114 protein-coding genes, 1 tRNA gene and 2 other annotated features (1 of these 117 cut by a window edge) are annotated in these 115,343 nt (G+C 49.1%); of the genes, 30 read left to right on the top strand and 85 right to left on the bottom strand.

From position 1 onward, the window contains the following. Positions 1–7: 7 nt before the first annotated feature. Entirely contained in the window at positions 8–196 is a 189-nt protein-coding gene (rpmB, locus tag BLV22_RS00870; protein ID WP_022792731.1) for a 50S ribosomal protein L28, read from the top strand. 63 nt (positions 197–259) lie between these two features. Here the strand turns inward: rpmB and rpe are convergent, their stop codons facing one another. From rpe to remA, 12 genes are all read right to left on the bottom strand, one after another. Then, positions 260–904, bottom strand: a complete 645-nt coding sequence (rpe, locus tag BLV22_RS00865; RefSeq protein ID WP_091610259.1) for a ribulose-phosphate 3-epimerase — start codon at positions 902–904, stop codon at positions 260–262. A 2-nt stretch (positions 905–906) separates the two neighbouring features. After that, positions 907–1,788 (bottom strand): ribosome small subunit-dependent GTPase A, encoded by an 882-nt coding sequence (rsgA, locus tag BLV22_RS00860; RefSeq protein WP_091610257.1) that lies wholly within the window; start codon positions 1,786–1,788, stop codon positions 907–909. After that, positions 1,767–2,984: a Stk1 family PASTA domain-containing Ser/Thr kinase gene (gene pknB / locus BLV22_RS00855; protein ID WP_091610256.1), complete on the bottom strand. Its 1,218-nt coding sequence runs from the start codon at positions 2,982–2,984 to the stop codon at positions 1,767–1,769. The genes rsgA and pknB overlap by 22 nt, the downstream gene beginning before the upstream one ends. After that, positions 2,972–3,712, bottom strand: coding sequence for a Stp1/IreP family PP2C-type Ser/Thr phosphatase (locus BLV22_RS00850; protein WP_245724012.1), 741 nt, complete (start codon positions 3,710–3,712; stop codon positions 2,972–2,974). The genes pknB and BLV22_RS00850 overlap by 13 nt, the downstream gene beginning before the upstream one ends. 5 nt (positions 3,713–3,717) lie before the next feature. Continuing rightward, positions 3,718–4,815 (bottom strand): dual-specificity RNA methyltransferase RlmN, encoded by a 1,098-nt coding sequence (gene rlmN / locus BLV22_RS00845; protein ID WP_091610252.1) that lies wholly within the window; start codon positions 4,813–4,815, stop codon positions 3,718–3,720. Between the two features lie 2 nt (positions 4,816–4,817). Continuing rightward, positions 4,818–6,200, bottom strand: coding sequence for a 16S rRNA (cytosine(967)-C(5))-methyltransferase RsmB (gene rsmB, locus BLV22_RS00840; protein ID WP_091610251.1), 1,383 nt, complete (start codon positions 6,198–6,200; stop codon positions 4,818–4,820). Next, positions 6,193–7,131 (bottom strand): methionyl-tRNA formyltransferase, encoded by a 939-nt coding sequence (fmt, locus tag BLV22_RS00835; RefSeq protein ID WP_245723987.1) that lies wholly within the window; start codon positions 7,129–7,131, stop codon positions 6,193–6,195. The genes rsmB and fmt overlap by 8 nt, the downstream gene beginning before the upstream one ends. Before the next feature lie 72 nt (positions 7,132–7,203). Next, complete coding sequence (gene priA / locus BLV22_RS00830) at positions 7,204–9,612, bottom strand: primosomal protein N' (protein ID WP_091610249.1); 2,409 nt, start codon at positions 9,610–9,612, stop codon at positions 7,204–7,206. Between the two features lie 2 nt (positions 9,613–9,614). Continuing rightward, entirely contained in the window at positions 9,615–10,811 is a 1,197-nt protein-coding gene (gene coaBC, locus BLV22_RS00825) for a bifunctional phosphopantothenoylcysteine decarboxylase/phosphopantothenate--cysteine ligase CoaBC (RefSeq protein WP_091610248.1), read from the bottom strand. Between the two features lie 98 nt (positions 10,812–10,909). Further along, positions 10,910–11,164 carry a DNA-directed RNA polymerase subunit omega gene (gene rpoZ / locus BLV22_RS00820; protein WP_319631344.1) on the bottom strand — a complete coding sequence of 85 codons (255 nt, stop codon included), beginning with the start codon at positions 11,162–11,164 and terminating at the stop codon, positions 10,910–10,912. Then, positions 11,164–11,778 (bottom strand): guanylate kinase, encoded by a 615-nt coding sequence (gene gmk / locus BLV22_RS00815; protein WP_091610246.1) that lies wholly within the window; start codon positions 11,776–11,778, stop codon positions 11,164–11,166. Before gmk ends, rpoZ begins: the two co-directional genes overlap by 1 nt. 26 nt (positions 11,779–11,804) lie before the next feature. Next, positions 11,805–12,068: an extracellular matrix/biofilm regulator RemA gene (gene remA, locus BLV22_RS00810; protein ID WP_022792719.1), complete on the bottom strand. Its 264-nt coding sequence runs from the start codon at positions 12,066–12,068 to the stop codon at positions 11,805–11,807. A 315-nt stretch (positions 12,069–12,383) separates the two neighbouring features. Here remA and BLV22_RS00805 point away from each other — a divergent pair, with 315 nt between their 5' ends. Beyond that, positions 12,384–14,120: an Rqc2 family fibronectin-binding protein gene (locus BLV22_RS00805; RefSeq protein WP_091610245.1), complete on the top strand. Its 1,737-nt coding sequence runs from the start codon at positions 12,384–12,386 to the stop codon at positions 14,118–14,120. 57 nt (positions 14,121–14,177) lie between these two features. Here BLV22_RS00805 and pyrE read toward each other — a convergent pair whose 3' ends face one another. From pyrE to BLV22_RS00645, 32 genes are all read right to left on the bottom strand, one after another. Continuing rightward, a complete protein-coding gene (gene pyrE, locus BLV22_RS00800; RefSeq protein ID WP_091610243.1) occupies positions 14,178–14,804 on the bottom strand; it encodes an orotate phosphoribosyltransferase in 627 nt (208 codons plus the stop codon). Beyond that, positions 14,794–15,516 (bottom strand): orotidine-5'-phosphate decarboxylase, encoded by a 723-nt coding sequence (pyrF, locus tag BLV22_RS00795; RefSeq protein WP_091610241.1) that lies wholly within the window; start codon positions 15,514–15,516, stop codon positions 14,794–14,796. Before pyrF ends, pyrE begins: the two co-directional genes overlap by 11 nt. Beyond that, positions 15,513–16,424, bottom strand: coding sequence for a dihydroorotate dehydrogenase (locus tag BLV22_RS00790; protein WP_091610240.1), 912 nt, complete (start codon positions 16,422–16,424; stop codon positions 15,513–15,515). Before BLV22_RS00790 ends, pyrF begins: the two co-directional genes overlap by 4 nt. After that, the gene (locus BLV22_RS00785; protein ID WP_091610238.1) at positions 16,421–17,203 is read right to left on the bottom strand and encodes a dihydroorotate dehydrogenase electron transfer subunit; all 783 of its coding nucleotides are present in this window, start codon (positions 17,201–17,203) and stop codon (positions 16,421–16,423) included. The genes BLV22_RS00790 and BLV22_RS00785 overlap by 4 nt, the downstream gene beginning before the upstream one ends. Further along, entirely contained in the window at positions 17,200–20,415 is a 3,216-nt protein-coding gene (gene carB, locus BLV22_RS00780; protein WP_091610237.1) for a carbamoyl-phosphate synthase large subunit, read from the bottom strand. The genes BLV22_RS00785 and carB overlap by 4 nt, the downstream gene beginning before the upstream one ends. A 13-nt stretch (positions 20,416–20,428) precedes the next feature. Beyond that, on the bottom strand, positions 20,429–21,517 hold the full coding sequence (locus BLV22_RS00775; RefSeq protein WP_091610235.1) for a carbamoyl phosphate synthase small subunit: 1,089 nt from the start codon (positions 21,515–21,517) through the stop codon (positions 20,429–20,431). Further along, positions 21,514–22,797, bottom strand: coding sequence for a dihydroorotase (locus tag BLV22_RS00770; protein ID WP_091610233.1), 1,284 nt, complete (start codon positions 22,795–22,797; stop codon positions 21,514–21,516). Before BLV22_RS00770 ends, BLV22_RS00775 begins: the two co-directional genes overlap by 4 nt. Continuing rightward, positions 22,794–23,717, bottom strand: coding sequence for an aspartate carbamoyltransferase catalytic subunit (locus BLV22_RS00765; protein ID WP_091612207.1), 924 nt, complete (start codon positions 23,715–23,717; stop codon positions 22,794–22,796). The genes BLV22_RS00770 and BLV22_RS00765 overlap by 4 nt, the downstream gene beginning before the upstream one ends. Before the next feature lie 176 nt (positions 23,718–23,893). Continuing rightward, positions 23,894–25,225 (bottom strand): solute carrier family 23 protein, encoded by a 1,332-nt coding sequence (locus tag BLV22_RS00760; RefSeq protein ID WP_091610232.1) that lies wholly within the window; start codon positions 25,223–25,225, stop codon positions 23,894–23,896. Between the two features lie 92 nt (positions 25,226–25,317). After that, positions 25,318–25,854, bottom strand: coding sequence for a bifunctional pyr operon transcriptional regulator/uracil phosphoribosyltransferase PyrR (gene pyrR / locus BLV22_RS00755; RefSeq protein WP_281241088.1), 537 nt, complete (start codon positions 25,852–25,854; stop codon positions 25,318–25,320). Between the two features lie 219 nt (positions 25,855–26,073). Continuing rightward, positions 26,074–26,976, bottom strand: a complete 903-nt coding sequence (locus BLV22_RS00750; protein ID WP_245723986.1) for an RluA family pseudouridine synthase — start codon at positions 26,974–26,976, stop codon at positions 26,074–26,076. Then, positions 26,957–27,454 (bottom strand): signal peptidase II, encoded by a 498-nt coding sequence (gene lspA, locus BLV22_RS00745; RefSeq protein ID WP_091610227.1) that lies wholly within the window; start codon positions 27,452–27,454, stop codon positions 26,957–26,959. The genes BLV22_RS00750 and lspA overlap by 20 nt, the downstream gene beginning before the upstream one ends. 149 nt (positions 27,455–27,603) lie before the next feature. Next, positions 27,604–30,378, bottom strand: coding sequence for an isoleucine--tRNA ligase (gene ileS, locus BLV22_RS00740; protein ID WP_091612204.1), 2,775 nt, complete (start codon positions 30,376–30,378; stop codon positions 27,604–27,606). A 53-nt stretch (positions 30,379–30,431) separates the two neighbouring features. Then, positions 30,432–30,663: a binding site (T-box leader), on the bottom strand. A gap of 37 nt (positions 30,664–30,700) precedes the next feature. Then, positions 30,701–31,213 (bottom strand): DivIVA domain-containing protein, encoded by a 513-nt coding sequence (locus tag BLV22_RS00735; RefSeq protein WP_091610225.1) that lies wholly within the window; start codon positions 31,211–31,213, stop codon positions 30,701–30,703. 109 nt (positions 31,214–31,322) lie between these two features. After that, entirely contained in the window at positions 31,323–32,111 is a 789-nt protein-coding gene (locus BLV22_RS00730) for a YlmH family RNA-binding protein (protein WP_091610223.1), read from the bottom strand. Positions 32,112–32,127: 16 nt separating this feature from the next. Further along, on the bottom strand, positions 32,128–32,400 hold the full coding sequence (locus BLV22_RS00725; RefSeq protein ID WP_022792702.1) for a YggT family protein: 273 nt from the start codon (positions 32,398–32,400) through the stop codon (positions 32,128–32,130). Positions 32,401–32,418: 18 nt separating this feature from the next. Further along, positions 32,419–32,847: a cell division protein SepF gene (locus BLV22_RS00720; protein ID WP_091610222.1), complete on the bottom strand. Its 429-nt coding sequence runs from the start codon at positions 32,845–32,847 to the stop codon at positions 32,419–32,421. A gap of 60 nt (positions 32,848–32,907) precedes the next feature. Further along, positions 32,908–33,585, bottom strand: a complete 678-nt coding sequence (locus BLV22_RS00715) for a YggS family pyridoxal phosphate-dependent enzyme (RefSeq protein WP_091610220.1) — start codon at positions 33,583–33,585, stop codon at positions 32,908–32,910. Between the two features lie 19 nt (positions 33,586–33,604). Beyond that, the gene (pgeF, locus tag BLV22_RS00710) at positions 33,605–34,414 is read right to left on the bottom strand and encodes a peptidoglycan editing factor PgeF (protein ID WP_091610218.1); all 810 of its coding nucleotides are present in this window, start codon (positions 34,412–34,414) and stop codon (positions 33,605–33,607) included. Positions 34,415–34,533: 119 nt separating this feature from the next. Then, entirely contained in the window at positions 34,534–35,709 is a 1,176-nt protein-coding gene (gene ftsZ, locus BLV22_RS00705; RefSeq protein WP_091610216.1) for a cell division protein FtsZ, read from the bottom strand. 38 nt (positions 35,710–35,747) lie between these two features. Next, the gene (gene ftsA / locus BLV22_RS00700; RefSeq protein ID WP_091610215.1) at positions 35,748–37,076 is read right to left on the bottom strand and encodes a cell division protein FtsA; all 1,329 of its coding nucleotides are present in this window, start codon (positions 37,074–37,076) and stop codon (positions 35,748–35,750) included. 211 nt (positions 37,077–37,287) lie between these two features. After that, positions 37,288–38,187, bottom strand: coding sequence for a cell division protein FtsQ/DivIB (locus tag BLV22_RS00695; protein WP_091610213.1), 900 nt, complete (start codon positions 38,185–38,187; stop codon positions 37,288–37,290). A gap of 29 nt (positions 38,188–38,216) precedes the next feature. Beyond that, complete coding sequence (murB, locus tag BLV22_RS00690) at positions 38,217–39,137, bottom strand: UDP-N-acetylmuramate dehydrogenase (protein ID WP_091610211.1); 921 nt, start codon at positions 39,135–39,137, stop codon at positions 38,217–38,219. 170 nt (positions 39,138–39,307) lie between these two features. Further along, positions 39,308–40,663, bottom strand: coding sequence for a UDP-N-acetylmuramoyl-L-alanine--D-glutamate ligase (gene murD, locus BLV22_RS00685; protein ID WP_091610209.1), 1,356 nt, complete (start codon positions 40,661–40,663; stop codon positions 39,308–39,310). Continuing rightward, positions 40,663–41,637: a phospho-N-acetylmuramoyl-pentapeptide-transferase gene (gene mraY, locus BLV22_RS00680; RefSeq protein WP_425433769.1), complete on the bottom strand. Its 975-nt coding sequence runs from the start codon at positions 41,635–41,637 to the stop codon at positions 40,663–40,665. The genes murD and mraY overlap by 1 nt, the downstream gene beginning before the upstream one ends. A 24-nt stretch (positions 41,638–41,661) precedes the next feature. Then, positions 41,662–43,131: a UDP-N-acetylmuramoyl-L-alanyl-D-glutamate--2,6-diaminopimelate ligase gene (locus BLV22_RS00675; protein ID WP_091610205.1), complete on the bottom strand. Its 1,470-nt coding sequence runs from the start codon at positions 43,129–43,131 to the stop codon at positions 41,662–41,664. Between the two features lie 175 nt (positions 43,132–43,306). Further along, positions 43,307–45,604, bottom strand: a complete 2,298-nt coding sequence (locus BLV22_RS00670; protein ID WP_091610203.1) for a penicillin-binding protein — start codon at positions 45,602–45,604, stop codon at positions 43,307–43,309. Positions 45,605–45,710: 106 nt separating this feature from the next. Further along, positions 45,711–46,079 carry a cell division protein FtsL gene (ftsL, locus tag BLV22_RS00665; protein WP_091610201.1) on the bottom strand — a complete coding sequence of 123 codons (369 nt, stop codon included), beginning with the start codon at positions 46,077–46,079 and terminating at the stop codon, positions 45,711–45,713. Then, a complete protein-coding gene (rsmH, locus tag BLV22_RS00660; RefSeq protein WP_091610200.1) occupies positions 46,079–47,038 on the bottom strand; it encodes a 16S rRNA (cytosine(1402)-N(4))-methyltransferase RsmH in 960 nt (319 codons plus the stop codon). Before rsmH ends, ftsL begins: the two co-directional genes overlap by 1 nt. Before the next feature lie 36 nt (positions 47,039–47,074). After that, positions 47,075–47,506, bottom strand: coding sequence for a division/cell wall cluster transcriptional repressor MraZ (gene mraZ / locus BLV22_RS00655; RefSeq protein WP_091610198.1), 432 nt, complete (start codon positions 47,504–47,506; stop codon positions 47,075–47,077). 150 nt (positions 47,507–47,656) lie between these two features. Beyond that, complete coding sequence (bshC, locus tag BLV22_RS00650; protein WP_091610196.1) at positions 47,657–49,279, bottom strand: bacillithiol biosynthesis cysteine-adding enzyme BshC; 1,623 nt, start codon at positions 49,277–49,279, stop codon at positions 47,657–47,659. Positions 49,280–49,312: 33 nt separating this feature from the next. Then, the gene (locus BLV22_RS00645) at positions 49,313–49,696 is read right to left on the bottom strand and encodes a DUF3397 domain-containing protein (RefSeq protein ID WP_245724010.1); all 384 of its coding nucleotides are present in this window, start codon (positions 49,694–49,696) and stop codon (positions 49,313–49,315) included. Between the two features lie 222 nt (positions 49,697–49,918). Here BLV22_RS00645 and BLV22_RS00640 point away from each other — a divergent pair, with 222 nt between their 5' ends. After that, on the top strand, positions 49,919–50,437 hold the full coding sequence (locus BLV22_RS00640) for an N-acetyltransferase (protein WP_091610193.1): 519 nt from the start codon (positions 49,919–49,921) through the stop codon (positions 50,435–50,437). Between the two features lie 65 nt (positions 50,438–50,502). Here BLV22_RS00640 and rpmF read toward each other — a convergent pair whose 3' ends face one another. Both rpmF and BLV22_RS00630 read right to left on the bottom strand, forming a co-directional pair. Then, positions 50,503–50,676, bottom strand: coding sequence for a 50S ribosomal protein L32 (gene rpmF, locus BLV22_RS00635; protein ID WP_079476087.1), 174 nt, complete (start codon positions 50,674–50,676; stop codon positions 50,503–50,505). Positions 50,677–50,730: 54 nt separating this feature from the next. Further along, the gene (locus BLV22_RS00630; RefSeq protein ID WP_091610191.1) at positions 50,731–51,273 is read right to left on the bottom strand and encodes a YceD family protein; all 543 of its coding nucleotides are present in this window, start codon (positions 51,271–51,273) and stop codon (positions 50,731–50,733) included. A gap of 169 nt (positions 51,274–51,442) precedes the next feature. On the opposite strand from BLV22_RS00630, the gene BLV22_RS00625 reads away from it, so the two are divergent. Next, on the top strand, positions 51,443–52,639 hold the full coding sequence (locus tag BLV22_RS00625; RefSeq protein WP_091610190.1) for a nucleotidyltransferase: 1,197 nt from the start codon (positions 51,443–51,445) through the stop codon (positions 52,637–52,639). Here BLV22_RS00625 and BLV22_RS00620 read toward each other — a convergent pair. The 5 genes from BLV22_RS00620 to BLV22_RS00600 all read right to left on the bottom strand — a co-directional run bounded on the left by BLV22_RS00620 (position 52,636) and on the right by BLV22_RS00600 (position 56,388). Continuing rightward, complete coding sequence (locus BLV22_RS00620; protein ID WP_176967580.1) at positions 52,636–53,697, bottom strand: SepM family pheromone-processing serine protease; 1,062 nt, start codon at positions 53,695–53,697, stop codon at positions 52,636–52,638. The genes BLV22_RS00625 and BLV22_RS00620 overlap by 4 nt on opposite strands. Positions 53,698–53,770: 73 nt before the next feature. Beyond that, on the bottom strand, positions 53,771–54,265 hold the full coding sequence (coaD, locus tag BLV22_RS00615) for a pantetheine-phosphate adenylyltransferase (protein ID WP_091610186.1): 495 nt from the start codon (positions 54,263–54,265) through the stop codon (positions 53,771–53,773). After that, positions 54,255–54,827, bottom strand: a complete 573-nt coding sequence (rsmD, locus tag BLV22_RS00610) for a 16S rRNA (guanine(966)-N(2))-methyltransferase RsmD (protein WP_091610184.1) — start codon at positions 54,825–54,827, stop codon at positions 54,255–54,257. Before rsmD ends, coaD begins: the two co-directional genes overlap by 11 nt. A 15-nt stretch (positions 54,828–54,842) precedes the next feature. Further along, positions 54,843–56,042: an MFS transporter gene (locus tag BLV22_RS00605; RefSeq protein WP_091610183.1), complete on the bottom strand. Its 1,200-nt coding sequence runs from the start codon at positions 56,040–56,042 to the stop codon at positions 54,843–54,845. Between the two features lie 73 nt (positions 56,043–56,115). Beyond that, complete coding sequence (locus BLV22_RS00600; protein ID WP_091610181.1) at positions 56,116–56,388, bottom strand: YlbG family protein; 273 nt, start codon at positions 56,386–56,388, stop codon at positions 56,116–56,118. Positions 56,389–56,469: 81 nt separating this feature from the next. Here BLV22_RS00600 and BLV22_RS00595 point away from each other — a divergent pair, with 81 nt between their 5' ends. Then, positions 56,470–57,966 carry a phytoene desaturase family protein gene (locus tag BLV22_RS00595; protein ID WP_176967579.1) on the top strand — a complete coding sequence of 499 codons (1,497 nt, stop codon included), beginning with the start codon at positions 56,470–56,472 and terminating at the stop codon, positions 57,964–57,966. Here the strand turns inward: BLV22_RS00595 and BLV22_RS00590 are convergent, their stop codons facing one another. Further along, a complete protein-coding gene (locus tag BLV22_RS00590; RefSeq protein ID WP_091610177.1) occupies positions 57,967–58,737 on the bottom strand; it encodes an SDR family NAD(P)-dependent oxidoreductase in 771 nt (256 codons plus the stop codon). It lies immediately after the preceding gene. 82 nt (positions 58,738–58,819) lie between these two features. Then, positions 58,820–59,023 (top strand) — a binding site (T-box leader). Positions 59,024–59,076: 53 nt separating this feature from the next. Here BLV22_RS00590 and proB point away from each other — a divergent pair. The 3 genes from proB to proC are packed head-to-tail and all read left to right on the top strand — an operon-like array spanning position 59,077 to position 62,284. Beyond that, on the top strand, positions 59,077–60,192 hold the full coding sequence (gene proB, locus BLV22_RS00585; protein ID WP_091610176.1) for a glutamate 5-kinase: 1,116 nt from the start codon (positions 59,077–59,079) through the stop codon (positions 60,190–60,192). A 2-nt stretch (positions 60,193–60,194) separates the two neighbouring features. Beyond that, complete coding sequence (locus tag BLV22_RS00580) at positions 60,195–61,457, top strand: glutamate-5-semialdehyde dehydrogenase (RefSeq protein WP_091610174.1); 1,263 nt, start codon at positions 60,195–60,197, stop codon at positions 61,455–61,457. Further along, positions 61,454–62,284, top strand: a complete 831-nt coding sequence (gene proC, locus BLV22_RS00575) for a pyrroline-5-carboxylate reductase (protein WP_091610173.1) — start codon at positions 61,454–61,456, stop codon at positions 62,282–62,284. Before BLV22_RS00580 ends, proC begins: the two co-directional genes overlap by 4 nt. 38 nt (positions 62,285–62,322) lie before the next feature. On the opposite strand, the gene BLV22_RS00570 is transcribed toward proC, so the two are convergent. Further along, positions 62,323–63,312 (bottom strand): NAD(P)/FAD-dependent oxidoreductase, encoded by a 990-nt coding sequence (locus tag BLV22_RS00570; RefSeq protein ID WP_091610171.1) that lies wholly within the window; start codon positions 63,310–63,312, stop codon positions 62,323–62,325. Positions 63,313–63,402: 90 nt separating this feature from the next. Here BLV22_RS00570 and BLV22_RS00565 point away from each other — a divergent pair, with 90 nt between their 5' ends. Continuing rightward, positions 63,403–64,212: an ion transporter gene (locus tag BLV22_RS00565; RefSeq protein WP_091610170.1), complete on the top strand. Its 810-nt coding sequence runs from the start codon at positions 63,403–63,405 to the stop codon at positions 64,210–64,212. Between the two features lie 46 nt (positions 64,213–64,258). Here the strand turns inward: BLV22_RS00565 and BLV22_RS00560 are convergent, their stop codons facing one another. Continuing rightward, positions 64,259–65,626: an aspartate kinase gene (locus BLV22_RS00560; protein ID WP_091610169.1), complete on the bottom strand. Its 1,368-nt coding sequence runs from the start codon at positions 65,624–65,626 to the stop codon at positions 64,259–64,261. Between the two features lie 401 nt (positions 65,627–66,027). On the opposite strand from BLV22_RS00560, the gene BLV22_RS00555 reads away from it, so the two are divergent. Further along, positions 66,028–66,336, top strand: a complete 309-nt coding sequence (locus BLV22_RS00555; protein ID WP_022792668.1) for a MerR family transcriptional regulator — start codon at positions 66,028–66,030, stop codon at positions 66,334–66,336. Between the two features lie 206 nt (positions 66,337–66,542). Beyond that, on the top strand, positions 66,543–66,989 hold the full coding sequence (gene cbpB, locus BLV22_RS00550) for a cyclic-di-AMP-binding protein CbpB (protein ID WP_091610168.1): 447 nt from the start codon (positions 66,543–66,545) through the stop codon (positions 66,987–66,989). Between the two features lie 19 nt (positions 66,990–67,008). On the opposite strand, the gene BLV22_RS00545 is transcribed toward cbpB, so the two are convergent. Further along, a complete protein-coding gene (locus BLV22_RS00545) occupies positions 67,009–67,464 on the bottom strand; it encodes an SRPBCC family protein (RefSeq protein ID WP_091610166.1) in 456 nt (151 codons plus the stop codon). Positions 67,465–67,519: 55 nt separating this feature from the next. Continuing rightward, complete coding sequence (locus BLV22_RS00540) at positions 67,520–67,960, bottom strand: YlbF/YmcA family competence regulator (RefSeq protein ID WP_091610164.1); 441 nt, start codon at positions 67,958–67,960, stop codon at positions 67,520–67,522. Positions 67,961–68,088: 128 nt separating this feature from the next. Here BLV22_RS00540 and BLV22_RS00535 point away from each other — a divergent pair, with 128 nt between their 5' ends. Both BLV22_RS00535 and ytvI read left to right on the top strand, forming a co-directional pair. Next, positions 68,089–68,601 (top strand): PaaI family thioesterase, encoded by a 513-nt coding sequence (locus BLV22_RS00535; protein WP_176967578.1) that lies wholly within the window; start codon positions 68,089–68,091, stop codon positions 68,599–68,601. A 97-nt stretch (positions 68,602–68,698) separates the two neighbouring features. Further along, positions 68,699–69,763, top strand: coding sequence for a sporulation integral membrane protein YtvI (ytvI, locus tag BLV22_RS00530; RefSeq protein ID WP_091610161.1), 1,065 nt, complete (start codon positions 68,699–68,701; stop codon positions 69,761–69,763). A 32-nt stretch (positions 69,764–69,795) separates the two neighbouring features. Here ytvI and BLV22_RS00525 read toward each other — a convergent pair whose 3' ends face one another. Continuing rightward, positions 69,796–70,308, bottom strand: a complete 513-nt coding sequence (locus BLV22_RS00525; RefSeq protein WP_091612200.1) for a DUF420 domain-containing protein — start codon at positions 70,306–70,308, stop codon at positions 69,796–69,798. Between the two features lie 309 nt (positions 70,309–70,617). Here BLV22_RS00525 and BLV22_RS00520 point away from each other — a divergent pair, with 309 nt between their 5' ends. Next, entirely contained in the window at positions 70,618–71,517 is a 900-nt protein-coding gene (locus BLV22_RS00520) for a COX15/CtaA family protein (protein ID WP_091610159.1), read from the top strand. A gap of 18 nt (positions 71,518–71,535) precedes the next feature. Here BLV22_RS00520 and BLV22_RS00515 read toward each other — a convergent pair whose 3' ends face one another. From BLV22_RS00515 to BLV22_RS00500, 4 genes are all read right to left on the bottom strand, one after another. Continuing rightward, entirely contained in the window at positions 71,536–72,705 is a 1,170-nt protein-coding gene (locus BLV22_RS00515; RefSeq protein ID WP_091610158.1) for a GNAT family N-acetyltransferase, read from the bottom strand. Positions 72,706–72,708: 3 nt separating this feature from the next. Continuing rightward, complete coding sequence (locus tag BLV22_RS00510) at positions 72,709–74,136, bottom strand: cryptochrome/photolyase family protein (protein ID WP_091610156.1); 1,428 nt, start codon at positions 74,134–74,136, stop codon at positions 72,709–72,711. Positions 74,137–74,337: 201 nt separating this feature from the next. Continuing rightward, complete coding sequence (pyc, locus tag BLV22_RS00505) at positions 74,338–77,784, bottom strand: pyruvate carboxylase (RefSeq protein WP_091610155.1); 3,447 nt, start codon at positions 77,782–77,784, stop codon at positions 74,338–74,340. 283 nt (positions 77,785–78,067) lie between these two features. Continuing rightward, complete coding sequence (locus BLV22_RS00500) at positions 78,068–78,385, bottom strand: Fpa/YlaN family protein (RefSeq protein ID WP_091610153.1); 318 nt, start codon at positions 78,383–78,385, stop codon at positions 78,068–78,070. 173 nt (positions 78,386–78,558) lie between these two features. Between BLV22_RS00500 and BLV22_RS00495 the strand changes: the two genes are divergently transcribed. Beyond that, the gene (locus tag BLV22_RS00495; RefSeq protein WP_091610152.1) at positions 78,559–79,071 is read left to right on the top strand and encodes a hypothetical protein; all 513 of its coding nucleotides are present in this window, start codon (positions 78,559–78,561) and stop codon (positions 79,069–79,071) included. Between the two features lie 38 nt (positions 79,072–79,109). On the opposite strand, the gene BLV22_RS00490 is transcribed toward BLV22_RS00495, so the two are convergent. Next, positions 79,110–80,432 carry a PhoH family protein gene (locus tag BLV22_RS00490; protein WP_091610150.1) on the bottom strand — a complete coding sequence of 441 codons (1,323 nt, stop codon included), beginning with the start codon at positions 80,430–80,432 and terminating at the stop codon, positions 79,110–79,112. 44 nt (positions 80,433–80,476) lie between these two features. After that, positions 80,477–80,935, bottom strand: a complete 459-nt coding sequence (locus BLV22_RS00485; protein WP_091610148.1) for a pyridoxamine 5'-phosphate oxidase family protein — start codon at positions 80,933–80,935, stop codon at positions 80,477–80,479. 185 nt (positions 80,936–81,120) lie between these two features. On the opposite strand from BLV22_RS00485, the gene BLV22_RS00480 reads away from it, so the two are divergent. Beyond that, the gene (locus BLV22_RS00480) at positions 81,121–81,321 is read left to right on the top strand and encodes a YlaI family protein (protein ID WP_091612197.1); all 201 of its coding nucleotides are present in this window, start codon (positions 81,121–81,123) and stop codon (positions 81,319–81,321) included. 91 nt (positions 81,322–81,412) lie between these two features. Here the strand turns inward: BLV22_RS00480 and typA are convergent, their stop codons facing one another. Beyond that, positions 81,413–83,248, bottom strand: a complete 1,836-nt coding sequence (gene typA / locus BLV22_RS00475) for a translational GTPase TypA (protein ID WP_091610146.1) — start codon at positions 83,246–83,248, stop codon at positions 81,413–81,415. A gap of 309 nt (positions 83,249–83,557) precedes the next feature. On the opposite strand from typA, the gene BLV22_RS14870 reads away from it, so the two are divergent. Further along, positions 83,558–83,731: a DUF5325 family protein gene (locus tag BLV22_RS14870; protein ID WP_176967577.1), complete on the top strand. Its 174-nt coding sequence runs from the start codon at positions 83,558–83,560 to the stop codon at positions 83,729–83,731. 20 nt (positions 83,732–83,751) lie between these two features. On the opposite strand, the gene BLV22_RS00470 is transcribed toward BLV22_RS14870, so the two are convergent. Together BLV22_RS00470 and BLV22_RS00465 are read right to left on the bottom strand one after the other, a co-directional pair. Beyond that, positions 83,752–84,543, bottom strand: coding sequence for an inositol monophosphatase family protein (locus tag BLV22_RS00470; RefSeq protein ID WP_091610145.1), 792 nt, complete (start codon positions 84,541–84,543; stop codon positions 83,752–83,754). Positions 84,544–84,671: 128 nt separating this feature from the next. Further along, positions 84,672–84,860, bottom strand: coding sequence for a hypothetical protein (locus BLV22_RS00465; RefSeq protein WP_022792649.1), 189 nt, complete (start codon positions 84,858–84,860; stop codon positions 84,672–84,674). Between the two features lie 363 nt (positions 84,861–85,223). Here BLV22_RS00465 and BLV22_RS00460 point away from each other — a divergent pair, with 363 nt between their 5' ends. Next, entirely contained in the window at positions 85,224–85,850 is a 627-nt protein-coding gene (locus BLV22_RS00460; protein WP_091610143.1) for a YktB family protein, read from the top strand. Between the two features lie 14 nt (positions 85,851–85,864). On the opposite strand, the gene BLV22_RS00455 is transcribed toward BLV22_RS00460, so the two are convergent. Beyond that, complete coding sequence (locus tag BLV22_RS00455) at positions 85,865–86,155, bottom strand: UPF0223 family protein (protein WP_091610142.1); 291 nt, start codon at positions 86,153–86,155, stop codon at positions 85,865–85,867. Positions 86,156–86,277: 122 nt separating this feature from the next. Between BLV22_RS00455 and BLV22_RS00450 the strand changes: the two genes are divergently transcribed. Further along, positions 86,278–87,753 (top strand): aminotransferase class I/II-fold pyridoxal phosphate-dependent enzyme, encoded by a 1,476-nt coding sequence (locus BLV22_RS00450; RefSeq protein ID WP_091610140.1) that lies wholly within the window; start codon positions 86,278–86,280, stop codon positions 87,751–87,753. Positions 87,754–87,787: 34 nt separating this feature from the next. Here BLV22_RS00450 and BLV22_RS00445 read toward each other — a convergent pair whose 3' ends face one another. Both BLV22_RS00445 and BLV22_RS00440 read right to left on the bottom strand, forming a co-directional pair. Continuing rightward, positions 87,788–88,225, bottom strand: a complete 438-nt coding sequence (locus BLV22_RS00445) for a hypothetical protein (RefSeq protein ID WP_091610138.1) — start codon at positions 88,223–88,225, stop codon at positions 87,788–87,790. Between the two features lie 117 nt (positions 88,226–88,342). Further along, positions 88,343–89,152 carry a polysaccharide deacetylase family protein gene (locus BLV22_RS00440; protein WP_091612195.1) on the bottom strand — a complete coding sequence of 270 codons (810 nt, stop codon included), beginning with the start codon at positions 89,150–89,152 and terminating at the stop codon, positions 88,343–88,345. Positions 89,153–89,538: 386 nt separating this feature from the next. Here BLV22_RS00440 and BLV22_RS00435 point away from each other — a divergent pair, with 386 nt between their 5' ends. Beyond that, entirely contained in the window at positions 89,539–91,140 is a 1,602-nt protein-coding gene (locus BLV22_RS00435) for a BCCT family transporter (RefSeq protein ID WP_091610136.1), read from the top strand. 151 nt (positions 91,141–91,291) lie between these two features. Here BLV22_RS00435 and lpdA read toward each other — a convergent pair whose 3' ends face one another. From lpdA to BLV22_RS00410, 5 genes are all read right to left on the bottom strand, one after another. Next, complete coding sequence (lpdA, locus tag BLV22_RS00430; RefSeq protein WP_091610134.1) at positions 91,292–92,707, bottom strand: dihydrolipoyl dehydrogenase; 1,416 nt, start codon at positions 92,705–92,707, stop codon at positions 91,292–91,294. A 3-nt stretch (positions 92,708–92,710) separates the two neighbouring features. Beyond that, positions 92,711–94,069 carry a dihydrolipoamide acetyltransferase family protein gene (locus BLV22_RS00425; RefSeq protein WP_091610133.1) on the bottom strand — a complete coding sequence of 453 codons (1,359 nt, stop codon included), beginning with the start codon at positions 94,067–94,069 and terminating at the stop codon, positions 92,711–92,713. A gap of 89 nt (positions 94,070–94,158) precedes the next feature. Then, positions 94,159–95,136, bottom strand: coding sequence for an alpha-ketoacid dehydrogenase subunit beta (locus BLV22_RS00420; RefSeq protein WP_091610131.1), 978 nt, complete (start codon positions 95,134–95,136; stop codon positions 94,159–94,161). A 3-nt stretch (positions 95,137–95,139) separates the two neighbouring features. Beyond that, on the bottom strand, positions 95,140–96,180 hold the full coding sequence (gene pdhA, locus BLV22_RS00415) for a pyruvate dehydrogenase (acetyl-transferring) E1 component subunit alpha (RefSeq protein ID WP_091612192.1): 1,041 nt from the start codon (positions 96,178–96,180) through the stop codon (positions 95,140–95,142). A 480-nt stretch (positions 96,181–96,660) separates the two neighbouring features. Continuing rightward, on the bottom strand, positions 96,661–97,311 hold the full coding sequence (locus BLV22_RS00410; protein WP_091610130.1) for a YkyA family protein: 651 nt from the start codon (positions 97,309–97,311) through the stop codon (positions 96,661–96,663). A 136-nt stretch (positions 97,312–97,447) separates the two neighbouring features. On the opposite strand from BLV22_RS00410, the gene def reads away from it, so the two are divergent. The 4 genes from def to BLV22_RS00390 all read left to right on the top strand — a co-directional run bounded on the left by def (position 97,448) and on the right by BLV22_RS00390 (position 101,460). Beyond that, positions 97,448–97,993 carry a peptide deformylase gene (gene def, locus BLV22_RS00405; RefSeq protein ID WP_091610128.1) on the top strand — a complete coding sequence of 182 codons (546 nt, stop codon included), beginning with the start codon at positions 97,448–97,450 and terminating at the stop codon, positions 97,991–97,993. 524 nt (positions 97,994–98,517) lie between these two features. Beyond that, positions 98,518–98,727, top strand: a complete 210-nt coding sequence (locus BLV22_RS14865; RefSeq protein WP_091610126.1) for a DNA-dependent RNA polymerase subunit epsilon — start codon at positions 98,518–98,520, stop codon at positions 98,725–98,727. A 3-nt stretch (positions 98,728–98,730) separates the two neighbouring features. After that, complete coding sequence (gene rnjA, locus BLV22_RS00395) at positions 98,731–100,398, top strand: ribonuclease J1 (RefSeq protein WP_091610124.1); 1,668 nt, start codon at positions 98,731–98,733, stop codon at positions 100,396–100,398. A gap of 117 nt (positions 100,399–100,515) precedes the next feature. Next, positions 100,516–101,460, top strand: coding sequence for an ABC transporter substrate-binding protein (locus tag BLV22_RS00390; protein WP_091610122.1), 945 nt, complete (start codon positions 100,516–100,518; stop codon positions 101,458–101,460). Positions 101,461–101,520: 60 nt separating this feature from the next. Here BLV22_RS00390 and BLV22_RS00385 read toward each other — a convergent pair whose 3' ends face one another. Both BLV22_RS00385 and BLV22_RS00380 read right to left on the bottom strand, forming a co-directional pair. Further along, entirely contained in the window at positions 101,521–102,585 is a 1,065-nt protein-coding gene (locus tag BLV22_RS00385) for an undecaprenyldiphospho-muramoylpentapeptide beta-N-acetylglucosaminyltransferase (RefSeq protein ID WP_091610120.1), read from the bottom strand. 71 nt (positions 102,586–102,656) lie between these two features. Next, on the bottom strand, positions 102,657–103,142 hold the full coding sequence (locus tag BLV22_RS00380) for an SRPBCC family protein (RefSeq protein WP_091610118.1): 486 nt from the start codon (positions 103,140–103,142) through the stop codon (positions 102,657–102,659). 148 nt (positions 103,143–103,290) lie between these two features. On the opposite strand from BLV22_RS00380, the gene BLV22_RS00375 reads away from it, so the two are divergent. Beyond that, a complete protein-coding gene (locus BLV22_RS00375) occupies positions 103,291–103,728 on the top strand; it encodes an OsmC family protein (RefSeq protein ID WP_091610116.1) in 438 nt (145 codons plus the stop codon). 93 nt (positions 103,729–103,821) lie between these two features. Here the strand turns inward: BLV22_RS00375 and BLV22_RS00370 are convergent, their stop codons facing one another. The 3 genes from BLV22_RS00370 to BLV22_RS00360 all read right to left on the bottom strand — a co-directional run bounded on the left by BLV22_RS00370 (position 103,822) and on the right by BLV22_RS00360 (position 106,416). Beyond that, on the bottom strand, positions 103,822–105,015 hold the full coding sequence (locus BLV22_RS00370; RefSeq protein WP_342706652.1) for a cation:proton antiporter: 1,194 nt from the start codon (positions 105,013–105,015) through the stop codon (positions 103,822–103,824). Positions 105,016–105,128: 113 nt separating this feature from the next. Further along, on the bottom strand, positions 105,129–105,794 hold the full coding sequence (locus BLV22_RS00365) for a potassium channel family protein (protein ID WP_091610114.1): 666 nt from the start codon (positions 105,792–105,794) through the stop codon (positions 105,129–105,131). A 70-nt stretch (positions 105,795–105,864) separates the two neighbouring features. Then, on the bottom strand, positions 105,865–106,416 hold the full coding sequence (locus tag BLV22_RS00360) for a peroxiredoxin (protein WP_091610113.1): 552 nt from the start codon (positions 106,414–106,416) through the stop codon (positions 105,865–105,867). 203 nt (positions 106,417–106,619) lie between these two features. On the opposite strand from BLV22_RS00360, the gene BLV22_RS00355 reads away from it, so the two are divergent. Further along, complete coding sequence (locus BLV22_RS00355; RefSeq protein WP_091612187.1) at positions 106,620–107,444, top strand: mechanosensitive ion channel family protein; 825 nt, start codon at positions 106,620–106,622, stop codon at positions 107,442–107,444. Between the two features lie 56 nt (positions 107,445–107,500). Here the strand turns inward: BLV22_RS00355 and BLV22_RS00350 are convergent, their stop codons facing one another. The 3 genes from BLV22_RS00350 to dapD form a co-directional block, all read right to left on the bottom strand. Then, on the bottom strand, positions 107,501–108,619 hold the full coding sequence (locus BLV22_RS00350; protein ID WP_091610111.1) for an N-acetyldiaminopimelate deacetylase: 1,119 nt from the start codon (positions 108,617–108,619) through the stop codon (positions 107,501–107,503). Then, on the bottom strand, positions 108,619–109,830 hold the full coding sequence (locus tag BLV22_RS00345; protein ID WP_091610109.1) for an aspartate aminotransferase family protein: 1,212 nt from the start codon (positions 109,828–109,830) through the stop codon (positions 108,619–108,621). Before BLV22_RS00345 ends, BLV22_RS00350 begins: the two co-directional genes overlap by 1 nt. 91 nt (positions 109,831–109,921) lie before the next feature. After that, a complete protein-coding gene (gene dapD, locus BLV22_RS00340; protein WP_091610108.1) occupies positions 109,922–110,635 on the bottom strand; it encodes a 2,3,4,5-tetrahydropyridine-2,6-dicarboxylate N-acetyltransferase in 714 nt (237 codons plus the stop codon). A gap of 149 nt (positions 110,636–110,784) precedes the next feature. On the opposite strand from dapD, the gene rraA reads away from it, so the two are divergent. Then, complete coding sequence (gene rraA / locus BLV22_RS00335; RefSeq protein ID WP_091610105.1) at positions 110,785–111,258, top strand: ribonuclease E activity regulator RraA; 474 nt, start codon at positions 110,785–110,787, stop codon at positions 111,256–111,258. Here the strand turns inward: rraA and BLV22_RS00330 are convergent. From BLV22_RS00330 to BLV22_RS00320, 3 genes are all read right to left on the bottom strand, one after another. Further along, complete coding sequence (locus BLV22_RS00330; protein ID WP_176967576.1) at positions 111,255–112,433, bottom strand: MFS transporter; 1,179 nt, start codon at positions 112,431–112,433, stop codon at positions 111,255–111,257. The two genes, rraA and BLV22_RS00330, sit on opposite strands and share 4 nt — an antisense overlap. Positions 112,434–112,618: 185 nt before the next feature. Then, entirely contained in the window at positions 112,619–113,014 is a 396-nt protein-coding gene (locus tag BLV22_RS00325) for an HPr family phosphocarrier protein (protein WP_176967575.1), read from the bottom strand. A 91-nt stretch (positions 113,015–113,105) separates the two neighbouring features. Next, positions 113,106–114,218, bottom strand: a complete 1,113-nt coding sequence (locus tag BLV22_RS00320) for a mechanosensitive ion channel family protein (RefSeq protein ID WP_245723985.1) — start codon at positions 114,216–114,218, stop codon at positions 113,106–113,108. Positions 114,219–114,386: 168 nt separating this feature from the next. On the opposite strand from BLV22_RS00320, the gene BLV22_RS00315 reads away from it, so the two are divergent. The 3 genes from BLV22_RS00315 to BLV22_RS00305 form a co-directional block, all read left to right on the top strand. Continuing rightward, on the top strand, positions 114,387–114,650 hold the full coding sequence (locus BLV22_RS00315) for a hypothetical protein (RefSeq protein WP_091610100.1): 264 nt from the start codon (positions 114,387–114,389) through the stop codon (positions 114,648–114,650). Between the two features lie 243 nt (positions 114,651–114,893). Next, a tRNA-Val gene (locus BLV22_RS00310) sits at positions 114,894–114,969 on the top strand. Between the two features lie 246 nt (positions 114,970–115,215). Next, on the top strand, positions 115,216–115,343 hold the 5' end (the start) of the coding sequence (locus BLV22_RS00305) for a hypothetical protein (protein ID WP_091610098.1). It continues 184 nt past the right edge of the window; only the first 128 of its 312 coding nucleotides appear in the window; it begins with the start codon at positions 115,216–115,218; the stop codon falls past the right edge of the window.

Genomic DNA, 115,343 nt, shown 5'->3' with positions numbered 1-115,343 from the left:
GCCGCATATGTCCCGCAAGTGCTATGTAACAGGGAAAGGCCCTAAAGCCGGAAATAACCGTTCTCACGCCAACAATGCAACGAAACGCCGTTGGGGAGCTAACGTGCAAAAAGTCCGTATTCTTGTAAACGGTAAGCCAAAACGCGTATACGTTTCCGCGAGAGCATTAAAATCCGGTAAAGTCACACGCGTATAAAGCAAAAAGCGGCCAGGGAGCCGCTTTTTTTATGAATGTTTTTAGTTTACATAATAATATTATCTACTGCTTTAATTCTTCGATCGCCTTCGCTTTATTCTCCTGCTTGAAGAGAGCCGATCCCGACACAAGCACATTTGCCCCGGCTTCGAGACAGTCTTTGGCTGTTTCCCGGCTGACTCCGCCATCCACTTCAATCTCGAGCTCCGGGTTAACGACATCCGCCGCCTTTTTCACTGCTCTAATTTTGTCGAGTACGTTTGGAATAAACGCCTGGCCGCCAAATCCCGGGTTCACAGTCATTAAAAGCACAAGATCCACATCCGGCAGAATATGGGTGATCATTTCCACCGGTGTCGCCGGATTTAACACTACGCCAGCCCGGCAGCCTGCTTCTTTAATCTGTTGGATCGTACGGTGCACGTGGGGACACGCTTCCACATGCACTGAAATAATGTCGGCTCCTGCACGGGCAAAATCCTCGATATAGCGTTCCGGCTTTTCAATCATCAAATGCACATCAAACGGTTTGTCGCTGTACGGACGAATCGCCTCAATGACCGGAAGCCCGAACGTGATATTCGGAACGAAGTGGCCGTCCATGACATCGATATGTATATAATCCGCACCTGCTTCGTCAATTTCCTTCACCGCCCGGCCCAATTCCGCAAAATCAGCTGATAGGATCGAAGGCGCTATTTTTATCATCATTAATACCTCCTCGGCGTGGATGAAATTTCTTCGTGGAACTGTTTGTAATGCTCGTAGCGGTGGGAAGGAATGCGTCCTTCCTCCACGTCAAGCCGTATGGCACAGCCCGGCTCCTGCCGGTGGGAGCATCCGCGGAACTTGCAGTCAGGCATTCTTGCCCGCATTTCCGGAAAACAGATATCGAGGTCTTCGGCTGTAATTGAACCAAAATCAAGCGAGCTGAACCCTGGCGTATCTGCCACCCATCCGTTATTCACCCGCAAAAACTCCACATGCCTTGTCGTATGCTTTCCGCGCCCAAGCGCACCGGAAATGTTTGCTGTCTCGAGATCAAGATCAGGCGCTACTGCGTTCAGGAGCGAAGATTTTCCCACTCCCGACTGCCCGGACAAAAGAGAATACTTTTCCGGAAAATAAGCGGCTGCCTCTTCGATGCCTTCGCCTGTTTTCGTCGAATAAAAGTGGAACGGATAGCCGATACCCTCATAATCCTTCTGAATGGCCCGCAGGGTCTCTTTTTTTGCCTCGTCTGCTTTGTCCCATTTACTCACTAAAATAACCGGCTGGATTTCTTCATTTTCCACATGCACAAGAAAACGGTCGAGCAGCCAGGTGGAAAAACCAGGCTCGACAGCGGAAAATATGAGCAGCGCCTGGTCAATGTTTGCGACCGGCGGGCGTACCAGTTCATTTGACCGCTCTTTAATTTCAAGTACGTATCCGTCTGTATGATTCTCTGCTTCAAACCGCACAAAGTCCCCTACAAGCGGTTTGATTTTCTGTTTGCGGAACAGTCCCCGGCCCCGGCACTGAAAATATCCTTCTTCACTGTCTACATAATAGAAACCGCTGACTGCTTTTACAATTCGACCTGTCGCCATACCTTCGCCCCTTCTTGTAATACTTGATCCTGTCCTGCCCAGGCCGCCTCCCACACAGCTGTCTGCGTTGGCAATACGTCCGGAATTACTTTCGTTGTGCCGCTCACGACAAACATTTCCGGAAGCAGCCAGTAAAAAAATGCCGCCCCCGAAAATACAACTATACAGGCCACAACATAAGGCCATTTTTTAGTTTTTTCCGGTGGCCGGTCCGCCGGCGTTTCCGGGCCGACATCCTCCTGTCCGTCTTCCTGCACAGCCGGCGCCGCCACCATCGTATCCTCTTCAGCCACCTGGGGGTCCGACCATTCCCGCTCCTTGGAATTGGCATGGCCCTCCTGGATGAAATAAGGATGTTCGTTTCTTCTCTCGTCCGACAGCGCAGAACGGATGTCCTCATACATTTCTTCGGCGCCCGCGTAACGGTCGTCCGGGCTTTTGGCCGCAGCTTTTAAGATAACGTTCGACAGACTCTGCGGCAGTCCCTGTCGCAGCTGAGCCGGGTCCGGGAGTGGCTCCTGGATATGTTTTAAGGCGATACTTACGGCGGATTCTGCGTCGTAGGGGATCACTCCGGTCACCATTTCAAACAGAACAATGCCGGCTGCATAAATATCCGAGCGCGCACTTACCACGCCGCCCCTTGCCTGTTCTGGGGAAATATAATGAACGGAGCCCATCATCGTATTGGTCTGCGTGATCGTGGAAGCAGATGCAGCGCGGGCGATGCCGAAATCAGCTACTTTTATTTCTCCCCGCTCGTTGGAAAGAAGATTGTGGGGTTTAATGTCCCGGTGAATGATGCCGTGGCTGTGCGCCTGCATCAGTGCCTCAAGCAGCTGCTTGGTCATATGTACCGCCTGTTCAAGCGGCAGCGGCCCATGCAGGCGGATCATTTCCTTCACGGTCTGGCCCTCCACGTATTCCATCACGATATAATGCAGTTCCCGTTCTTCGCCAACGTCATAAATATTGACCGTGTTTCTGTGGCCCAAAATAGTGGCTGCCCGTGACTCGCGGCGGAACCGCTGCAAAAATTCCTCATCGCCGTTAAACTGCGGCTGAAGAATTTTAATTGCCACCAGCCGTTCCAAAATCATATCCTCTCCGAGATACACATATGCCATGCCTCCGCTTCCGAGGAGACGCTTAATATGATAACGGTCACTGATACGGCGTCCGATCAGTTGGTCCATACCTCTTCCTCCCGCATAACCACCGCAATCGTTATATTGTCTTCGCCTCCGCGGTCGTTGGCTGCCTGCACCATCGCTTCCACCCCTTCGCGAAGGTGCTTGTGAGAAGCAAGCATTCCGGCCATGTCTTCGGCGCCGAGCTTGTTGGTCAGCCCGTCGGTACAAAGAAGCACGCCGTCCCCTTCGCCCCATTCGTACGTATAAATGTCAGGGGAAAGGCCGCGGTCCGTGCCGAGTGCTTTCGTTAATATATTTTTCTGCGGATGCGACTGTGCTTCGAGTGCTGAAATCTGTCCTTTGTTGTACAGCTCCTGCACGAGGGAATGGTCTTCACTCTGCTGTTGAATAGTACGGTCCGTCCAGATGTAGCTGCGGCTGTCGCCAATATTTCCAGTCACGGTAAACGACGGGTGGCAGATGGCCGCGACAAGGGTCGTCCCCATTCCCGCATGCTCCGGATAATGCCTGGCATGGCGAATGATAGCTTCATTTGCTTTTATCATATTGTCAGTCAGCCACTCGGATGCCTCTTCAATTGAATCGACCGACGGGTTTTCCTCCCATGCGTCCTTTAATGTCTGATAGGCCATGGCGCTTGCCACATCCCCAGCCGAATGTCCGCCCATTCCATCGGCAACGACAGCTAAAACAATGCCGGAAGCATGCGTGACAATGCCTCCGGTATCTTCGTTATGAGGACGGAGTTTCCCCCGGTCTGTCAAGAACATATGGTTCACTCGGAATTTGCCTCCGTTTCTTCTTTCCGCTGGTTGGCACGCAGCTGTCCACAGGCTGCATCGATATCGTGCCCCTGCTCACGCCGGATCGTTACGTTCACCCCGCGGTCTTTTAATGCTTTTTCAAACGCAAAAATGTCGTTTCTTGTGGTGCGCACGTAGTTTCTTTCCGGCACGTCGTTCACAGGAATCAGATTGACGTGGCATTTCAAATCACCGATCAGGTCGGCGAGCTCGTCTGCATCCTCTTTCTGATCGTTGACCTGGCCGAATAAGCCGTATTCAAATGTGATTCTGCGGTTCGTTTTCTTTTGATAGTAACGGATCGAATCCATCAGCTCCGACACATCCCATGCGCGGTTGATCGGCATCAGCCGGCTCCGGGTTTCTGTGTTTGCTGCGTGGAGGGATACCGCGAAATTGATCTGCATGTTTTCATTGGCAAAGTCATAAATACGCGGCACAACCCCGCTTGTGGAAACGGTAATATGGCGTGCACCGATGTTTAAGCCGTCGTCGTGATTGACCACGCGCAGAAAGTTCATCAGGCCGTCGTAGTTATCGAACGGCTCGCCGATCCCCATGACGACGATAGAACTGACGCGCTCGTCTCTTTCATCAAGCAGACGCTGGGATTCAAGCACCTGAGCGGTAATTTCCCCGCCTTCAAGGTTTCTTTTCAGGCCTCCGAGCGTGGAAGCACAGAAGGTACAGCCGAGCCGGCAGCCTACCTGGGTGGTTACACAGACGCTGTAGCCGTAGTCATGCTTCATCAGTACGGTTTCAATCGTATAGCCGTCCTGCAGTTCAAACAAAATCTTAATTGTGCCGTCCTGGGACTGCTGATGGATGACCTCTTTTAACGTCGTCAGTGTAAACGTGCTCTCGAGCTTTTCGCGAAGCGTTTTCGGGATGTTGGTCATTTCCTCAAATGAGGTCACGCGCTTTTGATACATCCATTCAAACAGCTGCTTCGCGCGGAATGCCGGTTCCCCGTTCTCTTTTAACCATTGTTCAAGTTCCTCGTATTTCAAGCTGTACATGGAGGGGCTGTCCGTTTGCGGGGCAGGCGCCTCCTTTTTTAAAATCTGCATGCTTATGCTCCTTCCGTTTCTTCCTGATTATTTTTTACCGCCGCGGCAATGAAAAATCCGTCTGTGCCGTATTCGTGGGGAAGAATCGTGCACCATCCGTAGTCGCTGGAAAAATGCTCTATTTCTGAAAGTTTTAGTTTGTCGGTCAATTCATGGTCTGGCGAGAGTTCTGGATGCCGGTGCAAAAACGCTTCCCACACCTGTTCGTTCTCTTCTGGACGAATTGTACATGTGCTGTACACAATCCTTCCATTAAATCGTAACATACTTACAGCTTCATTCAATATTTCGTGCTGTATCTCCGGCAGACGTTCAAAATCCTCTGCTTTTTTGGCCCATTTCTGCTCGGGCTTTTTCCGGATAACGCCAAGTCCGCTGCACGGAGCATCGACGAGCACCCGGTCAAATGTACGCGCCGGAAAAGTTGTTGTCAATTGACGTGCATCCCCGGCGGCGGTTTCAATATTTTCAAGCCGCAGTCTTGCCACCTGTTCTTCAATCTGGGTAAGCTTTTTTGCACTCAGGTCATGGGCGGCCACGCTTCCGCCCGGGCCGGTCCGTTCGGCAGCATCTGTTGATTTTCCGCCCGGGGCGGCGCAGGCGTCGAGAACGTCCATGTTTTCTTCGACCATCAGTGCTTCGCCGGCTTTCATGGAGCTTTCGTCCTGCACCGTTATATAGCCGTTCTGGTACGTTTCGGTGACGAGAACATTCCCTTTTTCCACAATTAATGCTTTCTCCGCAATAACGCCCCTGGTTGTCTGAATGCCTTCCTGCTCGAGCATTTCCCGCACGTCTTCGAGTTCAGCCTCCGGGGAGACCCGCACATTCGTTTTTGGTGTGACGTTATTTGCTTCGGCAATACGGAGGGCTGTTTCTTCTCCGTAGGCCGCCTGCCATTCCTTCAGCATCCATGCCGGATGGCTGTAGTCAACGGCCAGACGTTCCTCCTTATTGTCGATAGCGGAGGTGTCGGGAAAGCCTTTGCGCTGCAGGGAGCGTAGCACCCCGTTCACAAAACCGCTCACCCCTTTGTTGCCCCGCTGCTTCGCGATTTTTACCGCCTCATCCACAACGGCGTGGTCCGGCACCCGGTCAAGGTAACGCATCTGATACACGCTCATGCGCAGCAGTACACGTACCCAGGCGTCAAGCCTGGCGATCGGTTTGTTGACAAAAACCCCGAGCACGTAATCGAGGGTGTTCTGGCGGCGGAGGGTGCCGTAAACAATTTCGGTCAGCAGCCCGGCGTCCTCCCTCGACCATGCTTTCCCGGCGAGCTCGTGATGGAGCAGCAGGTGGCTGAAGGCCTGGCCGGTCTCCACCCGCTCGAGCAGGGCAGCGGCTGTATAGCGGAGGGAATAGGAAGGCTCCGTTTTATTCATTAAAATTCTCTCCTTTGGACCAGCCGTGGCTGCCGCGCAAAAATTCGGCCGTTTTCATCCGTTTTTTTCCGGCCGGCTGAATCTCCCACAGCCGGACCGCCGTGCCGTCACCGGCTGCCACATCAATGTAGTCATCCGCGATAGCGGTAATGGTGCCCCCTTCAGCACTGACGGACGCGTCAATCCATTCAGCCCGCCACAGTTTGATCGACTTTCCGTCTTTCTCTGTATAGGCCACCGGCCACGGGTTCATTCCGCGGATCTGGTTATAGATCGAGCGGCCGCTCTGCTTCCAGTCGATTCTTTCCTGACCGCGCTGGATATTTGACGCAAACGTTGCTTCCTTTTCATTCTGCGGAGTCCGTTCCGCCGTCCCGTCAATAACCGCGGGCAGCGTTTCGATCAAAAGATCTGCTCCGACGATGCTCAGTTTGTCATGCACATCCCCGACCGTATCCTCCCATTCAATCGTCACTTCCTGCTGACGGATGATGTCGCCGGCATCAAGCTTCGACACCATATCCATAATCGTGACGCCTGTTTTTTCCCGGCCATCGATGACCGCCTGGTGAATCGGGGCGCCTCCGCGGTATTCAGGAAGCAGGGAAGCGTGCACATTCACCGCTGCAATGGACGGGGCTTCGAGAAGCTTCTTCGGCAGAATCTGGCCGAAGGCCGCTGTAATAATCAGATCCGGCTTTTCTGCGAGCACTTCGTTTAAAGAGGCTTCATTTTTCAGCTTCTCCGGCTGCAATACAGGAAGCTTCCACGCTTCCGCTTCTGCTTTGACCGGCGGCGGGGTCAGCTCTTTTTTTCTTCCTTTCGGACGGTCAGGCTGAGTAACCACCGCAGTTACCGTATAGCCCTCTTCAAGCAGACGCCGCAGGATCGGGACTGAAAAGTCCGGTGTTCCCATAAATAAAATGTTCATATTTCTCCCTCTTTTCACAATACACAGCCCCGTGCGTCGGTCACTATCGAAGCAGCGGGGCTGGCGTTTACCTTATAGAAACAACTGCGGGTACATATCAATCGTAATAAACAGCTTATCCTGGGCTGTTTCTTTTTGATAATGTACAGCAATATCATTCAGGATTTTCGTTAATTCAGGCTCATCCCTGTATTTTATCATGCATTGGTACCGATATCTATCCTTGATCCTTGCAATTGGAGAAACGGTCGGTCCGAGAATTTTTGCCTGCGGCGACAGTTCCTCCCGCAGCCGGCTCGTCACTTTTTCAGCGGTTTTCAGCGCTACGCCGATCTCTTCGTGAGAGACATTGACCATCGTTAAATAGTAGTACGGCGGGTACCCACCCCGCTTGCGCTGGCCCATTTCATGCCGGCTGAACGAAGGGTAGTCATGATTTTTGGCAAACTGAATGCTGTAATGATCGGGGCTGTAGGATTGAATCACTACTTCGCCCTGCAGCTTGTCCCGGCCGGCCCGTCCGCTCACCTGGGTAAGCAGCTGAAAGGTCCGCTCCGGCGCCCGGAAATCGGGCAGATGCAGCATTGTATCCGCTGCAAGCACGCCGACCAGCGTGATCATTGGAAAGTCCAGGCCTTTGGCAATCATCTGGGTGCCGAGCAGAATGTCCGCCTCTCCGTTTCCAAACCGGCGAAGCATCTGCTCATGGGACCCTTTTTTCGTGGTGGTGTCCATATCCATCCGGATAATCCTGGCCTCCGGCAGCACCTTCGTCAGCTCTTCCTCCACCTTCTGGGTGCCTGTGCCGAAATAGCGGATCTGTTCACTTTCACAGGAAGGGCACGTCGCAGGCATTGCTTCTTCATAGCCGCAGTAGTGGCACTTCAGCTGATGCTTTGTCTGATGGTACGTGAGGGTAATTTCACAGTGCGGGCATTCGGCAGTATAGCCGCATGAACGGCACATGACAAACGAGGAGTAGCCGCGACGATTTAAAAACAGAATGCTCTGCTCCCCTTTTTCCAGACGGTCCTTCAGCTTTTCAAGCAGCGTTTCGGAAAATACCGATCGGTTGCCTTTATGCAGCTCGTCTCGCATATCCACCACGTCGATGGCAGGCAGCTGTTTCTGGTTGATTCTCTCCGGCATTTCAAGCAGCTGATAAACCTCCCGGCCGGCACGGGCGTAAGATTCCAACGACGGCGTGGCACTCCCTAATACGACCGGCGCTCCGTGATATATGCCTCTCCAGATCGCCACCTCCCGGGCGTGATACCGGGGGTGGTCCTCCTGCTTGTAGCTGCCTTCGTGCTCTTCATCAATAATAATCAGACCGACATTTTTGAAGGGGGCAAAAATCGCCGACCGCGCTCCGACCGCCACTTTCGCGTCTCCGGCATGTACCCTGCGCCATTCGTCGTAACGCTCCCCTCTTGAGAGTGCGCTGTGCATCACCGCCACCTGGTCTCCGAACCGTCCTTTAAAGCGTTCAACCATTTGCGGTGTAAGCGAAATTTCCGGTACAAGCACAATCGCCTCCCGTCCCTGCTGCAGCACGCGGTCAATGGCCTGCAGGTACACTTCCGTCTTTCCACTTCCGGTGACCCCGTGCAGCAAAAACGTATGGTGCTTCTCCCGCGACGTTTTTTCCGTAATCGGGTCAAGTGCCCGCTGCTGGTCCCGGGTGAGCTCCTGCGGAGGGGTCGCTTCAAACGAGCGATCTTCAAACGGGTCCCGGTACGATTCCTGGTTCCGTTCCATAAGGATGTTTTTTTCCACGAGACCCTGAATGACCGCCCGGCTCGCCGTCTGCTCATGCAGCAGCTGGGCCGCGGGTACAGCCGCTTCTTCGTCTCCGATCGAAAGAAACCAGTCATACAGCTCCAGCTGTTTTTTCGCTTTCGCCGTAAGAGAAGCTGCATGCGTCCGGTGCTCCGGATGAAGCTTCAGCATCCGCTTCGTCTGTTTTTTCGTCTGATCCTTCACCTGATAATCGATCCGGATCTGTTCATGCCGGACAGCTTCCTGCACATGCTGCATCACTGCTTTATCGTCCGGGAGGTCCTTCCAGTCGATCGTCGTCTGCTTCTGAAACACTGCCTGCAGTACCGGCGGCAGGGTCTCCGTGGATACGAGCAGCTCAATCTTCTTTTTTGGCTTTGCCCGGATAGCTGCCGGTATCATTGACTGATAGGCCGTAATTAAAAAACAGACCGTTTCCACTGCCAGATACTCTCCGAGCTCAAGCAGTTCCTGCGTGAGCACCGGATGAGGATCGAGCACGTCTGTAATCGGCTTGACCCGGGCAAGCTCTGTTTTGTCTTCGATCCGCCAGATAAACCCCTGAATTTTCCGGGCACCAAACGGCACCGTCACTCTCGATCCGGGGCGCGCGAGCATTTCGAGTGAAGCCGGAATCTGATAATCAAAAGCCCGGTTCGTCTGGCCGGTCGCTATATCAACAATTACTTTGGCGTACATAGTTACGCGTCTCCTATTCGTTTCTGCAGCCAGGACATAATTTCTGCCGCTGCCTCGTGCTTCGACTGGGTGGGAAAAGAAACAGCTCCGTTTTTATCCACGAAGGTGATTGTATTTTCATTGGCACGGAAGCCGGACCCCGCTTTACCGATTTCATTGGCTACAATTAAATCTGCGTTTTTACGCTGCCGCTTGCTTTCTGCGTATTCCTCAAGGCGTTCCGATTCTGCAGCGAAGCCAATCAGCAGCTGATGCGTCTTTTTCTCCCCGAGCTCGTGGAGAATATCCGGTGTTTTCACCATCGGTATCTCAAGGCCGTCGTCCTTTTTCTTCTGCTTTTTTTCATAAACGGTCTCCGGGCGGTAATCAGACACAGCAGCTGCTTTAATAACCACATCCGACGTATCGTAATGGGTCAGCACAGCTTCGCGCATATCCTCCACGCTTTCGACATCGATCCTTGTCTGGACACCTCCGGGAGTGGAGAGCGTCACCGGTCCTGCCACCAGCGTCACTTCTGCTCCCCGACGGGCTGCTTCTTCCGCAATCGCAAAACCCATTTTTCCGCTGGACGGGTTGGTAACGACCCGGAAGGGATCAATATGCTCATGCGTCGGCCCAGCGGTAACAAGCACGCGTTTGCCTGCAAGCGGAGTGCCGACGTCTTCGGCATCCTGGACAAACTGCATAATGTCCTCGGGCTCCGCCATCCGGCCTTTGCCAATCCATCCGCAGGCAAGATAGCCCTCTCCGGGTTCAATGAACCGGTACCCGTCCCGCTTTAACGTTTCTTTGTTGCGCTGAAAGCTCGGATGATTATACATGTTGACATTCATCGCCGGCGCCACGTAGACGTTGGCAAGTGTCGCCATCATTGTAGTAGTGAGCATATCATCTGCGAGTCCGTTCGCAAGCTTCCCGAGCGTGTTGGCCGACGCAGGCGCTACAATAAATACATCTGCCCAGTCCGCCACATCTATATGGGAAACGACCGAGGGGTCGGCTTCTGCAAACGTGTCATCGTACACTCTTGAGCGGGTCAGTGCCTGGAATGTGAGCGGGGTGATAAACTCTTTGGCTTCCGGAGTCATAATAATACGCAGCTCTGCCCCTGCCTGATACAGCCTGCTTGCAAGTGCCGCGGCTTTAAAGGCAGCTATTCCTCCTGTGACCCCGAGTACAATTTTTTTGCCTTTCACAGCTTTGTCCTCCTTTTACAGGCCCTTCCAGGCTAAAAAAAGCAACCTACGTGATCCCATAGGTTGCTTCTTCTTATCTGGTGCCCGTTCATTTTCCGTTATTCTTCGTAGTCATGTTCTTTATAGTCACCCTGGCGGTAGCTGAGCACGCCGGCCTGGATTTCTTCGAGAGCGATACCTACTGCCTTCACGGATTTTGCATTATCGATCATTGGAAGCGCCCCGTCGATTTCTTCGAGGTCTCTCGCGCGCCGTGCTGATACGGATACCAGCGTATATTTGGAATTGATATGACCGAGCAGCTGGTCAATGGACGGATACAGCATTCCTTCGTCGTTTCTGTTTGAAGCCATTATTCCACCTCCGCTAATTCTTTATATTTTTCAATCAGGCGTTCCTGCTTGCAGTGCTCTGCAGTGACAATAGAGCGGATGCGCGAGACCGCTTTTTCGATCTCATCGTTTTCCACTACATAGTCGTACATCTTCATCATGTCAATTTCATTTTTGGCCACAGTCATCCGTTTGTCAATCAACTCGGATGTTTCCGTTCCGCGTCCGACAATCCTGCTTCGGAGCTCGGCGAGGCTCGGAGGCATTAAGAAAATAAACGTTCCTTCCGGGTAACGCTCCTTCACCTTTTCTGCGCCCTGCACTTCAATCTCGAGAATGATGTCTTTGCCGCGGTCGATGGTTTCCTCGACGTAATCAAGCGGGGTCCCGTAGTAGTTGTCTACATACTGCGCCCACTCCAGCAGACGGCCTTCCTCAATCATTTTTTCAAACTCTTCCTTCGAATGAAAGAAATAATTTACTCCGTGCTCCTCTCCCGGACGGGGAGCCCGGGTAGTGGCGGAGACGGAATACTCAATGTTGGTATCCTCTTCGCGCAGCGCTCCGCAAACCGTACCTTTTCCTACACCGGCCGGGCCGGAAAGAACAATCAATAATCCTTTATCATCTTTCATAGGTTGACACGCCTCATTTCACAATCTTATTCGTCCGATGAATCATCGTCTTTTGTATGCAGCCGCTGCGCGACTGTCTCCGGCTGAACCGCAGAAAGCACCACATGGTCGCTGTCTGCAATTATAACCGCTCTCGTTCTTCTGCCGTAGGTGGCATCAATCAGCATGTTCCGGTCCCTTGCTTCCTGAATAATCCGTTTGATTGGTGCTGATTCCGGGCTGACGATAGAAATAATCCGGTTTGCCGACACAATATTTCCAAATCCAATGTTGATTAGCTTAATGCTCAAAACTACCCCTCCTGGTCGGACCATCCCTCTAGCTGCTGCCTGAAAAAATGGTTCATATATGTTTTCTTCTGCGGTTCCTGACGAGTTGTTCTCCTGATTCAGTATAGCACGATTATTTCAAGCGTCACAAACGATGCTTCGCGGCGAGGCCCGAACATTATGTACTTCTATATTGTAAACAATATCTTTCCGGCCCACAACCAATGTTTATTCAGCAAACAAGACGGCGCGCTTTTCATTATGCTATAATCCACCGTACAGAACGCAAGCAGCAGAAGGTTTTCTTCTGCTTGTACGAGTAAAGGATGATCGAACGTGAGCTTTGACGGAATCATGACCCAGGCCGTTGTCCAGGAGGTCCACCAGACGCTCCAAAGCGGCCGGATTTCAAAAATACACCAGCCCTACAAAACCGATCTGGTCATTACAGTGCGGGCGAACCGCAAAAACCACCAGCTGCTGCTGTCGGTGAACCCTTCCCTGTCGAGAATGCATCTGACAGACGAAAAGTACCAGAATCCCCCAGAGCCTTCCATGTTCTGCATGCTGCTGCGCAAGCACCTTGAAGGCGGCTTCGTGCGGGAGGTATTGCAGCAGGGACTTGAGCGGATCGTTTCATTGCGCATTGAAAACAAAGATGAAATCGGCGACCTTACAGAGCGGACCCTGGTTATGGAAATTATGGGCAAGCACAGTAACGTCGTGCTCCTCAATGAGGACCGCACGCATATTCTGGACAGCATGAAGCATATTTCTCCGGCGCAGAACACGGTCCGCACGATTCTTCCGGGCCAGGCGTATATTGGACCACCGTCCCAGCATAAGGCGAATCCCCTCGAGGCCGGAGCCGGCGACGTACTGAGAGCACTGGACGCCAACCAGGGCAAGCTCGACCGCCAGCTGATGCAGGCGTTTGAAGGGATTTCGCCCCAGAGTGCCAAAGAAGCCGCGCACCGGGCCGGTCTCGGTTCGCTGCAGAAGCTGGCCGATACGTTTACCGCGCTCATGAACGACGTTAAAAACGGGAATTTCCAGCCGCAGATTGTGACCACCGAAGCGAATAAAGAATATTACAGCGCCATTGACCTTACGCATGTAGACGGTGCGAAAGAAAATTTTGCCTCAGTGAGCGACATGCTCGACCGCTACCATAACGGCAAAGCCGAACGCGATCGCGTACACCAGCAGGCCCATGACCTCGAACGATTTCTGCAGAACGAACGCGAAAAAAACGAGCGCAAGCTGAAAAAACTGCGCCAGACGATTACGCAGGCCGAAAACCGCCTCGTCTACCAGAAATACGGGGAGCTGTTAACCGCCCATATGCACCAGCTCCGCGGCGGTGAAAACGAAATAGAAGTAACGGATTACTACGATCCGGAGGGCGGCACGCTTACCATTGGGCTTGAGCCTGAACTATCGCCGTCAGATAATGCCCAGCGGTATTTTAAACGCTATAATAAGGCCAAAACTTCGCTTTCCGAGGCAAAAAAACAGATTAAGCTGACCCGGCGCGAAATCGATTACCTCGACCGGCTGATTCAGCAGGTCGAAACGGCCGCCCCATCTGACATTGACGACATTCGCGAAGAATTGTCGGACGGCGGCTACCTTAAAAAGCGTGTTCAAAAGAAAAAGCAGAAGAAAAACACCAAACCGCAGGTCGAGCAGTACGTTTCCTCTGCCGGAACGCTTCTGCTGGTTGGAAAAAACAACCGCCAGAACGAATACGTCACCAACCGGGTGGCAAACGCCGGAGACACATGGCTGCACACTAAAGACATCCCCGGCTCCCACGTGGTGATCCGCTCCACAGACGTGGACGAGGAAACGTTAAAGGAAGCGGCTGTCCTTGCCGCCTATTTCTCCAAAGCGCGCTCCTCATCCTCGGTGCCGGTCGACTACACCCTGATCCGCCACGTCCGAAAACCAAACGGCGCCAAGCCCGGGTTTGTAACCTACGACCAGCAGTCCACCCTGTTTGTCACCCCGGAGGAAAGCCTCGTTCTCGAAATGAAAAACCGGGCCAGGGCTCAGGCCGCTGCAAAATAAAAAAAGGCTCCTTCCGGCACAGTCCAGCTGTCCGGGAGGAGCTTTTTTAAATCGTATTTACGCCCAGGACCCCGGAGCCTGCTTCCACTCCTGCAGACGCTCGATGTCTTTTTCCTGCACGTAGCCTTCCTCAGCAGCAATCTGGATCAGCGCAGAGTAGTTGGTCAGTGTTTTCGACGGCAGCTGCGCTTCTTTAAGCTGCCTTCCGGCTTCCTCCAGCTCATATGTGAAAATCGCAGCCGCTCCGAGCACATCGGCTCCCGCGTCCAGAAGCGCCTGCTGGACCGTAATCATGCTTTTACCTGTCGAGATTAAATCCTCGACAATTACGACTTTATCCTCCGGAGTGACCCGCCCTTCAATCTGATTGCCTTTACCGTGGGATTTGGACGAGCCGCGTACGTAGCACATCGGCAGGCCGAGCTTGTCTGCTGCAAGCGCCGCATGAGCGATCCCGGCCGTCGCGGTTCCGGCAACGATCGTAGCATCGGGGTAATTGGTCCGGATCAGCTCCGCCAGCCCTTCTGCCACCCGTGTCCGTACGTCCGGATACGAAAGCGTCAGCCGGTTGTCGCAGTAGATCGGGGAGCGGATGCCGGAAGACCAGGTGAACGGTTCATCCGGGCGTAGAGTCACTGCTTCGATTGTCAGCAGGTCCCTGCTGAGAAGTGCTTCATTCTGCATTGGGCATTCTCCATTCCTGTTCCATTTGTTCGTAAGCCGCAGCCGGGTCTGCAGCTTTTGTAATGCTGCGGCCGACGACGATCGCGTCACTGCCAAGATCTGCGGCAGTGCCCGGGGTCACTACCCGCGCCTGGTCCCCCGCCTCCTCGCCGGCCCCGCGAATTCCCGGCGTCACGGTAATAAAAGAGCTGCTGCGGGCGCTTTTAATAAGAGGTACTTCTCCGGCGGCACAGACCACGCCGTCCTGCCCCGACCGTTCGGCGATCTCCGCGTAAGCCGCCACTGCTTCATTCATCGAAAGCGGTATGCCAAGCTCCTCATTCAGCATCGTTTCGGAGGTGCTCGTCAGCTGAGTGACCGCTATACAGGAAGGCCTCTTTTGACCGGCAGGGGTCCCCTGCTCCAAGCCTTCTACAGTCCCCGCCATCATCCGGCTGCCGCCGGCGGCATGGACCGTGACAAGATCCACCTGCAGCCGGGCGAGCTGGGCGGCGGCCCGCTGAACCGTGTTGGGAATATCATGCAGCTTCAAGTCAAGAAACACCCGGTGGCCTTTAGCTTTCCATTCCTCCACCAGCGCCGGGCCTTCTTTATAAAATAATTCCATACCGACTTTTAAAAACAGCGGTCTCTGCCCAAATGAAGCAAGCAGGACATCCGCCTCCGCTTTGTCCGGCACATCCATTGCAATAATCAGGGGACGGTCGTTCATGCTTTCACCCCGCCCTGCTTCCAGCCGGCCCAGTCCGCAGCCGGTTCAGTGCCGGCCCAGTCTGTCAGCTCCTGGATAATTTCCGGGCAGGCAAACGGATTGCTGATGTTTGCTGTTCCGACAGCCACTGCATCAGCCCCGGCTATCATAAACTCCAGCACGTCCTCCATACCCATAATGCCGCCCATGCCGATAATAGGCAGTTCTGTTACCTGCCGCACCTGATATATCATCCGGATCGCCACCGGCTTAATGGCCGGTCCTGAAAGGCCGCCGATTTCATTGGCGAGCAGCGGCTTGCGCGTCGCCGGATCGATTTTCATGCCCGATAATGTGTTAATCAGCGACAGGCCGTCCGCGCCTGCGTGTTCCACCGCTTTGGCAATCTCGGTAATATCAGTCACGTTGGGAGACAGCTTAACGTAAACCGGCACATCAGACACATGCTTCACCCTTTTCGTCAGCTCTGCTGCAAGCTTCGGGTCGGTCCCAAACGTAATACCGCCTTCTTTAACATTCGGGCAGGAAATATTGAGCTCCAGCGCTGCAACCATTCCGGATTCCGACAGTCCGGCCGCCACCGCTTCGTAGTCTTCCATTTTCGTTCCTGCGACATTCGCAAGGATAGGCGTGTCTAACTGCTGGAGCCACGGCAGCTCTTGTTCGGTTACTCCTTTAAGCCCCGGATTCTGCAGACCGATGGCGTTCAGCATGCCTGCTTCTGTTTCTGCCACCCGCGGTGTTTCATTACCGAACCGCGCTTCTTCAGTAGTCGCTTTGATCGCAATGGCACCAAGGTCATTGAGGTCATACAGCTGGGCAAACTCTTTTCCAAAGCCAAAGCATCCACTAGCCGGCATGACCGGGTTTTTCATCTCAAGTCCGGGCAGGCTCACATGCAGTTTCATGACAGCACCACCTCTCCCCACGGAAAGACCGGTCCGTCGCTGCAAACCTTCCGGTAGCTTGTTCCGTCAGGGTCATCTGCAGTGTGACACACACAGGCAAAACAGGCACCGATGCCGCAGCCCATACGTTCCTCAAGGGAAAGCTTCCCTTTTGCGGTCGCATAGGAGCTGTCGAGCGCGCGAAGCATTGGCAGCGGACCACAGGCGTAAATAGCATCGTAGGAAAGACCCCGGCGGTCAATCACGTCTGTGACAAACCCGGTCTCCCCAATACTGCCGTCAATCGTACTCACAAAGCAGTCTCCAAGTGCGCTGAATCTTTCCTGAAAGAACGCACTGGGTTCATCGGCAAAACCGAGCACGGTCTGCACCCGCACGCCATGGCCCGCGAGCTGTTTAGCGAGACCCAGCAGCGGCGGGACGCCGACGCCGCCTCCGACAATCAGCGCCTTTTCTCCTTCATCCACATCACTCGTATCAAATCCGTTGCCGAGCGGCCCGAGCACATCCACTTCATCGCCTGCACGCCAGGCTGCCATCCGGCTTGTTCCTTCCCCTTCGGCCCGGAACACAAGCGCCATCCGCCGCTGTTCCGGCCAGTGTTCACTAATACTGACCGGACGGCGGAGAAGCGGGGCGACGTGCGGTGACGTTTTCACATGCACAAACTGCCCCGGTGCCTGGATACGCTCCGGCATATCGCCTTCGAGTACAACTTCAAAGATCGATGCTGCGATTTCGTCGATAGACACGACGCTCATCCATTCTTTTTGAATCACGCCATCACCTCGTTTGTACGGTCTTCTTTCATCGCAGGCATAGCTTCTGTGGAAAAGGTAATCATTTCAAGCACCTTCAACAGAGCTCCCGCCGTGTCGAGTGAGGTGAGACATACTACTTCATTTTCCACCGCTTCCCGCCGGATTCTGAAGCCGTCCGCCGCTGCTTTTTTCTGTTTCTCCATCGTGTTGATGACAAACTGGGCTTTGCCTTCCCGGATAAAGTCCAGAATGTTTGGCGACTCTTCCTCCACTTTTGCGACCGAGGAAGCCGGAATGCCTTCCTTGTTCAGCCAAGCCGCCGTCCCCTGGGTCGCTGTAATCGTATAGCCGATTGCATGAAACCTCCTGGCGAGCGCAAGCGCCTCCTTTTTCCACTCATCGGCGATGGTAAACAGCACGGTGCCGTGATTTGGAATTTTCATCCCGGAAGCAATCAGTCCTTTATACAATGCTTTCTCGAGCGTCTGATCCCGGCCCATCACCTCTCCGGTTGATTTCATTTCCGGGCCGAGGGATATTTCCACCTGGCGGAGCTTGGCGAAGGAAAAGACCGGCACCTTGACCGAAACGCCTTCTGCCTCCGGCAGCAGACCGCTTTCGTACCCAAGGGAAGCGAGAGTTTCGCCGACCATGACCCGGGTGGCAAGCTTTGCGATCGGGCATCCGGTAATTTTACTTAAAAACGGCAGGGTACGGCTCGCCCGCGGGTTCACTTCAAGCACATACACTTCATCTTCGTGTATGACGAACTGAATGTTCAGCAGACCTTTAATATTCAGGCCTTTTCCGATAGCGATCGTCCGCTCTGCAAGTGTTTGTTTCGTCTGCTCCGAGAGCGTCTGCGATGGATAGACCGCAATCGAATCGCCCGAATGCACGCCGGCACGTTCAATGTGCTCCATGATCCCCGGAATAAGCACCGTCTCTCCGTCTGAAATTGCGTCAACCTCCACTTCTTTTCCGACCATATAACGGTCGATCAGCACCGGGTGCTTGCGGTTGACGCGTACGGCCCGCTCCATGTAGTTAAGCAGCTCTTTTTCATTTCCGACAATTTCCATCGCCCGTCCGCCCAAAACGTACGACGGGCGTACCAGAACCGGGTAGCCGATATCAGCAGCCACCACCCGTGCCTCTTCCGTGCTGACGGCTGTACGGCCGAGCGGCTGTGGGATTTTCAACGACTGCAGCGCCGCTTCAAATTTATCCCGGTCCTCCGCCCGGTCCATGTCTTCAAGTGTAGTGCCGAGAATCTTGACGCCGTGCTCGGCAAGGCCGTCCGCCAGGTTAATGGCGGTCTGGCCGCCGAATTGAACGATGACGCCCTCCGGCTGTTCCACATCGACCACGTGCATCACGTCCTCCACTGTAAGCGGCTCAAAGTACAGCTTGTCGGACACGCTGAAGTCTGTCGACACCGTTTCCGGATTGTTGTTGATAATAATCGCTTCATATCCTGCTTCCTGCAGCGCCCAGACGGTATGAACCGTCGCGTAGTCAAATTCCACGCCCTGCCCGATCCGTATCGGGCCGGAGCCGAGGACGATAACAGACGGACGCCCGGTTTTGCTGCTTTCGTTTTCTTCCTCATAGGAGGAATAATAGTACGGCGTTTCAGACTCAAATTCCGCCGCACACGTGTCGACCATTTTATACACCGGCGTAATACCCAGCTTGAGGCGCTGGCTGCGCACCTGTTTCTCTGTCGTATTCCAGTAGGCTGCCAGCGTTTCGTCGGCGATTCCTGTCGTCTTGGCCATCCGGAGCATCTCTTCATCATTTGGATAAGCACGTGCCATCTCGGCCACTTTGACAATGCCGGCAAATTTTTCGAGGAAAAACAAATCAATTTTTGTCCACCTGTGCAGCTGTTCGAGCGAATAGCCGCGCTTCAACGCCTCCCCGATATAAAACAGCCGCTCATCATCCGCACGAATGAGCTTGTCTATCAGCTTTTCTTCAGAGGCTTCTGCGTAGTCCGGGTGCGTCAGAAAAGCCCGTCCGAGTTCTAGCGACCGAATGCCTTTTAAAATGGACTCCTCAAATGAACGTCCGATGGCCATTACTTCTCCTGTCGCCTTCATCTGCGTACCGAGCCGGCGGTTCGCTGCTTCAAATTTGTCGAACGGCCAGCGGGGGATTTTCGTTACTACGTAATCAAGGGCCGGCTCGAAGCTTGCGTACGTCGTACCGGTGATCGGATTCTTTAACTCATCGAGCTTATAGCCGGAGGCAATCTTTGCTGCCAGCTTGGCGATCGGGTATCCGGTTGCTTTGGAGGCAAGTGCCGACGAGCGGCTTACGCGCGGGTTAACTTCAATGATGTAGTATTCAAAGCTGTCCGGGGAGAGGGCAAACTGCACGTTGCAGCCGCCTTCAATTTCAAGCGCGCGGATGATTTTCAGCGACGAGTCACGGAGCATATGGTACTCCCGGTCAGCAAGCGTCTGGCTCGGGGCAGTGACGATCGAATCACCGGTATGAATGCCGACCGCGTCGATGTTTTCCATGTTACAGACAACAATTGCCTGCCCCGAGCTGTCGCGCATTACTTCATATTCAAGCTCTTTAAACCCGGCGATGCTTTTTTCAAGCAGGCACTGGGTTACCGGACTGTATTTGAGCCCAGAGCCGACAATTTCCACGAGCTCGTCGTGATTGTCCACCAGGCCGCCGCCGGTGCCGCCGAGCGTATAGGCCGGCCGCACGATAACCGGATAGCCGATTTCCTCCACAAAGGCTTCTGCTTCCTGCAGGTTGTGCACGATGGTGCTTTCCGGCACCGGCTCATTCAGCTCATACATCAGGTTCCGGAAAGACTCCCGGTCCTCTGCCTGCTCGATTGCGGACAGCTCGGTGCCAAGAAGGGAAATATCGTACCGCTCGAGCAGCCCGTGGCGGTGCAGCTCCATCGCCATATTCAGGCCGGTCTGGCCGCCAAGGGTCGGAAGGATGGCGTCGGGTCGTTCTTTACGGATCACCCGGTCGACAAACTCAAGCGTCAGCGGCTCCATGTACACCTGATCGGCAATGTTGGTGTCCGTCATGATGGTTGCCGGGTTGGAATTAATTAAAATGACCTCGTACCCTTCTTCTTTTAACGCCTGGCACGCCTGCGTGCCGGCATAGTCAAACTCCGCCGCCTGGCCGATCACTATAGGGCCGGAGCCAATCACTAATATTTTTTGGATATCTGTACGTTTTGGCATGGTGACTCCCCTTTTACATTCGAGTAGGTACTTTTTCATAGCGGTTCATTAAGCGGACAAACTGATCGAACAGGTCGTTGGCATCGCTCGGTCCCGGGCATGCTTCCGGATGGTACTGGACGCTGAAGGCCGGATACTCCCGGTGCTCGACTCCTTCAACCGTACCATCGTTGACGTTGACGTGCGTCAGGATCAGGTCTGTGCCCATCAGCGAATCCCGGTCCACGGTATAGCCATGGTTCTGGGAGGTTATATCTACCCGTCCGGTTTTCACCTGCTTGACCGGATGGTTCCCCCCGCGGTGGCCGAACTTGAGCTTCGACGAGGTGGCCCCGCAGGCGAGACTCAGCAGCTGATGTCCGAGACATATCCCAAACACCGGCACTTCCCCGATCAGGCCCCGGAGCGTTTCCACGGCCTCCGGCACGTCCTCAGGGTCCCCCGGGCCGTTACTGAGCATTACTCCGTCCGGGTTCAGGGCGAGCACTTCTTTCGCCGTGGCGTTGTAAGGAAGCACAAACACGTCGCAGCCGCGGCTGAGCAGATTCCGGGTGATACCGTGTTTGGCCCCGTAATCCATTAGAACGACCCGTTTCCCGTTGCCTGGTGCATGGTAGGCATTTTTCGTACTGACCCTGGACACCTGGTCCCGGGGGTCGACCCACTGCTGCAGCTCCCGGACAATTTCCTCTTCTTCCGCTTCTTCCGCGCACAGTCTGCCCCGAAGCGTCCCAGCGGTCCGGATCATTTTCGTCAGGCGGCGTGTATCAATACCGCACAGGCCGGGAATGTCTTTTTCACGCAGCCATTCGCTGAGCGTACCGATGCTTCGGAAATTGCTCGGATGCGAAGCTGCTTCCTTGACGATCAGCCCGCCGGCAGACGGATGCATCGTTTCGAAGTCATCCCGGTTAATGCCGTAGTTGCCGATCAGCGGATACGTCAGCGTCACCAGCTGGTCGCAGTATGACGGGTCGGATAAAATTTCCTGATAACCGGTCATCCCGGTATTAAATACGACTTCCCCTACAGTTTCCCGTTCGCTTCCAATGCCTTCTCCGTGAAAAACTGCTCCATTTTCCAGTATTAATTTCCGCTTCATTGCTGCACCTCTTCCTTTTCATACACTGTCTGTCCGTCTACGATCGTGAGTACTGGCCAGCCTTTCAGTTTCCAGCCGGCAAACGGCGTGTTTTTCCCTTTTGACACAAACTGAGCAGGGTCGACTGTTTCTTCGTGCTCCAGGTCAATGAGCGTCAGATCTGCAGCAGCGCCGGTGGAAAGCGTGCCGGCAGCAAGTCCGAACACTTTGGCCGGACGCCCTGTCATTGATGCGAGCAGATACTCCAGTGTACATACTCCGTTTAATACCAGTTCGTTATATAAAAGCGGAAAGGCCGTTTCAAATCCCGTAATCCCGAACGGCGCTTCGCCTATAGGCCGTGCTTTTTCTTCGGCGGCGTGAGGGGCATGGTCGGTCGCTATAAAATCAATGGTGCCGTCGAGCCAGGCTTCAAGGAGCGCCTGCCGGTCGCCGCGGGAGCGCAGCGGCGGATTCATTTTATAGTTCGTATCCACCTCCGGTATATCGTCTTCGCTGAGCAGCAGATGATGCGGTGTGACTTCAGCTGTTACATGGATGCCGGCACGCTTTGCATCGCGGATCAGCCGTACCGATTCCTTCGTGCTCACGTGACACACGTGATAGTGGCAGCCGGCCGCTTCTGCAAGCAGAATGTCACGGGCGATATGAACCGATTCAGCTACCGCCGGTATGCCCTTGAGCCCGTTTTTTTCCGCGAACCTGCCGGCGTGCACGCTGCCGCCGTATACGAGCGTATTTTCTTCACAGTGCGCCACCACCGGCATATCGAGCGCTGCTGCTTCCAGCATGGCTTCGTACATAACAGAGGCGTCCTGCACGCCCACCCCGTCATCTGTAAAAGCAAAGGCCCCGTGCTCCTTCAGTGCTTTCATGTTCGTGCGTTCAGCCCCCTGCTGTTTTTCTGTAATGGAGGCGTAAGGAAGGACGCGCACCACAGCTGTCGCTTCGATGCGCTCATAAAGCAGATCAAGCTTTCCAGCGGAGTCTGGTACCGGATACGTATTCGGCATCGGACAAACGGTGGTGAATCCGCCTTTCGCCGCCGCCTTTGTACCTGAATAGATCGTTTCTTTATGCTCGCCTCCCGGCTCACGAAGATGCACATGCACATCAACCAGGCCCGGGCTGAGCAGCCGCCCTTTCGCATCGAGCACCACTTCAGCTTCCTCCGGCGCCCGGCCTATTTCCTGGATACGTCCGTTTTCAATCAGTACATCCCTAGGTTCGATGGTTTCCCCGGAGGTGAATACCTGCGCATTAATAATCCATCCGTTCATTTCCAATCTCCTCCTTTAGCCTGTCTTAATACATGGTCAAGCACAGCCATGCGGATAAATACACCATTTGTCATCTGCTTAAAAATTCTTGAGCGGCTGCCTTCCACGAGCTCGTCCGCGATTTCCACGCCCCGGTTGATAGGGGCCGGGTGCATAATAATGCTTTTGTCCTTCATCCGCTGCGCCCGCTGTACGGTGAGCCCGTATGCTTCATGATAATCTTTCGGTCCGGCGATCAGCTGGACGGTATGCCGTTCATGCTGAATGCGGAGCATCATCATAACGTCCGCCACCTCCACCGCCTCATCCATCGGAATAAAGCGGCTGCTCATGGCTTCATCCATCCATTCTCTTGGTCCCGATACATATACCTTCGCTCCAAGACGCTCCAATACCTCTACGTTTGAACGGGCAACCCGGCTGTGCCGGATATCTCCGGCAATGACGACCTTCACCCCGGCAAACCGCCCAAACTCCTGCTGGATCGTCATTAAATCCAGAAAAGACTGGGTGGGGTGATGCCCGCAGCCGTCCCCGCCGTTAATGATGGGGATGTTGATAAAGTCCCGCAGTTCATCAAAGTACCGTTCCTGCTCGTGACGGATAACAACCACGTCTGCACCAATGCTTTCGATCGTGCGCACCGTGTCGTACAGGCTCTCCCCTTTTTTTACGCTTGAGGTGGCAGCATCGAAATGAAGAATCCCGAGGCCGAGATTCTGTTCGGCCGCTTCAAAGCTGAGCTTGGTCCGGGTGCTTGGCTCAAAAAATAAGTTCGCTGCGTATAAAGGAAGGCTTTTCCGTTCCCGGCCCATGTCTGCGAATGCGTCAGCCCTCGCCAGCAGTTCATGAATCTGCCGCACATCCCACTCTTCCATTGTCAGTACGTGCTGGACTGCTGCTGTTTTTGAAGATTTCATACTCATCATCGTTTCCGCTCCTTTTTAAGCGCCTCGATCCTATACAAAAAACCCGGAGTCGGAAAGACTCCAGGTGTACGGGTATGAAGAAACGCCCCGCGCAGTATAGCCTGCTGACGGAAGGGTTTCCATGCCGTTCAACCTTGGATGTCTCTCTGTACTTCCTTAAAGGATGATTAAGCTGCCTTATTTTTTGATGTAGATGTACTTACGGATTCAAACATCGACCGGTTGCCGTAGGAATCTTCCTTCCCCGGCAGCACTGCGTGCAGAACCATGCCGATCACTGTGGCAAGCGCCATGCTTGAAATTTCAAAGTATTCCCCGATTTCGATGAACGCTCCTCCAATCCCGGTTACCAGGATGACGGAGCTGATAATCAGGTTTCGCTTAATGCCGAGGTCAATGTTGTTATCAATCAGCATCCGGAGTCCGTTCGAGGCTATGATGCCAAACAACAGAATCGAAACGCCTCCCATTACAGCCCCGGGAATACTTGCGATAAAGGCTTCCACTTTTCCGATGAATCCAAAGCTGATGGCAAGCACTGCCGCTCCGCCGATCACGTACACACTGAATACGCGGGTGATGGCCAGCACGCCGATGTTTTCCCCGTAGGTCGTGTTCGGCGGCCCTCCGAGCACGGCGGCAAGCATTGTTGCTACGCCGTCGCCCATGATGGAACGGTGGAGCCCCGGTGACTTCAGAAAGTTTTTTTCCGCTACTTTGCTCAGTACGAGCTGGTCGCCGATATGTTCGGCGATCGTCACCAGCGCAATCGGTGCCATGATCGCGATAACGCTCCAGCTCCAATCCGGACTGTACGTGGCAAACGGCACGGAGAAATCAGGCACCTGAATCCAGGCAGCCTCTCCGATGGCACCTGTATTTACCATTCCGGCAGCAAGCGCCGTCAGGTAGCCGCCGATGATGCCGAAAAGTACGGGAATGATACGGAAAAACCCGCGGAAAAACACGGAAGCGACAATAACAATCGCAAGCGTTACAGCGGCTACGCTCATATGCCGCATCGGTTCATTGTAGTTTCCGGTGTCTGCGTTGTAGTTCATCGACATTTCGATTGCTGTCGTCGCAAGGCCGAGGCCGATGACCATAATGATCGGGCCGACTACTACAGGCGGAAGAATGTTCATCAGCCAGCCTACACCGGCTTTACGGATAATCAGCGCCGTAATGCCGTAAACAAGCCCTGCAGCGAGCGAGCCGAGCATGACGCCTCCCGGTCCCCCGATGGATAAAGCGGCAATGATCGGGAAAATAAAAGCGAATGACGATCCGAGATAGGCCGGTATCTGTCCTTTGGTGATTGCCAGGTACGCAAGTGTTCCGAGACCGCTTGAGACCAGAGCTACGGCCGGACTGAGCCCTGTGAGCGCCGGCACGAGTATCGTAGACCCGAACATGGCGAACAGATGCTGCAGGCTCAGAATCAGCCACGTAGCCGGAGCCGGCCGGGTCTGAATGTGGATATCTTCATTATTTTTCATGATAAACCTCCATTAATATTGGCATGGAGGGAAGAAACGCTTTCGTCTCATCCCTTTTTGAACTCACTGGTTCAAATTAAAGAGAACTCTTGTTACGCAGAATGGATACTCACCTGGTCTTCGCCGTCTTCTTCTGCCATATTGACAGCGATGATTTCTTCGCGGGAGGTCGGGACGTTTTTGCCGATGTAGTCCGGCCGCACGGGAAGCTCCCGGTGGCCCCGGTCCACGAGTACCGCCAGCTGAATCTGTGCCGGCCGGCCGCTGTCCATCATGGCGTCCATCGCCGCCCGCACCGTCCGACCGGTATATAATACGTCGTCCACCAGAATCACTGTCTTTCCGGTAACGTCCACGGGCAGCACTGCCCCGTGCAGCTCCGGCTCCTGGCTGTTATTATTATGGGATAAATCATCACGGTACATCGTAATGTCCACTTCGCCAATCGGAATGGCATTTCCTTCAATCCGTTCGATACTTTCCGCGAGCCGGTTGGCAATATAAATGCCGCGCGTTTTGATTCCGACCAGGATACAGTCTTCCACGCCTTTGTTTCGTTCAATAATTTCGTGCGACACCCTCGTCAGAGCCCGCCGGATGGCCTGTTCATCCAAAAGCACCCGTTCCATCTGCACCATCCTCCTTTACTTCATTAAAAAAGCCCCCATCCCGTAAGGATGAGAGCTTGCGGCTCCGGGCACATCCATCCGCAGGCCGGGTAGTTGCACATACGCCGCCCTGAGTGCTTCTGCGCTCAGTCACCACCTCTTCTCAGCCTCACGGGACTGTGTTAAAAAGGCATTCGTTTTTTTCGTTATTACGTAGTATGACAGTCTTTTTCTGTGCGGTCAACTAGTTTTGTTAAGTTCATCAATCGCGGCCTGCATCTCCTCCGGCAGCTCCGCCTCCACTTCAACCCACTCTCCGCTCACAGGATGCTCAAAGCGGAGGCGGTACGCATGCAGCGCCTGCCCCGGAAGAGAAAGAGTCTTCCGGCGCCCGTACTTCGGATCAGCGGCCACCGGATGGCCAATCTCGGCAAAATGCACACGGATCTGGTGCATCCGCCCGGTTTCGAGCTCACACTCCACAAACGTATATTTGTGCCACCACTGCAGCACCTGAAAATGAGTGACTGCCGGCTTGGAGTTTTCCCGCACCGCCGCCATTTTCTGACGGTCATGAGGATCACGTCCGATCGGCATGTCAATTTTCCCTGTTTCGTGCGGTACCTCTCCGTGCACAATTGCTTTATATTTCCGCTCAATTTTCCGTTCCTTCATCTGAGCGGATAACTGCTCGTAAGCCTCAGGATGCTTGGCTGCTATCAGCAGGCCGGACGTATCTTTATCCAGACGGTGAATCAGCCCTGCCCGGGCTTCCGGATGGTGCTGCCATAATGGATAGCGGTGCAGCAGTCCGTTCATCAATGTGCCGCGGGCATGCCCAGGCGCGGGATGCACGACCATACCTCTTGGTTTGTAAATCACCACCACATCGTCATCCTCGTAGCGTACATCAAGATCCATCTCTTCCGGCGTCATCTCTTCATGATTATCTTCAGGTATAGTGACATCGATCCGGTCACCGGCCTGAAGCTTGTAATTATTTTTCACACGGTCGCCGTTGACCGTGATCCATCCCTCTTTCACCCATTGCTGCACAACCGAACGCGACTCTTCCAGTTCGTCTGTCACTAAACGGTCGACTCTTGTTCCCTGCTCTTCTTCATCAATAATTCGTGGATTCATGTGCTTCTTCCTTCTTTCGTGATCTTTCATCTAAAAACATACCGATAATCAACCAGACTACACCTACCGTCAGGGCAGCGTCTGCGACGTTGAAAATAGGATAATTATAGGCGAACAGGTAGACATCAACAAAGTCTACAACTTCACCGAAAAGCATACGGTCAATGAAATTTCCAATGGCTCCTCCAAGCACAAGGGCCAGCGGGATACCAAAGGTAAATGAGAGCGTACCGTACTGCTGCATGTAATACACCACTACCGCTATTACGACAATCGTAATAATTAAGAAAAACCAGCGCTGGCCCTGCAGTATACCAAAGGCCGCTCCTGCATTCCGGTGAGAGGTCAGATATAAAAAAGACGGGACAACTTCAATGCTTTCTCCAATACGCATGGAGGCAGCTACTATGTATTTGGTCACCTGATCGAAAATAATAATCAGCGCAGCCAGCAGGTAATGCCACTTAATAATTTTCATACGGACTCTTTCATCCTCTCTTGCGGTGTGCGTTCCATCCTTAGCATTTTAGCATATATTCGCCGGTGCGAACAGCGCTCAGGGCGATCCTTCCGGCCGTTACTTTCCGCAAAAAAAAGAGCCCCTGCTGGAAAGGGGCTCAACACGTGCTATGACTGACTGACGTTCTCTTTTTGATGCATGACCGAAGCACAGCGGCTGCAGAGATCCGGATACGCCGGATCTTCTCCCACCGTTTCGGTCACTTCCCAGCAGCGTTCGCAGCGTTCACCTTCCGCTGCTCCTACAACGACGCTTACTTCGTCAAGCTTCGCCGCTTCTGCCGGGGCCTCTGACGCTGAGCCGGCAATTTCTGCTTTCGAAACAATAAACAGCGTCTTTAAGTGGGTTACACTCTGAAGCATGTCTTTTACTTCCCCGTCTGCATAAATATCTACCGAGGCTTCAAGTGACTTGCCAATCACTTTTTCTCCTCTCGCTGTCTCCAGGGCCTTTAATACATCGTCCCGGACGTCCATGAGACGGTCCCACTTCCGGCGGAGCTCTTCATCCTCCGTCGAACGGTCCGCCTGCGGCATATCCGTCAGCTGGACGCTGTCAGCTTCTGTCTGAGGGATAAATTCCCATACCTCTTCGGCCGTATGCGGGATGATCGGTGCGATCATCTGCACAAGAGCTGTTAACGTGTCATACAGCACTGTCTGCACAGCCCGGCGGCGGACATCATCTTCATGCTCGACGTAGAGCGTATCCTTGGCGATATCAAGATAAAACGAGCTCAGATCCACAGTACAGAAGTTGTGGAACGTTTGATAAACATTCACGAACTGATATTCTTCATATCCAGCACGGATTTTTGCGATTAAATCCTGCAGGCGCAGATGCATATACTGATCAAGCTCGCTCCAGTCCGACGGCGCAACCCGGTGCTTCTCCGGATCAAAATCGCTCAGGTTTCCGAGCATGAACCGGAACGTGTTACGGATCTTGCGGTACGCTTCAGCGATTTGCTTTAAAATGTTGTCCGACAGCCGGTGGTCCGCCTGATAGTCGACACTCGACACCCAGAGCCGGAGAATATCCGCCCCGAGCTGCTTTGTGATGTCGTTTGGCGAAATCGTGTTTCCGAGCGATTTGCTCATTTTTTTGCCTTCTCCGTCCATCGTAAAGCCGTGGCTCAGTACGGAACGGTACGGTGCCTTTCCGGTAACCGCGACACTTGTTGTAAGAGAAGAGTTAAACCAGCCGCGGTACTGATCGGATCCTTCAAGATACATATCAGCCGGACGCTGCAGAAGCGGAGATGCCTCAAGCACTGACTGGTGGGACGATCCGCTGTCAAACCACACGTCCATAATATCCATTTCTCTTGTAAAGGTGCCGTTTGGACTGTGTTCCGACGTAAACCCTTCCGGAAGCAGCTCGGCTGTCTCCCATTCAAACCATATGTTGGAGCCGTGGCTGCGGAACAGCTCGGAAACGTGCTGGATGGTCTCATCGTTAATAAGCGCTTCGCCGTCCTCTGCATAAAAGACCGGAATTGGCACGCCCCAGGCACGCTGCCTCGAGATGCACCAGTCGCCCCGGTCACGCACCATGTTGTACAGTCGTGTTTCTCCCCAGGCCGGGGTCCATGTCACCTGGCTGATTTCATCTAAAAGCTCGCCCCGGATGTTTTCGATCGACGCAAACCACTGATCGGTCGCCCGGTAAATCACCGGCTTTTTCGTTCTCCAGTCATGCGGGTACGAGTGGCTGAAGAAGTTCAGCTGCAGGAGTGCCCCGAGCTGATCGAGGTTGTCAGTGATCGCTTTATTCGCCTTATCGTAAAACATTCCTTCAAATCCCGGTGCTTCGTCGGTAAACACTCCTTTGTCATCAACAGGACAGAGGGTTTCCAGGCCGTACTGCTGTCCTACGACAAAGTCTTCTTCCCCGTGGCCCGGCGCTGTGTGTACGCAGCCGGTACCGGCATCGAGCGTCACGTGCCCACCGAGAATGACGAGGGAATCCCGGCCGTAAATAGGGTGCTCAGCCATTACGTATTCAAGATCGCTCCCCTTCATACGCTTTGTAACCTCATAGCCGTCCCACTCCAGCTTTTGTTCGAGCTCCTCGAGCAGTCCTTCAGCAACGACGTACTTTTCTCCATTCGCCTTCACAACGACGTAGTCAAGCTCCGGATGAACAGTGATTGCCAGGTTTGCCGGAATCGTCCACGGGGTCGTTGTCCAGATGATAAACTTTTCATCACCTTCGAGAACGTCCTTACTGTCTTTAACCGCAAACGACACGTAAATCGACGGCGAGCGCATATCGTGGTATTCGATTTCTGCTTCTGCCAGGGCCGATTCAGAGGATGGCGACCAGTAGACCGGCTTTTTGCCTTTATAAATATGGCCGCGCTTGGCCATTTCCCCGAATACCTGAATCTGCTGGGCTTCGTATTCATGATTCATCGTCACATACGGGTTTTCCCAATCGCCTCTCACCCCGAGACGTTTAAACTGCTCCCGCTGCCGGTCAATTTGTTTTTCCGCATATTCTTCACACGCGGCGCGGAACTCAGCAGTGGTCATTTTTTTCCGGTCGATTTTTTTGTTTTTCGTAAGCGCCGTTTCAATCGGAAGCCCATGAACGTCCCAGCCCGGAACGTACGGGGCGTGGTAGCCCGTCATCGATTTGTAGCGGACGATAAAGTCCTTCAGCACTTTATTCAGGGCGTGCCCCATATGGATGTCCCCGTTGGCATAGGGAGGGCCGTCGTGCAGCACAAACAGCGGGCGGCCTGCGGTGCGGGCCTGAACCTGCTCATAAATGTCCTGCTCGTTCCACGTTTTCTGGCGTTCCGGTTCTTTATTCGGCAGATTGCCACGCATTGGAAATTTGGTTTTTGGCATTAACAGTGATTCTTTATAACTCATTTCCGCATCCTCCTTTTTTCTTACAACAAAAAGAGCCATTCCGAGCCCCTGTGCATAGGGGCGAGAATGACTCGCGGTACCACCCTGATGAGTGCAGGAATCCATACGGGTTCCTGCTTGTCTCTTCATTGGCAATAACGGCTTTTTTAAAGCCGCCTTAACTTACTGCTTTGTTCAGTTAAGGAACTCCGGGGTGATAACAAAAATGTCCTGGTTCTGCGCTTACACCAACCGCAGATCGCTGAGACCGGTACATTACTGCCTGCTCCCCTTCAACGTTTATCGAATATGATAATGCAAAAGTATAATCTAGTTGCCGGTGTTAGTCAAGACGTTCGCCGTCGCCTGCATAAACGTCCGCCTCAGCCGGTTCTTCCTCGGCAAGATTCTGCCATTCATCCGAATGAAGCATTTCCATTTGTGCTTCGAGCAGCATTTTAAATTTGGTCTGGTAAACAGAAGCCTGCTTTTTCAATTCTTCAATTTCAAGCTCAATCCGACGGGATTTGTTCAATGCTTCGTTGATAATCCGGTCCGCATTTTTTTCCGCTTCCTTCACCGTCAGCTGTCCTTCCTTCTGGGCGTTTTTCCGCACCTCTTCTGCCGATTCCTGGGCTACATAGATCGACTTGTTCAGCGTCTCTTCAATACTTGAGAAATGATTAATCCGGTCTTCGAGCTCTTTTGTACGGTCATACAGCTCGTCCCGTTCGCGGATTACCTCTTCAAAATCCTTAATCAGCTGCTTTAAAAAATCGTTTACTTCATCTTCATCATATCCACGGAACCCTCTTGTGAATTCCTTATTATGAATATCCAGTGGTGTTAAAGGCAAAATCCTTCACCCTTTCTACAATTCAAGTATGTATACCGGCCCGAAAGCCTGCTGCCTTTTTCTACATTCGCGGCGAAAAAGGCAGTTCCTTCCTTCAAAACAAAAAAGGTTATTTTTTTCTTTTCTGTTCTTTAATTCCATACACAATCCGCTGCTTATCTTTTTTGGTGCGGCCCAGCACCTCCATCAATTTGGAGCGGCCAAGCCCGCGTACCGAAACATAATCCCCGGGACGCAGCATATAGGAGGACTGATCGACCTTTTTCCAGTTCACGCGCACCTTTGCTTTTTCTATGAATGGAAGCGTTTTGCTTCTTGAAAGCCGGTATGCTTCTGCCATAAACGTATCAAGTCGAAGCGAAGAAACCGTGGTTTCACGCTCCACCCACTGGTCTTCTATCGGCAGCATAGCGGAAAACGGTTTTTCCTCCGGCGTTACGGAAACATTGGCAATCTTTGGAAGGTTCAGCTCAATATAGCTGCGGACTTCGGCAGCTGCTAAGAATTGAAAGCATCCTTCCCCTTCCAGGATATCACCGAACTTCTCCCGTTTTAACCCGATGCCCATCAGTGCCCCGAGAACATCCTTGTGTTCAAGAGAAGCGAATTTCTGCGGATAGGAGATTTCAAACAATATCAGCTGAAAATCCTCCTGCTCCGGCTGTTCGTAAAATGGATAAATCAGCGCCCGCTTTCGCTCAGCACCATCGCTTCCCCCGGCAAAAGCATAGTGGACGGTTTCGTCTTTTCCGATGACTGACGCTAAAATATCCCGCTCCCGTGGATCGAGAAAATCGGTCAGCCGTCTTTCAAAGTTGGTTTCAACTGCTTCTTTCCAGTCTGATGCCTGTTCCACCCAGGCTCTTTCTTCCGGCCGGAAATGTTCGAGCATATTCATGTTTTATTCACCTCAATTAAAACAACGCGCCGGCATTGAAAAACAGTGCCCGGATTCCTGATTCTGCAAAAAAGAGCACAATGATCGCCACGATCGGCGAAATATCAAGCGGGCCGAGAGGCGGAATAAAACGGCGGAACGGCTCCAAATATGGTTCACAGATCGAACCGATAAACTGGCCGATCGTAGATTCTCTCGCGTTTGGAAACCAGGACATGAAAATATATACAATTAACACAATCCGGTAAATACTGATTAAACTAATCAGCAAAGAACCTATAAGCTGCATACTCCCTCTCCTTTCTTTTTAATAGTGTTCGTCCCGTTCGGACATAATATCTGTAATAGCACCCGAAATATCCACATTATCGGGCGCGCAGAAAAAGATCTGGCTGCCGATCTTCTGAATGTCCCCGCCGATGGCATAGACAGTGCCGCTTAAAAAATCAACGATACGCCGCCCCTGCTCCTTTGGCACCCGCTGCAGATTAATGATTACTGCTTTCCGGCTGCACAGGTGATCGGCGATATCCTGCACTTCTTCGTAGCTGCGCGGCTCCAGAAGCATCACCTTCGAGGATTTCTGCACACTCTGCAGGCTCACCACATTGCTTGGCGCTGCCCCCTGCCTGTTTTCATACTGGGCATATTGTTCTTCTTCAGAAAGAGGAACTTCCTGTTCGACCACATCGTCGTCCATCTCAAAAAAACGCCGGAACTTCGAACGCAAACTCATCTTCTCCTCTCCTTTTTACACAGAGATACCAGCTGTTTTGTTACTTAACGCCGGATTCTTTTATTCACCTACAAGCGAAGTACCGAGACGGATATGAGTAGCGCCTTCTTCAACAGCTACCATATAGTCGTTGGACATTCCCATGGACAAATAACCGCAGGGGGCATGCGCCCAGTTTTTTTCCTGGATACGCCTGCGCATCTCATTCATCTGACGAAAAACTGGCCGGGTGTTTTCAGCGTCTTCTTCAAATGGAGCGAGTGTCATTAATCCTACGATCCGAAGGCCCGGAAGTTTCACCAGTGATTCAATAAACGGCTCCACTTCCTCTGGCGGGAGCCCTGCTTTGCTTTCTTCCCCCGAAGCATTCACCTGCACAAAGCATTCGGTGACTGTTTCCCCGGAGCGTTTATTGATCTCCTCTGCCAGGCTCCAGCGGTCCAGCGAATGAATGTATGCACATTTTCCGATAATCTTTTTCGCTTTTTTTGACTGCAGGGTGCCGATAAAATGAATGTCCGCGCGGCCGAAAACAGCTTCGTATTTTTCAAGCGCACCTTCCACACGGTTTTCCCCCAAATCGGTTATTCCGGCTTCTACTGCCTCTACCGCCCGCTCCGGGGACACGTACTTTGTAACAGCAATGCATGTTACTTCCTCCGGGTCCCGGCCGGATGCTTCACAGGCGAGGCTGATGTTACGCTTTATCACTTTCCAGTTGGATTCCACAGTGTTCAAAGTGCAGCATCCTCCCTGTCTATATAATATAGATATAACTCATCATTCGTCCAGTTTTCCCGTTTTCACGACGGTGGGAGAAAAACAGCTCCTCTTTGGCATAAGTACAGTAACCGCTCACAGCAATACGCTCAGGCAGGACTCCTGCCTGTTCAAGCAGCAGTCTGTTGGCTGTCTTTAAATCAAGCTCGTACCGCCCGTTTGCCTTTTGAACCCACGGCTTTCCGCTGGAAAAATCATGTTGTGCCTTAAGAGCTGAGAGGACTGTTTCATCCACTTCATAATTAGCTCCGGATATGGCCGGCCCGATCGCCGCATATATTTGCTCAGGCGGGACCCCCTTATCTGCAAAAGCACGAATCATTTCAGCTCCAATGTCCGCTGCGGTTCCTTTCCACCCTGCGTGGGCGAGCCCTGCCACCTCGGAGTTTTCTGCATAAAAGAACAGAGGCACACAGTCAGCATAAAAACTGACAAGCGTTACTTCCTTCGACTGGGTAATCATGCCGTCGGCTTCTGCCACAGAAGTTTCCCTCTGCTCACTCCCTTTGCCGGCATCACTGCGGCCCACTTCCACGATACGGCTGCCATGAACCTGTTCTTCAGCAGTCCAGGCAGAAAGAGGCCGGCCGATATGTTCGGCAGTGATCAAACGGTTATTTATCGTTACATTCCTGTCTTCACCTACATGAAAAGCTGTATTCCGGCTCTCGTAAGGCGGCTTTCCCGTGCCGTTTACTCTTGTGGTAAAGCCGGCGGCAGCTGCTTTGCTGTTCATTTGCAGCTCGAGAATACCATTTGTTAAAAGGTGAAACGGCTCAGGCTGCATGCCATCACGACCTTTCTGCTTATTGATCAGTTATGCGGCTTAATCGGAAACAAATCAGCTTTAGCGAAGAAAAGCGGGCCGTATCCGGCCCGCTTTTTTCTTCTATCGCCTGCCCACGCTTAACGGCGGCGCCGGTTGCGCAGGAACGTTGGAATATCGAGTCCTTCGTCTTCTTCCTGTCCATCTCTGGACGGTTCATTTTCAGATACAGGCTCTTCCTTCCAATCCTGCTGAGGCGCAGGCTGCTGTGGCTGCTGCGGGGCCTGCTGTCTTGTCGGCTGCTGCCGGGAAACGGTCTGACGGCCTCCGCCTCTTGTTCCCTGCGCACTCCGCTGATCTTCACTGTCCTGGAACCCTGTCGCAATAACCGTAACTACGATTTCGTCTTTCAGGTTTTCGTTAATAACCGAGCCGAAGATCATATTAACATCCGTGTCCGAAGCTTCAGATACAATTTCAGCAGCTTCGTGCACTTCAAACAGACTCAGGTTGGAGCCGCCGGTAATGTTCATCAGCACGCCCTGAGCGCCTTCCACGGACGTTTCAAGAAGCGGGCTTGAGATGGCTTTTTTCGCCGCTTCCACAGCACGGTTTTCTCCAGTGGATATACCAATACCCATTAATGCAGAACCTTTTTCGCTCATGATTGTTTTTACGTCGGCAAAGTCGAGGTTGATAAGCCCCGGTACCGCGATCAGGTCACTAATGCCCTGAACGCCCTGGCGGAGAACATTATCCGCTTCACGGAACGCTTCAAGCATCGGCGTGCTCTTGTCCACAATTTCAAGCAGACGGTCGTTTGGAATAACAATCAGCGTATCCACTTTTTCCTTTAAAGAAGAAATACCGTTGGAGGACTGCACCGCACGCTTTTTACCTTCAAATGTGAACGGGCGTGTAACGACACCTACGGTCAGTGCCCCAATTTCTTTGGCTACTTCAGCAATAACCGGAGCAGCACCTGTGCCTGTGCCTCCGCCCATGCCGGCTGTGATAAATACCATATCGGCACCAGTCAGCGCTTCTTCGAGCTGCTCTTTACTTTCTTCTGCAGCTTTTTTACCAATTTCCGGGTTCGCTCCGGCACCCAGGCCTCTCGTCAACTTTCCGCCTAATTGAAGCTTTGTTTCTGCTTCTGATAATTTCAGCGCCTGGGCGTCTGTGTTTACCGCAATAAATTCGACTCCCTGTAAACCGTTCTCAATCATACGGTTCACAGCGTTCGAACCGCCCCCGCCGACACCGATGACTTTAATCTGGGCTAGCTGGTCCATATCCATTTCAAATTCCAACATATGTGGTCCTCCTATATAGTCGTTTTATCCTTCGTTACTTATTCAAAGAAAGATTTAAATACGCTTCGCATCCGCTCTTTAAATCCAGGCTCCTCCGGATCTTTTTCTTTCGTCCGGTTTTGCTGGCGCGTGCTTGAACCATTGCGGTAATTAGCTTCTCCTGCTGAAGCCGGGCGGTCTGATTCTGCATACTTTTCAGAGCGTCCCGCTGCTACAACGGACTCCTCTCCACTATGAACCTTCATGCTTTTATATGCAAATTCAATCAAGCCGATACTGGCTGTATACGTAGGTTCACGTACGCCGATATAGTCCGGCATCGCAAGGCGGACATGCTGCTTCCAGATATCCTGGGCAAGCTCGAGCGTTCCCGGCATCATGACCGCTCCTCCAGTTAATACATAACCGCCCGGAAGATCATGATAACCCATGCGGTTGATTTCCTGCTGCACTAATGTAAGAATTTCTTCCATTCTCGGTTCAATAATTTCTGCGAGTTCGAGCTGCGTGAATTTTTTCTGATCATTGTTTCCAAGCGTCTGAATGGAAAATGACAAATCATCAGAAGCATCATCAATAAAGGCATGGCCATGCTCAAGCTTCAGACGCTCTGCCTCTTCGGCGGTCGTTCTGATGCCAACGGAAATATCGTTTGAGATGTGGCTGCCGCCAATTGGGAGAAAGGACATTGTCTGCAGCTGGCCTTCCTGGAATACAGAGACCGTCGTCGAGCCGCCGCCAATATCAATCAAGGCCACCCCAAGAGAACGCTCGTCCTTTGAAACGGCTACGCTCCCTGAAGCCAACGGCTGAAGCACAATGTCTGCAATTTCCAGTCCTGCTCGCTCCACACAGCGTAGTAGGTTATGTAAAGCGGTTTTAGCTCCTGTGATAATCGTTCCTTCCATTTCCAGACGGGTGCCGAGCATGCCGCGCGGATCTTTAATTCCATCCATCCCGTCTACAATAAACTGGGCTGGAATAATATCAATAATTTCTCTGTCGGGCGGAATGCTCATCACATGTGCCGCGTCGATAACTCTTTCCACATCCTCATCCTGAATTTCACGATCGGTGCTTGAGACGGCCACTATTCCATTGCACGCCCGCATTTCCACCTGATTGCCGTTAATTCCTACAATGACCTGCTTTACTTCTAAATCAACCATTCGTTCCGCCTGGTCCACGGCCTCTTTAATCGCTTTAACCGTTTCATCGATATCAACGATTGCACCTTTTCTCATACCGATAGACGGCGCCCGGCCGACTCCGATAATTTTCAGGGCTCCACCGCTCATATCTCCGATAATCGCTCGGACAGACGATGTGCCGACATCAAGACTGACATACAAATTTTCACTGTTCAAGGTTGGGCACCCCCTTATAGATCTATTTTCGTTTCGATTTTATAACTATTGTGTCCTTTATATTTCCATACGCACCAGAATTTTTCCGGTTGCGCTTCCATTAATAATATGCGGCAGTATCTTTGTTTGGGTTAAGAAAAATACGCCTTCTTTTCAGTCTACAACAACTATCTTCAATGGAAAAGGCAATTTTCAAACAATATTCATTCTTTTATTGCTGAGCTTCATTGGCACTATCGTTTTCTTCACCGTCAGCAGCTCCGCTTTCTGCTCCTTCAGGAGTGTCATTTCCTTCAATGAAACTTTCCTCAGGCATTTCCTGGGTCCCTTCATTTTCTTCCTCAGATCCATCTCCCGTATCTGCTGCCTCAAAGTACGGCGCCCTCATCATATAAAGCACCCCGTTTTGGCCGGCATCAATATTTCTTGCAATGGATGGATACGAGCTCATATACTCTGAGAATCCAGAAACAGAACTGCGGACCTCGAGACCGTCGTTCATGTAAAGAGTGATATTATCCTCCTCGTTTTCAGAGGGGTCGAAATATACTTCTGAAATCCGGTTGGTCACCCCTTCACCGAGTTTACCAAGCTCCTCTGCGAACGCTTCAAGTCTGTCTTCGTTCTCAAAATTCTGTAGAAGCGGCGCATCTGCCGGAAGTTCGCTGTCTACATCATCTGCCAGCGCATAGCCGTTTTCAAGCACAGGAGCGTAAGCTCCTTCTGCCTGCGTATAAGCAACTTTTTCATACTCAGTAACGTCAATGTTTACCGTCGCCGGCCCGGACCTTGTCACCTCTGCTTCTTGAATTGCCGGCAGCTTCTCTACATTATTCTTAATCACGTTTCTGTCCATTTCCCAGATATTTGTGCCGATCCGGGCCCCGCTTTCTTCTTTAATAACCTGTTTCTCTGTGAATTGGGATCCGCTCGTTTCAATGCTGCGGATATGACTTAACGGAGATTGAAAATAGATAACCAGTCCGATCAATACAAAAAATACAGCCAGATAGATAAACAGCCGGCGCCGCGATTTTTGCCGGCGCTGCTCCTTTAAACTGGGGTGATGCTCTTCGAGCGAGACCAGTTTGCCATCATTTGGCTTCCTCACACCGCAGTCCTCCTCTGTTTCCCCGCTTATCAGCTGTCAGCTGATCTTCTGTTTACGATTTCCACTTCGGTCTCAAGGTCAATACCGTAAGCTTCTTTCACGGAGGAACGGGCTTTTTCAATTAAGGCAAGCACATCAGATGCTTTGGCTTCCCCTGTGTTAACAATAAAGTTTGCATGAAGCTCTGAGATCTGCGCACCGCCGATCACGTGTCCTTTTAATCCGATCTTCTCTATGAGTTCACCGGCATGGTCAGGCAGAGGATTCCGAAACACGCTTCCGGCACAAGGATGAGCCCACGGCTGCGTCTCTCTTCTGTACTCTTTGTATTCCTGCATTTCTTTAAAGATGACGTCTTTTTCCCCCTGCTCAAGCTTGAGCCTGGCTGCAACACATATTCCTTTGTCCGACTGAAGCCTTGAGGTGCGGTAGGCAAATCCCATTTCTTCGTTAGGAATCCATTCCATTGTTCCGTCCGGAAATAAAATTAACGCTTCTATCAGCACCTTTGACATATCAGAGCCGTGGGCGCCTGCATTCATAAATACTGCGCCGCCGACGCTCCCCGGAATGCCCCCGGCGAACTCCATGCCTCCGTATCCGTCCCGGCTTAAAATCGTAGCGAGCCGGACTAATGGATAGCCCGCTTCCACCGTGACTATACCGTTATCGTTTTCCATATTGGCAAGCTTCGTGCCAAATTTTATTACCACGCCTTCAATCCCATCATCATCCACCAGCAGATTCGATCCCCGTCCGATGGCACGCCACGGAAGATTTTCTTCCTGAATCCATTCCATTGCGTTTACCAGCTCTTCCACGCTTGTCGGCTCCACAAGCCAGTCTGCCGGCCCGCCGATTTTCCAAGTCGTATGCTTCGCCAGTGGTTCATCCTTCAGTACTTTGCCAAAGTCTTCGAAATTCCATGCTGATTCCGCCTCTTGTCCCATACGGTCCCCTCCTGTTTAATCATTTGTTTATTTCAAGCTCCCTGGATTCTCCATTACATTTTTGTGTTTATTTTTATATGCTCTCTTTTTGTAGAATGTATCATTTCGATCCATTCCTGAAACCACCTTCTAAAGGTGGCTTCAGGAGTGGAGCAAACCTGCACTCCATGTCATTTATACTTTTCTACATATTCCATAAACGTCCGGCCCCGCTCTTCAAACGTCCGGAACTGGTCCCAGCTCGCACAGGCAGGTGAGAGCAGGAGCACATCCCCGCTTTCAGAAAGCTGAAAGCTTTTGTCCACAGCATCTGCCAGAAATTCTGTGCGGTGGATTTCATTTACCCCTGCCTCCTGAGCGGATGCGGCCAATTTGTCCCGCGTCTCGCCGTAAGCAACGATTGCCTTGATTTTCCGAAAAGACTCAATTAAATCATCGAAGGTGTTGCCGCGGTCAAGCCCTCCGGCCAAAAGCACCACCGGCTCTTCAAAAGCTTCGATTGCCTTTTGAGTGGAAAGCATATTCGTCGCTTTCGAGTCATTGTAAATTTTGCGTCCGTTCACAATCCCGCTGAATTGAAGCCGGTGCTCGATACCGTGGAAGTCGGATAATGCCAAATCGATGGCTTTGTTGGATGCACCAAGTACTTTAGCTGCAGCAATTGCTGCCAGCATATTTTCCTTATTATGTGCCCCGGGAAGAGAAGCACGCTCCACAGCCATCACCGGCTCTGTTTTATAATAAAACATACCGCCTTTAATATACGCCCCGTTTTCACAGACAGACTCGGTGGAAAATGGCACAAGTGCGGCGCCTGAGTTTTCGGCAATTCGTTTTACCTCTTTTTGATCATAATTGTAGACTGCTGTATCTTCTGCGGTCATGTTTTGAAAGAGCTTTGCTTTCGAATGCTCGTAGTCGTTCCGCGAGCCATGGTAATCCAGATGGGCATCGAAAAGGTTTAACAGCACCCCGACCTTCGGGCGGAACTGCCTTGTCCCTTTCAGCTGAAAGCTCGAAACCTCTGTAACCATGATCTGGTCTTTTTTAATCTGGGGAGCTACTTCACATGCCACATTTCCAATATTACCAGCTACAGCAGCTTCTCTGTGGTCATTTTTGAAAATGGCCTGGATCAGAGAAGTAGTGGTCGTTTTACCATTCGAGCCGGTAATAGCCATCATCGTCCCTTCACACAGCTCAGCCGCAAGTTCGATTTCCGTAATAATATTGAACTGTTTTTCCAGGGCTTTTTTGATAAACGGATGGTGATAGGGAATACCCGGATTTTTAACAATGACCGAAAACGGTTCTTCGAGCAGGGAGACCGGATGGCTTCCTGTAATCAGCCGAATCCCAAGATTCTCAAGCTCCTGAATCTTCGCGTCTCCTTCTTCCGCCTCTGTTCCGTCGTTCACGGTTACCTCCGCTCCAGAACGGTGCAGCAGTTTCGCCGCGGCCAATCCACTTTTAGCCAAACCTACGACAAGCACTTTTTTCCCTTTATATTCTTCTAAGCGATCCATTATAAAAACACCTCTAATGCGACCCCGGACAGCCCGGCGGCAGCTCCTACCACCCAAAAAGCAGTAACGACCTGCCACTCCGACCAGCCTGACAGTTCAAAATGGTGATGAACCGGGCTCATTTTAAATACCTTTTTCCCTCTTAATTTGTAAGAAATCACCTGAATAATGACGCTCAGCGTCTCCAAAACAAATACGAGGCCGATCACAATCAGCGTCAATTCGGTTTTCGTTAAAATAGCTACAGCAGCAATCGCGCCCCCGAGGGCCAGGGAGCCGGTATCTCCCATGAAAATCTTTGCCGGGTATTTATTGAAGATTAAAAAGCCGAGCAGGCTGCCCACCACTGCAAAAGCAAACAGCCCAACGTCCATATACCCGAGCGAAAAGGCGACCAGGGCATAAGCGGCAAACGCCATCGTTCCCGTACCGGCCAGCAGTCCATCCAGCCCGTCCGTCAAATTCACTGCGTTGGAAGCACCGACGAGCATAACAATTATAAGAAAGAAATATGCCCATCCGAATTCGAGTGACCACTCGGTTCCCGGCACAGCTACACTCGTATCAAACGTGCCATTATACAAAACAATAAAAAAGATAAATGCAATAACAATCTGGCCAATCAGCTTCTGAATACTTGTAAGGCCGAGATTTCGTTTCATGACAATTTTAATGAAATCATCCAAAAACCCAAGTATTCCGAATCCTACAGTTACAAGCAGGAGCAGCCATATTTCCGTTGTGTAGCCGACAAAAATCGGCAGCACGATAAGAGCAGTAATCAAAAGGCCGGCAATAATCATTGCGCCTCCCATTGTTGGCGTACCGTCTTTTTTCTGATGCGATTCCGGCCCCGTTTCCCGGATGCTCTGGCCAAATTTCAGCCGTTTTAAAGCTGGAATAAGAACCGGTGCTGAAACCGCACATATAATAAATGAAACTATTGTTACTATTAAAGCTGCAAAACCCATCAAGGGAGCTCCTTTCAGTATGAAACACTAAGCCTGTTTATTATTTTTCTTTCTGACCGCGTCTTTTGCCACTTCCCGGTCATCAAATTCCAGTGTTTGGTCCCCTATCACCTGATGCGTTTCGTGGCCTTTGCCCGCAACGAGCACTGTGTCCCCGGCCCCTGCAAGGAATACGGCACGTTCGATCGCCTTCCGGCGGTCCTCAATGATTTCGTATTTTGTACCGGTGAACCCTGCTTCCATCTGCTCTAATATTTTGACCGGGTCTTCCGAGCGGGGATTGTCGGAGGTGAGAATTACCAGATCGCTGAATTTTTCTGCTGCAGCTGCCATTTTTGGCCTTTTTTCTTTGTCTCTGTCTCCGCCGCACCCTACCACGGTGTAGAGACGTCCTTCAGTCATATCAAAGGCTGTTTGAGCTACATTTTCCAAACCGCCTGGAGTATGAGCGTAATCAACGACAATTGTGCTTTTCTGCCCTGCTTCTACAGCTTCAAATCTGCCGCTTACGACCGGTGCATTCTTTAAGCCGTCAACGATGCTTGTGACAGAAACGTTTTCTGCAATGCATGCAGTAATGGCTGCGAGCGCATTGTATACATTGAATTTTCCAAGCAGCGGATACTCCACCTCCGTGCTTCCCCAAGGGGTATTCAGCGTAAACGATGTTTTCCCGCCGGTGGTTTTTATATTTTCAGCGTAGATATCATTGCGGTCATTGATTCCATATGTGAGTACCGGCGCTGTAGTCACTGCCTGAAAGTAATCAGAGGCTTCGTCGTCTCCATTCAATACCGCAGTGCTCAGTTCTCCTGCAAAACTGTTTCCGAGCTGGGAAAACAGGAGGCTTTTAGCGTTTCTGTAGCTTTCCATCGAACCGTGATAGTCCAGATGATCCTGTGAAAGGTTCGTAAAAACCGCTGTACGAAACTGGACGCCGCGTACACGTCCCATTTGCAGCGCATGAGACGAAACCTCCATAACACAGCTTTTTACTTCTTTATCCCGCATTGCCGCAAACAGCTGCTGCAGCTCCAGGGATTCAGGCGTGGTATTATTTGTCTCCACGGATTCATTTCCGATTTTTGCATACATAGTGCCAATTAAGCCTGTCTTTGTCTGTTCTTCGTTCAGGATAGATTCGACTAAATGGCTGGTGGTGGTTTTACCATTTGTACCGGTAATACCGATTACGCGAACATCCTTTGTAGGGTGCCCATAGAAATGATCCGCTGCGTAGGCCATTACCTTCTGGGTATCCTTCACGAGCCACACAGGTGCTTCTACGTCGACATGCCGTTCCGCTATCACAGCCGCCGCCCCGTTACTTACTGCGTGGGCGGCAAAATCATGGCCGTCTACTTTGGTCCCTTCAATACAAAAAAACAGACCATTTGGGCTCACTCCCCTGGAATCCATATGTAAGCTTTCTATTTCTTTGTCTTCGCGCTCAATCCGCACCATTATACTTGGAATAATGTCTGTTATATATTTCATTTCCGTGCCTCTTTTCTATCCGGAGCAAGTGTTTACCACTAATTATAGAAAAAATGTGTGTCGTTCTTCCCGGCTGTCTTTTAATGAATATGCACGCAGAGAATTATGTTCGTTCTCTGCGTACACTTCACTCATTCTAATGTGAACGATAAAACATGTCATGGGACAATCGTCATTAATTTTCTACCGGTGCTTCACTTTCTTCTGGCTGCTCTTCACCAGAGCTTTCCTCTGTATCATTTTCCTGGGTTTCAGATTCCTCTGCTTCAGCCTCTTCCGGCTGTTGTTCCCCGTTTTCATTTTCCGCGCTATTTTCTTCTGTTTCCTCCTGCTCTGCCTGAGCATCCTGCAGCTCCTGCAGTTCGTCCGGCGGCACCAGCTCGACTTCCATGTTTCCGGCAGCACTTACAGCTGTGCCGGGATCAACCGACTGGGAGCTGACATAGCCGGATCCGCTGGTGTCTATATCGATTTCAAGCAGCGTTTCGAGCCGCTGGATTTCCCGGAGGGACCATCCGCTGACATCAGGAATACTTTTTTGTCCGTTTGTCAGGAAGATTACTTTTTCACCTACGATCAGCCGTTCCGTATTTGTAGGAATCTGACTTTCCACCTGATTGCCGTCGCCAATCACCACTGGCTCCAGCCCCGCATTCTCAGCGGCATTTTCAGCTTTATTCACTGATTTTCCGGTATAGTCTTCAAATTCAATACCTGACTCTTCATAGGCTTTTGTATCCTCAACATCCGAGGGAGTAAGATTCATGTATGAAAGGCTCTGCTGCATCACCGGATTAAAAATAGCACTCACAGCATCAGACCCTGTCTCCGTCGGCTCAAGCTCCGGACGGTCCACGACAACGTAGACAATAATTTCCGGGTCATCTGCCGGCGCCATTCCGATGAAGGAGAAAATATTCTGGTTCTCGCCGCTCAGGTAGCCTCCCCCTTCAGGATCGGGAATTTGAGCCGTCCCCGTTTTTCCGGCCACCTCAACTCCGTCAATCTGATATGGTGCCCCTGTGCCGTTTTCCCCGTCAACGACCGTTTGCAGCTTTTCCCTGGTCTCCCGGGCTGCACTTTTACTGATCGGTGTACCAGCTTCCTTTGGTTCGGATTGATAGGTCGTTTCGTTATTATTCGGATTCTCAATATGATCAATCACGTAAGGCTGCATCATTTTGCCATCATTGGCGATAGCAGTGGCTCCCTGAACCATTTGAATCGGGGTAACCGTTGAGGCCTGGCCAAAGGCAGTAATACCTTCATTTAACGGCGTTTCTTCTGCCAACGCCCCGTCCGCCTCATTCGGCAGATCAATACCGGTTTCCTGCCCGAATCCGAATTTCTCCAGGTAATCAAATAAGGCTCCTTCCGGCAGAATTTCCAGAGCTATTCTCATAAATGCTACGTTTGAGGAACGACGGAGGCCTTCATTGTACGTGATTTCTCCCCAGCCTTCTCCTTTGTTATGGTCCCGGATCGTTTCCCCGGAGACTTCATATGTGCCGGACTCATAAGTATCTTTACCTTCATATACTCCTTCGTCGATCGCAGCAGCCAGAGTAAACATTTTAATCGTCGACCCGGGCTCAAACTGGTCGGAAACCGCATAGTTGGTATAGTTTTCGATTTCTTCATATTCATTCGGGTTGAAGCTCGGCCGATTACTCATGCCGAGAATTTCCCCGCTGTCTGCATCGGCCACAATGCCCATCATTTTGTTCGGGCTGTAGTTTTCTTCCACCTCAGACATCGACTGCTCGAGCACGCTTTGAATATTGCCGTCCAGGGTCAGGTAAACGTCTTCGCCGTCTTTGGCCGTATTCGTCGTCGTTTCTTCTTCATCAAGAAGAGCGTTTTCCTCGGATTCTGTTCTTGTTCCGTCTTCGCCGGTTAATTCTTCATTCAATCCGGCTTCAAGCCCCATCTGAGCTTCTGACATGTCCCGATTCGTGTAACCAAGCACATGGCTTGCAAACGTCTGGTTTGGATAGTAGCGGCTCGGCTCTTCGCGAAAATGAATGCCTGCGAGATCAAGCTGTTCAATTTCTTCTCGTTCAGACAGCGTTAAATACTTGCTCCCGGAACCAAGCTCCACCTGGTACTGGTCACGTTCGAGCATGTCTTCGAGCTCCGCCGCTTCCATGCCGATCAGCGGCCCAAGCTCCCTTGCTACCCTCGCCGGGTTTTTCACATGGTCATCGTAGGATTCATCAAGGACGGCGTAGACAGAATAGGAAGGCACCTGTTCTGCCAGTGGTTCTCCCTGCTTGTCGTAAATAGTGCCCCGTTTTGCCTCAACGGTTTCGGTCGTGGTATATCTGGAGTCTGCCATACTTGCAAGATCATTGCCCTCCACTGTTTTCCCCACCTGGATATACACCATGCGTCCGGTGAATATGAGAAAGAAAACAGCTACAGCAATAACCAGTAAAAGCGCCCGCACCTTCGTATTTTTCAATTTCTTCATGCTGAGAACGTTCACCACCTGAATTTTTACATGTAACGGGGCGTAGATTAACTTGCAAGAAGGGAGTAGTACTACCGCGTTTCCACGGATTCCCCTCCCTTCTGCATCAGTTCTGTTCTGTTCCGTTCACGACTTGAATATTTTCATCTTTCATTTCCATACCCAATTCGTTTTTGGCGTAGTCCATGATACGCTCCGGTGAACTAAGTTCAGCCACCTGCAGCTCAAGGTTTTGATTCACCTGCTGCTGCTCCTGAATCTGGGTTGCGGTCTGGTCAATCTGCTGGTCCTGGGCGTGTATCGTAGCAAAATTCGAAACGATGAAAAAGGAGGCGATTAAAACCCCGATTATGACGGCCGTCATAATCAGTTTTTCACCCTTTGTAATACCACCACGAACGTGGTACTGGACTTTTTTATGTACTATTTGTTTGTCTTCCTGCTGGCGTTTAATCTGCTGTGCCAAATTCTCCATTATTGTTTACCCTCCTCGCGTTTTTCGATGATTCGAAGCTTCGCGGAAGCCGCCCTTGGATTTTGCGTCAGTTCATCTTCTGATGGCAGGATCGGTTTCTTTGTAACCAGGCTGAAGTCTGGTTCTGCTTCATCGGGCACGACCGGGAGTCCCTTCGGAAGCGGAGGTGGAGAACTTTTCTGTTTAAACAACTTTTTACAAATTCTGTCTTCTAACGAATGAAATGTTATTACACACAATCTTCCGCCCGGCGCTAACATTGTCAACGCATCATCGAGCGCTTCTTTGAACACATCAAGTTCATTATTTACAGCAATTCGCAAAGCCTGAAAAGTCCGCTTCGCCGGATGCCCGCCTTTTCTCCTGGCCGGTGCAGGTATTGCACTTTTGATGATTTCCACTAGTTCTTCAGTTGTTTCGATACGGTGGTCTTCACGCGCTTTTTCGATTTTTCTGGCAATCTGCTTTGAAAAGCGCTCTTCCCCGTATTCCGAAAGAATCTGCCAGATTTCCTGAAATGGCGCCTCATTGACGATGTCAGCTGCTGTGCGCTCCTGCCGGTGCCTGTCCATTCTCATATCAAGAGGAGCATTATAGCGGTAGCTGAATCCTCTTTCCGGACGGTCGAACTGCGGTGATGAAACTCCAAGATCGAATAATATTCCGTTCACCTGCCCGGCTTGAAGCTCAAGCAGTTCTTCCTTTAAAAACTGGAAATTGCTATGTACGATCCTGAAATTTTCCCCATAGGCACGCAGCCGCTGCTGTGCATGCTCAATCGCTTCCTCATCCTGGTCAAAGGCGATTAAAAAGCCTTCAGCAGACAGCTGTTTTATAATTTCTTCACTGTGTCCACCGCCGCCGAGGGTACAGTCAACATACACACCGTGCGGCTGAATGTTCAGTCCCTGGACTGCTGCTTCCTTTAATACGGTTTCATGCTCAAATTGTGGCGGCACTTCTATTCCTCCGGCAAAAACGTGTTTGATGCTGCTTTAAAAATCCAAATCGGCCATGTTCTCTGCAATCTCTGGAAATACTTCTTCTGATTCTGCGTAATATTCGTCCCATTTGTGTTTATCCCATATTTCTACTCGGCTGCTTACCCCGATGATCATACATTCTTTTTTTAATTCTGCATATTGGCGGAGGGTGGTTGGAATCATCGAACGTCCCTGCTTATCAAGTTCGCACTCAGATGCTCCTGAAAAGAAAAAACGGGTGAATGCCCTTGCGTCTTTTTTTGTGAAAGGCAAAGCTTTTAATTTGGTTTCAATACGTTCCCATTCGTCATATGGATAAACAAACAAGCATCCATCCAGACCACGGGTAACGACGAAAGAATCTCCCAACTTCTCCCGAAAACGGGATGGTATAATAATTCTTCCTTTATCGTCCATATTATGTTGATATTCTCCCATAAACATATGGACCCAACCTTTCACCACTCCATATATTTAAGTTACCACATTCCCCCACTTTGTACCACTTTTTCCGGAAAATTTTTTTAACAAAAAAAACTTCCCGCTATTTCGGGAAGTTTCCAGCCGGATATCGTATAAACCAGCACGAAGATGCTACAGTAATATAATATTCTGCCGGCCGCTTTTCCACTCTGTTTCAGCTGAAACCTGTGACGGAAGACAGTCGCCGAACTCATTCAGCATAAACAGAATGTTCACCTGCCGTTCCGCTGGCTGCCGGCGCGGGTAGAGCTGACCTATAATCATTTCGAGCCGCCGTACGTGAACCTGTACGGTACGCCCCTGTTCCGCATCCAGCCGGTCCCCAAGATACCGGACTTCTTTTTCAATCCGCCGCCAGTTTTCTTCTGCAAAACTTTCCTGTGAAGGAAACTGCCGAATCCATTCGTCCGCAAGAGCGGCATGCGCTTCTTTCATTTCCTTCATCACCTGTGCCGCTTTGGCTTTTCCGTCCACTTCAAGGGCAGCATGCTTTACCTCCTGAAGCTTTTGTTCGAGTGCCGGTAAGTTCAGCAGTTCCCTAAAGGAAATATGTTCTTTTTCAGCAGCCTGCTGTACCTGCCGGGTGGCGTAATGTATCTCCATGCGCTTTTGCACAATCGGCAGCCGCAGGCCCAATGTTTCAAACAACGGCTTCAAAAGAGACCAGTACTGTATCTCCCCCGGGCCTGCCACGAAATGAAGAACCGGAAGCATCTGTTCCTGCATCAGTGGCCGGGTGACTACATCAGTACTGAAACGAAAGGGGGCGTGTACTGCTTCTTCCAGTAATTTCTCCGCTTCCATCGTTTCTCCTGATCTCCGGCTCCGCCAGGCCCCGCCTGTATATTCAAGCAGATGCCGCACATGATTTATATGATAAAACAGGTGGCCGCTGTCAAAATTGATGCCTTCGACATCCCCGTAACCCGCTTCCGCCCTTTCAGCTGCGCCTTGATAAACAGCCTCATTTATTTTTCCCGGCACAGACAGCAGGCTCTTAAACAGTGGGGCGCCCAGTTCTCTCCACTCCGGCTGCTGCGGATCCATCATGATGAGATCCGTATCTTTAAACAGCCAGCGCATCATCTCTGCGAAAAACTGGGACCATGATCCTGAACTGTGCACCAGTACATGCACTTCGTTTCTTAATTCATTTGTAAGCGGAGTCTCACGGAGCTTTGAAAAGGCTTCTTCCACGAATCCTTCCGCTTCCGCTGGATCAAACGGCTGCTCAGACACAGGCACGTTTGGAAGAAAGTTCCCTTCAAACCTCGTTTTATCAAGGTGTCCTTCGACCGGGAAGTTGACATGGTTTACTTCCTCCCAGTCATGGTCCTCGCCCGCGATCCAAAATAAAGGAAGCACAGGGCGCCCCAGCCTCTTTTGTTCATGCTCTGCCAGCTTAATTACTGATACAGCCTTGGATATAACCATAGACGGCCCGGTAAGCATACCGGCCTGCTGGCCGCCGGCTACAATGACGGTTTCTTCGCTTTCAAGTTTTTCGAGGGCTGTAACCGCTCTTTCTCCGTAATGCAGGCGGTCATTATACTTTTGCAGAAGCTGTTTTAAGCGCCGGCGCTCAAAAGACCGGCCGTCTAAATAACGAAGCCGGTCCTGCACCCCCTGTGTATTCCCAGCGTAATGAAAGAGCTGCCTGGCACTGGGTTCTCCCCTTTGATAGTCATGCAAAAAATGATTGTTCTCCATTGGTTGATCGTACAGCACTTTCATATCAAACTACCATCCTTTATGCCTTGCTCCGTTCTATGCCGTTAGCTGCAGAAACACCCAGTATCCGGCTAACAGGAGATACCCTGCCGCAAATATAAAGAAGCTGCATCTCCATATGCCCTTCAGCACCCGGAAAAACTCCAGCTCCTCCCGGGAATGATAATGGATGATGGATATCACTACGGCACTGGCCAGAATCACTAAATAAATGACCCAAAGATAGGATTCGTTCCACAGGTCACTGGACCACCTGTGCACCGAAGCGATGAACAACAACGTAGTTGAATCACAGGCGGCCCGGAAGGCGTATGCTTTTCTTTTCGTTAATTTTGCCGTGACCAGATAGGCTATGTACCAAAAAGCCGGCGGAAAGGCCAGAGCTGCTTCCATTAACCATCCATATATCTGCTGTAGCATATTTGTCACTTTCCCTCATCCAGTTTGCTCGCATTTTCTTAACTCTACCACACTAAATACCAATACTATTGATGAATTATAGATGTCTCAAGCATTTTAGCACATCTCTTCTCTCCGGACTAGTAGCATCGAACGATCAGGGACACCGAGTTTTCACTTTTCGATTTAAAACGTTTTCGTGTATAATGAAGTTGGAAGTTATTAGTGAAGGAGGCCAATCGCATGAGTGGAATAGAAGTTGTACCATTACTCATAAACTACAAGACATTAGAAGAATTTCAAAACTTCAAAGAAGTTGGCGCTCAGGAGCTTTCCATGCAGGAAGAGCTCGAAGAAAACATTATGGAAAACGACAGCCGTTCCCCATTTTACGGCATCTATTTTGGAGACCGGCTGGTCGCGCGTATGTGTTTATATACCATAACCGGAAAATACGACCGCTTCTTTGATCCTCCTCAGGACTATCTTGAGCTTTGGAAGCTCGAAGTACTCGAGCCTTACCGGGGACGCGGTTTTGGAGAAGAGCTTGTCAACTACGCAAAAAGCTTTGAACTGCCGGTGAAAACAAACGCACGCCAGCGTTCGGATGATTTCTGGCTGAAAATGGGTTTTGAGCCCGCAGAATACAACCCGGTCAGAGACCGTGGCGAAAATCCATATGTATGGTATCCAAAAGGCGTACAGCCGCAAAAAGTAGAAGAATTAACTGCAGAACCGCCCCTTTCCGATACCGAATCGTAATATCTGATTCTCGGGTATGTATATCAAAAAAGCAGGGTGCCGTTTCCGGCACCCTGCTTTTTTGATTACTTTTCTACAACTGTTTCGCCTTTGTAAGAACCGCAATTTCTGCACACGCGGTGAGATAGTTTCTGCTCTCCACATTGTTCACATTCTACCATACCTGGTACTGCTACTTTTTGATGAGCTCTGCGCATACGTTTACGGGTCTTAGAAGTACGTCTAAAAGGTACTGCCATGATTCCCACCTCCTTATAAGATAAAGATTATTTCAACCAGTGAATGATTTTGGATCAGCTGGAGCCTTTATCGAAGTACTTCGATAAATCAGCCATTCTCGGATCAACTTTAGGAGCTTCCTGCTCCCGTTCCTTTATTAATTCATCTTCCGAGATTACCCGCCAGTCGTCTCCGCTCTGAGGAGCAAGCGGCTCGCCGTCCCCTTCTTTTGCGAAGACTCTCAGCGGCATTTCAAGGAAAATGTTTTCTTTAATATATGGGAGAAGATCGACAAAACCATCTTCTGGCTCGTGTTCATTAACGTTTTCTTCGTCCGCCGGCATTCCGTCCAGCCGAAATGCTTCAAACATTTCCACATCAAACGGATGATGGACGTCTGCGAGCGTACGTGCACATGGAAGTATCATCGTTCCTGTTAACCGCAGGTGTACATGAAAGGTGTCTTCAACGATCGTCCCTTCGCCCTGCACATGCACGGCACTGATATCCCGTAATTCTTTATCGCGCTCAATCATCTCTGAAACATCTGCGTCTCCTTCGATGTTAAACGCCTGTTCGTGCTTCTTTGAAAGTAACTGCTGGATACCCCATTTCATCGCATCCACCTCCAGACAACAAGAGTAATTATATCCATCGAAACGTCCTTTGTCAACATTTTTTCTTTACAGTAAACCCTTTTGAACTCTCGAAAAACATCGTATCATGAATAAAGAAACGTGAAAAGCGATATCTCCCGAAATACCCTACTTGAAAGGCGGACTTTTAATGAACGTTCTAGGAGTGGTTGTCGAATACAATCCTTTTCATAATGGCCACCTGTACCACCTCGAACAGGCTGTTACCCAGAGCAAGGCCGATGTGACCGTATGTATTATGAGCGGCCCTTTTCTTCAGCGGGGCGAGCCTGCTCTCGTTCCTAAAAGGGAACGGGCGGAAATGGCTATCTCGAGCGGGGCTGACCTTGTTATCGAGCTTCCTTATATGTTTGCCTGCCAGCATGCTGACATATTTGCTGCCGGGGCTGTTTCCATTTGCAGAGAGCTTGGTGTTACTGATTTAAACTTCGGGAGCGAGCACGGAGAATCCGCTTCATTCAGAAAGCTTGTCGATTTTCTTTTCACACACCGCGGCCATTTTGATGAACGTGTCCGCTTTCATATTCAGGGAGGATGCAGCTATGCTAAAGCTAACGAGCTCGCGTACAGAGACTTAGAGACTCCGGACTCGCTGCCGGACTTAAGCCAGCCAAACAATATTCTTGGCTTTCATTACACAAAAGCCGCAGCACAGGCTTACCCGTCGCTCCGGATCGACACCGTAAAACGAAAAGGCGCTTCCTACCATGATATTACTCCGCAGCATTCATCTATCGCAAGTGCCACCAGCCTCCGGCAGATGCTTCAGCGCGGGGAAGACATCAGTTCATTTATTCCCGAAGCCTCCAGACACATTCTTGCCCAGCTTCCGCGCATGCGGTTTTGGGAGGATTATTTTTCTATACTGCAGGCAAAGGTGATAACTGCCTCCGACACAGAGCTTGCTTCCCACTATGATATGTCAGAAGGTCTTCACAACCGCATGAAGCGGCTGATGAAAGAAGCAGCCGCTTTTGAGCAGTGGCTGCACCTGGTAAAAACGAAGCGTTATACTTTGACACGTCTTCAGCGCAACGCTGTGCATATATTAACCGGCCTGACAAAAGATGAAGCATCTGCAGCCTCTGACGGCCATAACGTTGACCATATACGGGTTCTCGGCATGAACGAGCAGGGAAGGTTCTATTTAAACGAGGCAAAAAAACATATATCCGTTCCTCTTTATACGAAAATGAGCAGTAAAAAAACGCCGCAGCTGGCCATCGGCGAACGGGCTGATAATGCCTATGCGCTTTTACTTCCGCCTACTGAAAGACAGAAAGAATGGCGGAAGGATTATGACCTTCCGCCCCTTCTGCTTTTTTAAGATTTGCTTTCAGCTACCTTCAGATCGTTTTTCAGGTAGTTTAAAGCTTCATCAAGTGATTCCACTGGTACGATTTCCATGTCAGTACCGATGTTTTCCGCCGTCTGTCTGGCGATTTCATAATTGGACGGCGAAGTCATGTCTGAAGCCGGCGCAAAAAAGACATCTATATCTTCATTATCCGCCGCAACAATTTTTTTATCTATTCCGCCAATCGGCCCGACTCCGCCCTGCTCATCAATGGTACCGGTACCGGCTATTTTCTCTCCGCCTGTAAGATCTTCTTCTGTGAGCTGATTGTATACTTCAAGCGCAAACATCAAACCTGCGGAGGGGCCTCCGATAGATCCTGAGTCGATTGTAACCTCAGGATCCAGAGAAACGGTTCTTTCCGTATAGGGATACAGTATTCCAAGGCCGGAGTTTTCCGACTCTCCGGTCGAAGCCGGAAAAGATTCCACTGCAACCTCCGCTTCCATCTGCTTCTTATTCCGCTGGAAGGTGATAGTTGCTTCTTCGCCGGTTTCGATATTTGCAATCTCACTGTTTAATTCTTCAAGCGTCTGGATATCTGTGCCGTTGACCGCCTGGATCAGATCGCCCTCCTCGAGCTTTTCTGCCGCATCCATCCCGTCAATAAAGTCCGCAGCTCTTACTCCGCGGTACTCCACATTGACAGTTTTCCCGGCCGCTTCATACGCTGCTATTTCTGCAGACTCCTGGGAGCTCTCCATCACCTGGCGCTGGCGTTCAAAAAATTCCTCTTCACTTTCCTCTTCCAACTGGTAGGAATTCTTTGGAGAAAGCTCGCGGTACGGAGAAAACACTGACCATAAAGCAAGTACCGGCGTAGCCCCCTGTTGAAAAACAGTCGTTAAATACATTTCGCCGGATTCCTCCGCCCCCTGCTCCACTTCCACCACCTTAGACAAACTGGCGGCCGACCCCGGCTGTATATAATAATACGGGAGAGGCACCTGGGTTAATATAAGCACCACAGCTGCTATGACAGCTGCAGTAATAATCCTCCGCATATTCCTGCTTCGGGTGCGATACATGATCTTCATCCTTTATAAACAATTATTATTCATCATACGAAGGATTGAAGGGGAATTGCAATGGATCGCACTTCTATCCCCGATTTTTCTTCTCAAACTGCTTTCTGAGCGCCTCTTCCACGTGCGCAGGCACCAGCCCGGATACATCCGCTCCGTATTCCGCTACTTCTTTTACAATACTCGAGCTCAGATAAGAGTACTGGTGATTTGTCATCATAAAAAACGTCTCCACGCCGGGTTCGAGTTTTCTGTTTATTGACGCTGCCTGCATTTCATATTCAAAATCAGACACTGCCCGCAGACCTCTTACGATCGTATCAGCCTTTATTTCTTTTACATAATCCACCAACAGCCCGTGAAAAGCATCCACTTCCACCCCGGGCATGTGCTTGACTGATTCTTCTATCAACTTCACCCGCTGGTCAATGGAAAAGAATGGTTCTTTTTTCCGGTTATGCAGTACTGCCACCACCACGTGGTCAAATACATTGTACGCCCGTTCGATGATATCCAGATGGCCGTTCGTAACCGGGTCAAAGCTTCCTGGATAAATTGCTTTATTCGCCATTTTTTGCGCCTCCTTTCAGCTGCAATATTGTAAGCGTGGTATCACCGTAATTTTTTTCCGCAAATATAGACAGACGTTCATCAAACGCTGCCGATTTTGCTGCGGCATGCTCCCATACCAGTATGCCCTCTTCTTTTAACATAGAGCAATCCAGTATTTTTCCCACTAGCTGCTCTGCTTTTTCTTCTGCGTAAGGAGGATCAAAAAAAATCAGATCAAACTGCCGCCCCCGGGCCGCAAGACGATCCAGGGCTTTAGACGCTTCCGAACGGTAAACTTCCGTTCGGGCGCCCAGCGCAAAAGCGTCTATATTGGTCCGGACGGTCTTGACCGCGTTCTGGGCTTTGTCGACAAAAACAGCTGAACTGCAGCCTCTGCTGAGCGCCTCAATTCCGAGGTTCCCGGTTCCAGCGAACAAATCGAGCACCGTTTCCTCCTCAGAAAAAAAAGGGCCCAGCTTATGAAACAATGCCTCTTTCACCTTATCAGACGTCGGCCGTGTGCCGTGCCCCGGCACAGCTTTCAGCCTCCGCCCTTTAAGCTCTCCTGCTATCACTCTCATACGTTTCGCCTCACTCTATGATTCCGTGCGCTGCGCCAGCTTCGGAATCACCTTTGTATACATGACAAATACGGCAGCCCCCAATATGGCGGCACTGATTAAAAACAAACCGCGCATACCAAGAGCAGCGCTGATCAGCCCTCCGGCGGCCGGTCCCAGCATATTCCCAAGAAACAAGAAGCTGTTGGAAAAGCCGTAGGCCCTGCTCTCCATTCCCTGCGGGGAGAGCTGGCGTATTAACGTGTTAGCCGCCGGCAGAAGGCCGCCGAGACACAAGCCCACAAAAAAACGTGCAGCAATCAGCTGCCAAAGATTTGTTACGAAGGCCTGCGGTATGGAAAGGAGCACTGCGCCGATTAAAGAACCGAACAGCACATATTGCGCCCCTTTCGTATCACTGAGTTTACCAAGCTTTGGCGAAGCAAGCATATTCGCCACTCCCAGGGAGGCCACAGCCAGGCCAGCGTAAAAAGCATTTTCCTCTCTGCCGCTCAGCTCACCAACAAACACGGAAATGAGCGGATTAACTCCGATCAGCGCGAACTGCACAAGAAAAATAACGGTATACAGAGGGATCATAGGCTGCACGCCTGCAATTCTTTTGAAATCATCACTCGTTTTCGTTTTCTCCGCCTGCTCCGGCTTCTCGAAATCTTCCTTTACTAAAAACAAAACGGCAACCGCTGCCACGGCGATGCCGAGTCCGGTAATATTAAATATAGCCCGGAAGCCAAACGCGTCTGCTAAAAGGCCGCCAATCAGCGGCCCACAGATCGTTCCTGCCACCGTTCCCGACTGCAGCATGCCAAGCGCACGCCCCGCATACTCCTTCGGTGTGTTTGTCGACACGAGCGCAATCGAAGCAGGAATAAAGCCGCTGATGGTCCCGTTCAGCATTCTCAGGAAAAACAAACTCCACGGACCGGTGGCAAACCCCATCAGTACCATTACTATCGCCATTCCGAACCCGGACCGGAGTACCATCAGCTTGCGACCCTGTCTGTCTGCAATTTTACCCCAGAGCGGGGCAAATAAAAATGCCGTTAAAAAATTGACGCCAAAAATAACACCTGACCAGATACTTATCTGCCCAGGATCTGTCACTCCAAGCTCCTGCAGATACAGCGGCAGGAATGGAACAATCATCGTCATGGCTGCCATTACAAAAAACTGGGCTGCCATTAATATATATAAGTTTTTTCTCCATCTTACCATAAGAGAGGTCCCTTCTTTCTGCCTCCCTTATTATAAAACAGCGTTTCCCCTTGAACAATAAAAGGAGTTTTATTTATATTCCAATGCTGTCATCCTGCGGTTGGCTTTCTTTTTCGACCTTGTGGTATTCTAGCGGAATAAATGGCTTTTCCGAACGCTCCACCCTTTCCACAAAACCGAGATTCCCGATTTGGCTCATAGCCGTATCCACATTTTCCTGGTCCACATATATTACCGCGTATTTCATTTGTTTTGAAACGTAGTGCACTAATCCGTACTTTCTCAGCTGTCTCGCCTGTTTGACAGATTTAATCCAAACGGCTACGCCAATTCTCGGCTGATGCATGAAAGCACATCCTTTCGCGTGATTTTCGTTAAGTCTAGCATGTCAGGAGAAAAAAGGGCAATGCTGTCTAGGAGGAGTAACATGAATCAACAATCTGTAATTGTTATCGGCGGAGGCTTCGGCGGGCTTACAACAGCCGCCCTGCTCGCCCGCCACCACTATGATGTCACTTTATTTGAAGCTTCCAATGAATGGGGCGGATGCGCCGGCAAGTTCACACACAAGCCGTACCTGTTTCCTGTCGGCGCCACTCTCGGCCTCGGCCTGCAGAAGCCGGACGGGCTTCATCACCGGGTTTTCAGCCACCTCGGGGAACCGGTCCCAAAACACGAAGGCCTTGAGACCATTATGCAGGTGCACGCTCCTTCTTTTACTCTGCCTCTATACTCTTCGCGGGAAAAGCATATCGATACTCTCTGCCGGTTGTTCCCCTCCTCAGCAGCTGGTATTCGCTCATTATACCGCTATATTTTCCGGGTCGGGGAGGAGCTGCGGAAGCTGATCCACCATCTTCCGGTCCTTCCAATGCAGAAGCCCGCAGATTTCATTCGTTCTGTGCGGGCACTTAGGCCCGGTATCCTTGGTGCTGTCCGCTGGCTTGCTGCCTCCACCGAGGATGTGCTGCGTCACTACCGTCTGCAGGATACCGAGGTGCATCAGTATATTGACGGGCAGCTCCTGGACAGCCTGCAGACAAGCAGCCGCCAGGCTCCTGCCCTGCTTGGACTGTACGCCCTTGATTTATATCATCAGGGTGCTTCCTATGTATACGGCGGATTGTACCGCCTGGCCGAGCAGTTAAAAGAAGCGGGTGAGCGTCACGGGGCTTCTATGCAAAAACGCCGCCGCATTCAGGCTGTAGAAAGGAACGATGACGGCACATGGACGGTTATTGACCACCGGGAGCGAAAGACACGCGCCGATCACCTGGTGTTAAACATCCCTGTTCAGGCCGCTCTTCCGCTGTTTCAGCCTGAAGAGCGAAGACAGTTTACCCGGCGCTGGCAGACCAAATCCGAAACGCCGATCTGGAGTACTTTTTCCATGTACGGCGTCTGTAAGCCGTCAGAACCGCCCGCAGCATTGTTTCACCAGCTGCTCTGGGACCAAAAACTTCCCGGCATTTCGAGCCATTTGTTTTATTCATTATCAGCCCCGGACGACCGCACCCGGGCCCCCGAAGGTGAACGTACGTTTACCGTTTCCACGCACACGCCGCCCGACTACTGGGAGGATTTGTCGTTATATGAAGAAAAAAAGGCAGCAGCCACCAGAGCGCTTACAGAAAAAATCCAGGAAGCCGGCCTGCCTATCCAGCCGGACCGGGTTCTTCCCGGCGCTCCACACGCCTGGGAGCGCTATATCAAACGTCCCCGTGGCATGGTCGGCGGATTCCCGCAAACGAGAAAAAACACGTTTTTTCATCCATTGTCCCACCGGGCCCCGCTTGAAAACGTATGGTTCTGCGGAGATTCCGTTTTTCCGGGCGCCAGCACAATGGCCGTTACCATGAGCGGTATTCATGTATTTGAATCGATCAGCGGCCAGTCGTTTGCCGTTCTTGAACGACAGCCCTAATCATTTGCGGTGAAACTGCCTGCGGCCGATTTTTTCCAACACTGAAGGCCAAAGCTGGTACAGCGTACTTAGGACTTTCATCCACCAGGGCATAAAAACCGTACGCTTCGGCTTCTCCAGCAGCTTCACCAGCTGCGCGGCTACTTTTTCGGGGGACAGGGCTATCTGCTCGACCTTACGCTTGTACCTCCCGCTCGGATCAGCGCGGTCATGAAACTCAGTTTTTACCGGCCCGGTATTTAATACCGACACCCGCACCCCGGTTCCAGCCGTTTCCAGGCGCAGCGCTTCGGCGAATCCAAGCACAGCACGCTTACTCGCGGCGTAAACAGTCGCTTTGGGCGTGCCGATAATGCCTGCAGTTGATCCTGTAAAAACGATATGTCCTCCCGTCTGTTTTAATTCAGGAAGCAGCGCCTGCGTAATGGCGATGCTTCCTTTTACATTTATATCTATCATCTGCTCCCAGTCCTCTATGCTCAGCTGCTCCAGCTCCCCAAACTTTCCTGTACCGGCGTTATTGATAAGTACGTCCGGGCTGCCATGAATGCGGGTGATTTTTTTCATTTCTTCCCCTGCATTTCTTACCTCTCCCACGTCCATCGTCCAGGCTGCAAATTCTCCGGGCTGATCCCTCCACTCCGCTGCAGCTGCCTCCAGCTTCTCCGTGTTTCTTCCTATGCCTATTACCTTCTCTCCGTTTTGCACGAGCTTTTCCGCTGTTTTTCTGCCGATACCACTGCTTGCTCCTGTTAATATAATTGTTTTCAACTAATCTTCCTCCCAGACGTATTAAAACTTGACAAACTACCCGGCACTTCACATAATAGTAATCACAAATAAGCTGAATAGTGCAAAAGCTGTGAAACGGAAATAGTAGGACAAAGCACCGACAGAGAGCATAGCCATGAGCTGAAAGCTATGCCGGAATTTGTTTTGCCTGAACCTGTCCGTGAGCTTCCTTTAGGACGCAGTCCTGCGTTAATGGGCATGAGCGGAAAAGACGCTAGTCTTTTCAACTAAAGGTGGTACCGCGGATAACTCTTTCGTCCTTTTACAGGCGAAGGAGTTTTTTATATGCAATCAGAACGAATAAGACAGGTGGTTCCAATGAAAAAAGAACGGGTCGTTGTTAAAATCGGGAGCAGCTCTTTAACGAACCAGCAGGGAAGCTTAAGCAGGGAAAAGCTGAAGCAGTACGCAGATGAAATCATCCGGCTGCGCCAGGCAGGAAATGAAGTTATTTTGATCAGCTCCGGGGCCGTAGCTGCCGGCTTTTATGACCTTGGCTATCCGTCCCGGCCGGTTACGACTGCCGGCAAACAGGCAGCCGCCGCTGTCGGACAGAGCCAGCTGATGCAGGCGTATAACGAAGAATTCAGCAGAGTGAATATCGCTTGCGGCCAGCTGCTTTTAACCCGGGAAAATTTCGCCAATCACAGCCAGTACCAGAACGCCCATTCCACTATTACCGAGCTCCTTCACCGCCAGGTGCTTCCCATTATTAACGAAAATGACTCCATCGCTGTTGATGAACTTACGTTCGGGGATAATGACATGCTGTCGGCACTTGTAGCGGGACTTGTGCATGCAGATACACTGCTGATATTAACAGATATCAACGGCATTTACGATAAGAACCCATACGAAGATCCGGAAGCCAAAAAATATCATTTCATCCCCTCCATCACAAACGATTTAATGGAGCAGGCCGGAGAATCCAGCTCCTCTGTCGGCACCGGCGGCATGCGCTCCAAACTAAAAGCGGCCGGCACAGCTATCCGTCTCGGCACCCGGGTATTTGTCGGCAGGCTCGGCAGCGGTCACCGTCTCGAAGACGTCCTCAGCGGCAAAGGAGACGGCACCTATATAGGTGTGCCCGGCGGCGATGTCGTCAACAATAAAAAACAATGGATTGGCCTCCACTCCGTTATTGCCGGCGCCGTAGTGGTTGATGAAGGAGCAGCAAAAGCGCTTCTTCGCTCAGGGAAAAGCCTGCTCCCTGCCGGTATCGTCGAGGTCCAGGGCCATTTTTCCGCTGGAAATGTTGTCGATGTGTATGATCAGAAAGACCAGCTGCTCGGACGCGGACAGGTGAACATGAGTGCCAAGGAGCTGCAGGCTGTTAAAGGGAAATCCTCGGCTGAAGCTGCCTCGTTTACATTAACGTCAAAATCAGAAGTCATCCACCGGGATAACTGGATTACTACTGTAAGGGAGAGATAAACATGGAACAAACACAAATCAGCACCCAGATGCGGATGCAGGGAGAAGCAGCTAAAAAAGCGTCTAAGCGTGTCGCTGCTGCTTCTACCGAAGAAAAAAACAAGGCGCTTTTACTTATCGCTGACGAACTCGAAACGCGGGAAGCTTTTATTCTTGAAGCAAACGCCAAAGACCTTGAGGCAGGTAGGAAAAACGGCTTATCCTCTGCCCTCCTTGACCGCCTTACGCTTGATTCCGGACGTATCGCCGGCATGGCTGACGGCTGCCGTCAGATCGCGTCTCTTGAAGATCCTATCGGTGAAACCATTGAGTCCTGGACCCGGCCGAACGGCCTGAAAATGGAAAGCGTCCGGGTGCCGCTCGGCGTGATCGGCATGATTTACGAAGCCCGCCCGAATGTGACAGCTGACGCAGCTGCTCTTGCTTTAAAAACCGGCAACGGCGTTCTTTTACGCGGCAGCTCTTCCGCTTTCCAGTCAAACCAGGCGGTCATGGACGCTATATGGGAGGCTTTAGCAAAAACCTCCCTTCCGAAAGAAGCGGTGCAGCTTGCCTCCGACACTTCGAGAGAAGCAGCCACCACAATGTTTCAGATGAATGATTATCTGGATGTGCTGATTCCTCGCGGGGGTGCCAATTTAATAAAAACCGTAGTCAATCAGTCCACCGTGCCGGTGCTTGAAACCGGCGTCGGCAACTGCCACATTTTCATTGATAAAACCGCCGAAGCCGACAAAGCGGTTCAGATTGCCGTTAACGCTAAAACGCAGCGCCCTTCTGTCTGCAATGCAGCTGAAACCATTCTTGTGCATCAGTCCTGGCTTGAGGCCCACGGAGAATCATTGGTGCATGCACTGCTTGCCCACGGAGTTGCTATCCGCGGGGACACCGAGGTGCAAAAGCTGCACGGCGATGTGGAGCCCGCAGCCGACGAGGATTGGAACACCGAATATCTGGATATGATTGTTTCGGTGAAAGCCGTGCAGGATACGGAAGAAGCCATCGAGCATATCAATACATTCACGACGTATCACTCTGAGGCCATTGTTACAGAATCCGCGGAAAATAAACGGAAGTTTTTCCAGCAGATCGATGCAGCAGCTCTTTATCATAATGCGTCCACCCGCTTCACCGACGGATTCGAATTCGGCTTTGGGGCAGAAATTGGAGTGAGCACCCAGAAGCTGCATGCACGCGGGCCAATGGGGCTGAAGGCGATCACTTCCTACAAATATTTAATTCACGGAGATGGGCAGATCAAATGATGACAAAAACAAACCTACAGCAGAAAACCATTGCATTTATCGGCTCCGGCTCCATGGCAGAAGCTATATTTTCAGGACTTCTGCGCCATGAGCTGGTCAAACCGGCAAACGTACTCGGAACGGTGAAATCGTCTGCGGATAAGCAGGCACGGCTGAAGGAGCAGTACGGCATCGAGGTGAAAACCAATAATCAGGAAGCCGTGAAAGCGGCGGACATCGTCGTTCTCGCCGTCAAACCAAAAGACGCTGAAGCGGTCGTCCAGTCATTCGCCGGAGAACTGACAAAAGATAAGCTCTTGATCAGCGTCCTGGCCGGTATTTCTTTAAGTGACCTTGAATCCTTTGTCGAACAGGATGTGCCGGTAGTGCGTTCGATGCCAAACACCTCTGCCCACGTCGGGGCCTCGACAACGGCTATATGCGCAGGAACTTATGCCAATGACGAGGATCTTGATCTTGCGGAATCGCTGTTTCAGGTAGTCGGGAGCGTCCACACAATTTCCGAGCAGGACATCGACGGCTTCACCGCGATTGCCGGAAGCGGCCCGGCCTATTTTTATTATTTTTTGGAAGCGATGGAGCAAATGGCGGCCGAATCCGGCTTTGACCCGGAGGAAGCAAAAAATATTATCGCTCACACGATTGAAGGAGCAGCTTTTCGCTACCTTGATTCTGACAAAAAACCGCATGAACTGTATCAGGAAGTACTGAGTCCAAATGGAGTGACTGAAGCGGCTTTCACCCACCTTGAAAAACACAGAGTGCAGAAGCATTTTTTAGAAGCCATGAAAGAGGCTTCGAAGCGATCCGGCTCCATTGGTGATTAATGACAGAAAAGCAGGAACCGGGTCCCGGCTCCTGCTTTTTATTGAAGCAGGGAAATAATTTTACCTGCCGCATCCTTTCCGCTTAAAACGGCTCCTTCTACTTTTCCTTCCCCAAACGCGTCTCCGGCGAATGCAAGAGGATACGGCGAATCATAGCTCCTTGAACGGTCCGGATACATATGCACCGCCTTCGCATACCGCCAGCGCTTCGGGTGAAGCTCCGTTATTTTTTTGCGGTCAAGGAGCGGCCCGGCAATTCGGCACAGTTCTTCGGCAAAAGCTTCGTCGCTGTCATCCCAGTGCTCCCTCGACCATTCGCCTTCTGCGTGTATGGTAATAACGCAGGAAGCAGAAATGCCTTTCTGATGATTACAGCCGATAAACTGAATTCTCGAATCCCTGGTCTGGATGCCTCCTGGCGCCTCAAGAGGACTCTCTCCGTCATATTCGACCATTACGGATAAGCACGGGTCATAGCGGACAGAAGAAAGATCTTTTTCCCACCTCCGCTCTCCGGGAACGTTTTGCAGCATATCGAGGGACTGCGGCACCGGGGAAGTTAAAAGTACAGCCAGCGCTTCCATTTGTTTAGTATCTGTACGAAGCAGCCAGCCTTCTTCCCCGGGCACGATCGACGTAATTTTCGTTTCTTTTTCTATCGTTTTCCCCTTCCATAAATTTTTCATCAGTGGGGCCATCCCGGCCCGCCCGACATATCTCGGATGGCCGTCTCCCTGAAAATGCTGCTTTTGCTCAAGGTTTTCGAGCTGGATAAACCCATTGCTCCAATTGCGTATGTATCCCGCCGCTTCCCATTCTTTTACTGTCTCTTTCATCGATTGACTTCTGGCAGTGAAGAACTGAGCCCCGTGATCCGCACGGCCGTCGTTCAATCTTCGTGTAGCCATTCTGCCGCCGAGTCCTCTGCTTTTTTCTACAACCTCAGTGCGCAGCCCGTGCTTTTCAAGCTCCCGGTTCGCGCTCCATCCGGCGAGGCCGGCACCGATAATAATGACATCCGGATTCATATATTTCCTCCTCACACAGCTATTTCTTTTCTTCGTTTGTTTTTTTCTGTACAATCAAAACGGTTCACATCTTTTTAAAGGAGTCCACCAATGAGCGAGATATCTACCTTTACCCGTTTTAGGCAGCGTTTAGCTGTCATTTTGGATCAGCCGTTTTTTACCGCTGTTGTAACGACACTTATTTTATTTAACGCACTGCTCGTAGGGCTTGAAACTTCCGAAACCTTGTACAGCCGCTATGAAAATACGTTTTCTGTGCTGAATTACATACTTCTCTGGCTGTTTACCATCGAAGTTATCATCCGGTTTTTAGGGATTTTTCCCTCCCATCGTTTTTTCCGGTCTCCCTGGAACTGGTTTGATTTCTTCATTGTAGCAGCCGGGCACATTTTTGCCGGTTCGGCCTTTATCACCGTCCTCCGGGTGCTCCGGGTCCTCCGGGTGCTTCGGGCTATCACAGTTGTCCCTTCTCTGCGACGGCTCGTGGATGCTCTGCTCCGCACCATCCCTTCGCTGGGAAACATCATGATTCTGATGAGCATCATTTTTTACGTGTATGCAGTAATTGGCACAATGCTTTACCGCGACACGGCTCCTGAATATTTCGGGGACATTTTCCAGTCTTTGCTGACGCTTTTTCAGGTCGTCACCCTCGAGTCATGGGCAAGTGCAGTCATGCGGCCAATCGCTGAAACCAATCCATTAAGCTGGATTTATTTTGTCTCCTTTGTGCTCGTCGGAACATTTGTTGTGTTTAACCTGTTTGTCGGTGTCATTGTAAGTAACGTTGAAAAGGCAGAAGCCGAAGAAAGTGAAGACAAGCTGCAGAAGCAGCTCGATCACATGGAGAGCGAGCTGAGCGATATTAAACAGCTTCTAAAAGAAAAACAGAAGGATTAGCTTTTTATGCACAAAAGAGGGCAGCCCGTGGCCGCCCTCTTTATTTTTACTGCAGTACTTCTTTCGTGCTGAAAAATTCTTCATATAAACCGCGGATGGCCTCATCAACGTGCTCTTCAGCAATACCGAAACTGAGTGACACTTCAGATGAGCCCTGGTTGATCATTTCAATGTTAATGCCTTTTTCAGAGAATGCACGGGTCGCGCGGGCAGCTACACCGACTGTTTCATGCATGCCTTCGCCTACGAGCATAATCATCGCGTAGCCTTTTTCAATATAGGCGTCGTCTGCATCGAGTTCATTCATGATCCGCTCAATGATACGCTGTTCTTTTTCTTTGGACATCTGGCCTTCTTCGATAATGATGGACGTGTCATCGATCCCTGATGGCATGTGCTCATACGAAACTCCTTCGTCTTCAATAATCGCAAGCAGCCGGCGGCCGAAACCTACTTCTCTGTTCATTAAGTATTTGCGCACGTAGATAGTTTCAAATCCTTTATCTGCCGCAATACCGATAATTGGGTTCAATGAATATTCCCGTTCAGAAATGATCATCGTGCCGCTTCCCTGCGGATTATTTGTGTTTTTCACGCAGACCGGAATCTTTTTGCGAAAAGCCGGAATGAGTGCTTCATCATGAAAAACAGCGAATCCTGCATAGGAAAGCTCCCGCATTTCACGATAAGTCATCCGCTTAATCGCACACGGACTGTCCACCACCGTCGGGTTGGCTGCAAATACCGAGTCCACATCTGTGAAGTTTTCGTAAAGGTCAGCCTGTACTCCTGCAGCCAGAATAGAGCCGGTAATATCTGAACCTCCCCGGGAGAAGGTCACGAGATCCCCTTCTTTCGAATAGCCGAAAAAGCCTGGGAAGACTACTACTCCGTCACGCTCGCGCAGCTTATAAATGTGGTCGTAGGACTCGTTGAGCACCTGGGCATTACCGGGAGTGTCGCTTACAAACAAGCCGGCATCATTTGGGTTAACATACTCGGCGACGGTTCCGATACTCTGCAGATACCTTGCCACTACCTTAGCGCTATTATCTTCGCCGCCGGCTTTCATTTGATCAACAAAACGTCCTTCGTTACTTTTGGTGAACTGAATCCGGGCTTCAATATCACTTTCAATAGTTGCAATAATGTCGTCTGATAAATTCAGTTCGGCTGTAATACTCCGGAAGCGTTCCAGTACTCTGTTTTTGGCCTCTTCCACCCCGGAATTCTCCAGGCAGGCTTCCGCAAGGGCAATTAATAAATCTGTCACTTTCGTATCTTCACTGTTTCGTTTACCTGGGGCAGAGACTACCACCACCCTGCGGTCTTCATCGGTCGCTACGATGTCTGCCACCTTTTTAATCTGCTCTGCACTTGCCAAAGAGCTTCCGCCAAATTTAGCTACTTTCATTTTTCTGTCACTCCTGTCATTATTTCCAGTCTTTGTATAAATATCATTCGTGTATATTGCCTGCTTTGTTATTATGATGTGAATTGTTCAAAAATTTCACAATTAATAGATTATCACATGTTCTATTCGTCAACAATCAGTAATATAAATGGTTAAAGCCTATTTGGCCCGATTCTTATGTAAAAGAACCCGTGGCCCTTTCTATACTCGTAATCCATAGCAATTACTTACAATTGATAAGCCGCAGTCGTTTATTTATTAATTCCCTCCTTTTCATGGGTTCAAGCATTAATTTTACAATTTCAACCCTCTGATATGTAAGGTAATCTAACAAAAGGCCATACATGAAAAAGTAATTATGGTATATTAGCTTACAAAAGAGATGAAAAGGGGAGCAAACTATGTCGTCATACAAAGATAAAAAAGTAATTACGATTGGAGTTATGAGCGAATTAACTGGACTTTCTGAAAGAAAAATTCGTTATTATGAAGAGCGTAAACTGATTTACCCTGACCGCACCTCCGGCGGAACCAGGAAATATTCTTTTTTGGATGTAGAGCGGCTCCTCGATATTGCAGAAAAAATGGAAGACGGTATGCAGACATTTGAAATCCGCCGCATGGAGCAAAAGAAAATGAAAAACAAAGAATTGCGGGAGAGAATGCTGCGCGGCCAGCTGAACGCAGCCTTCAATATGCGTAAAGGCTGACCCCATTTTCTTCCAAAAAGACAGCTGTTGAGTCGATTTGAATCAACAGCTGTCTTTGGTCTGTCTAAAAGCGCCCAGATCACCGTTAATTACGTTTTTTGGAACTTGACGAAACCTTGAAATCCTTTTATTATTCAACTTGTCTTTATATCTCTGCGTTGTAGTTATCGTTCTTTTACTCTATGAGAAATCAATGAAAGTATGTGATGACAGTGCTTCATGAGTTAAAAAACACAAATATTATGGATCAGGAAATAGCTGAACTGATCATCGGCCACGAAAAAGTAGCCCATGTACAGGCAGCCAATCCCCTTGACCATGCGCTTTTGATACTAATTAAATCCGGTTACACTGCGGTCCCGGTGTTAGATATGCATTACCGTGTACAGGGCCAGATCAGCAAAGCCCAGGTACTTGATACGATCCTCGGCACAGAACGGATCGAAATGGATAAGCTCCATGAGCATACCGTAGAATCGGTCATGTCGGAAAAAGTTCCGAAAATGAACGTGGATGATAACTTCGGGAAGGCGTTGACGCTTTCTATTAACCATCCATTTGTATGTATTGAAGATGATGAAGGTGCTTTTGTCGGCCTCATTACACGGCGGGCTATTCTGGTTATGGTCCACCGCGAATTTCAATCTGATTAAAGGAAGCTCCGCTTTTCAATTAAAAAGCGGAGCTTCCTTTATTTTCTGGGCTGAACTGTTTTACCACAAAGGCTTTGCGGCTTTTAAACATTCCGCCTAAAAAGCACTTCACCATCCAGGCCGGCACCACTGACTCAAATTCGATGTAATCATGAACTCCCGTGAGCGGTCCGAGTTCCTGGAAAGTATGAGTATGCTTCCACACTGTAAACGGGAAAGGCAGTTTTTTTCCTTCATCCTGAAACACGTTCGGCTCATCCACGTAAGTAATAACCGAATCCCATACAGTTTTCCATAGACCAAAATAAAGATACAGACGGATCTCCGCCCCTGCTTCTGTTTTTCCGGAAGATTCTACTTCGACTTCGGGAAACTGCGTCATTTCTTCAAGCTGTACCGGGTCCTGAAAGTAATTCCAGACTTCTTTTCTGGACGCAGGTACTACGGTCTGGGCTTCAAACACACCTTTAAACATAACAAAACCTCCTCTTTAAAGGAGGTATACCCTAAAAGAGGAGGTTTTATGTTTATCAGGAGCAGCCGCAGCTTCCCCCGGTCGAACAGCCGCACGACTGGTTATCATAAAACGGATTGCCTGTAGGCACTTTGATTGAAGATGATACGGATTCTGCTACGAGAGTGGATATTTCTGTCAGTAAATTATCAAGCGCTTTTTCTGCCTGACGGTACCGGATGACTGTCTCATGCATATCCATTTCCCGCTTTACGACTCTCACCTGCTTAGCAGTTGTTTTATAGTCCGGGTGATATGCTCCGAAGCGCTGTACTTCTTCGTACTGATCCTTCCAGCTTAAAAAATTATTAATTTTTTCCTGGGCTTCCGGATCTTCCTTCATTGCTTTTTTGGCTTCCTTATATTCGATATATATATCAGACTCCACAACCATGTGTCCTAACTGTTCCGATTGCTCGAGTATATCTACAGACGTCGATGCTTCTATTACAGACATACATTCACCTCCGCTTTTATTTTATCATGGATCCCCTCATTCTATGAAGAAAGAATCATCATATTTGTTCGCTTTTTATCTTATTGCTACAATATAAAAAGAAGTGCACTACGGAGAGGATGACAAACATGACAGAAAAACATTCACCCCAGCTGACAGAACAGGAGATGCTTGAAAACATTCTGGAAGATGGATCCCCGGAAGCCAAAGAGCTGACTAAGCATTACCTTAAACTGCTGCACGACTGGGACTCTTCAGACGCCAGAAGCGGCGTGGAGCATTTAATGAACACTTCCACCTACTGGCAGGACGAAGAAACGCTCTGCGCATCAATTCCCGTTCATTCCGGCCTGCATAACACTCACGGCATCGTTCACGGCGGCGTACTGACAACGATAATGGACAATTCCATGGGGGTGCTCCTTTCGGAGCTGTCTCCTGTTCCCGGCGATATTTTAACGATCGATATTCACGTGCAATTTATCTCTGCCGGCACCGGCAGCGAGCTCACCTGCAAAGCGTCCCCGATCACTGTCGGCCGCCGGATCTCCTATGCCGAAGCCGCAGTTTATGATGAAGAAAGCCGGCTCATCGCAAAAGCAGACGGCACCTTTTATTTAAAACAGGCTTCCCGCTCCTGACTCAACTTCCATTAATTTAGTACTACTATCCGTTTAAATACATTATAATGAATAAAGTACGTACATACTGCTTCATTTTGATGAAAGGAGTTTCCCTGTGACCGCCCTGCTGACAAAAAAAAATATCTTCCGATTTATCGGCATCGTTCTTGCCCTTGTCGCTCTTTACTTTATTCTGCCTGTCTCGGGTCCTATTATTCTTGCTTGGCTGACAGCCCTGGCCCTTTCTCCGGCTGTGCGCCTCGCTATGCGTTCTCTTAAGATCAAACGGCCGTTTTCAGTCATGATCGTTTTCTCGGCTTTTCTGTTACTATTAATTCTACTCGGCTATTTGTTGATTACGCAGGTGATTACCCAGGTGGTGGCTTTCTCCAAAAACCTCCCTACATATATCAGCAATCTTGTGGAAACCGTAGAAAACATTCAAACCGGGCTGAACAACCGCTACGAGCAGTGGAATCTGCCGCAGGACACCATTGATCAGATCAACGACCGGATTGCCGAGATGCTCACAGGCCTTCAGGAAAATATCGCAAGCGACGACCTGCTGAATCAGGCGACAGCGATTATCGCTTCCATTCCCGGCTATTTAATCATGTTTTTAGTGTACTTGATCGCTCTTTATTTGTTCATGATCGATCTCCCAAGACTGACGGACAAATTCTATTCCTTTTTAAAGCCTGAAACCACTGAGAAATTTCAATTCATGACCAGTCGGCTCGCTGAAGTAATTCTTGGCTTCTTCAAAGCTCAATTTTTAGTCAGCTTAATTATACTCGCGGTTACGTTTATCGGATTAATGATTTTCACCCCGGAAGTCGCGATTGTGATGAGTCTGATCATATGGGCCGTTGATTTCATTCCAATTATCGGCTCGATCGCCATCCTCGCCCCGTGGTCTATCTATATGTATATCAGCGGCGATCTTGTCCTTGGAACACAGCTGCTGGCGCTTGGTATTGTTCTGCTCATTATTCGCCGCACGGTCGAACCAAAGGTAATGGGACACCATATCGGACTTTCCCCGCTGGCCACACTAATCAGCCTGTATCTCGGACTTACCCTTCTCGGCGTAGTAGGCTTTATCGTCGGTCCACTCGCAGTTATTGCTTTTACGTCTGCTCGGGAAGCAGGGCTTATCAAATTAAATTTCAGATTATAAAAAAGGAAAGCCCGCCGGCTTTCCTTTTTTTCTCAATAATAAGGGGCGATCATGAAATAAACCACTACGCCGGTAATGCTTACATAGAGCCACAGCGGCATCGTCCACCGTGCAATTTTGCGGTGCTTCTGTACCTGATACGTAAATCCTTTTAAGAAAGTATAGATTGAAAGCGGCACGATCAATGCTGCCAAAATAATGTGAGAGATCAAAATAAAATAATACACATACTGAATGATCCCTTCCCCGCCGTAGGACGTGCTCGAAGCAAGGCTGTGATACGCCAGATACGTGACGAGAAAAAGAGCAGTGGTCGAGAATGCTCCGTATATAAACCGGCGGTGCATCTTAATATTTTTTCTTAAAATAAAGTATAAAGCCCCGAGTAAAAACACAGTCGTAAAGCTGTTAAAAATTGCATTCATCATCGGCAGAATGGTCAGATCGAAGCCATTAAATGTCTGTCCGCCGCCTTCTACAAAAATCAAAATCGTTACAAGCCCATTAATAATCACACTGAGCAGAATCACGATCCATGTATGCATGCGATTAGTGCGCTTCTGTTCTTCGGCCTTTAATTGCGACACGTATATTCCCCCTCTTATCTGGTAGCGGTTATATTATACTAAATCATGCAGCTTTTTGCAGAACCCTGAATTAACAATCCGGTGAACGTTTTTTCTTTGGCCCTCCTGCTTTCACATATTTTTCACATTTCAATATTTGTTCATGCAAGTCTCAGGATTAAAAATTGACTTTTTCAGGCTGGAAATCTACGATTAATTATGTAAGAAAAACGCGAAATTTTTAACTGCATTTATTTAATTGCATTTATATTGAAGGAGTGACTTATTTTGCACTGGGGACTACGCACATTCGGCGTCATTACTTCCATCGGCATGCTCATTGTACTGCTTCAGGGAGCTCTGGTGACTAACACAGGATCCGGCGAAGGCTGTGGTGCCACCTGGCCGCTTTGTTTCGGGGAAGTAGTACCTTCCAACCCTGCCGTCGCCACTATTATTGAATACAGCCACCGGCTCTGGTCGGGACTGATGGGGCTTTTTGTTATCATTCTTGCTATCTGGTCGTCCGTGAAGCTTTCCCACTTACGGGAGACAAAATTCATGGCGCTGATGGCTGTATTGTTTATTATCTTTCAGGGATTAATGGGAGCCGGCGCTGTCATCTGGGGAAACTCGAGTCTCGTGCTCGCGCTTCATTTCGGCATCAGTGCCATCTCGCTTGCCACAGTTATCATGCTCACAATACTCGCATTTGAGGATAACGAGAAGCCGTCGCTGCAGCCAAAAGTAACGAAAGGCTACCGCAGTTACCTGATCGCTACTATCGTCTATTCCTATGCCGTCATCTATACCGGAGCCTACGTGAAGCATTCCGGCGGATCGGAGATGGCCGGGTGGATCCACCGCGGCGCTGCTGTCGCCCTCATGATTGTCGTTGCAGTTCTGATGATCTGGACGCTAAAACGATTCAGGGCCTATACGTCCCTCACAGCTATGAGTGTGATGACATTCGTTTTAATACTCGTTCAGGCAGGCGCAGGTATCGCGCTCCTTTTCGGGGCGCCTCACTTAACATCGGTGCTTATTCATGCGCTGACGATCAGCATCATTTTCTCTATCATGACCTATATGCTCGTGATCATTACGAGACGGCCGGCCGTTTCATCAGCAGAGCTTACCAGCACCTCCAACAGCATTCAGCAAAAAGAAGCAGGCCTTCATCATTAAAAGGCCTGCTTCTTTGCATTAGAAAAAGTCGTACATAAATGGAGTGAATCCCGGCAGAACATGGTCAAGCAGCTCCAGCTGCTGTTTACTTCCTTTCACGAGCGACGTTCGCTCGGCCTCCCGAACGGTAATATACCCCATAACAAGGGCGGTCAATGTGTTAATGGAAAGTTCAATACCGGTACGGTTTGAGAGAACTTCTTTAATTTCTGTACGGCCCTCTTTCGATTTATACAGCTGCCAGCTCGTATTGTTCCAATCACAGAAGTCATCCTCCACATGCAGCACCAAGGACTCCTCAACCGGCAGATTCAACGGATACTGATGCAAAAATGGATATACATCGACAATCCGGGCCATAAAGTAGCTTTTTCTCGTTTCTTCAATTTTCGGCTCCGGAAGTAAATAACGGCTGGGATCATCAATAACTGGAGAAATTTTGGCCGTTTCAATCATGGAATCATGATTCGCCAGAAACCGCCACAATTCTCTGCGTGCATCTTCATGCCAGGCCACAAATTCATGCACGGTCAGCTGCTGCTCTTTCACCTCATACAACACATATCCGCTGTCAAAACCATTCGCATCAGTGTATACAGCAGCATTACCTTTTTTACGCTGGAGCGTCCGGTTTTTCCACCACTGTTCAGACCGCGCAATCATGCCGGCATACTGTTTCGCCCACTTCTGATAGATATAGTCGAGAATCTGCCAGTCCTGCTGATAAATTCGGCGGATGCTGCCCTTTTCAGGCTCTCCAGTGTCCGGAAGCTCGTTTTTCGTCACCTTCCAGTGCTTTGTATCACAAAACACTTCCCAGCCGAATTTTCGGTAAAAGGAAGTCGAAAACGGATAAAGCATCGAGATGGGAACCCCCCTCTCCCTCAAATCCACCAGCGCTTCTTTCAGCAGTGAACGCACCAGGCTCCCACGGCGTTTTTCCGGCCATGTTGCCACACCGGAGATTCCTCCCATCGGCATCTTTACTTCCCCGAGATAAATTACCGTAGGGAAAATAGCTACCTTAGAGAGTACCTTTCCCCGCTCGACCGCGACCCAGTTATCCTGGGGAACGATAGTCCGCCGCCTTTCCCGGCGCTGTTCTTCTGTTAAATGAATTTGAAAAGCATATTGGGCCAGATCCAGACTCTGATCGATTTCTGATTTTTTCATACGGCGAATGTCCATGGCTTACTCTCCTTTAAACATCTCAATTGCTTTCTTTCGCTGTACCGCGTGGTCTACATCGGGCTTCGGGTAGTCCTGCCCGAGGATGCAGCCATACTCCTTTTGCTGCTGTTCATTCATTTTCCACGGAGTATGAATATATTTTTTCGGCACTCTATGCAGCTCCGGCACATATTCACGAATATAGTCGCCCTGCGGATCAAAACGTTCACTCTGCCTTACTGGAGAAAAGACACGGAAGTACGGCACCGCATCTGTACCAGTGGAAGCAGCCCACTGCCATCCGCCGGCATTGGAAGAAGGATCATAATCAATCAGCCTTTCAGCAAAATATCTCTCCCCTTCTCGCCAGTCGATCAAATAATCCTTAGTTAAAAAGGAAGCAGCGATCATTCTTCCACGGTTATGCATCCAGCCTATCTCATTTAACTGCCGCATACAGGCATCTACAATCGGATAGCCGGTACGGCCTTCCTTCCATCTCTCCAGTCTCTTTTCATCATACTCCCACGGCAGATACCGATACGCTTCTTTCAGCTCCGTATTTTTCAGCTCAGGGCGCGTGGCGTGAATCATATTATAATAATCTCTCCAGGCGAGTTCACTTACAAAAGCTTCAGCTCCCGGGTTCCCTTCTTCAAGCTGCTCTGAGAGGGCTTGATAGATCGTCCGCACTGACAGCCGGCCGGTTTTTAAGTAGGCAGACAGCCGGCTTGTGCCATCACTGGAAAGGGCATTGTTCGTTTCATGATACTCCGGGGCGATTTCCTCCACAAACGTTTCCAGCCGTTCCCGCCCATCTTTCTCCGCCGTGCGCTCCCACGTCTTTCCGTTATTGTTCAAATAAGAAGACAGTTTATTATAAGCAGCTTTTTGCGGCAGGTCCAAACGGGCCTGCTGGCTGATTATGCGACCTAGCCTGCATTCAAACGGCTGTTCCTTTTCAAGTTGGCGCCAGGCACGATAATAAGGAGTGTAGACAGAATAGAGCCCGCCGTCTTTTTTCTTCACTTCATCGGAGCGATGAAAATGAGCGTCTTTATAAGCATGTGTTTCTACACTTCGCTGCTGCATTTCTTTTAGTACCTGCTCGTCCCGGCGGGCGGCTTGCGGTGCCTCGTCTTCATTAAAAAATAGATGCGTAAGCGCCGGCACCTTCTCTTTTAAGTAAGTGAAAGCCTCATCCGCCGAACCGTGCAGAAAATATAATTGTATATGTTGATCATCGCATTCTTTGCGAAATTTTTCTAGATTTTGAAAAAAATAATCATGATGAGGGCACGAATACTCATAAAAGTGCGGATCAAGATGAAAAACCAGGAACCACTGCCTGTCTTCTTCTGCTTCCACCCATCGCTGCATTTCATGCATTGCCCGGTTATCTGTTAACCTTAAATCCCTTCGCATCCATAAAGCACTTACTTCCGTCATACACTCCGCTCCTTTTAAACCCTAATGCTTCCTCTTCAATTCTATACCTTTTTTCCGTTTATTTTACGCTTTTTCCTGAAGAAAACATCCCCCAAACAGATTTATCTTTCCAGAAATGTTTTTCTCGATGCTGGGAAAAATACCTCCTTTTTATATTCATCATAAAAAAAGACCGGCCCGCCGGCCGATCTTTTTTACCTGTTATTCAAATTCGAGAAGGAGATCTCCCGATTCGATCGGTTCATTATTTCCTACATACACGCCTTTGATTTTTCCATCAAATGGGGCCTGTACGGTCGTTTCCATCTTCATTGCTTCTGTAATCATAAGCTGGTCGCCTTTAGCCACTTCATCTCCCTCTTTTACAGAGGTTTTCAGCACGGTTCCAGGCATCGTTGCTCCGATTTGGTTAGGATTTGATTTGTCTACTTTCGGACGTACATTGGCATCCACCTTGGCGTTTTTATCCTTAATAACCACCTCACGGGACTGCCCGTTCAATTCAAAGTACACATTTCTATGACCGGTTTCATCCGGCTCTGATACAGAAATGAGCTTCACGATCAGCGTTTTTCCTTTTTCGATTTCCACTTCCACTGTCTCCCCGAGCTCGAGCCCGTAGAAAAATGTCGGTGTATCCAACATAGATACATCACTGAAGCTTTGCCGGAACTGTTCAAACTCCATGTATACTTTTGGATACATCGCGTAGGAAATCATATCATGGCTCGTCACTGGCCGGTCGAGTGTATTAAAGAGCTCTTCTTCAATAGCTTTGAAGTCGACCGGTTCGAGGTTTTCACCCGGACGGTTCGTAATCGGGGTACGGTCCTTCAAAATAATTTTTTGAAGTTTTTCCGGGAAGCCCTGGTGCGGCTGCCCTAAATACCCCTGGAAGAATTCCACTACGGAGTCCGGGAAGTCGAGGTTCTGGCCGTTATCGTAAACATCCTCTTCTGTCAGGTCGTTCTGTACCATATACAGTGCCATATCCCCAACGATTTTCGACGAAGGTGTTACTTTTACAACGTCCCCAAACATGTCATTGACACGGCGGTACATTTTTTTCACTTCCCGCCAGCGGTCGCCAAGGCCTACCGCTTTGGCCTGCTGCTGCAGATTGCTGTACTGGCCGCCCGGCATTTCGTGTTCATATACCTCAGGTGCAGGCGAACGCATACCGCTTTCAAAGCCCTGGTAGTATTCACGCGTCGTATCCCAGAAGTCACTGAGCTCCTGCAGGGCGCCAACATCAATTTTCGGCTGGCGCTTGTTGCCTGCCAGTGCATAGTACAGGCCGTCTGCGCTTGGCTGCGAAGTAAGACCTGCCATGGAACTTTCAGCCACATCGACAATATCCACTCCTGCTTCAACAGCACGGGCATATGTGAAAATACCGTTGCCGCTCGTGTCATGCGTGTGCAGGTGAACCGGGATGGAAATCGAATCCTTAAGTTCAGAGACAAGCTGGTACGCGGCTTCCGGCTTTAACAGGCCTGCCATATCTTTGATGCCCAGAATGTGGGCGCCGGCGTTTTCAAGCTCTTTTGCGAGATTTTTATAATATTTCAGGTCATATTTGTCCCGTTTAGGGTCGAGAATATCCCCTGTATAACACATAGCTGCCTCAGCAATTTTATTTGTCTGACGCACTTCATCAATCGTAAGCGTCATGCCTTTCAGCCAGTTAAGGGAATCAAAGATACGGAAAACATCGATGCCGGCATATGCTGATTTTTGAACAAACTCTTTAATCAGGTTGTCCGGATAGTTTTTGTATCCCACGGCATTGGACGAACGGAAAAGCATCTGCAGGAGCGTGTTCGGCATGCGCTCACGAAGTTCAAGCAGCCGGGTCCACGGATCTTCATGCAGAAAGCGCATGGCCACATCAAAAGTAGCCCCACCCCACATCTCGGAGGAGAATAAGTTAGGGAGCATCCGGGAGGTTGGCTCTGCGATACGCTTCAGGTCGTCGCTCCGGACCCTGGTGGCAAGCAGCGACTGGTGGGCGTCGCGGAACGTGGTGTCGGTCAAAAGCACTTCGTTTTGATCTTTGACCCAGTTCGCAAGTCCCTCCGGCCCCTGTTCGTCGAGAATCTGCTTCGTTCCTCTCGGTATCGGCTTTTTCTTATCGATTTTTGGGACCACTGGCTTGTTGAGCGTCGGCTTTGGTGTATTTTCAAGCCCAGGATACCCGTTTACAATCGTTTCACCGATAAATGTGAGCATTTTCGTTCCGCGGTCCTGACGTACCGGAAAGACGAACAGCTCCGGACTCGAATCGATAAAGGATGTGTCGTATGTGCCCGTAATGAATTTCTCGTGCTGGACGACATTTTCCAGAAACGGGATGTTTGTACGAATACCGCGGATCCGGAATTCCCGCAGGTTCCGGAGCATTTTTTCAGACGCTCCTTCAAACGTGCGCGCCCATGTAGATACTTTTACAAGCAGCGAATCGTAGTACGGGGAAATGATCGCTCCCTGGAAACCGTTACCAGCATCGAGCCTCACTCCGAAGCCGCCGCTTGAACGGTAAGCCATAATCCGTCCTGTATCCGGCATAAAATCATTCGCAGGGTCCTCTGTCGTCACACGGGACTGGATAGCATACCCAAACGTTTTAATATCTTTTTGCTCCGGAATATCTATGGAAGCGTCGTGCAGAGTGCCCCCGTCAGCGATTTTCAACTGGGACTGCACGATGTCCACCCCGGTAATCATTTCTGTAATTGTGTGCTCCACCTGCACACGCGGGTTCACTTCAATAAAGAAAAATTCGCCCTGGTCGTTTACAAGAAACTCCACCGTGCCCGCATTAACGTATTCAATATTTCTGGCAAGCTTGACGGCTGCATCGCAAATACGTTCACGCAGCGACTCGTCGAGCGCAATACTCGGCGCTACCTCCACTACCTTCTGGTGACGGCGCTGAATTGAGCAGTCACGCTCGTATAAATGTATGACGTTTCCTGCTTTATCACCGAGCACCTGTACTTCAATGTGCTTTGGATTTTCCACGAACTTTTCAACATAAACAATGTCGTTGCCAAAAGCAGATTTGGCTTCGGATTTCGCCCGGTCGTAAGCATCCTCCAGCGATTCTGCGTCGCGGACAATACGCATGCCCCGTCCGCCGCCGCCAAGGGAAGCTTTAATCATGATCGGGAATCCGTGCTTGTCAGTAAAGTCCTTTACTTCCTCCACACTGTCTACCGGCCCGTCGCTTCCTGGAATAACCGGAAGATCGGCAGCGATAGCTGTTTCTCTTGCTTTGACTTTATCCCCGAACATCTCCAGGTGACGGGTTTCAGGCCCGATGAAGGTGATGCCTTCTTCGTCACATCTTCTGGCAAAATCAATATTTTCAGAAAGAAACCCGTAGCCCGGGTGAATCGCGTCGACCCCGTTCTCTTTTGCCGTACGGATAATGTCTTCGATATCCAGGTACGCATCGATTGGCTTCTGCCCTTCCCCTACTAAGTATGCTTCGTCTGCTTTATAACGGTGAAACGCCCCTACATCTTCATTGGAATAAATAGCCACGGTGCGTATATGTAATTCGGTGCACGCCCGAAATATGCGTATAGCAATTTCACCGCGGTTTGCTACTAGTACCTTTTTAATATTCTCTAGACCGTTCATCCTTCTCCTCCTCTTATCTAATGCAGGATCTATCTATCTTATCCCGATAGGATCAATCAGAATTATCTTCAATGACTGATAATTCTAAATATAAATTATCATACGCAAGAACTAGGCCATCTGTCAAAGTAATATTCTCATTTTTTAAAAATTTATACTTATTTTGAATGTGCAAGGTTCCTGCGTAACGTTTCTTTACCCTGTTTTTCTCCTGCATAAAACTTTGAATTAAAAATACGCCTGTTTGTAAAAAAACCAAGCTATTCAATTAGAATAGCTTGGCTCATCCACCGACTGTCGCTTCATGAAAAGCAGCAAGTTTCCGTTCGAGTTCAGAAAGAATTTGTTTACCGGTATGTTCGTCGATGAGATTTAAACGAATGGCAAAATCAATTTCTCTTGAAAGGCCAAACATTTGTGTATCAAGCACCTCTTCGTAAAGCGGGCATTGAGGCATTGTCAGGTTGTCCATCTGTACTTCAATAAGTTTTCTAATTTTCTCAGCATCTGCTTTTAATAAAGCATATGCTTTCTCACTATGTTCTGTTGCTGCCCTCGTGCTCAAGGCAATCCCTCCTACAAGCTGACTCCTTCTATTCATCTTATCTGTTCATTAAAAAAAAAGCAAGATGGTTTGCGTATAAAATCTTGATTCTTCAGACTATATGCCACAATTTCCGGGGCAGCAATAGCTTCTGCTTTTTCTCTATTACCCGGTTGTGGTAGCATAAAAACCAGTTCCTATCAGCAGCTATTTAATTGGAGGTGCTCCTCATGAATTTCATTGTAATGATCCAGGGAAATGTTCATTTCCCGATCACCCTCGATCCTACTACATGGATTTTTGACGACCGTAAAATTGACCTCGACACGTATTTTGATACCGATCCTTCCGCTGAAGAACAGCCTTCCACGGAAGCTGATCATACAGCCAGAAGGTTTGCAAGAGACCGCGAAGAAGGGTCAAACGCCCCGGACCCGGATCCTGGCCGGGGACGCACCAATAAGGTGCGCAACAAAAAAGAAGCTATCATTAATGGATCATTTGGCATCAGATTCGAGCCGTTTTTGGAGAACGCCGAACCGAAAGAAGACGCCAGCCACGTCGTTGTGGAAACTGAAGCGGAAACTCATCTCGTTTCTCTTGAGGAGGCAAAAAATTTCATTGTGGCATTTTCCCATAAAGGAAGCCCGTTGAAAGAAGACGGACCGGTTCACATATATTACGGGGACGGATCCAATAAGACCAATCCTATTCGGCACGTGACGGGCTTTCGGGTAAAATAATCAGAAAAGACAGCTGGAGAGTTTCCAGCTGTCTTTTCTTATAATATATCTGCTGCAAGCTGGGCAAGGCCGGAGCGTTCTCCTTTTTCCAGTTTTACATGCCCGCTGACCCCCTGGTTTTTGAACATTTCAACCACATAAGCGAGCCCATTATTCAGTTCATCGAGATACGGATGATCGATCTGGGCCGGGTCGCCGAGAAAAACAATTTTACTGCCTTCCCCCACCCTTGTCAGTATCGTTTTCACCTCATGCTTTGTCAGATTTTGGGCTTCATCAATAATAATATACTGATCCGGAATGCTCCGGCCCCGGATATAAGTTAAAGCCTCCACCTGAATTGATCCCATCCCGGCAAGAATGGAATCGAGTTCGCCAGGCTTCTTAGCGTTAAATAAATACTCCAGATTATCATAGATAGGCTGCATCCAGGGCCGCAGTTTTTCATCCTTTTCACCCGGCAGATACCCTATATCTTTCCCAAGCGGAACGACAGGTCTTGCCACCAGCAGCTTATGGTAGCGCTCCATGTCTTCAATCTGAAGCAAACCGGCTGCTAGCGTTAACAGGGTCTTTCCAGTCCCTGCCCTTCCGGTTAACGTTACAAGCGGGATATCTTCTCTGAGCAGCAGCTCAAGTGCCATCTTCTGTTCAACATTTTTCGGCCGTATGCCCCACACATGGTCAATATCGGAAGTGAACTTGCGGATTCTTTTTCCGGATTCATCGACTTTTGCAAGAGCTGAAGAGCTGCTCAGGGCGTCTCTTAAGATGAGGAATTCGTGAGGACAAAATCCTTGTTCCGAAACTTCTTCAGAGGCCAGTGACCCTTCCTCAAAAAAAGCGTCAAGCAGCGGCCGGTCAACCGTCAGCGTCTGATGCCCTTTGTAAATATTGTCGTACTGAGTGACGCGGTCATTCAGAAAGTCTTCGGCTGTTATACCGAGTGCGTCTGCTTTTACGCGTACAAGAGCGTCTTTGCTGATAATGACGACATGGTAGTCTCCCATCAGTTCGTATTCGTCCTTTAAATTTTGAGCCACTGCCAGAATACGGTTGTCATTGGTTACCTCTATAAAGGTATCTTTCATGCTCTCATACGAACGGTGATTCAGCTCTACACGCAGTGTGCCTCCTGAACCAAGAGGAACTCCTTCATGCAGCCTGCCTTTTCCACGGAACCGGTCCAGAATTCTTGCTGTCTCTCTCGCATTCCTGCCGAGCTCATCCATTAATCTTTTTTTGGCATCAATTTCTTCTAATACGACAGCTGGAATTACGACATGATGTTCTTCAAACTGGTAAATGGCCTGGGGATCTTGGAGCAGTACGTTCGTATCTAAAACGTAAATTTTTTTCATATCAGGTGCTTCCCCCTATCTTGTCTCTATCGGGATCTTTACATTCAGTATATATTCTTCATCGCTTCAAGTACTTTTTTGTCTAATTCTTCTGCCGCTTCCGGGTCGTATGTCTTCTCAAACAACGGTCCGCGGAGCATTTTCGATCCATAAAACATTATGTCCTTCACTTCAACAACATTCACTTCTATAATCGCAAGCGGAAAAGAAATTCCACTTACTTCAGTTGTTAAAATTTTCCCTTCTCCTGCAATGGAATACGTAGTGCCTCCGCCGATGACAGTCATTGCCATGCCAGGTATTTCCCGCAGATTTTTCACTGCAGACGCCCGGGCATCAACAGCAAACCGGAGAATCCGCGGAGACGCTGCATAAACCCATGAGACAGCGTGAACGTCCGGGGTGGAATTGTTCGGTTCGATGGTAGAAACCGTCACATATTGTTCCTGCTTTAATAAATGGACGATTTCGTCGGGTAGTTCGTCAAACACTCGACTAGCCATATGTATCCCCCCTTATATGTATAATAGTACCATTTTGATCAGAAAATTTGTCCAATCTTTTTCGGATTTATCTGTTTATTTTTTTCTGTCCCAATCTGCTGACGCTCTTTCTGTTATCAGGGCAGCGGGCGTGTTATACTTGGTGCATATCTTTTGGCTGAACAAAGCAGAGGTGAAATGAAATGATGCGGGTAAAGTGCGTAATCTGCGATGAAATTCATAAATTGGACGATGAAAACCCTGAAGCAAAAAAAATTAGGAATCGGCCGATTCACACGTATATGTGCCCCGAATGCCATGACCGGATTTCGAACCGGACAAACGAGAGAAAAGCTACCGGCCATTTCCGTCTGTACCGGGACCCGGTTAAAAACAACAACTGGTAATAGTGAGATCTTACAGGCCCTCGGCTTTTCGGAAACATGTTTATTAATAATAAAAATTCCGGCTGCAGTTTTTACTGCAGCCGGAATTTTTTTATTTGGAAACGCTCTGGCGTTTTTCTTCGCGTTCACGTTCGCCTTTTTGGAGAATTTTCTTTCTGAGCCGGATTGAATCCGGAGTAACTTCACAGTACTCATCTGCGTTTAAATACTCGAGAGCTTCTTCGAGAGTCAGAATCCGGGGCCGTTTCATCGTTACAGTCTGATCTTTGTTAGCTGAACGCACGTTTGTCTGCTGCTTCGCCTTTGTCACGTTTACAGCCAGATCATTTTCGCGGCTGTGTTCGCCGACAATCATGCCTTCATAAATTTCGGTTCCGGGCTCAACAAACATTGTACCGCGGTCTTCAAGCTGCATCATACTGTACGGAGTCGCTTTTCCATTTTCCATGGAAACGAGCACTCCCTGACGGCGGCCGCCAATCTGTTCTTTAATATACGGACGGTATTCTTCAAACGTATGGTTCAGGATGCCGTATCCTTTGGTCTGGGATAGGAATTCATTCGTATATCCAACCAAACCACGGGATGGAATCATGAAATCAATCCGGACCTGGCCATCGCCTTTATTGACCATGTTTTCCATTTCGCCTTTACGTTCACCGAGAGACTCCATAACCGCTCCGGTATAGTCCTCCGGCACATCAACCTGCAGACGCTCATACGGCTCGCAGAGCACGCCGTCCACTTCTTTAACGATTACCTGCGGTTTGGATACCTGGAGTTCAAAATCTTCGCGGCGCAGGTTTTCAATTAAAATGGACAGGTGAAGCTCACCACGTCCGGAAATCAACCACGCGTCCGGGCTGTCCGTCGGATCGACACGGAGACTTACGTCTGTTTCGAGCTGCGTGAGCAGCCGCTCTTCAATTTTACGGCTCGTAATTTTAGATCCTTCGCGGCCGGCAAACGGACTGTTGTTCACAAGAATAGTCATCTGAAGCGTCGGCTCATCAATACGGAGTACCGGCAGTGCTTCCTGATGATCGACCGGGCACATTGTTTCCCCGACCATGATATCTTCCACACCGGAAATAGCCACAAGATCCCCGGCCTTGGCTTCGCTGATTTCTTCTTTTTTCAGTCCAAAGAAACCGAACATTTTGGAAATCCGGAATTTTTTTACCGTTCCGTCAAGCTTGACCAGTGCAGCATGGTCTCCTGTCCGGAGTGTTCCGCGGAACACTCTTCCTACGCCGATTCTACCAAGATAGTCATTATAATCAAGCATCGCTATCTGGAACTGGAACGGCTCATCGCTGTTATCAAAAGGAACCGGTACGTTGTCTGAGATCATGCGGAAAATAACGTCCATGTCCTCGTCCTGTTTTTCAGGATCTTCGCTTGCTGTTCCGTTAATAGCGGATGCATAAACAACTGGAAAATCGATTTGATCTTCGTTCGCTCCAAGCTCGATAAACAGATCCAGCACCTCATCCACAACTTCTGACGGGCGGGCCATATCCCGGTCGATTTTGTTTACTACTACCACCGGGGTTAAGTTCTGCTCAAGTGCTTTTTTCAAAACAAAGCGCGTCTGCGGCATGCAGCCCTCGTAGGCATCTACAACAAGAAGTACGCCGTCCACCATTTTCATGATGCGCTCTACTTCCCCGCCAAAATCCGCGTGGCCGGGAGTATCAAGAATATTGATACGCGTATCATGGTATTTCACTGCTGTATTTTTAGCCAGAATCGTAATGCCGCGTTCTTTTTCAATATCGTTTGTGTCCATTGCCCGCTCGTCCACCTGCTCATTTTCCCGAAATGTTCCTGATTGACGAAGAAGCTGGTCGACAAGAGTCGTTTTCCCGTGGTCAACGTGGGCAATAATCGCGATATTGCGAATATCTTTGCGTAAATCTGTCACTGTAAATCTCTCCTATTCTCTTGCTGCAATCATAACAAACCCTGGCGCTCGACGACATCGTCTTCCATAAAGCCAGGGTTCTCATTGCCATTTTCATCTGAGTTCCTACCATTTACATTTTACATTGTCAGTATAACATATGCCGGGTTCCACTAAAGGAAGACCGACTGGCAAGTCACTATTACAGACACTACTTTTCTCAATATAACATAAACCATCACTGAATCATAGCCGGCTGTACTTATTTGAGTTTTCCTGCCAAAGCCGATAAAATAGTGTCAGCATTATTTTAAAGGAAGAAGGGACTCTATGACAAAAATACAGTGGTTATACCTGCTGCTTGCAGCTTTAGCTATTTTCGGCATCGCCTCTATCGGGATTGCTATAGCCGAAGCTTCCATTATTATCGCCGTTATATCGATCGCTGTAACGTGCTCAGCCTTTTATTTTGCCAGAAAGGTGAAAGCAAATTCTGCAGCGTAGCCAAAAATCAGTACGGGGGATCAGCTGTTCAGCATCCCCCGTACTTTTTCCTGCAGGCCCGGGCGCCCCGCCAGGTACGGCCCTTTTTCAAGCATCGACGGCCGCTGGTTATCGATCGTCGAAATATCCGCCCCGACTTCCCGTAACAACACTTCCGCTCCGGCAAAATCCCACGGTGCCAGCCACAGGTTCACATAAGAATCAAGCCGGCCGCATGCTACATAGCAAAGTTCGATTGCAGCCGAACCATAGGCCCTGGTACTTCTTGATTCATCCACAATATTACGCATCTGCCTGGCATAAGGAATTTTTTCGTTTTTAATCCATCTGGCGTTAATACCTACAATTGCTTCCTTTAATTCTGCCGGCTTCAGCTTCGGAAGCCTGACGCCGTTGCGGTATGCTCCTCTGCCTTCCAGTGCGGTAAACCATTCGTCTGCCATAACGTCATAGACAATGCCCACCTTGCCAATGCCATTTTCAAACACTGCCAGAGATACAGCAAAATTAAACTGCTGATGAACAAAATTCGTTGTTCCGTCTATAGGGTCTATAATCCAAATAATGTCGTCGGTGTCCATAATGTCCGCTCCGGCTTCTTCTTCTCCTAAAATGCGGTGACCGGGGTAATCTTCACTGATCTTTTTCGTTAACAGCCGCTCAATTTTGAAATCCATTTCTGTTACTAAATCATTTGGATTTGATTTTGTTTCTATAATTAAGCTTTCCTCCAGGGAAGCGCGAAGCAGCTCCCCGGCTTCCTGTATCCATTGTACAGCTTTCTGCTGCATTGCTGACCAATTCTCTTCCATTATAATCCTCTCCGCTTCTTCCTTATGTATATGAGTTCTTGTTCCCTCAATACGGCAAAATTATGCACCGATTTCTGCATAAAAAAGCCCGGACTGCTGTAAAGCAGCCCGGACCTTCTTACTTTATATTACACTTCCAGCCGAATCCACTCCTGGCGTAACTGCTCTAAGCGGTATTTGCTGGCATGAATGGAAGTTAAATCCTCTTCTGCCATGGCGTCATGAAGGGTTACCAGTTCATAATCAATTTCTAAGCGCAGTACCGGGATTCGTTCTTCTGCATCTCTACGTTTAAACGCCTGAATTACTTGTTCCAAGTTTCCCACACCCCTTAAATGGAATAATAATGTCTCGAGCTGAAAGTTAACTGACACTGGCAATTCTTCTCAGAATGTTCAGAAAATATAAGATGCAGAACTTTCTCTATTGTTCTGAAATTATATTTTACTACGGCCTCTCCCTACTGTCTTTCTTGTGTATCTAACGGTATTTTGAGTACTCGTTATTCTATAAGGATTATTGGAATTATAAAACCTTTTTACCGGAAACGCAAGAAAAACAAACGAAAATTTTCAGTATTTTTAAATAATTGCGATTTTCACTGGAGTTGATTGGTTGCCGGAGGTCCAGATTTTCAGTATGCTTGGTGATAGACCAATTGAAAAAGGAGCAGTCATTACATGAGCAGACAGCATTTCACCAAAAATGATTTTTCTATTATGCAGGCAGAAGGTCTTGAAAACCGCATGACTCAAATCCGGGATGACATTCAACCAGTTTTTTCCAAACTGGCTGAACCTCTGGCTGAAGATCTGGCAGCTGATACGGGCGAAGAATTGTTTGTTCATATTGCAAAACATGCCAGACGGTCTGTGCATCCTCCGGAAAGCACCTGGTTCGGTATCGCGCCGGATAAAAGAGGCTACAAAAAACATCCTCATTTCCAGGTCGGACTTTTTGATGACCATTTATTCGTCTGGTTGACCCACATGTACGAAGTACCGGATAAAGCGGATATCGGAAAAATGTATCTGGACCGCCTATCTCAGCTTACTTCCCTGCCGGACGACTATAAAATTTCCCCGGATCATACGAAGCCGGACGCATTTTTCATTCATGAAAACAAGGATAAGGTCATTCACACCCTTGAGCGTGTAAGAGATATCAAAAAAGCAGAGCTTCTGATCGGCCGTCAGTTTGACGCAGAAACGGCTGCTTCCTGGAACGATGACGAAACGTACGATTATATTTATAGTACATTCAAAGAACTTCTTCCTCTGTATCAGCTGTCCTTGCAGACGGTATAAAAATGCCGGACGCTCTATCCTGAGCGTCCGGTCATATTAATTTTTTCCCCTGCTTCTGCTTTTCTAGCTGCCTGCACAGTCTTCCAGCAGTTCACTTCAGCATCCTCATCAAACTGACGGAACATCTGTTTTTCCTCGCTTTTACCCGGCACAATTTCTTTAAATTTCCCATACAGGCCTAAAATATCCTCCCGGGGCACCGCCTTACCGTGTGCTGTTTCAACCACTTGAAAAAAAGTGGTCACATCGATAATTTCCTGTGTAGTCCAGTCCATGGAGATAGGTATATTAACATTTTCTTTCATCACTGCTTCCCCCTTCGCTAATATTCTAGCAAATCCCGGCCGGCACGTCTCACAAAGTTATTTAATGACGGCATGAATTCTGCTATAATTTGAATGTTTTTGAACGCATTGGAGGGACACATATGAACAGACAACAGCTTACTCCGATATTCACTAAATTAAAAGAGCATATAAAGACGCAGCCTGTGCCTTTCCACATTCCGGGGCATAAAAACGGAACCGGGATGGATGAGGAGTTTCGTGAATTTATCGGCAGTAATATATTAAATATGGACTTGATTAATATCGAACCCCTTGACGACCTGCACCACCCTTCCGGCGTTATTGATGACGCACAGAAGCTTGCCGCAGAAGCCTTTGGGGCCGACTATACGTTCTTTTCGGTCCAGGGAACAAGCGGTGCCATTATGACGATGATCTTATCTGTCTGTGCTCCGGGAGACAAAATTCTCGTTCCGAGAAATGTGCACAAATCGATTATGAATGCGATTATCTTTTCAGGAGCCGTTCCGATATTTATGTATCCGGCACTCGATGAAGAGTTCGGCATTTCGCACGGGATTACACCTTTAACAGCACAGCATGCTCTCGACAGGCATCCTGATGCAAAGGCGCTGCTCGTTATTAACCCGACCTACTTCGGTTTTTCCTCCGATCTGGGTGCTATTGTAGAAACCGCTCACCAGTACGATGTCCCAGTGCTCGTCGATGAAGCTCACGGGGTGCATATTCATTTTCACGAAAACCTGCCACCTTCAGCTATGGAGGCGGGCGCTGACATGGCTGCTACAAGCGTGCATAAACTCGGAGGCTCCATGACCCAGAGTTCCGTATTAAACGTCCAGGGCGCCCGGACCTCCATTGCTCACGTCCAGGCGGTCTTCAGCATGCTGACAACAACATCCACATCGTACCCGCTTCTGGCCTCGCTCGATACCGCACGCAGGCAGCTTGCATTAAAAGGGCACGTACTGATAGAAAACACGCTTGAACTCGCTGAACAAACAAGGGCCTCTATTAATTCCATTAAGGGTCTCTACTGCGCCGGCGCTGAAATGCTTGAACAGAACACCGTCACCGCCATGGACCCTACAAAGCTGTTAATTTCTGTTCAACAGCTTGGCATCAATGGCTACGAAGCTGAAAAATGGCTGCGAAAGCATTATCACATTGAAGTAGAGCTGTCCGATTTGTATAACATCCTCTGCATCATCAGCTTCGGTGATACGGAAAAAGAAACATCGCTTCTTGTGGAGGCAATGAAGGATCTCGCCCGGCAGCATTATACTCCTGAGGCCTACACGGCTCCCGCAGTATTAAAGCTACCGTCTATCCCGACTCTATCCATTGCTCCCCGTGACGCATTTTATGCCGGAAAAGAAACCATCGCTCTTTCAGAAAGTGCCGGCCGGATTATCGCAGAATTCATTATGATTTATCCGCCAGGCATACCAGTACTCCTTCCAGGTGAAATCATTACCGAAGAAAATTTAACGTACATTCAAGCCAACGCAGCAGCCGGCCTCCCCGTCCAGGGCCCCGAAGACCCTTCCCTTCAAACTATACGGGTGATCCAGGAGCAAAAGCCAATTCAATAAAACAAAAAAGCAGCCGCGGCTGCTTTTTTTACTTTTACATATAATTGGGCAGTTTGGCATTAATGAAAGACATAATTTCTTCGAGAAGCCATACTTCTTCTTTTTCCAGCTCTTTCATATCTGCCTCTCTTGAAACAATAATCCCTCCGGCAAATATTTCATTATCATAAAACGGAAGCATCCAGTGATACATCCCTTCTTCACTGCAGCAAAAAACTGTTCTTTCTATATCTGCCAAAAGCAAAAGACCGTTTTGAATATCCATTTCTTTCGTAAATACCGGATGCACGTCCCCGTCCTGCCATTCGAAATGCGTCCATTTATTAACATACAACGAAATCAAATCTTTATGCGGCCAGTATTTTTGAAATGCATTCATGACATAGTGCAGGAAGCCTTCAGGCGTTATGGAATAATCATGGGCAAGGCCTACGTGCAATCTTATTTCATCATACAGTGCAGAGTTATCCATTGATGTTCCCCCTTCGTGTGAATCCTATTCATTTTTAATCAATATAGCATTAATGCAGCGTCCAATAAAAATTTTCAACAAAATTCGACATAAAAAGCTTCTGTATCACGCATTTTTCTACTCTTTTTCTATATATTGGGGGTCGATAAAGGAATAGCCTTTCTCATTAAATCCTTCAATAATTGGGCCAAGCGCTTCTCTAGTCCATTCCCGGTCGTGCATAAGAATATTTGCGCCATCCGTTAACAATTCAGTGTTCAGCGTAATATCTGTGAGCGCTTCTGCTTCCTGGTATTCACCTTCAAAATCATACCCATACGTCCAATTCATTTTTATCATGCCGTTTTTTTTAACATATTCATCACTAAACGAAGTGTTCTGTCCAAACGGAGCACGGAAAAATGCCGGCGTTTCCCCAGTTATTTCTTTTACCAGTTCATCGGTTTCTTTTAATTCTTCAAGCTGTTCCTCTTCTGATAAATCTGGAAGCGAGGCGTGGGTAGTCGTATGATTACCTATCGCAAACCCCATGTCTTTTATTTTTTTCAGGGCATTTCTGCCTTCTTCATCTTTTAGAAACATGCCATTCACAAAAAAGATGGCCGGTACTTCGTTTTCTGCTAAAATTTCCGCGATATTTACAGCATTGCCGTCCGGAGCGTCATCAAATGTGAGAAGAACTTCCTCGCCTTCGCTTTCCTCTGCCTGAACCGTCCAGTTTGCTTCGTTAACTTTATAAATCAGTTCTTCCTCCTTTGAGACAGCTGCTTTTTGCTGTTTCTGCTCCTCTTTTTTCTCATCATGCTGCTCCTGGGCTTCTTCTTGGGCAGCGGTCTCTGTTTTTTCCTTTTGTTCTGCATCTGCATTGTCTTCTCCTGCATTCGAACAGCCTGCAAGAAGCATTGCCAGCGATGATAATATCAACATTTTCTTCAACCCGGACTCCCCCTGTTTAATTATTCCCTTTTATATTTTAGCAAAATTTCTGCAAAGTCAGGGCTAAAAGTCTAAAAAATTTCTATAAAATGTTAATAATTACGTTTGTATGGAAATATTAACGCTGCTTATTGCCTGTAGGTATTTTTTAACGTTTATATATGAAGGCTTCTGGGTTTGGGGGCCTAGGTTTAGGGTATAGATTATTCATACGTTCTGGTTGCGTATGAAGTTATGAGTGTTATAATAATCATCGTTGTCATTTATTAAATAGGTATGTACCTGCTTACTGAAATTGCCACTATCCCCTCTTTTGCTGAGTACCGCTGCCTAAAAATCGAATACCCCGCTAAAAGAAAGGTGGAATGTAAAAAGTCATGAGAAAATTAACAACCGTCTTTTTTGTGACCCTGATAGCGGCGCTTGCGGTAATCATCTGGGGTGTTGTCACGCCAGGAAATTTAAATACAGTGACCGGTGAGATCCAGGGATGGATTGTTACTAACCTCGGATGGTTTTATCTAATATCCGCAACGTTTTTCGTTATCTTTTGTATTTACTTAGTGTTCAGTCCGTATGGAAAAATCCGTTTAGGAAAGCCGGACGAACGACCGGAGTACAGTTACTTAACATGGTTTGCGTTTCTATTTACAGCCGGTATGGGGATCGGCCTTGTATATTGGGGCGTTGCTGAGCCGCTTTATCACTATTACGGCGGGCCTGAAGCAGAGGCTCAAAGCCAGGCAGCGGCAGCAGATGCTATTCGTCTCTCGTTTTTCCACTGGGGACTTCACCCGTGGGCCGTTTATTCAGTTGTAGCGCTCGCACTTGCTTATTTCCAGTTCCGCCATAACGCGCCTGGTATTATCAGTTCAGCGTTCCGGCCGCTTGTCGGTGACCGGGTGGATGGCTGGTTAGGTACTTTAATCAACTTTATCGCTGTGTTCGCTACTATATTTGGTGTTTCCCAGTCTCTTGGGTACGGCGCCACTCAGGTAAACGGCGGCCTGAGTTATATATTTGAAGGGATCAATCTCGATTTAACTACACAGCTGATTATTATTCTCGTCTTTACTATCATTTATCTTGCATCGGCTACTACCGGCTTAAACAGAGGTATCCGCTATTTAAGCTGGGCAAACATTGCGCTGGCGGGGCTGATCATGCTTTTTGTTCTTTTCGCCGGTCCGACGACAAGTATTTTAAACTCTTTCACAAATGGCATTGGATCCTACATGGAAAACCTGCCAGCCCAAAGTTTCACGACGTATGAATATACCGGAGACCGGGCATGGCTTGACTCCTGGACGGTATTCTACTGGGCCTGGTGGATTGCATGGGCACCATTTGTTGGTACCTTTATTGCCCGCGTATCCCGCGGACGGACGATCCGTGAATTTATCACCGGCGTCCTGCTCGTACCATCCATCTTTTCGTTTCTATGGTTTGCCGTTTTTGCAACAACCGGTATTGCTGAAGACAATGCCCAGAACGGCGGTCTGTACGAATTAATGACGAGCCAGAGTGATGAAATTGCTCTGTTCGGCCTGCTTGACACTCTCCCTCTCGGAGCGGTAACAGGCTTTGTAGCACTGCTTTTGATTATGAGCTTTTTCATTACTTCTGCAGACTCGGCAACTTTTGTTCTGGGGATGCAGACGACAAACGGAAGCTTGAATCCACCGGTATCCATTAAATTCATCTGGGGACTTGTTATTTCCGGTTCAGCGGCAATGCTGCTCGCATCCGGAGGTATTGAGGGCATTCAGATTGTCATGACCATCGCGGCCTTGCCGTTTACAATCATTATGGTCTTAATGTGTGTATCGCTGTTAAAAGCTCTTAAGACCGACCGTACCATTCTTAATAAAGAACGCAAGCTTCGCCAGGATGATGAAACAGGACTTTCCCGTCGCGAACGCGAACAGCTTCGCAAAGAACAGGAAGAACTTCAAAAAGACCTGACTGGCAAAGAGTAGCTTCCAAACGAAATAAGAAATCCCCGGCCTCAGCGCCGGGGATTTTATTATGCTGAAGAAGGCACGAAAAATTCTGCTTCCACGAGCAGCTGCCTTTCTTCTTTACACAAGAAGGCCACGGCTGTGATAAGCCGTGGCCTTCTTATTTTTATTACGTGATGTGAATTGGCATTCCGAGTGCTGCTTCTGCCGTTTCCATCGTGATCTCACCTAACGTTGGGTGAGCATGAACTGTCATCGCTACATCTTCTGCTGTCATTCCTGCTTCAATTGCCAGACCTGCTTCTGCAATCATGTCAGAAGCGTTAGGGCCAACAATTTGTGCCCCGATAACTAATCCATCATCTTTGCGGGTAATGAGCTTCATGAAGCCTTCAGAAACGTCCAGAGACAACGCCCGTCCGTTTGCCTGGAACGGAAACTTCGCGGATTTTACATCGAAGCCTGCTTCTTTCGCATCTTCTTCTGTATATCCAACGCTTGCAAGTTCCGGATCCGAGAAAACAACCATCGGCATACCGAGATAATCAACTGCTGCTGCTTCCCCTGCGATAGCTTCTGCAGCTACTTTCGCTTCGTAGGAAGCTTTATGAGCAAGCGGCAGGCCGGGTACGATATCACCGATTGCGTAGATGTTATCTACACTTGTGCGGGACTGTTCGTCCACCTGGATCAGACCGCGTTCGCCGAACTCTACGCCAATCTGCTCAAGTCCCAGTTCTTCTGTATTTGGACGGCGCCCTACAGCAACCAGTACATATTCTGCTTCAAACGTTTTTTCTTCACCTTTTACTTCAGCTGTAAGGGTTACACTGTCCTCTGATTCCTCAACGCCCTGCGCAAATGCTTCTGTCTGAATATCAACGCCCTGTGCTTTTAATTTTTTCTGCACCGGCTGAGTCATTTGCTTTTCAAAGCCCTGGGAAAGAATACGGTTTTCGCCTTCAAGCACTGTAACCTCTGTACCTAGGTTTGCATACGCTCCAGCCATCTCGATACCAATATAGCCGCCGCCGACAACAATCATGCTCTTTGGAATTTCTTCGAGATTTAATCCGCCAGTAGAATCAAGTACACGTTTTCCGAAAGGAAGCGGCTTGAGTTCTACCGGACGGGAGCCTGTAGCAATGATGCAGTTGTTAAATTTATACGTCTGGGAACTGTATTCATCCGTAGAAACTTTTACCTGATCTTTATCGGAGAAATAAGCTTCCCCTTTTACAATGTTCACCTTGTTTGCTTTCAGAAGGGATTCAACACCGCCAGTAAGCTTTTCAACAACGCTGCCTTTCCACTCCTGTACCTTTGTGAAATCCACGTCGGCGCCTTTAGAGGTGATACCCATGTTTTCCGCACCTTCATTGGCTTCGTGAAAACGGTGCCCCGCCTGGATTAATGCTTTGGACGGTACGCAGCCTACGTTTAAGCAGACTCCGCCCAGATTTCCTTTTTCTACGATAGTTACCTTTTGTCCAAGCTGGGCCGCACGGATGGCTGCGACATAGCCACCCGGACCGGCACCTACAACTAGCGTGTCAATTTCTTCTGCAAAATCTCCTACTACCATGAATTATCCCTCCATTGAGATTAGTTCTGGTTCATTTAACAAGCGTTTGATGTGATTCAATGCGTGCTGTGCTGTCATACCATCGATCAGACGGTGGTCATAGCTTAATGAAAGAGCAAGCATTGGCGCAGCAACAATTTCGCCGTCGCGCACTACCGCTTTTTCTTCAATACGGCCAATACCAAGAATGGCTACTTCCGGATGGTTAATAACCGGAGTAAAGAAAGCACCTTTCGCAGATCCCAGGTTCGAAATCGTAGCAGAACCTCCACTCATTTCAGCTGAGGAAAGCTTTCCATCTCTTGCTTTTGTAGCAAGTTCGTTGATTTCGTCGGCCAGGGTAAAGATAGGCTTGCGATCCGTGTCTTTAACAACCGGTACGACGAGTCCCTGCTCTGTATCAGCTGCAATGCCGATATTGAAGTAATGCTTATAAACGATTTCAGAAGCTTCATCATCGATAGAAGCATTCAGTACAGGGAACTTCCGGATTGCGGAAGTCAGAGCCTTTACTACGTAAGGCAGGTACGTAAGCTTGATATCCTGCTCTGCAGCCATAGGCTTGAATTTTTTACGGTGGTCAACCAGCGCACTGACGTCCACTTCGTCCATATGAGTAACGTGTGGAGCCGTCTGTTTTGATTGTACCATTTTTTGAGCGATAGCTTTACGGATACCTTTAAGCGGTACGCGTTCTTCCATAGCGCCCTGGTCCTTCGAAGGTGCTGCTGCGCTCGCTGCTGTTTTGGTTTCTTCAGCGCCGGAAGCAGCTTCTGTTGTTTCTTCTCCCGCTGACTGATCACCGCTCAGGAATGCATCGATGTCTTCACGAAGAATACGGCCGTTTTTGCCCGAACCTTTGACTTTTTGAATCGTTACCTCATTTTCACGAGCGTATTTGCGTACAGATGGCATAGCGATAACGCGTGCGTTTTCATCTACATCTGCTTCTCCAGAAGTACTTGCGCTTTCGCCGCCTGCTGGTTCCGGGCTTCCTTTTTCTGCTTCTGTGGAAGCCGGCTGAGCATCATTTTGCTCCTGCTCGTCTCTTTCTGATTTACCTTCAGAGCTTTCATCCCCGGAAGCATCTTCCGCTGAATCGTCTGAAGAGACTTCCTCTCCGCTGCCATCATCGATAGTAAGAATCACTTCACCGACGGTAGTTGTTGTACCTTCATCCACTTTAAGCTCTAAAACTTTTCCGTCTACAGGAGAGGGAATTTCTACAACTGCTTTATCGTTTTGCACTTCGCAGAGTACGTCGTCTTCTTTGATTTCATCGCCGGGCTTAACCTGCCATGAAACGATCTCGCCTTCGTGAATTCCCTCACCAATATCGGGAAGTTTAAATTCATAAGCCAAAACAAATGCCTCCTTTTAGTTTACATTCGATATTACGCGTAGCAAACAGGTTGATTTCATCCATCAACCTGTTGCAGTCATTTACAATTTTAGAAGTTGAGTACAGCTTTCGCTTTTTCGACAACGTCATTTTCATTTGGCAGCCATACGTCTTCAGCTGCTGCAAATGGGAAAACAGTGTCAGGAGCTGCTACACGAAGAACCGGCGCTTCCAGGTGCAGAATGGCACGCTCACTGAGATCGGCCATAACGTTGGAGCCGACACCCGCCTGTCTTTGTGCTTCCTGCACCATGACAGCGCGGTTGGTCTTTTTCACGGATTCAACAATAGTGTCCATGTCAATCGGGCTTACAGTACGGAGGTCGATCACTTCTGCTTCGTACCCTTCCTCTGCAAGCTGATCAGCTGCTTTCAGGCATGTGTGGACCATAGCACCGTAAGCAATCAAGGTGACGTCTTTTCCTTCACGCTTCACGTCCGCTTTGCCGATTTCCACTGTATACTCTTCTTCCGGTACTTCTTCCCGGAAAGAACGGTACAGCTTCATGTGCTCGAGGTAAAAGACCGGGTCATTGCTGCGGATAGCAGAAATAAGCAAGCCTTTTGCATCGTAAGGAGTCGACGGAATAACGACTGAGATGCCCGGGGATTGTGCAATCAGACCTTCCAGGCTGTCTGCGTGGAGCTCTGGAGTTTTCACTCCGCCGCCGTAAGGTGTACGGATAGTTACCGGTGCACCGTATTTGCCGCCTGTGCGGTAGCGCAGACGGGCAATCTGGCCGACAACTTCGTCCATTGTTTCAAATACGAAGCCGAAAAACTGGATTTCCATTACCGGACGGAAGCCAGTAACAGCCAAACCAAGCGTTAAGCCCCCGATACCAGATTCTGCGAGCGGCGTATCAAATACACGCTCTTCACCAAATTCGTCCTGCAGTCCTTCCGTAGCACGGAAGACACCGCCGTTCTGGCCTACGTCTTCACCATAGACGAGGACGTTCTCGTCATTTTTCAGTTCCGTACGCATTGCATCTGTAATTGCTTGAATCATCGTCATTTGCGCCATGGCTTACTTCGACTCCTTCTCTCTGTATTCTTCGAGCTGTTCCTGCAGGTTTTGCGGAAGCTTTTCATACATAATTTCGATTAAATCGGAGGCTTTCTGTTTCGGTGTATCATCCGCCTGTTTAATCGCTGCTTTTATATCGGCTTTCGCCTGATCTACTACTTCGTTTTCTTTATCTTCATTCCAAAGGTCTTTATCCTCAAGAAACTTCCGGAAACGAATAAGCGGATCTTTCTTTTCCCATTCGTTATCGAGTTCTTCTGTACGGTAACGGGTCGGATCGTCACCAGCCATTGTGTGCGGACCGTAACGGTAACAAACGGACTCAATCAAAGTAGGTTCTCCGTTTAAAGCATTTTTACGGGCTGTTTCCGTAACAGAGTACATGGCAAGAATATCCATGCCGTCAACCTGCACGCCGTGAATACCAGCAGCTACTGCTTTTTGGGCAATCGTTTTAGCTGCGGACTGTTCTTCTACCGGCACGCTGATGGCAAACTGGTTGTTCTGCACAACAAAGATAGCCGGAGCCTCATAGGCGCCTGCGAAGTTCATGCCTTCGTAGAAGTCCCCCTGGGAAGCACCGCCGTCTCCGGTATAAGTAATAGCGACATTATCCTTATGACGACGCTTCAGACCAAGCGCGACGCCTGCTGCCTGTACAATCTGCGCCCCGATAATAATTTGAGGCGGAAGAATGTTTACGCCTTCCGGAATCTGGCCGCCGTGGAAATGACCGCGGGAATAAAGGAACGCCTGATACAACGGAAGGCCGTGCCATACTACCTGTGGTACATCGCGGTAGCCCGGAAGAATCCAGTCTTCTTTTTCCAGTGCATAGTGGGAGCCGATCATGGAAGCTTCCTGCCCTGCTACTGGAGCATAGAAGCCAAGCCGTCCCTGACGGTTCAGGGAAATTGCGCGTTGGTCCCAGATGCGCGTATACACCATGCGGTGCATAATTTCCTGAAGCTGCTCATCGGAAAGGTCAGGCATTGCGTCCTTGTTCACTACCTCTCCGTTTTCATTTAAAATTTGAAACATTTCAAAGTGACTTTCGACTTGTTCAATCGTTTTTGTCGCCACAAATGTTCACCTCTTCCTCTCTTCTTAAAATACACCGGCTGTATCCAGTAGTTGTGTTTTATCTGTTCTTTAATTATCGCCTGAATTTCACACTCTGCTGCTAAAGTATTTTCCACATGCGGATTTATGACCACATCATCTTTTAATACCCTTCATGCGCGTAATATAATCAAGGATAATTTTAACAAAGAACAAATAAGTAACTGTTTCAGTTTAGTATATCATTTCAATGAAACAATACTTTTCAATAGTTAGAATATACCAAACGAAAAAGATACGTCAATCCTTTTTGTTCAAAGGATTATCCTGCCATTTGGCATCTTCTATTTTTTGTAAATAAGCGAATCTGTTATATATCATTGGTCCATGCGTATATAAACAGTTCAGCCGTTTTTATCCATCCGCCGCCTAGTCCCGCCGGCTTGTTATAAAACTGAGTTAACCCTCTTCTTCCGTCATTTCCCCGAACGCGTTTTTAGCTTCATTGAATGCTTTCGTTTCTGTATTGAATGTTTCCCTGTAACTCTCCACCTCTTCATAGGAGCTGTTAATAGTATCAAGTTGTTCCTCAATTGCTTCAAGTTCTAAGTCTTCATCATTAAACGATTCGTACATATCAATTTCTTTGTCCGCTGCTTCCATGTATGCTTCGTGGACGCCGTTAAATGCTTCGTTTCTCTTTTCCATTGCCTGTTGGGCCTGCTTTGCTTTTTCGGTCATTTTTTCATTTTCCAAATTTTCAATAGGCTCATCTGCTTCCATTGCTTCTCCGTAAGCCTGATTAATCTCTTCCCGTTCTTTTTCCATTAATTCTTTACGCTCATTCACAGAGCTTACAGCTTCCTCCACAGAGGACTCAATTTTTTTCTGTTCATCGTTTTCATAGGAAGTTAAATTTTCAAATACATTTTGTTCTTCCTGGGCCAGTTCGGTCAATTCTTCATCCATTTCGGGAAAATCCTCTTCGGCCCCTGCTGCTTCACTCCAATGGTCCTGAATGCTTCCCTGCGGGGACCCGCATGCCGATAATACTAAAGCCGATAATGTAACGACTGCCGCTCCTGTCACCTTTTTGTTCATTTTGTACATATGTATTCCTCCTGTATATTTATATTTTTACGGTCATTTCACACTTTAAAGCTGTTTTAGCTGAATTTTTTTTGCTATACTAATACACTGTTATTAACGATTATCATATGTAAGCTTGATTGGAGGCAGTTGATTCATGTTAACAATGAACGATATTAAGCGTGAGGGAAGCCCTGCGCTCCGCAAAGTATCTGAAGAAGTCCCGGTTCCTCCGCCTGCTGAAGATCTGCATACCCTGCAGGAAATGCTGGATTTCTTAAAAAACAGCCAGGACGAGGAAATCGCTGAAAAATATGAGCTCCGCTCCGGCGTCGGTGTAGCAGCACCCCAGCTCGGCATTAATAAAAGGATGTTTGCCATGCATGTGACCGACGACAAAGATGAGCTGTACAGCTATGGGTTCATTAACCCAAAAATTCTCAGCCATTCTGTAGAAACAACTCATCTAGAGGGCGGTGAAGGCTGCCTTTCGGTTGACCGGGAAGTACCTGGAAACGTTCCAAGATATTCACGTATCACATTAAAAGCACGGACACTTGAAAACGAAGAGGTAAAGCTGCGCCTCCGGGGGCTTCCGGCTATTGTTGCCCAGCACGAAATTGACCACCTGAACGGCGTTATGTTTTACGACCGCATCGAAGATTACGAGGACGAGTACAAACGGGAACTGCCAAAGCTATAGCCTGCAAAAAGAGCGTTTTCCTTCGGGAAGATGCTTTTTTCATCTCAAGAGTTTTTTTAAAAAATTTTCTCTGTCCGCCATTTATTTAGTAATAATTTCTATAAAAGAAATTTTATACATTTGAAGAAAATTTATTCCTTTTCTATATTATCATGGTTCTTTAGTACCCGTATAGTTACTTTCTTTTGTCTTTTTCTTACCCTGCAGCGGGATGATTTTTGGACAGAAGTGATTAAAAGGATGAAAAAAACAGTTTCATGCTTTATAATATGAATTATTAATGGTTGGTACGTACACTGTGGTGCTGTTCAGCTTGAGTTCTTTGGCCGGAAGCTGAGTAGAACCGCTCTGGATATGAAGTCATTTTTGATTAAACAGCCAGGCTGTTGCAACGATTACTTCCTGTCCTTCCTGCATTATTTTGCTTTTTCCTATTTACAGTACTAGTTTATGCCAAAAAACCATTTTTTTCTAAAGCAGCTATAAACGCCGCATTTACATTTCAAGAAGGAGAGATATTTACGATGATTTACAAAGTTTTTTACCAGAATAATTTCACAGAAGCTCCTGTACGGGAGAACACCCATTCACTATACGTAGAAGCAGAATCTGAGCGCGAAGTCCGCCACAAACTCGCCGATAAACAATTTAACATTGAATTCGTTCAGGGGCTTACTGACAAGCAGCTTGAATTCGAAAAAAGATCTGAAGACTTCCAAGTGGAGAATTTATAACGTATGAAACAAATAAAACAAAATCAAGTTGCTGTTTTTGCCCTGGGCGGGTTAGGCGAAATCGGCAAAAACACGTACGTGGTTCAATACCAGGATGAAATTATCGTCATCGATGCAGGAATCATGTTCCCTGAAGACGACCTGCTCGGAATTGACTACGTCATTCCCGACTACACATACCTGGTGCGGAACAAAGAAAAAATTAAAGGGGTCTTTATCACCCACGGGCATGAAGACCATATCGGCGGCGTGCCATTTCTGCTAAAAGAATTAAACGTTCCTATTTACGGCGGTCCATTGGCTATTGGTCTGTTAAAAGGAAAGCTCGAAGAACGCGGGCTTTTACGCAAAGCAAAATTAAATACTGTCCAGGAAGACCAGCCTGTTGCTTTCAACCATTTAAAAGTGGATTTTTTCCGGACCACTCACAGCATTCCTGATTCTCTCGGTATCAACGTCCACACCCCTGAAGGGAATGTCGTCCATACCGGAGACTTTAAATTTGACTTTACCCCTGTAGGGGAGCCGGCCAATTTAGCCAAAATGGCGGACATCGGCGAAAAAGGTGTTCTCTGCCTGCTCTCGGACAGCACGAATGCAGAAGTTCCCGGATTCACTGTATCCGAACGAAAAGTCGGGGACAATATCCGTTCCATCTTCCGCCAGGCCAAAGGAAGAATCATCTTTGCTACATTTGCTTCTAATATATACCGTCTTCAGAAGGCCGTTGATGCAGCTGTAAAAGACGGGCGTAAAATTGCTGTATTCGGCCGCAGTATGGAATCCTCCATCACAATAGGCCAGGAGCTCGGATATATTAATGCACCAAAAGGAACATTTGTGGAGCCTTCCCAGCTAAATAAACTGCCGGACGATCAGGCAGCCATTTTATGTACCGGAAGCCAGGGCGAGCCAATGGCAGCCCTCTCCCGCGTAGCTCACGGCACCCACCGCCAGATTCAGATTATCCCCGGAGACACTGTCGTATTCTCGAGTTCTCCTATTCCCGGAAATACGACTTCCGTGCACAAAATTATTAACCAGCTGTACCGGGCCGGCGCCCGTGTCATCCACGGATCGCTGAACAATATTCATACTTCCGGACACGGCAGCCAGCAGGAACAGATGCTTATGCTGCGCTTAATGCGCCCGAAATATTTCATGCCGATTCACGGTGAATACCGGATGCTGAAAATGCACTCGAGACTTGCCCGGGACTGCGGCGTACCGCTCGAAAATTCCTTTATTATGGAAAACGGCGAAGTACTCGCACTGACCAGGGACAGTGCTTCTGTCGTAGGCAAAGTACCTTCTGGTGCTGTCTATGTCGATGGTCACGGTATCGGTGACATTGGCAACATTGTCCTCCGCGACCGCCGTATTTTATCCGAAGAAGGGCTCGTCGTGGTCGTCGTAAGTATAGATATGAAAAACTTTAAGGTATCAGCAGGCCCGGACTTAATTTCACGCGGCTTCGTTTATATGCGTGAATCCGGAGACTTGATTAACGATGCCCAGAAAACATTAAGCAGGCATCTCGATGAAGTAATGAAACGAAAAACAAGTCAGTGGTCTGAAATTAAATCAGAAATTATAGACAGCCTGGCACCTTATTTATATGAGCGCACGAAACGGCGCCCAATGATTCTCCCTATTATTATGGAAGTGTAAACCACTTCGCTCCTGCCTCCGCAATTTATGCGGAGGCTTTTTTTGTAGATTTTTCTTTTTCCTTCCGTTACAATAGTGATATTGAAAATCATTATCATTTATACAGAGGGGGATTTGATGTATTTACATACGATAATTGGACGCTTTGCTGTTTTTACAGCAGGAATCGCCCTGCTAGCTTCCTGCAGCACCGGTGAAGACAGTTCTTCCGCAGATAATTCAGACAGCGAAGGGGAAACCAGAACATATGAAACAGAAAAAGGAGAGGTCTCTATCCCCACGGACCCTGAAACGATCGTGACTGATTATTATGCCGGGGAGCTGCTCGCGGTTGATGCAGATGTGTCCGGGTCTGGACCGGATGCATTTTCCAATCCTTTTCTTGAAGAGCAGCTGAGCGGCGCAGAAGATATCGGCGCTCCCCTCGACCCCGAACAAGTACTCGGGCTTGATCCCGATTTAATTATTGTCATGTACGATGACAATTACGAGCAGCTTTCGCAGATTGCACCTACAGTCCATATTCCATACAATCCCGATACAAATGTCCAGGAAACGCTTGATACCTTCGGAGAACTGACAAATAATCAGGCAGAGGCTGAAGAATTCAAAGAAACCATTGAGACGACCGCGGCGGAGGCCAAACAGCGGCTTAAGAGCACAATAGAACAGAACGATACTTTCGGGTTATATGAATTGACCCATAATAATGACCTTTATGTTTTCGGTGCAAATGGCGGACGAGGCGGACAGGCTATCTATAATGCCCTTGATTTGAACCCTCCCGAAAAAATTCAGGAGGAAGTCATGGGGGAAAACGCACAGGAAATTTCAATGGAGGTGCTTGAGGAGTACTCGGCCGATCATATGTTTATGACTACGTATGACCCGGAGGAAACTGGTGAAAGCAAGGAAAACATTCAGGAATCCGATGTCTGGGCGAACCTGGATGCTGTGCAGAACGACCAGTTTTATTTTCTTGATTTTGATACGTATTATCCCTACGACCCTATTTCCATTAACGAGCAGATTGATTTAATTGCCGAGACACTTGCTGAGTAATGCGGTTTCCTTTTAGCATGCAAAAATCTCCCCGGCCACAGGTGCCGGGGAGATTTTTGATTAGTGATAGGCATACAGCTCTTTGATAATCAGATCCAAAGGATTTTCCGCCATGTATGTTTTCATCTGGGCGATCGTATCGTTTCGATTGTCTTCAATGTTCTTCAGGGCTTCACGCAGCGTCTCTTCAGTCAGCTCTTCTTCTTCCAGAACAGATGCATATCCTTTTTCCTGAAATGACTCAGCGTTCAGGATCTGGTCCCCTCTGCTTTGAGCGCGTGTTAATGGCACAATCAGCATTGGCAGGTGCAGCGTCAGAAATTCAAAAATAGAATTGGACCCGCCCCGGGTAATGATTGTATTTGTGGCAGCAAGCACATCCGGCAGTTCTTCGTTGACGTATTCGAACTGGCGGTAGTTCGGCTGATCTTCGAGACTTTCGTCTGTATGGCCTTTACCGCAAAGGTGCACCACCTGATATTTCTCCGTGAGCCACGGAAGCGCAGCCCGCACCGTTTCATTAATTTTTTTTGCGCCGAGGCTTCCTCCCATAATCGTCAGTACCGGCTGGGATCCCCCGAACTGAAGAAACTCGAGTCCTTTTCTTTTATCTCCGCGCGTAATTTCTTTTCGCACTGGAGAGCCGAGGGCTTTTGCTTTTCCGGAAGGAAAATGGGCTGTCGCTTCGTCAAACGAGGTGAATATTTTTGTCGCAAACCGCTGGGCGATTCTATTGGCAAGTCCCGGCGTAATGTCACTTTCATGGATAATAACGGGGATGTTCAATGTTTTGGCCGCGATGATCACCGGGACAGTGACAAATCCGCCCTTGGAAAATACTACATTCGGTTTAACCTTTTTTAAATACTTACGGGCTTCGAGGCAGCCTTTCACCACACGGAAAATATCAGTAATGTTCTGCCAGTCTATGTAACGGCGCAGTTTACCTGAGCTGATAGAATGGTACCGTATGCCTCTGCGCTCAATCAGCTCTTTTTCAATACCCTCTTTTGAGCCCACATAGTAAATATCCCAATCACTTTGGTCGAGCTCATTAATCACAGCAATATTCGGCGTAACGTGACCGGCGGAGCCGCCGCCGGTAAATACGATCTTTTTCTGCATTTTCCTCATCATCCTATACGTCGTTAAGTCTGCAGGAGAAATATTCTCCCGCCCTTTATAATATCATACGCTTACGAAGGTGTAAGTTGTTTCGATAATAAGGAAAACATTTCATGCCAATATTTTTCCGTCCGGAGCCTTTCTTCTCTTAAATGCTCTTCCACTACTTTTTCCGCCAGCTGTTCATGATGAAGAAAAACTACGTCCTGGGTTACAATCAGCTGGCTTCCGTTTAAAATAGAGTTAATTTCCACAGTGATTTTTTCGTCCTGTCCGCCTGTCTCTTTACGGACGAGCGTTTTTTTGATTCGTTCCGGCGGATTTATTTCCAGATATTTTCCGTAAGCCCGGTACGCTTCGTCCTCGCTTTCGTTCACTATACTCCATGCACCGCCTTCTGATACGTCGGCCTCCGCATCTGCTTCTTTTTCTCCACCTGACGGAAACATCCATGTTTTCATCAGCTCAGGATTGGTCCAGGCTTCATATACCTGTGCGGGCTCTGCATGATGAATGTGGCACCCTGCCTGGGCGATAATTCTACTGTACTTTGCCATAATTGATTTCTCCTTTACAATTTGCTTTGTATCCCATTCCCTAAACAAAAGCTGAAAAAACGCAACTTAAGGATCGATTGCCCTTCTTGTTTATCTAAATAGGGGCGCGGGTATAGCAAGGTAGTTCTAACCAAAGGAGTGAATGAATATGGCAAATATGGAATTTAACGTAGAAGGAAACGCACAAAACTTTCAGACCGACCTTTCTGCAGGCACTCATGAAATTACGATCGATGAGCCGGAAAATCTTGGCGGAAACAATCAGGGCATGGACCCTTTATCCGCTCTTCTCTCTTCCCTTGCAGGCTGCGAAAACGCTGTAGCCAATTTCGTTGCTAAAGAAATGGATTTTGATCTGCAGGGTATTTCGTTTCAGGTAAATGGCAATATTGATTCAGAGGGCATGATGGGCAACCCTGATGTACGCCCATATTTTCAGACCGTTTCGGTAAAAGCGAAAGTCCGGACATCTGAAAGCGATGAACGTGTTCAGGAACTTCAGGAGAAGGTTGATGCCCGCTGCCCGGTGTTTACTACTCTCCACGCAGCCGGCGTGGAAATGAATGCTGACTGGAGTAAAGCTTAATCGGAAACCACAAAACACGCCCGGTGTATTCATCCGGACGTGTTTTTTCTTATACATATTGGTTTTCATATCACCTGGCATATCCGGGCACTCTCAGGAAGAAAATTTCTGTGCAAGTGGGTAGATCCCAAGGCTTTGAATAACAAGTGATAGCACAATAGCTGCAAATGTGAGAGAAACGACGAGGTCCGCACTGCTGCTGGACTGGGTTTCAATACTCAGCAGCAGGGCTACAGAAACCGTTCCTTTCAGCCCGGACCAGGTCATCATAAATACAGAGGACCACTGAAATCGTTCGTTAATATGCGGGGACAATTTCAGAAAACCACCTAACACAATGAAGCGGATGATCAGCGAAATAATAAATACTCCAATCGCTAGCAGCCAGTGCCCGAACGCAAGATAATCTGCAGACTGAATGCCGATCAATAAAAAAAGCAGGGACAATACGGCCGGCTCCACCACTTTCCAAAAACCATCCAGATAGGAGTGAAGCTCATCCTCCTTTTCCGATTGCTGGAAAGCCCGGGAGAGCATAATACCTGCCGAAACGGTGGCTAAAACACCGGAAACTCCCAGGCCTTCCGCCATATAAAAGCCACCGTAGGCAAGAATTACACTGAGCATCACCTGATACACGTGGCTGTGCATAATGTGAACCGCCTTTGTGACCAGCCAGCCTCCAGCTATTCCGACAGCCACGCCGCCAAGCGAAACCAGGAGAAATTCACCCAGAAACGAAAAGATGGAAAAGGGCTCATTGTACAAAAACATAGAGGAAGCAATCCCGAACAACACAACGCTTGTTCCATCGTTGATCATCGATTCCCCTTCCACTACTTTCGGGATATCCGAATCCCCGAACACATTTTCGAGAATGGCCGTCACGGATACTGGATCCGTCGGTGTCAGTATAGAAGCAATTAAAAATGCTGCAACGAACGACAGACCGGCAACGGGGCCCCCCACAAGATATATAAGCACGGCCATTAAAAATACGGTCGCCATCAGACCAAGAGTTCCGAGTGTCGCAATCGGCCAGATGTTTTTCTTTAATGAACGTATCGGAAAGCTGTAGGCAGACACAAACAAAAGAGCTGGAAGCAGCAGATCAAAAATAATATCATGGTTCAAACCCAGCCTGTTAAAAACGGGTATGAACGAAAGCCCGAGTCCAATAAGTAAAAGTACCATCGGCACTGGGAAATAATTGCTTTTAACATCAAATATATAAACAATCAGCCCGATGGCTAATAGTATAACGAGTAGTGACGCGTACAGCAGCAACTAATTCACCTCCTGTAATAGTATATGCAGCCAACATCCTTATTTACCCTTATTTCATATTGAAAAACTAAAAAGCCCTTCCGCATCAATCATGCGAAAAGGCCCAATCATTTTCAGTTATCATCTATCCACCGGGATTCGAGTCTCGCAATGTCTCCGTCCGCACCGACGACAATCAGAATATCTCCCTCACTGATATCCACTTCCGGACGCGGAGACACGTGGACGTCCTCTCCGCGTTTAATAGCGAGAACGTTGCATCCATACGTTTCACGTATATCTAAATCGAGAAGCGATTTCCCGTCAAGCAGCTGACCGGCTTCGAGTTCCACGATGCTGTAATCCTCGGAAAGCTCCAGGTAGTCGAGCACGCTTTTAGACACGATGCTGTGCGCCACTCTTACTCCAATATCGCGCTCCGGGTGGATTACTTCATGGGCACCGATGCGCCGGAGCACTTTTTCATGATAGTCATTTTGTGCTTTTACCGTAATGTGCTTGACGCCGATTTCATCAAGCACGATGGTAGTCATAATGCTTGCCTGAATATTATCACCGATAGCTACAATGACATTGTCAAAATTACGGATACCAAGACCACGCAGCGCCTTTTCATCCATGCCGTCCGCAATGACCGCCTGGGCGACGACCTGGGCAAATTCATTAACCCGGTGTTCATTGGAATCAATAGCAAGCACATCCATTCCTTCATCGGCCAGGGCGTTGCATATGCTTCCGCCGAACCGGCCGAGACCAATGACTGCAAACTGTTTTTTCATTCCGTTCTCCCCTATTCTTCTCAAGTCCTCCAGCTTTTTGGCGGGCCTCTTCAGCCCCGGCCATGGACGCTCAGGTGTTCAGCGTGTCCTGTCCCGGCTTCCAGTTCGCCGGGCACATTCCCCCCATCTGAAGGGCCTGCAGTACACGAAGAACCTCGTCAACGTCGCGTCCGACATCATTGTGATGAATCATCGAATACTGCAGTTCCCCGTCAGGATTAATAATATACAAACCGCGCAGCGCTACTCCCTCTTCTTCGATCAACACGCCGTAATCCCGGCTGACCCGGTGATTTGTATCAGCTGCAAGTGGAAATTTCAGCTCCTCGAGCCCATTCTCTTCCCGTGTCATATTGATCCATGCTTTATGCGAATGGATAGTATCTGTCGAAACGCCGATAACTTCTGTATCAAGTTCTTCAAACTCCTCATAATGATCACTCATTGTTGTAATTTCAGTCGGACAGATGTGGGTGAAATCCATCGGATAGAAAAAGAGCACCGTCCATTTATCTTCCTTCATTACTTGTTCAAGGCTGATCGTGCCAAACGAGGTGTCCGGCATGACGGCATTCATCTCGAAGCGCGGAGCCTGCTTTGCCACCATACGCTTTTCACTCATGCATTCCACTCCTTTAATAATTGCGATCCTGCATTCTATCCTTCATTATATGGACCCCCAATTTCAAAGTCAACGAAACGCTCCACTCCTGTGTTCACGGCAGTTTGATTCATTACTATTGCATATTTTTTGGCACAATTAGTTATGTTATACTAACCAGGTTAAAATGGAAACTACAGGCTGGGGAGTGGTATAACTTGAATATGGAATCGTTTAATGAAGGAATTTTCTGGACAGCTGCCATTATTTTAATGGTGCAGCTAATTGGAGTGCTAATCGGCTATATTATAGTTCGTGCCATCGGGAGCAAAATCATTCATCGCTCCTTTAACCGCATGGAAAAACAGCGGAATATGCACCCGGGCAGGGTTAAAACCCTTTCGAAGCTCGCTGTAAGCATCTTTACTTACATTTTGCTATTTATCGTAATTACCATTACTTTAGGTTTGTTCGATCTTGATATTGCTCCGCTGATCGCCAGCGCCGGGATCGTCGGGCTTGCGATTGGCTTCGGGGCCCAGGGCCTTGTGAGTGACGTCGTTACCGGCTTTTTTATTCTTCTCGAAAAGCAGATTGACGTTGAAGACTACATTGCGATCGCCGGAATAGACGGTATTGTCGAGGAGGTTGGACTGCGCACCACTCAGGTGCGAAGCTTTGACGGTACGCTTCATTTCGTACCAAACCGGGAGATCAGTGTTGTCAGCAACTATTCGCGCGGCAACATGCAGGCAATTGTCGATATCGGCATTGCTTATGAAGAGAATGTGGACAAAGCGATTGCCGTTATTCAGGGAGCCTGCAACCGCGTGGCTGAGGAACAGGGGATTTTCAAGGAAGGTCCTGACGTTGTAGGAGTAAACGCCCTTGGCGCTTCGGAGGTTACGATCCGTATTATCGCCAAAACAGAGAACATGATGCAGTGGGCGATGCAGCGGGAGCTGCTGAAGGCCTGCAAGGAAGATCTTGATGCCCATAATATCGAAATCCCTTACCCGCACCAGGTGAATGTCAGCAAAGAAGCGTAAGGCAAATAAAAGACGGCGGAGGCTTTAAGAAGCCCCCGCCGTTTTTTATCGTTTTATTACCGACTGTGCAGAAAATCAGTGAAAAACTCTACCGCGGTGTCCATCGCCTTTTCAGAAGGACTGATCCGGTTGTCATGCAGGCCGTACGGCGTATCCACCCCAAGCCAGACCATCGTCCCGGGGATGTCCCGGAGAAAATAACCAAAGTCTTCTCCGGTCATTGCTTCCCGGCTCTCCACAAAATCGACCTGACCGTGGCTTTCCGCCGCTGACGCCAGCTCCGCTGTTTTTGTTTCATCATTATACACCTGGCAGTAATTCGCTCCCCAGTCCACGTCTGTTTCACAATGAAAGGAAGCTTCAACCCCTTTCAGCATCCCGGTAATTCTTTCTTTAATCAGCTTCATGTTGTCCATTGAGAAGGTGCGGATCGTCCCTTCCACCCGGGCGGATTCCGCAATAATGTTCTGCTTGGTTCCTGCTTCAATCGTACCAATTGTCACAACGGCCGAATCGAGTGGATCAATGTTTCTTGCTACGATCGACTGAAGCTGAGTCACAAAGTGACTCGCTGCCACCACCATGTCCTCCGTCTGGTGAGGACGTGCAGCATGTCCCCCTTTGCCGCGGAGATTAATAAACAATTCCGACGTATTGGCAAACAGCACCCCCGGCTTTGTCGCAATCGTGCCTACCGGGTGCTCCGGAGCGATATGAAGCGCATAAATTTCGTCCGGCTTCCATGTCTTGAATTCCTCGGACCTGAGCATCGGTTCCGCTCCCCCGGGCCCTTCTTCTGCCGGCTGAAACAGCATCACCACGTTTTGAACCGGCCGGTTATCCGCAAGGTTCTGCAGTATACCGAGCGCAATCGACATGTGCATGTCGTGCCCGCAGGCGTGCATCATTCCTTCATGCTCGGACGGAAACTCCAGACCTGACTGCTCCGGGACCGGCAGGCCGTCCATATCCGTTCGGTAGCCGACGGTTTTTTCCGGGGCAGAGCCTTCGATACGAACGAGAATACCGGTCTCCCATGTTTTATACGACAGGTGTTCCTGCGGCAGAGCGCGAATCACATCAAGCAGGTACTGCTGCGTTTTGAATTCCTGAAACCCAGGCTCCGGAATGCGGTGCAGATCACGGCGGAACTTCGTTAAATCGGCGGAGGTCATTACTGCACGCTCCTTTCTTTCAAGGCGTTCATTTCTTCGGCAAGGGTTTCAACAAAGGCGTCCACCTCAGCGCGCTCAAGGGTCAGCGGAGGCAGAAGGCGGATAATGCGCTGCTGGGTAATATTAAACATAAACCCTTTCGCAAGCAGCCTCTCCTGCAGTGTTTTCACAAATGAAGCGTCTGCATTCAACACCACACCGATCATCATGCCGAGCCCGCGGATTTCCTGCACAAATCCTTCGCTTTCATTCTTCCAGTCTTCCAGACGGGACCACAGGTATTCAGCCCGTTCACGCCCATTTTCCAATTCGTTTTGCTCATACAGGACATCAAGCACTGCATTTCCCATCGCGGCACTGAGCGGGGAAGGTCCAAAGGTTGTTCCGTGATCGCCCGGGTGAAATACTTCCTGCACATGCTCTCCTGCAATCATACCCCCAAGCGGCAGACCGCCGCCGATGCCTTTGGCAAACAAAATAACATCCGGCGTAATATCTGCCCGCTCATAGGCGAAAAATGTACCGGTGCGCCCGATACCGGTCTGAATTTCATCCACGATAAACAGCACATTGTATTTTTCACATAGAGCTTTTGCTTTCTCCATAAAAGAAGGAGAAACCGGCTGAATACCGCCTGAGCCTAAAATTGGCTCGAATAAAAATGCGGCCGGCTGATTCGTCTTAAGCACTTCTTCAAGTGCCTCCAGATTTTCTGCTTCCACTTCATAGACAGGATAGTCCGCTGCTGGAAAATCCTGATAAATTCCGGGCTGGCGTGTCAGTTGAATAACGCCCAGCGTCCGGCCGTGGAAGCTTTTTTCCAGAACGGCGATTCCTTTTTTCGGCGTTTCCTGGCTGCTTCCCCACTTATGCACAAGCTTGACCGCTGCTTCGGTGGCTTCCGCTCCGGAGTTTGCAAAGAACACCTTTCCCGGGATACTTAGCTCAATCAACCGCTCCGCCAGGCGGACCGCCGGTTTGTTAATAAACATATTGGAAATATGAAGAAACTGGTCTGCCTGTTCCTTCAGCTTGCCTAGCAAATAAGGGTGTGAATGACCGACAATATTGACAGCCAGGCCGGTAAATAAATCAAGGTATTTGTTTTGTTCGCTGTCGTATAAGTAATTGCCTTCCCCTTTTTCCACTACAATCGGAAGACGCTGGTACGTAGACATTATATAGTGCTGGTCTTTTTCAAGCCAGTTCATGCTGTTTGCCCCTTTCGCGTAAATGAAAAAGAAAGGCCCCTTTTGGAACCCGTCCCAAAAGGCAGCCTTTCACCGTTACGTTGTTGCGTTGTTATTTTAAGCGGCGCAGTTCCTGTTTAATTTCTGTTTTTCCTTTTGTCTGCTCGTCAATTTCTTTGATGACACGTGCAGGTGTTCCGGCAACGACCGTGTTTGGCGGCACGTCTTCTGTTACTACGGCGCCAGCGGCTACGACTGCGCCTTCACCGACAGTGACTCCTTCAAGGATCACGCAGTTGGCACCAACCACAACGCCGTCTTCAACAATGACAGGCTGTGCGGATGGCGGCTCAATGACGCCGGCGAGAACTGATCCTGCGCCGATATGGCAGTTATTGCCCACGGTGGCACGTCCGCCCATTACAACGTTCATGTCGATCATCGTGCCTTCCCCGACAACGGAGCCGATGTTAATGCTTGCGCCCATCATGATAACGGCGCCTTTACCGATTTCCACCTGGTCGCGGATGATCGCGCCAGGCTCAATGCGTGCTTCGATGTCTTTCAGGTCAAGCATCGGAATCGCGCTGTTTCTGCGGTCGTTTTCTACAACAAAATCTTCAATTTTGTCTGCATTCGCTTCGATGCCTTCTTTAATATCTTCCCATTCACCGAACAATACACCGGTGTTTCCTGTAATAAACCGCTTCGTTTCATTTCCAAATCCGATAGCGTCCAACTCGCCGGTAATATGTACTTTAACCGGAGTGGATTTTTTACTATCTGAAATGAACTGGATAATTTCATTTGCATCCATTTGATTCATGTTTTACATCCTCCTTCAAATTTCTCTTTCCTAGATTATCATATCGCCCTTTGAAAGCAAAATGATAGTTCCATCTTTTTTCTCTTCTCCTGCTATTTTCTTTCTTCTGGGAAAGCCTTACAATGAAAATAATAAAAGGAGGCATACATATGGGTAGAACAGCTGATATCTGTGATGAATACGGAAACGAGGTTTTTGTCGCCAACGAGCCGTTTTTATCGCACGGACCGGCACTTTCCTTCGAAGGTCCGGTGGAAACAGTACGGGTATTTGAGGATAACGTTCTTGTCGAGCAGGCGCTTGGCGACCTCCCCGCTGGCAGCGTTCTTGTAGTTGACGGAGGCGGTTCGTCCCGGCGCGCCCTCCTCGGGGACAACCTGGCAGAAATTGCTGTCAAACGAGGACTCGCAGGCATTATCGTGAATGGCGCAATCCGCGACAGTGATGAACTGCGCGAAATGAATGTCCGGGTGTTTTCCCGTTTTACCAACCCGCGAAAGTCCGTCAAAGAAGGACGCGGCGAACGCTCCGTCCCAGTCGATTTTGCCGACGTCACCTGGACCCCCGGAGACTACGTCTATGCCGACAGCGATGGTATCGTCCTTCTTCCTGCCAAAAGCTAGCCTGCTTCCACCGGCATAAGACGGCGCACGCTTGTAAGTGTAACTATTAACAGAAGCAGGCCGCCGGCAATGACGCCGATCCATCCGGCTACGGGCCACAGCAGTCCAAAATAAATACTGCTGAGACTTCCGCCCAGATAATAAGACGTCAAATAAAGTCCGGAGGCACTCGCCCGGGCTTTTTTGGCGTTTTTTGTCACCCATGAGCTCGATGTGGAATGCGCAAAGAAAAAGCCAAAGCTCAGCACTGCCAGCGAACCAATGACCACCCACAGCTGCGGTACAAGCGACAGCAGCAGGCCACTGGCCATAATGAGGATGCCGGTCTGCATACAGTCCGTCTGTTTAAAGCGCTGCGTCAATTCCCCGGCAAGGCTCGAGCTGAATGTGCCCGCCCCGTATGTTAAAAAAAGCAGGCCCAGGACTGCTGTATTGACGAAAAAAGGGTCCCCGTCCAGGCGGTACGTAATAAAGTTAAATGTGCCGATGAACACGAAGAAATTCAATCCGCCGATAATATAAGCGCGCCGCTGCACCGGATCTTTAAGATGAAACAGCGCATTTTTCCATGTATCGCTCCACTCCAACGGCTTTGGCTTGAAATTTTTCGAAGCCGGAAGCAGAAGAATCACGAGTACGGCAAGCAGTACGCTTGCCCCGGCCATAAAAAAATAAGCCGTCCGCCAGTCAAACCAATCGGCAAGTACGCCGCTCATTACTCTCCCACCCATGCCGCCAAGACTGTTCGCGCTTACGTAAAATCCCATCGCTACTGTCATCGCCCTGGGGGTGAATTCTTCTCCGATATAGGACATAGCCGCAATGGGAATGCCAGCAAGCCCGACTGCCTGTACCATCCGCAGCAGCAAAAGCAGCCAGAAGGAGCCGGCAAACGGAATGAGGAGCGTAGCTATGGTCCCCCAGATCATCGCATACACGATGATTTTCCTCCTCCCTTTTGCGTCGGAAATCGCGCTGATAAAAAAGAAGCTAACGCCAAGCATTAAAAGCGACAATGAAATGACAAAGCTCGCTGTCGCCTCGCTGACATTGAATTCTCCGGTAAACAATGGAAGCAGCGGCTGCGGATAATACATATTGGCAAAAATAAGCAGGGAGGCAAGTCCGAGGGCAATGGATGCGCGCCAGAACGTTCCGGTATGCCGGTCGATCATAAAGCAATCTTCCTTCCGTGTCATTCGTCATTACTGCTTGTATTATACAACCAGTACACATGATTCATTTCTTTTTTATTTTACCCGATTTGGCTCGTTATATGCTTAGCATTATCCTGGGTCTTAGAAAAACGGTTTCTAATACAGCTGAAGACCCGGACGCTTTTCCGGCGCCGGGTCTTCTATTAGCTGCGTGTCGTTTTCAGATACGAGCGTGCAATATTTCGTACATTGGGATTCCAGTGGGTCATGCATCCAGCCATCGCCCGTTCCACATGCTCCGCTGCTTCGTCTTCCCAATAGCCGTTATTATTCTCATGCTCTACTGCTTCTCCAAGATATCCAGCTGCCACCCTGGCAACCGCTTCTTTATCTTCTCCGTGTACTTTAAGTTCCACTTTGTCTCCAAGTCTGATGCTTGTAAACAACGACATCATGCCGAGTACGCTTTTTCCGTTTGCGGAAGTTCTCCGCTTTTCAAAAAACACATCGGCCTTAAATGTTTCCAGTTCATGAACAAACGACAATACTTGACTGGCATTCAGCCCGCGGGTTAACACGAATGTTTCCACTCGTTCCATCGAATGCATCGGCTCCTTTTTCGTACATATTCCTTCTGACAAACATTCTTATTATAACATGTACGTTTCATTTGCCAACCATGAAACCCGCTTAATTATTGTCGGACATGTAATAATTTTCTTCAGATGCCTTTTCAATATAAATTGACTGTGTTGGGTATGCAAACTGAACGCCTTCCTCCTGAAGGATGCGAATGATTTCAAGATTCAGCTCTTCTTTTATTTCCGCCCATTCCAAAAACGCGGTCGTTTTCGTAAAGCAGTAAACCCACAGGTCGAGCGAAGAGCTGTTAAATTCTTTAAATTGCACAAGAATCAGTTCTTTATCAATGTCATCACGGTTATTCAGCATCTCCTCGAGACGCTCTCGCAGCTGCAGCACCTGCTCACGCGGCGTCTGGTATTCAATGCCAAGAGTCATATCTATTTCCCGCTTACGCATTTCACTCCAGTTCGTAATCGCCTCATGGGCAAGCGTGTTGTTTGGAACGATGACGATCGAGTCAGCGAAGGTACGCACCTTCGTGCTCCGAAACGAAATATCTTCCACAATTCCTTCCACCGTCGGCGTATAAATCCAGTCGCCCCGCTTAAACGGACGTTCCACCACAATAATTATGCCGCCGATGAAGTTAGCCACCATGTCCTGGGCGGCGAGGGCAAAGGCCAGACCACCAAGGCCGAGACCTGCCACAAAGCCGTTAATGTTAAAGCCCCATGACGAGAGGATAATAGTAAATGCGAGCGCCACGATAATAATTCGGAGCACCCGGGAAAGAAACGGGACCAGCATATTGTCTTCTTTGCCCTCGAGCCGTTTAACCATCGGGTTAAAGAGCATCGAAGACGTGTTCAGCAGCTTGTATGTTCCCCATGCTGCGAGCACGATTAAAATTGAACCGTAGAGGCGGTTGATAATTGTCATGGAATCCCACGGTATAGGCAGATACAACAGCGCCAGGTATATGCCGAACACGGCGAAAAACATGCGGATCGGCCGTTCAAACGATACTAAAACGTTAGTGAACAGCTGTGATCTCGATTGGTGAGTCATTTTTAAAATGAACCTGAAAATGTATTTAGTAAAAAGTTTCCGAAAAGCAAACACGAGAAGTGCAATCAAAACGGCTACGCCTATATCAATCCAGGGCAGCTCCACAATACGTGTCTGCCATTCCATCCAAAAGTCTGCATATGCCTGCATGAACATTCCTCCACCTTTGTCCCGTTCTCTCTATATTTTAAAGCTGCCGCCAGGCAGTTTACTGCAGCGTTCCCACTTTTCGTATTTGTGGATATCTTTCAAACCTAAGGTATGGTAGCATGTAAATCGGAAAAAGACATCATCACAAAGGAAGGTTTAGATAGTCGCATGGATTTACTTATTTTACTGCTAATTGGTTTTGCTGTAAATACGCTCATATACCAGCTTGCCCGTTTGATGCAAAAAGTCTCCGGGCGAAGCCTGCCGCTTCTGGGCATCACCTACATTGCTTTTTTCGGAGCGCTGTCGCTTGGCATTTTTAATCAGGGACCGCCCGGCTTCATTCTTTCCAATCTCAGTCTTGGCATGCTCGCCTTCTGCCTATTTCTATTCCTTCAGCAGCGGAAAGAAAAACAGCGAAAGGAACAGTAGTTCACTTTTTAATGGATATGTATCGCGATCGATAAAAATTTCTGTTTCTGCCGCAGGTGCATACACTCCTTTAGTATCTCCGGTAGAAATAGAACATCGGTAAAACCCTTAAGCTTCACCGCACGGAAGAAATTGAGCGGACAGCATAACCCTCTGCTTTCCCTGCATAAATTGACCGCGGAAGGATTGACACCGTTCTTTTCCTATTGTATATTATTTCTGTCGCTTCATTCCATATCATTTGTTCCGTTAGCTCAGTAGGGAGAGCGCCACCTTGACAGGGTGGAGGTCACTGGTTCGAGCCCAGTACGGGACACCATAAATAATAAACTACAGCAGGAGCCTCAGGCTTCTGTTTTTTTATTTGCACGGCCCGGGCTGTTTTTCGTACCCATTCCTTCTTCCTCTCCTCAGAACCCCTGCTATCCCGCCCATTATTTTACAATGATTAGTACATTTTATAAACGTTTATGTATCTTTCCGTACATTCCTTTTGTATCCTCTGCTTTTATTAGGTTGTTTCAGGGTGTATTATGGTAAACAACTACTGAAAGGAGGAATACGGATGAGTTCATCATCAGTGGACAGTTCGAATTTCATCGAGGTGTATTTTGACCCTTCCGCCATTCCGCTTTTTGAATTGAATGGATTTCAAAGCGAGGGAGCATTCGAAGAGCATTCCAGCTACGTTAA

It is taken from the genome of Marinococcus luteus (assembly GCF_900106595.1).
Taxonomy (GTDB): Bacteria; Bacillota; Bacilli; order Bacillales; family Marinococcaceae; genus Marinococcus; species Marinococcus luteus.
Note: the sequence above shows the minus strand (reverse complement) of the source record. Positions and strands in the feature narration are given on the sequence as shown.

Coding starts and splice junctions, on each gene's coding strand:
- BLV22_RS00595 (WP_176967579.1), top strand. CDS start 56,470: ATGAATCAACAATCTGTAATTGTTATCGGCGGAGGCTTCGGCGGGCTT.
- BLV22_RS00390 (WP_091610122.1), top strand. CDS start 100,516: ATGTATTTACATACGATAATTGGACGCTTTGCTGTTTTTACAGCAGGA.
- murD (WP_091610209.1), bottom strand. CDS start 40,663: ATGGATCGCTTAGAAGAATATAAAGGGAAAAAAGTGCTTGTCGTAGGT.
- pyrE (WP_091610243.1), bottom strand. CDS start 14,804: ATGCAGAATGAAGCACTTCTCAGCAGGGACCTGCTGACAATCGAAGCA.
- bshC (WP_091610196.1), bottom strand. CDS start 49,279: ATGAAAGTGCTGTACGATCAACCAATGGAGAACAATCATTTTTTGCAT.
- BLV22_RS00320 (WP_245723985.1), bottom strand. CDS start 114,218: ATGCAGGCATATGCAGACTTTTGGATGGAATGGCAGACACGTATTGTG.
- BLV22_RS00365 (WP_091610114.1), bottom strand. CDS start 105,794: ATGAAAAAACAGTTTGCAGTCATTGGTCTCGGCCGGTTCGGCGGAAGC.
- ftsL (WP_091610201.1), bottom strand. CDS start 46,079: ATGGAGAATTTGGCACAGCAGATTAAACGCCAGCAGGAAGACAAACAA.
- BLV22_RS00790 (WP_091610240.1), bottom strand. CDS start 16,424: ATGAAACTGCATGTGAGCCTGCCCGGACTTGAGATGAAAAACCCGGTC.
- BLV22_RS00565 (WP_091610170.1), top strand. CDS start 63,403: ATGAGCGAGATATCTACCTTTACCCGTTTTAGGCAGCGTTTAGCTGTC.
- BLV22_RS00515 (WP_091610158.1), bottom strand. CDS start 72,705: ATGGACATTCGCCGTATGAAAAAATCAGAAATCGATCAGAGTCTGGAT.
- BLV22_RS14870 (WP_176967577.1), top strand. CDS start 83,558: ATGACAAAAATACAGTGGTTATACCTGCTGCTTGCAGCTTTAGCTATT.
- priA (WP_091610249.1), bottom strand. CDS start 9,612: ATGTACGCCAAAGTAATTGTTGATATAGCGACCGGCCAGACGAACCGG.
- BLV22_RS00720 (WP_091610222.1), bottom strand. CDS start 32,847: ATGAGTTTGCGTTCGAAGTTCCGGCGTTTTTTTGAGATGGACGACGAT.
- rsgA (WP_091610257.1), bottom strand. CDS start 1,788: ATGGCGACAGGTCGAATTGTAAAAGCAGTCAGCGGTTTCTATTATGTA.
- BLV22_RS00470 (WP_091610145.1), bottom strand. CDS start 84,543: ATGGAAGAGAATTGGTCAGCAATGCAGCAGAAAGCTGTACAATGGATA.
- BLV22_RS00725 (WP_022792702.1), bottom strand. CDS start 32,400: ATGCAGCTTATAGGTTCTTTGCTGATTAGTTTAATCAGTATTTACCGG.
- BLV22_RS00385 (WP_091610120.1), bottom strand. CDS start 102,585: ATGCAGAAAAAGATCGTATTTACCGGCGGCGGCTCCGCCGGTCACGTT.
- mraZ (WP_091610198.1), bottom strand. CDS start 47,506: ATGTTTATGGGAGAATATCAACATAATATGGACGATAAAGGAAGAATT.
- BLV22_RS00485 (WP_091610148.1), bottom strand. CDS start 80,935: ATGGCTAGTCGAGTGTTTGACGAACTACCCGACGAAATCGTCCATTTA.
- BLV22_RS14865 (WP_091610126.1), top strand. CDS start 98,518: ATGATTTACAAAGTTTTTTACCAGAATAATTTCACAGAAGCTCCTGTA.
- BLV22_RS00760 (WP_091610232.1), bottom strand. CDS start 25,225: ATGAAAAATAATGAAGATATCCACATTCAGACCCGGCCGGCTCCGGCT.
- dapD (WP_091610108.1), bottom strand. CDS start 110,635: ATGAATCAAATGGATGCAAATGAAATTATCCAGTTCATTTCAGATAGT.
- pyrR (WP_281241088.1), bottom strand. CDS start 25,854: ATGGAACGGGTGCTTTTGGATGAACAGGCCATCCGGCGGGCTCTGACG.
- BLV22_RS00540 (WP_091610164.1), bottom strand. CDS start 67,960: ATGTCTGTAATAGAAGCATCGACGTCTGTAGATATACTCGAGCAATCG.
- BLV22_RS00410 (WP_091610130.1), bottom strand. CDS start 97,311: ATGTACAAAATGAACAAAAAGGTGACAGGAGCGGCAGTCGTTACATTA.
- BLV22_RS00525 (WP_091612200.1), bottom strand. CDS start 70,308: ATGCATACATGGATCGTGATTCTGCTCAGTGTGATTATTAATGGGCTT.
- rnjA (WP_091610124.1), top strand. CDS start 98,731: ATGAAACAAATAAAACAAAATCAAGTTGCTGTTTTTGCCCTGGGCGGG.
- BLV22_RS00560 (WP_091610169.1), bottom strand. CDS start 65,626: ATGAAAGTAGCTAAATTTGGCGGAAGCTCTTTGGCAAGTGCAGAGCAG.
- BLV22_RS00420 (WP_091610131.1), bottom strand. CDS start 95,136: ATGGCGCAAATGACGATGATTCAAGCAATTACAGATGCAATGCGTACG.
- BLV22_RS00450 (WP_091610140.1), top strand. CDS start 86,278: ATGAACAGACAACAGCTTACTCCGATATTCACTAAATTAAAAGAGCAT.
- lpdA (WP_091610134.1), bottom strand. CDS start 92,707: ATGGTAGTAGGAGATTTTGCAGAAGAAATTGACACGCTAGTTGTAGGT.
- BLV22_RS00460 (WP_091610143.1), top strand. CDS start 85,224: ATGAGCAGACAGCATTTCACCAAAAATGATTTTTCTATTATGCAGGCA.
- murB (WP_091610211.1), bottom strand. CDS start 39,137: ATGGGACAAGAGGCGGAATCAGCATGGAATTTCGAAGACTTTGGCAAA.
- BLV22_RS00770 (WP_091610233.1), bottom strand. CDS start 22,797: ATGAACGGATGGATTATTAATGCGCAGGTATTCACCTCCGGGGAAACC.
- carB (WP_091610237.1), bottom strand. CDS start 20,415: ATGCCAAAACGTACAGATATCCAAAAAATATTAGTGATTGGCTCCGGC.
- BLV22_RS00490 (WP_091610150.1), bottom strand. CDS start 80,432: ATGAAAAAAATTTACGTTTTAGATACGAACGTACTGCTCCAAGATCCC.
- BLV22_RS00730 (WP_091610223.1), bottom strand. CDS start 32,111: ATGAATATGCTCGAACATTTCCGGCCGGAAGAAAGAGCCTGGGTGGAA.
- BLV22_RS00375 (WP_091610116.1), top strand. CDS start 103,291: ATGGCAAATATGGAATTTAACGTAGAAGGAAACGCACAAAACTTTCAG.
- pgeF (WP_091610218.1), bottom strand. CDS start 34,414: ATGCAGCCTGAGCCGTTTCACCTTTTAACAAATGGTATTCTCGAGCTG.
- BLV22_RS00435 (WP_091610136.1), top strand. CDS start 89,539: ATGAGAAAATTAACAACCGTCTTTTTTGTGACCCTGATAGCGGCGCTT.
- proB (WP_091610176.1), top strand. CDS start 59,077: ATGAAAAAAGAACGGGTCGTTGTTAAAATCGGGAGCAGCTCTTTAACG.
- pdhA (WP_091612192.1), bottom strand. CDS start 96,180: ATGTTTCAAATTTTAAATGAAAACGGAGAGGTAGTGAACAAGGACGCA.
- BLV22_RS00580 (WP_091610174.1), top strand. CDS start 60,195: ATGGAACAAACACAAATCAGCACCCAGATGCGGATGCAGGGAGAAGCA.
- BLV22_RS00640 (WP_091610193.1), top strand. CDS start 49,919: ATGAGTGGAATAGAAGTTGTACCATTACTCATAAACTACAAGACATTA.
- cbpB (WP_091610168.1), top strand. CDS start 66,543: ATGACAGTGCTTCATGAGTTAAAAAACACAAATATTATGGATCAGGAA.
- BLV22_RS00315 (WP_091610100.1), top strand. CDS start 114,387: ATGGATTTACTTATTTTACTGCTAATTGGTTTTGCTGTAAATACGCTC.
- BLV22_RS00775 (WP_091610235.1), bottom strand. CDS start 21,517: ATGAAGCGGAAATTAATACTGGAAAATGGAGCAGTTTTTCACGGAGAA.
- BLV22_RS00345 (WP_091610109.1), bottom strand. CDS start 109,830: ATGAACTGGCTTGAAAAAGACCAGCACTATATAATGTCTACGTACCAG.
- BLV22_RS00445 (WP_091610138.1), bottom strand. CDS start 88,225: ATGGATAACTCTGCACTGTATGATGAAATAAGATTGCACGTAGGCCTT.
- fmt (WP_245723987.1), bottom strand. CDS start 7,131: ATGAACATTTTATTTATGGGAACACCGGACTTTTCAGTCCCGATCCTG.
- BLV22_RS00480 (WP_091612197.1), top strand. CDS start 81,121: ATGCGGGTAAAGTGCGTAATCTGCGATGAAATTCATAAATTGGACGAT.
- BLV22_RS00495 (WP_091610152.1), top strand. CDS start 78,559: ATGAATTTCATTGTAATGATCCAGGGAAATGTTCATTTCCCGATCACC.
- BLV22_RS00750 (WP_245723986.1), bottom strand. CDS start 26,976: ATGAATCCACGAATTATTGATGAAGAAGAGCAGGGAACAAGAGTCGAC.
- BLV22_RS00670 (WP_091610203.1), bottom strand. CDS start 45,604: ATGAAGAAATTGAAAAATACGAAGGTGCGGGCGCTTTTACTGGTTATT.
- BLV22_RS00500 (WP_091610153.1), bottom strand. CDS start 78,385: ATGAATAGAAGGAGTCAGCTTGTAGGAGGGATTGCCTTGAGCACGAGG.
- gmk (WP_091610246.1), bottom strand. CDS start 11,778: ATGAAAGATGATAAAGGATTATTGATTGTTCTTTCCGGCCCGGCCGGT.
- pyc (WP_091610155.1), bottom strand. CDS start 77,784: ATGAACGGTCTAGAGAATATTAAAAAGGTACTAGTAGCAAACCGCGGT.
- rpoZ (WP_319631344.1), bottom strand. CDS start 11,164: ATGGCTTCAAACAGAAACGACGAAGGAATGCTGTATCCGTCCATTGAC.
- BLV22_RS00440 (WP_091612195.1), bottom strand. CDS start 89,152: ATGTTGATATTATCATCGCTGGCAATGCTTCTTGCAGGCTGTTCGAAT.
- BLV22_RS00535 (WP_176967578.1), top strand. CDS start 68,089: ATGACAGAAAAACATTCACCCCAGCTGACAGAACAGGAGATGCTTGAA.
- ftsZ (WP_091610216.1), bottom strand. CDS start 35,709: ATGTTGGAATTTGAAATGGATATGGACCAGCTAGCCCAGATTAAAGTC.
- proC (WP_091610173.1), top strand. CDS start 61,454: ATGATGACAAAAACAAACCTACAGCAGAAAACCATTGCATTTATCGGC.
- BLV22_RS00555 (WP_022792668.1), top strand. CDS start 66,028: ATGTCGTCATACAAAGATAAAAAAGTAATTACGATTGGAGTTATGAGC.
- BLV22_RS00360 (WP_091610113.1), bottom strand. CDS start 106,416: ATGAGTGAAAAGCGTATGGTGGCAAAGCAGGCTCCGCGCTTCGAGATG.
- BLV22_RS00570 (WP_091610171.1), bottom strand. CDS start 63,312: ATGAATCCGGATGTCATTATTATCGGTGCCGGCCTCGCCGGATGGAGC.
- BLV22_RS00675 (WP_091610205.1), bottom strand. CDS start 43,131: ATGAAATATATAACAGACATTATTCCAAGTATAATGGTGCGGATTGAG.
- BLV22_RS00620 (WP_176967580.1), bottom strand. CDS start 53,697: ATGTATCGCACCCGAAGCAGGAATATGCGGAGGATTATTACTGCAGCT.
- BLV22_RS00350 (WP_091610111.1), bottom strand. CDS start 108,619: ATGACCTCCGCCGATTTAACGAAGTTCCGCCGTGATCTGCACCGCATT.
- rpe (WP_091610259.1), bottom strand. CDS start 904: ATGATAAAAATAGCGCCTTCGATCCTATCAGCTGATTTTGCGGAATTG.
- coaD (WP_091610186.1), bottom strand. CDS start 54,265: ATGGCGAATAAAGCAATTTATCCAGGAAGCTTTGACCCGGTTACGAAC.
- BLV22_RS00330 (WP_176967576.1), bottom strand. CDS start 112,433: ATGATCGACCGGCATACCGGAACGTTCTGGCGCGCATCCATTGCCCTC.
- rpmF (WP_079476087.1), bottom strand. CDS start 50,676: ATGGCAGTACCTTTTAGACGTACTTCTAAGACCCGTAAACGTATGCGC.
- rsmB (WP_091610251.1), bottom strand. CDS start 6,200: ATGAATAAAACGGAGCCTTCCTATTCCCTCCGCTATACAGCCGCTGCC.
- BLV22_RS00600 (WP_091610181.1), bottom strand. CDS start 56,388: ATGCATCAGCCGAGAATTGGCGTAGCCGTTTGGATTAAATCTGTCAAA.
- BLV22_RS00625 (WP_091610190.1), top strand. CDS start 51,443: ATGAACGTTCTAGGAGTGGTTGTCGAATACAATCCTTTTCATAATGGC.
- rsmD (WP_091610184.1), bottom strand. CDS start 54,827: ATGAGAGTGATAGCAGGAGAGCTTAAAGGGCGGAGGCTGAAAGCTGTG.
- BLV22_RS00630 (WP_091610191.1), bottom strand. CDS start 51,273: ATGAAATGGGGTATCCAGCAGTTACTTTCAAAGAAGCACGAACAGGCG.
- pknB (WP_091610256.1), bottom strand. CDS start 2,984: ATGGACCAACTGATCGGACGCCGTATCAGTGACCGTTATCATATTAAG.
- rlmN (WP_091610252.1), bottom strand. CDS start 4,815: ATGCAGATTTTAAAAAAGGAGGCGCCTGCCCCGCAAACGGACAGCCCC.
- BLV22_RS00355 (WP_091612187.1), top strand. CDS start 106,620: ATGGAATCGTTTAATGAAGGAATTTTCTGGACAGCTGCCATTATTTTA.
- def (WP_091610128.1), top strand. CDS start 97,448: ATGTTAACAATGAACGATATTAAGCGTGAGGGAAGCCCTGCGCTCCGC.
- BLV22_RS00380 (WP_091610118.1), bottom strand. CDS start 103,142: ATGGCAAAGTACAGTAGAATTATCGCCCAGGCAGGGTGCCACATTCAT.
- rpmB (WP_022792731.1), top strand. CDS start 8: ATGTCCCGCAAGTGCTATGTAACAGGGAAAGGCCCTAAAGCCGGAAAT.
- ileS (WP_091612204.1), bottom strand. CDS start 30,378: ATGAGTTATAAAGAATCACTGTTAATGCCAAAAACCAAATTTCCAATG.
- pyrF (WP_091610241.1), bottom strand. CDS start 15,516: ATGAACGACCGTCCCCTGATTATTGCAATGGATGTGCCGGACAAAGCG.
- BLV22_RS00645 (WP_245724010.1), bottom strand. CDS start 49,696: ATGCTACAGCAGATATATGGATGGTTAATGGAAGCAGCTCTGGCCTTT.
- BLV22_RS00455 (WP_091610142.1), bottom strand. CDS start 86,155: ATGAAAGAAAATGTTAATATACCTATCTCCATGGACTGGACTACACAG.
- lspA (WP_091610227.1), bottom strand. CDS start 27,454: ATGAAAATTATTAAGTGGCATTACCTGCTGGCTGCGCTGATTATTATT.
- rraA (WP_091610105.1), top strand. CDS start 110,785: ATGGGTAGAACAGCTGATATCTGTGATGAATACGGAAACGAGGTTTTT.
- BLV22_RS00605 (WP_091610183.1), bottom strand. CDS start 56,042: ATGGTAAGATGGAGAAAAAACTTATATATATTAATGGCAGCCCAGTTT.
- BLV22_RS00545 (WP_091610166.1), bottom strand. CDS start 67,464: ATGTTTAAAGGTGTGTTTGAAGCCCAGACCGTAGTACCTGCGTCCAGA.
- BLV22_RS00765 (WP_091612207.1), bottom strand. CDS start 23,717: ATGAAATCTTCAAAAACAGCAGCAGTCCAGCACGTACTGACAATGGAA.
- BLV22_RS00850 (WP_245724012.1), bottom strand. CDS start 3,712: ATGTTCTTGACAGACCGGGGGAAACTCCGTCCTCATAACGAAGATACC.
- BLV22_RS00325 (WP_176967575.1), bottom strand. CDS start 113,014: ATGGAACGAGTGGAAACATTCGTGTTAACCCGCGGGCTGAATGCCAGT.
- BLV22_RS00510 (WP_091610156.1), bottom strand. CDS start 74,136: ATGACGGAAGTAAGTGCTTTATGGATGCGAAGGGATTTAAGGTTAACA.